The organism is Sutcliffiella sp. FSL R7-0096 (assembly GCF_038595065.1).
In the GTDB taxonomy this organism is placed as follows: domain Bacteria; phylum Bacillota; class Bacilli; order Bacillales; family Bacillaceae_I; genus Sutcliffiella_A.
Window position 1 is genome coordinate 2,878,618 of the sequence record NZ_CP152003.1, and the last position, 114,212, is coordinate 2,992,829.

General features: G+C 40.0%; 133 protein-coding genes, 2 pseudogenes and 2 riboswitches (2 of these 137 only partly in view). Of the genes and pseudogenes, 31 read left to right on the plus strand and 104 right to left on the minus strand.

Annotation, left to right across the window (positions count from 1 at the left end; translation table 11 throughout):
• The 5 genes from MKY77_RS14705 to MKY77_RS14725 all read right to left on the minus strand — a co-directional run.
• On the minus strand, nt 1-513 hold the 5' portion of the coding sequence (locus tag MKY77_RS14705; RefSeq protein WP_339146592.1) for a protein phosphatase 2C domain-containing protein. 297 nt of this gene lie to the left of the window's left edge; only the first 513 of its 810 coding nucleotides appear in the window; its start codon is at nt 511-513; its stop codon lies beyond the left edge, outside the window.
• Between the two features lie 15 nt (nt 514-528).
• On the minus strand, nt 529-1,224 hold the full coding sequence (locus MKY77_RS14710; protein WP_339146593.1) for a peptidase E: 696 nt from the start codon (nt 1,222-1,224) through the stop codon (nt 529-531).
• A 497-nt stretch (nt 1,225-1,721) separates the two neighbouring features.
• Nucleotides 1,722-2,384: a CoA transferase subunit B gene (locus MKY77_RS14715; RefSeq protein WP_088018638.1), complete on the minus strand. Its 663-nt coding sequence runs from the start codon at nt 2,382-2,384 to the stop codon at nt 1,722-1,724.
• An 18-nt stretch (nt 2,385-2,402) separates the two neighbouring features.
• The gene (locus MKY77_RS14720; RefSeq protein ID WP_223489739.1) at nt 2,403-3,092 is read right to left on the minus strand and encodes a CoA transferase subunit A; all 690 of its coding nucleotides are present in this window, start codon (nt 3,090-3,092) and stop codon (nt 2,403-2,405) included.
• 20 nt (nt 3,093-3,112) lie between these two features.
• A complete protein-coding gene (locus MKY77_RS14725; protein WP_339146594.1) occupies nt 3,113-4,297 on the minus strand; it encodes an acetyl-CoA C-acetyltransferase in 1,185 nt (394 codons plus the stop codon).
• Nucleotides 4,298-4,444: 147 nt separating this feature from the next.
• On the opposite strand from MKY77_RS14725, the gene MKY77_RS14730 reads away from it, so the two are divergent.
• Together MKY77_RS14730 and MKY77_RS14735 are read left to right on the plus strand one after the other, a co-directional pair.
• Nucleotides 4,445-5,365 (plus strand): hydroxymethylglutaryl-CoA lyase, encoded by a 921-nt coding sequence (locus tag MKY77_RS14730; RefSeq protein ID WP_339146595.1) that lies wholly within the window; start codon nt 4,445-4,447, stop codon nt 5,363-5,365.
• Between the two features lie 55 nt (nt 5,366-5,420).
• Complete coding sequence (locus MKY77_RS14735) at nt 5,421-5,555, plus strand: hypothetical protein (protein WP_339146596.1); 135 nt, start codon at nt 5,421-5,423, stop codon at nt 5,553-5,555.
• Between the two features lie 168 nt (nt 5,556-5,723).
• Here MKY77_RS14735 and MKY77_RS14740 read toward each other — a convergent pair whose 3' ends face one another.
• Entirely contained in the window at nt 5,724-6,050 is a 327-nt protein-coding gene (locus tag MKY77_RS14740; protein ID WP_339146597.1) for a YnfA family protein, read from the minus strand.
• A gap of 164 nt (nt 6,051-6,214) precedes the next feature.
• On the opposite strand from MKY77_RS14740, the gene MKY77_RS14745 reads away from it, so the two are divergent.
• A complete protein-coding gene (locus MKY77_RS14745; protein WP_342515367.1) occupies nt 6,215-6,412 on the plus strand; it encodes a hypothetical protein in 198 nt (65 codons plus the stop codon).
• 103 nt (nt 6,413-6,515) lie between these two features.
• Here MKY77_RS14745 and MKY77_RS14750 read toward each other — a convergent pair whose 3' ends face one another.
• The 3 genes from MKY77_RS14750 to MKY77_RS14760 all read right to left on the minus strand — a co-directional run bounded on the left by MKY77_RS14750 (nt 6,516) and on the right by MKY77_RS14760 (nt 8,702).
• Nucleotides 6,516-7,442, minus strand: coding sequence for a phosphotransferase (locus MKY77_RS14750; RefSeq protein WP_339146599.1), 927 nt, complete (start codon nt 7,440-7,442; stop codon nt 6,516-6,518).
• 75 nt (nt 7,443-7,517) lie between these two features.
• A complete protein-coding gene (locus MKY77_RS14755; protein WP_339146600.1) occupies nt 7,518-7,724 on the minus strand; it encodes a DUF6366 family protein in 207 nt (68 codons plus the stop codon).
• 423 nt (nt 7,725-8,147) lie between these two features.
• Complete coding sequence (locus MKY77_RS14760) at nt 8,148-8,702, minus strand: hypothetical protein (protein ID WP_339146601.1); 555 nt, start codon at nt 8,700-8,702, stop codon at nt 8,148-8,150.
• A 147-nt stretch (nt 8,703-8,849) separates the two neighbouring features.
• On the opposite strand from MKY77_RS14760, the gene MKY77_RS14765 reads away from it, so the two are divergent.
• Nucleotides 8,850-9,182, plus strand: a complete 333-nt coding sequence (locus tag MKY77_RS14765) for a hypothetical protein (protein WP_339146602.1) — start codon at nt 8,850-8,852, stop codon at nt 9,180-9,182.
• Between the two features lie 37 nt (nt 9,183-9,219).
• Nucleotides 9,220-9,405, plus strand: a complete 186-nt coding sequence (locus MKY77_RS14770; protein WP_339146603.1) for a hypothetical protein — start codon at nt 9,220-9,222, stop codon at nt 9,403-9,405.
• Between the two features lie 55 nt (nt 9,406-9,460).
• On the opposite strand, the gene MKY77_RS14775 is transcribed toward MKY77_RS14770, so the two are convergent.
• Nucleotides 9,461-9,832 (minus strand): VOC family protein, encoded by a 372-nt coding sequence (locus tag MKY77_RS14775; RefSeq protein WP_339146604.1) that lies wholly within the window; start codon nt 9,830-9,832, stop codon nt 9,461-9,463.
• A gap of 133 nt (nt 9,833-9,965) precedes the next feature.
• Here MKY77_RS14775 and MKY77_RS14780 point away from each other — a divergent pair, with 133 nt between their 5' ends.
• Entirely contained in the window at nt 9,966-10,502 is a 537-nt protein-coding gene (locus MKY77_RS14780) for a GNAT family N-acetyltransferase (protein WP_339146605.1), read from the plus strand.
• Nucleotides 10,499-11,266 (plus strand): class I SAM-dependent methyltransferase, encoded by a 768-nt coding sequence (locus MKY77_RS14785; RefSeq protein ID WP_342515368.1) that lies wholly within the window; start codon nt 10,499-10,501, stop codon nt 11,264-11,266. The genes MKY77_RS14780 and MKY77_RS14785 overlap by 4 nt, the downstream gene beginning before the upstream one ends.
• A gap of 26 nt (nt 11,267-11,292) precedes the next feature.
• Here the strand turns inward: MKY77_RS14785 and MKY77_RS14790 are convergent, their stop codons facing one another.
• Both MKY77_RS14790 and MKY77_RS14795 read right to left on the minus strand, forming a co-directional pair.
• Nucleotides 11,293-11,691 (minus strand): VOC family protein, encoded by a 399-nt coding sequence (locus tag MKY77_RS14790; RefSeq protein WP_339146607.1) that lies wholly within the window; start codon nt 11,689-11,691, stop codon nt 11,293-11,295.
• A gap of 57 nt (nt 11,692-11,748) precedes the next feature.
• A complete protein-coding gene (locus MKY77_RS14795; protein WP_339146608.1) occupies nt 11,749-11,949 on the minus strand; it encodes a hypothetical protein in 201 nt (66 codons plus the stop codon).
• A gap of 172 nt (nt 11,950-12,121) precedes the next feature.
• On the opposite strand from MKY77_RS14795, the gene MKY77_RS14800 reads away from it, so the two are divergent.
• Nucleotides 12,122-13,018, plus strand: coding sequence for an alpha/beta hydrolase (locus tag MKY77_RS14800; protein WP_339149831.1), 897 nt, complete (start codon nt 12,122-12,124; stop codon nt 13,016-13,018).
• A gap of 64 nt (nt 13,019-13,082) precedes the next feature.
• Here MKY77_RS14800 and MKY77_RS14805 read toward each other — a convergent pair whose 3' ends face one another.
• Nucleotides 13,083-13,652, minus strand: coding sequence for a histidine phosphatase family protein (locus MKY77_RS14805; protein WP_339146609.1), 570 nt, complete (start codon nt 13,650-13,652; stop codon nt 13,083-13,085).
• 151 nt (nt 13,653-13,803) lie between these two features.
• On the opposite strand from MKY77_RS14805, the gene MKY77_RS14810 reads away from it, so the two are divergent.
• A complete protein-coding gene (locus tag MKY77_RS14810) occupies nt 13,804-14,574 on the plus strand; it encodes an alpha/beta hydrolase-fold protein (RefSeq protein WP_339146610.1) in 771 nt (256 codons plus the stop codon).
• Nucleotides 14,575-14,635: 61 nt separating this feature from the next.
• On the opposite strand, the gene MKY77_RS14815 is transcribed toward MKY77_RS14810, so the two are convergent.
• The 5 genes from MKY77_RS14815 to MKY77_RS14835 form a co-directional block, all read right to left on the minus strand.
• Nucleotides 14,636-15,262, minus strand: coding sequence for a nitroreductase family protein (locus tag MKY77_RS14815; protein ID WP_339146611.1), 627 nt, complete (start codon nt 15,260-15,262; stop codon nt 14,636-14,638).
• Between the two features lie 250 nt (nt 15,263-15,512).
• Nucleotides 15,513-16,049 (minus strand): DinB family protein, encoded by a 537-nt coding sequence (locus MKY77_RS14820; protein ID WP_339146612.1) that lies wholly within the window; start codon nt 16,047-16,049, stop codon nt 15,513-15,515.
• Between the two features lie 357 nt (nt 16,050-16,406).
• A complete protein-coding gene (locus MKY77_RS14825; RefSeq protein ID WP_339146613.1) occupies nt 16,407-16,862 on the minus strand; it encodes a GNAT family N-acetyltransferase in 456 nt (151 codons plus the stop codon).
• Nucleotides 16,863-16,941: 79 nt separating this feature from the next.
• Nucleotides 16,942-17,085 (minus strand): hypothetical protein, encoded by a 144-nt coding sequence (locus MKY77_RS14830; RefSeq protein WP_339146614.1) that lies wholly within the window; start codon nt 17,083-17,085, stop codon nt 16,942-16,944.
• Nucleotides 17,086-17,327: 242 nt separating this feature from the next.
• Nucleotides 17,328-17,663: a zinc ribbon domain-containing protein YjdM gene (locus MKY77_RS14835; protein WP_339146615.1), complete on the minus strand. Its 336-nt coding sequence runs from the start codon at nt 17,661-17,663 to the stop codon at nt 17,328-17,330.
• 191 nt (nt 17,664-17,854) lie between these two features.
• On the opposite strand from MKY77_RS14835, the gene MKY77_RS14840 reads away from it, so the two are divergent.
• The 3 genes from MKY77_RS14840 to MKY77_RS14850 all read left to right on the plus strand — a co-directional run bounded on the left by MKY77_RS14840 (nt 17,855) and on the right by MKY77_RS14850 (nt 19,512).
• Entirely contained in the window at nt 17,855-18,430 is a 576-nt protein-coding gene (locus MKY77_RS14840; protein WP_342515369.1) for an alpha/beta hydrolase, read from the plus strand.
• A gap of 121 nt (nt 18,431-18,551) precedes the next feature.
• The gene (locus tag MKY77_RS14845; protein ID WP_339146617.1) at nt 18,552-18,767 is read left to right on the plus strand and encodes a helix-turn-helix transcriptional regulator; all 216 of its coding nucleotides are present in this window, start codon (nt 18,552-18,554) and stop codon (nt 18,765-18,767) included.
• Nucleotides 18,760-19,512, plus strand: coding sequence for a hypothetical protein (locus MKY77_RS14850; protein ID WP_339146618.1), 753 nt, complete (start codon nt 18,760-18,762; stop codon nt 19,510-19,512). Before MKY77_RS14845 ends, MKY77_RS14850 begins: the two co-directional genes overlap by 8 nt.
• Nucleotides 19,513-19,766: 254 nt before the next feature.
• On the opposite strand, the gene MKY77_RS14855 is transcribed toward MKY77_RS14850, so the two are convergent.
• Genes MKY77_RS14855 through MKY77_RS14865 form a run of 3 tightly spaced genes read right to left on the minus strand, consistent with a single transcriptional unit; the run spans nt 19,767 to nt 21,226 of the window.
• Nucleotides 19,767-20,471: a hypothetical protein gene (locus tag MKY77_RS14855; RefSeq protein WP_342515370.1), complete on the minus strand. Its 705-nt coding sequence runs from the start codon at nt 20,469-20,471 to the stop codon at nt 19,767-19,769.
• A 47-nt stretch (nt 20,472-20,518) separates the two neighbouring features.
• A complete protein-coding gene (locus MKY77_RS14860) occupies nt 20,519-20,911 on the minus strand; it encodes a DUF2085 domain-containing protein (protein WP_339146620.1) in 393 nt (130 codons plus the stop codon).
• Between the two features lie 12 nt (nt 20,912-20,923).
• Nucleotides 20,924-21,226: a hypothetical protein gene (locus MKY77_RS14865; RefSeq protein ID WP_339146621.1), complete on the minus strand. Its 303-nt coding sequence runs from the start codon at nt 21,224-21,226 to the stop codon at nt 20,924-20,926.
• Nucleotides 21,227-21,469: 243 nt separating this feature from the next.
• Here MKY77_RS14865 and MKY77_RS14870 point away from each other — a divergent pair, with 243 nt between their 5' ends.
• Nucleotides 21,470-22,951 carry a hypothetical protein gene (locus tag MKY77_RS14870; protein WP_339146622.1) on the plus strand — a complete coding sequence of 494 codons (1,482 nt, stop codon included), beginning with the start codon at nt 21,470-21,472 and terminating at the stop codon, nt 22,949-22,951.
• Between the two features lie 40 nt (nt 22,952-22,991).
• Here MKY77_RS14870 and MKY77_RS14875 read toward each other — a convergent pair whose 3' ends face one another.
• Nucleotides 22,992-23,456 carry a DUF4306 domain-containing protein gene (locus tag MKY77_RS14875; protein ID WP_339146623.1) on the minus strand — a complete coding sequence of 155 codons (465 nt, stop codon included), beginning with the start codon at nt 23,454-23,456 and terminating at the stop codon, nt 22,992-22,994.
• 123 nt (nt 23,457-23,579) lie between these two features.
• On the opposite strand from MKY77_RS14875, the gene MKY77_RS14880 reads away from it, so the two are divergent.
• A complete protein-coding gene (locus MKY77_RS14880) occupies nt 23,580-24,299 on the plus strand; it encodes a GDSL-type esterase/lipase family protein (protein ID WP_339146624.1) in 720 nt (239 codons plus the stop codon).
• A 35-nt stretch (nt 24,300-24,334) separates the two neighbouring features.
• Here MKY77_RS14880 and MKY77_RS14885 read toward each other — a convergent pair whose 3' ends face one another.
• The 7 genes from MKY77_RS14885 to MKY77_RS14915 all read right to left on the minus strand — a co-directional run bounded on the left by MKY77_RS14885 (nt 24,335) and on the right by MKY77_RS14915 (nt 31,168).
• A complete protein-coding gene (locus MKY77_RS14885; protein WP_339146625.1) occupies nt 24,335-25,090 on the minus strand; it encodes a DUF5694 domain-containing protein in 756 nt (251 codons plus the stop codon).
• 44 nt (nt 25,091-25,134) lie between these two features.
• Nucleotides 25,135-25,899 (minus strand): Nif3-like dinuclear metal center hexameric protein, encoded by a 765-nt coding sequence (locus tag MKY77_RS14890; protein ID WP_339146626.1) that lies wholly within the window; start codon nt 25,897-25,899, stop codon nt 25,135-25,137.
• Nucleotides 25,900-25,931: 32 nt separating this feature from the next.
• On the minus strand, nt 25,932-26,501 hold the full coding sequence (locus MKY77_RS14895; RefSeq protein WP_339146627.1) for a hypothetical protein: 570 nt from the start codon (nt 26,499-26,501) through the stop codon (nt 25,932-25,934).
• 115 nt (nt 26,502-26,616) lie between these two features.
• Complete coding sequence (locus tag MKY77_RS14900; RefSeq protein ID WP_339146628.1) at nt 26,617-28,590, minus strand: ABC transporter permease; 1,974 nt, start codon at nt 28,588-28,590, stop codon at nt 26,617-26,619.
• Nucleotides 28,580-29,350: an ABC transporter ATP-binding protein gene (locus MKY77_RS14905; protein WP_339146629.1), complete on the minus strand. Its 771-nt coding sequence runs from the start codon at nt 29,348-29,350 to the stop codon at nt 28,580-28,582. Before MKY77_RS14905 ends, MKY77_RS14900 begins: the two co-directional genes overlap by 11 nt.
• 104 nt (nt 29,351-29,454) lie before the next feature.
• A complete protein-coding gene (locus tag MKY77_RS14910) occupies nt 29,455-30,468 on the minus strand; it encodes a sensor histidine kinase (RefSeq protein WP_339146630.1) in 1,014 nt (337 codons plus the stop codon).
• The gene (locus tag MKY77_RS14915) at nt 30,461-31,168 is read right to left on the minus strand and encodes a response regulator transcription factor (protein WP_339146631.1); all 708 of its coding nucleotides are present in this window, start codon (nt 31,166-31,168) and stop codon (nt 30,461-30,463) included. Before MKY77_RS14915 ends, MKY77_RS14910 begins: the two co-directional genes overlap by 8 nt.
• A 232-nt stretch (nt 31,169-31,400) precedes the next feature.
• Between MKY77_RS14915 and MKY77_RS14920 the strand changes: the two genes are divergently transcribed.
• Entirely contained in the window at nt 31,401-33,338 is a 1,938-nt protein-coding gene (locus MKY77_RS14920) for a S8 family serine peptidase (protein ID WP_339146632.1), read from the plus strand.
• A gap of 376 nt (nt 33,339-33,714) precedes the next feature.
• Here MKY77_RS14920 and MKY77_RS14925 read toward each other — a convergent pair whose 3' ends face one another.
• The 13 genes from MKY77_RS14925 to MKY77_RS14985 all read right to left on the minus strand — a co-directional run bounded on the left by MKY77_RS14925 (nt 33,715) and on the right by MKY77_RS14985 (nt 41,685).
• On the minus strand, nt 33,715-33,861 hold the full coding sequence (locus tag MKY77_RS14925) for a hypothetical protein (RefSeq protein WP_339146633.1): 147 nt from the start codon (nt 33,859-33,861) through the stop codon (nt 33,715-33,717).
• Nucleotides 33,862-34,005: 144 nt separating this feature from the next.
• The gene (locus MKY77_RS14930) at nt 34,006-35,937 is read right to left on the minus strand and encodes an endonuclease MutS2 (RefSeq protein WP_339146634.1); all 1,932 of its coding nucleotides are present in this window, start codon (nt 35,935-35,937) and stop codon (nt 34,006-34,008) included.
• Between the two features lie 471 nt (nt 35,938-36,408).
• A complete protein-coding gene (locus MKY77_RS14935) occupies nt 36,409-36,873 on the minus strand; it encodes an NUDIX hydrolase (protein ID WP_339146635.1) in 465 nt (154 codons plus the stop codon).
• A 2-nt stretch (nt 36,874-36,875) separates the two neighbouring features.
• Entirely contained in the window at nt 36,876-37,190 is a 315-nt protein-coding gene (locus MKY77_RS14940) for a hypothetical protein (protein ID WP_342515371.1), read from the minus strand.
• A gap of 138 nt (nt 37,191-37,328) precedes the next feature.
• On the minus strand, nt 37,329-37,799 hold the full coding sequence (locus tag MKY77_RS14945; protein ID WP_339146637.1) for a GNAT family N-acetyltransferase: 471 nt from the start codon (nt 37,797-37,799) through the stop codon (nt 37,329-37,331).
• 19 nt (nt 37,800-37,818) lie between these two features.
• The gene (locus MKY77_RS14950) at nt 37,819-38,208 is read right to left on the minus strand and encodes a hypothetical protein (RefSeq protein WP_339146638.1); all 390 of its coding nucleotides are present in this window, start codon (nt 38,206-38,208) and stop codon (nt 37,819-37,821) included.
• Nucleotides 38,209-38,706: a DUF4367 domain-containing protein gene (locus MKY77_RS14955; protein WP_339146639.1), complete on the minus strand. Its 498-nt coding sequence runs from the start codon at nt 38,704-38,706 to the stop codon at nt 38,209-38,211.
• A 15-nt stretch (nt 38,707-38,721) separates the two neighbouring features.
• Complete coding sequence (lepB, locus tag MKY77_RS14960; protein ID WP_339146640.1) at nt 38,722-39,342, minus strand: signal peptidase I; 621 nt, start codon at nt 39,340-39,342, stop codon at nt 38,722-38,724.
• 152 nt (nt 39,343-39,494) lie between these two features.
• The gene (locus MKY77_RS14965) at nt 39,495-40,157 is read right to left on the minus strand and encodes an HAD hydrolase-like protein (protein WP_339146641.1); all 663 of its coding nucleotides are present in this window, start codon (nt 40,155-40,157) and stop codon (nt 39,495-39,497) included.
• Between the two features lie 27 nt (nt 40,158-40,184).
• Entirely contained in the window at nt 40,185-40,538 is a 354-nt protein-coding gene (locus MKY77_RS14970; protein ID WP_339146642.1) for a cupin domain-containing protein, read from the minus strand.
• A gap of 3 nt (nt 40,539-40,541) precedes the next feature.
• Nucleotides 40,542-40,709, minus strand: a complete 168-nt coding sequence (locus MKY77_RS14975; RefSeq protein ID WP_339146643.1) for a hypothetical protein — start codon at nt 40,707-40,709, stop codon at nt 40,542-40,544.
• A 395-nt stretch (nt 40,710-41,104) separates the two neighbouring features.
• Nucleotides 41,105-41,353, minus strand: a complete 249-nt coding sequence (locus MKY77_RS14980) for a DUF2552 family protein (protein ID WP_339146644.1) — start codon at nt 41,351-41,353, stop codon at nt 41,105-41,107.
• Nucleotides 41,350-41,685, minus strand: coding sequence for an iron-sulfur cluster biosynthesis family protein (locus MKY77_RS14985; RefSeq protein WP_339146645.1), 336 nt, complete (start codon nt 41,683-41,685; stop codon nt 41,350-41,352). Before MKY77_RS14985 ends, MKY77_RS14980 begins: the two co-directional genes overlap by 4 nt.
• 166 nt (nt 41,686-41,851) lie before the next feature.
• On the opposite strand from MKY77_RS14985, the gene MKY77_RS14990 reads away from it, so the two are divergent.
• A complete protein-coding gene (locus MKY77_RS14990) occupies nt 41,852-42,064 on the plus strand; it encodes a CDGSH iron-sulfur domain-containing protein (protein ID WP_063560517.1) in 213 nt (70 codons plus the stop codon).
• A gap of 58 nt (nt 42,065-42,122) precedes the next feature.
• Here the strand turns inward: MKY77_RS14990 and MKY77_RS14995 are convergent, their stop codons facing one another.
• The 9 genes from MKY77_RS14995 to MKY77_RS15035 all read right to left on the minus strand — a co-directional run bounded on the left by MKY77_RS14995 (nt 42,123) and on the right by MKY77_RS15035 (nt 50,595).
• Nucleotides 42,123-43,457, minus strand: coding sequence for an MATE family efflux transporter (locus tag MKY77_RS14995; RefSeq protein ID WP_342515372.1), 1,335 nt, complete (start codon nt 43,455-43,457; stop codon nt 42,123-42,125).
• 21 nt (nt 43,458-43,478) lie between these two features.
• Nucleotides 43,479-44,249: a dipeptide/oligopeptide/nickel ABC transporter ATP-binding protein gene (locus tag MKY77_RS15000; RefSeq protein WP_339146647.1), complete on the minus strand. Its 771-nt coding sequence runs from the start codon at nt 44,247-44,249 to the stop codon at nt 43,479-43,481.
• Complete coding sequence (locus MKY77_RS15005) at nt 44,246-45,073, minus strand: ABC transporter ATP-binding protein (protein WP_339146648.1); 828 nt, start codon at nt 45,071-45,073, stop codon at nt 44,246-44,248. The genes MKY77_RS15000 and MKY77_RS15005 overlap by 4 nt, the downstream gene beginning before the upstream one ends.
• Nucleotides 45,070-45,924 (minus strand): nickel transporter permease, encoded by an 855-nt coding sequence (gene nikC / locus MKY77_RS15010; RefSeq protein ID WP_339146649.1) that lies wholly within the window; start codon nt 45,922-45,924, stop codon nt 45,070-45,072. Before nikC ends, MKY77_RS15005 begins: the two co-directional genes overlap by 4 nt.
• Nucleotides 45,924-46,874 (minus strand): nickel ABC transporter permease, encoded by a 951-nt coding sequence (gene nikB / locus MKY77_RS15015; protein WP_339146650.1) that lies wholly within the window; start codon nt 46,872-46,874, stop codon nt 45,924-45,926. The genes nikC and nikB overlap by 1 nt, the downstream gene beginning before the upstream one ends.
• Nucleotides 46,875-46,938: 64 nt before the next feature.
• Nucleotides 46,939-48,471 carry a nickel ABC transporter substrate-binding protein gene (nikA, locus tag MKY77_RS15020; protein ID WP_339146651.1) on the minus strand — a complete coding sequence of 511 codons (1,533 nt, stop codon included), beginning with the start codon at nt 48,469-48,471 and terminating at the stop codon, nt 46,939-46,941.
• A 385-nt stretch (nt 48,472-48,856) separates the two neighbouring features.
• Nucleotides 48,857-49,474 carry an HAD family hydrolase gene (locus tag MKY77_RS15025; protein ID WP_339146652.1) on the minus strand — a complete coding sequence of 206 codons (618 nt, stop codon included), beginning with the start codon at nt 49,472-49,474 and terminating at the stop codon, nt 48,857-48,859.
• Nucleotides 49,475-49,492: 18 nt separating this feature from the next.
• Entirely contained in the window at nt 49,493-49,654 is a 162-nt protein-coding gene (locus MKY77_RS15030; protein ID WP_339146653.1) for a hypothetical protein, read from the minus strand.
• Nucleotides 49,655-49,764: 110 nt separating this feature from the next.
• Entirely contained in the window at nt 49,765-50,595 is an 831-nt protein-coding gene (locus tag MKY77_RS15035) for a radical SAM protein (protein ID WP_339146654.1), read from the minus strand.
• Between the two features lie 101 nt (nt 50,596-50,696).
• On the opposite strand from MKY77_RS15035, the gene MKY77_RS15040 reads away from it, so the two are divergent.
• Complete coding sequence (locus tag MKY77_RS15040; RefSeq protein ID WP_339146655.1) at nt 50,697-50,936, plus strand: HPr family phosphocarrier protein; 240 nt, start codon at nt 50,697-50,699, stop codon at nt 50,934-50,936.
• Nucleotides 50,937-50,985: 49 nt separating this feature from the next.
• Here the strand turns inward: MKY77_RS15040 and MKY77_RS15045 are convergent, their stop codons facing one another.
• Complete coding sequence (locus tag MKY77_RS15045) at nt 50,986-51,309, minus strand: YolD-like family protein (protein WP_339146656.1); 324 nt, start codon at nt 51,307-51,309, stop codon at nt 50,986-50,988.
• A gap of 35 nt (nt 51,310-51,344) precedes the next feature.
• On the minus strand, nt 51,345-52,601 hold the full coding sequence (locus MKY77_RS15050) for a UV damage repair protein UvrX (protein WP_339149832.1): 1,257 nt from the start codon (nt 52,599-52,601) through the stop codon (nt 51,345-51,347).
• A gap of 200 nt (nt 52,602-52,801) precedes the next feature.
• Between MKY77_RS15050 and MKY77_RS15055 the strand changes: the two genes are divergently transcribed.
• Nucleotides 52,802-52,981, plus strand: coding sequence for a YqzH family protein (locus MKY77_RS15055; RefSeq protein WP_339146657.1), 180 nt, complete (start codon nt 52,802-52,804; stop codon nt 52,979-52,981).
• A 132-nt stretch (nt 52,982-53,113) separates the two neighbouring features.
• Nucleotides 53,114-53,653: a hypothetical protein gene (locus MKY77_RS15060; protein WP_339146658.1), complete on the plus strand. Its 540-nt coding sequence runs from the start codon at nt 53,114-53,116 to the stop codon at nt 53,651-53,653.
• On the opposite strand, the gene MKY77_RS15065 is transcribed toward MKY77_RS15060, so the two are convergent.
• The 4 genes from MKY77_RS15065 to MKY77_RS15080 form a co-directional block, all read right to left on the minus strand.
• Nucleotides 53,629-54,390, minus strand: coding sequence for an ankyrin repeat domain-containing protein (locus MKY77_RS15065; protein ID WP_339146659.1), 762 nt, complete (start codon nt 54,388-54,390; stop codon nt 53,629-53,631). The genes MKY77_RS15060 and MKY77_RS15065 overlap by 25 nt on opposite strands.
• 251 nt (nt 54,391-54,641) lie before the next feature.
• Entirely contained in the window at nt 54,642-55,253 is a 612-nt protein-coding gene (locus tag MKY77_RS15070) for a DUF3221 domain-containing protein (protein ID WP_339146660.1), read from the minus strand.
• Between the two features lie 60 nt (nt 55,254-55,313).
• The gene (locus MKY77_RS15075; protein ID WP_339146661.1) at nt 55,314-56,105 is read right to left on the minus strand and encodes an SDR family oxidoreductase; all 792 of its coding nucleotides are present in this window, start codon (nt 56,103-56,105) and stop codon (nt 55,314-55,316) included.
• Between the two features lie 3 nt (nt 56,106-56,108).
• On the minus strand, nt 56,109-57,086 hold the full coding sequence (locus MKY77_RS15080) for an MBL fold metallo-hydrolase (protein ID WP_339146662.1): 978 nt from the start codon (nt 57,084-57,086) through the stop codon (nt 56,109-56,111).
• A 664-nt stretch (nt 57,087-57,750) separates the two neighbouring features.
• Here MKY77_RS15080 and proC point away from each other — a divergent pair.
• Entirely contained in the window at nt 57,751-58,593 is an 843-nt protein-coding gene (gene proC / locus MKY77_RS15085) for a pyrroline-5-carboxylate reductase (RefSeq protein WP_339146663.1), read from the plus strand.
• Nucleotides 58,594-58,670: 77 nt separating this feature from the next.
• On the opposite strand, the gene MKY77_RS15090 is transcribed toward proC, so the two are convergent.
• The 3 genes from MKY77_RS15090 to MKY77_RS15100 all read right to left on the minus strand — a co-directional run bounded on the left by MKY77_RS15090 (nt 58,671) and on the right by MKY77_RS15100 (nt 61,743).
• A complete protein-coding gene (locus MKY77_RS15090) occupies nt 58,671-59,495 on the minus strand; it encodes a GNAT family N-acetyltransferase (protein ID WP_339146664.1) in 825 nt (274 codons plus the stop codon).
• 30 nt (nt 59,496-59,525) lie between these two features.
• Entirely contained in the window at nt 59,526-60,017 is a 492-nt protein-coding gene (locus MKY77_RS15095) for an NUDIX domain-containing protein (RefSeq protein WP_339146665.1), read from the minus strand.
• A 124-nt stretch (nt 60,018-60,141) separates the two neighbouring features.
• Nucleotides 60,142-61,743 carry a M20/M25/M40 family metallo-hydrolase gene (locus MKY77_RS15100; protein WP_339146666.1) on the minus strand — a complete coding sequence of 534 codons (1,602 nt, stop codon included), beginning with the start codon at nt 61,741-61,743 and terminating at the stop codon, nt 60,142-60,144.
• 138 nt (nt 61,744-61,881) lie between these two features.
• On the opposite strand from MKY77_RS15100, the gene namA reads away from it, so the two are divergent.
• Entirely contained in the window at nt 61,882-62,898 is a 1,017-nt protein-coding gene (gene namA, locus MKY77_RS15105; protein ID WP_339146667.1) for an NADPH dehydrogenase NamA, read from the plus strand.
• Nucleotides 62,899-62,945: 47 nt separating this feature from the next.
• On the opposite strand, the gene MKY77_RS15110 is transcribed toward namA, so the two are convergent.
• The 4 genes from MKY77_RS15110 to rnz form a co-directional block, all read right to left on the minus strand.
• Nucleotides 62,946-63,887, minus strand: coding sequence for a hypothetical protein (locus MKY77_RS15110; RefSeq protein ID WP_339146668.1), 942 nt, complete (start codon nt 63,885-63,887; stop codon nt 62,946-62,948).
• 551 nt (nt 63,888-64,438) lie between these two features.
• A complete protein-coding gene (locus MKY77_RS15115; RefSeq protein ID WP_339146669.1) occupies nt 64,439-65,137 on the minus strand; it encodes a class I SAM-dependent methyltransferase in 699 nt (232 codons plus the stop codon).
• Nucleotides 65,138-65,652: 515 nt separating this feature from the next.
• Nucleotides 65,653-66,072 carry a FosM family fosfomycin resistance protein gene (gene fosM / locus MKY77_RS15120; RefSeq protein ID WP_339146670.1) on the minus strand — a complete coding sequence of 140 codons (420 nt, stop codon included), beginning with the start codon at nt 66,070-66,072 and terminating at the stop codon, nt 65,653-65,655.
• A 10-nt stretch (nt 66,073-66,082) separates the two neighbouring features.
• Complete coding sequence (gene rnz, locus MKY77_RS15125) at nt 66,083-67,003, minus strand: ribonuclease Z (protein ID WP_339146671.1); 921 nt, start codon at nt 67,001-67,003, stop codon at nt 66,083-66,085.
• A 103-nt stretch (nt 67,004-67,106) separates the two neighbouring features.
• On the opposite strand from rnz, the gene MKY77_RS15130 reads away from it, so the two are divergent.
• The 3 genes from MKY77_RS15130 (at nt 67,107) to MKY77_RS15140 (ending at nt 68,449) form a co-directional block, all read left to right on the plus strand.
• Entirely contained in the window at nt 67,107-67,943 is an 837-nt protein-coding gene (locus tag MKY77_RS15130) for an HAD family hydrolase (RefSeq protein WP_339146672.1), read from the plus strand.
• A gap of 109 nt (nt 67,944-68,052) precedes the next feature.
• Complete coding sequence (locus MKY77_RS15135; protein ID WP_339146673.1) at nt 68,053-68,259, plus strand: hypothetical protein; 207 nt, start codon at nt 68,053-68,055, stop codon at nt 68,257-68,259.
• Nucleotides 68,249-68,449 carry a hypothetical protein gene (locus MKY77_RS15140; RefSeq protein ID WP_339146674.1) on the plus strand — a complete coding sequence of 67 codons (201 nt, stop codon included), beginning with the start codon at nt 68,249-68,251 and terminating at the stop codon, nt 68,447-68,449. Before MKY77_RS15135 ends, MKY77_RS15140 begins: the two co-directional genes overlap by 11 nt.
• Here MKY77_RS15140 and yunB read toward each other — a convergent pair whose 3' ends face one another.
• The 3 genes from yunB to MKY77_RS15155 form a co-directional block, all read right to left on the minus strand.
• A complete protein-coding gene (gene yunB, locus MKY77_RS15145) occupies nt 68,450-69,247 on the minus strand; it encodes a sporulation protein YunB (RefSeq protein WP_339146675.1) in 798 nt (265 codons plus the stop codon).
• Nucleotides 69,248-69,368: 121 nt separating this feature from the next.
• Nucleotides 69,369-70,622, minus strand: coding sequence for a DNA polymerase IV (locus MKY77_RS15150; RefSeq protein ID WP_339146676.1), 1,254 nt, complete (start codon nt 70,620-70,622; stop codon nt 69,369-69,371).
• 68 nt (nt 70,623-70,690) lie between these two features.
• Nucleotides 70,691-71,047: a MarR family transcriptional regulator gene (locus tag MKY77_RS15155; RefSeq protein ID WP_342515374.1), complete on the minus strand. Its 357-nt coding sequence runs from the start codon at nt 71,045-71,047 to the stop codon at nt 70,691-70,693.
• A 234-nt stretch (nt 71,048-71,281) separates the two neighbouring features.
• Here MKY77_RS15155 and MKY77_RS15160 point away from each other — a divergent pair, with 234 nt between their 5' ends.
• Nucleotides 71,282-71,707, plus strand: a complete 426-nt coding sequence (locus MKY77_RS15160) for an organic hydroperoxide resistance protein (protein WP_339146678.1) — start codon at nt 71,282-71,284, stop codon at nt 71,705-71,707.
• Between the two features lie 60 nt (nt 71,708-71,767).
• On the opposite strand, the gene MKY77_RS15165 is transcribed toward MKY77_RS15160, so the two are convergent.
• The 5 genes from MKY77_RS15165 to mce form a co-directional block, all read right to left on the minus strand.
• Nucleotides 71,768-72,229 carry a chemotaxis protein CheW gene (locus MKY77_RS15165; protein WP_339146679.1) on the minus strand — a complete coding sequence of 154 codons (462 nt, stop codon included), beginning with the start codon at nt 72,227-72,229 and terminating at the stop codon, nt 71,768-71,770.
• Nucleotides 72,230-72,314: 85 nt separating this feature from the next.
• On the minus strand, nt 72,315-73,433 hold the full coding sequence (locus MKY77_RS15170; RefSeq protein ID WP_339146680.1) for a tripeptidase T: 1,119 nt from the start codon (nt 73,431-73,433) through the stop codon (nt 72,315-72,317).
• A gap of 81 nt (nt 73,434-73,514) precedes the next feature.
• Nucleotides 73,515-73,997 (minus strand): GNAT family N-acetyltransferase, encoded by a 483-nt coding sequence (locus MKY77_RS15175; protein WP_339146681.1) that lies wholly within the window; start codon nt 73,995-73,997, stop codon nt 73,515-73,517.
• Nucleotides 73,998-74,222: 225 nt separating this feature from the next.
• Nucleotides 74,223-75,776 (minus strand): acyl-CoA carboxylase subunit beta, encoded by a 1,554-nt coding sequence (locus MKY77_RS15180; RefSeq protein WP_339146682.1) that lies wholly within the window; start codon nt 75,774-75,776, stop codon nt 74,223-74,225.
• A complete protein-coding gene (gene mce / locus MKY77_RS15185; RefSeq protein WP_339146683.1) occupies nt 75,766-76,185 on the minus strand; it encodes a methylmalonyl-CoA epimerase in 420 nt (139 codons plus the stop codon). Before mce ends, MKY77_RS15180 begins: the two co-directional genes overlap by 11 nt.
• A 160-nt stretch (nt 76,186-76,345) precedes the next feature.
• Between mce and prli42 the strand changes: the two genes are divergently transcribed.
• The gene (gene prli42 / locus MKY77_RS15190) at nt 76,346-76,441 is read left to right on the plus strand and encodes a stressosome-associated protein Prli42 (protein WP_010194162.1); all 96 of its coding nucleotides are present in this window, start codon (nt 76,346-76,348) and stop codon (nt 76,439-76,441) included.
• A gap of 57 nt (nt 76,442-76,498) precedes the next feature.
• Here prli42 and MKY77_RS15195 read toward each other — a convergent pair whose 3' ends face one another.
• From MKY77_RS15195 to MKY77_RS15290, 20 genes and pseudogenes are all read right to left on the minus strand, one after another.
• Complete coding sequence (locus tag MKY77_RS15195) at nt 76,499-76,864, minus strand: DUF4181 domain-containing protein (RefSeq protein ID WP_339146684.1); 366 nt, start codon at nt 76,862-76,864, stop codon at nt 76,499-76,501.
• A 625-nt stretch (nt 76,865-77,489) separates the two neighbouring features.
• Nucleotides 77,490-78,687: pseudogene (locus MKY77_RS15200) on the minus strand (TRAP transporter large permease).
• Between the two features lie 68 nt (nt 78,688-78,755).
• Complete coding sequence (locus MKY77_RS15205) at nt 78,756-79,235, minus strand: TRAP transporter small permease (RefSeq protein ID WP_339146685.1); 480 nt, start codon at nt 79,233-79,235, stop codon at nt 78,756-78,758.
• Nucleotides 79,236-79,259: 24 nt separating this feature from the next.
• A complete protein-coding gene (locus MKY77_RS15210; protein ID WP_339146686.1) occupies nt 79,260-80,267 on the minus strand; it encodes a TRAP transporter substrate-binding protein in 1,008 nt (335 codons plus the stop codon).
• Nucleotides 80,268-80,300: 33 nt separating this feature from the next.
• Entirely contained in the window at nt 80,301-80,831 is a 531-nt protein-coding gene (locus MKY77_RS15215) for an FAD synthetase family protein (protein WP_339146687.1), read from the minus strand.
• A 25-nt stretch (nt 80,832-80,856) separates the two neighbouring features.
• The gene (locus MKY77_RS15220) at nt 80,857-81,048 is read right to left on the minus strand and encodes a 2-hydroxymuconate tautomerase (RefSeq protein ID WP_339146688.1); all 192 of its coding nucleotides are present in this window, start codon (nt 81,046-81,048) and stop codon (nt 80,857-80,859) included.
• A 12-nt stretch (nt 81,049-81,060) separates the two neighbouring features.
• A complete protein-coding gene (locus tag MKY77_RS15225) occupies nt 81,061-81,834 on the minus strand; it encodes a fumarylacetoacetate hydrolase family protein (protein ID WP_339146689.1) in 774 nt (257 codons plus the stop codon).
• 14 nt (nt 81,835-81,848) lie between these two features.
• Entirely contained in the window at nt 81,849-82,862 is a 1,014-nt protein-coding gene (gene dmpG / locus MKY77_RS15230) for a 4-hydroxy-2-oxovalerate aldolase (RefSeq protein WP_339146690.1), read from the minus strand.
• Nucleotides 82,863-82,881: 19 nt separating this feature from the next.
• Nucleotides 82,882-83,781 (minus strand): acetaldehyde dehydrogenase (acetylating), encoded by a 900-nt coding sequence (locus MKY77_RS15235; protein ID WP_339146691.1) that lies wholly within the window; start codon nt 83,779-83,781, stop codon nt 82,882-82,884.
• Between the two features lie 181 nt (nt 83,782-83,962).
• Nucleotides 83,963-84,742 carry a fumarylacetoacetate hydrolase family protein gene (locus MKY77_RS15240; RefSeq protein ID WP_339146692.1) on the minus strand — a complete coding sequence of 260 codons (780 nt, stop codon included), beginning with the start codon at nt 84,740-84,742 and terminating at the stop codon, nt 83,963-83,965.
• Nucleotides 84,743-84,764: 22 nt separating this feature from the next.
• Nucleotides 84,765-86,240, minus strand: a complete 1,476-nt coding sequence (locus MKY77_RS15245; RefSeq protein WP_339146693.1) for an aldehyde dehydrogenase — start codon at nt 86,238-86,240, stop codon at nt 84,765-84,767.
• 307 nt (nt 86,241-86,547) lie between these two features.
• A complete protein-coding gene (locus MKY77_RS15250; protein ID WP_339146694.1) occupies nt 86,548-87,009 on the minus strand; it encodes a RidA family protein in 462 nt (153 codons plus the stop codon).
• Nucleotides 86,957-88,006, minus strand: coding sequence for an amidohydrolase family protein (locus MKY77_RS15255; protein WP_339149833.1), 1,050 nt, complete (start codon nt 88,004-88,006; stop codon nt 86,957-86,959). Before MKY77_RS15255 ends, MKY77_RS15250 begins: the two co-directional genes overlap by 53 nt.
• On the minus strand, nt 87,997-88,536 hold the full coding sequence (locus tag MKY77_RS15260; RefSeq protein ID WP_339146695.1) for a 3-hydroxyanthranilate 3,4-dioxygenase: 540 nt from the start codon (nt 88,534-88,536) through the stop codon (nt 87,997-87,999). The genes MKY77_RS15255 and MKY77_RS15260 overlap by 10 nt, the downstream gene beginning before the upstream one ends.
• Nucleotides 88,537-88,569: 33 nt before the next feature.
• A complete protein-coding gene (locus MKY77_RS15265; RefSeq protein ID WP_339146696.1) occupies nt 88,570-89,319 on the minus strand; it encodes an IclR family transcriptional regulator in 750 nt (249 codons plus the stop codon).
• 92 nt (nt 89,320-89,411) lie between these two features.
• Nucleotides 89,412-90,887, minus strand: coding sequence for a 4-hydroxyphenylacetate 3-hydroxylase N-terminal domain-containing protein (locus tag MKY77_RS15270; protein ID WP_339146697.1), 1,476 nt, complete (start codon nt 90,885-90,887; stop codon nt 89,412-89,414).
• Nucleotides 90,888-91,349: 462 nt separating this feature from the next.
• A complete protein-coding gene (locus MKY77_RS15275) occupies nt 91,350-91,856 on the minus strand; it encodes a L,D-transpeptidase (protein ID WP_339146698.1) in 507 nt (168 codons plus the stop codon).
• 57 nt (nt 91,857-91,913) lie between these two features.
• Entirely contained in the window at nt 91,914-92,879 is a 966-nt protein-coding gene (locus tag MKY77_RS15280; RefSeq protein ID WP_339146699.1) for an aromatic acid exporter family protein, read from the minus strand.
• Nucleotides 92,880-92,959: 80 nt separating this feature from the next.
• The gene (gene pepF, locus MKY77_RS15285) at nt 92,960-94,834 is read right to left on the minus strand and encodes an oligoendopeptidase F (RefSeq protein WP_339146700.1); all 1,875 of its coding nucleotides are present in this window, start codon (nt 94,832-94,834) and stop codon (nt 92,960-92,962) included.
• A 407-nt stretch (nt 94,835-95,241) separates the two neighbouring features.
• A pseudogene (locus MKY77_RS15290) lies at nt 95,242-95,811 on the minus strand (peptide-methionine (S)-S-oxide reductase); the annotation flags it as partial.
• Nucleotides 95,812-95,928: 117 nt separating this feature from the next.
• Here MKY77_RS15290 and MKY77_RS15295 point away from each other — a divergent pair.
• Entirely contained in the window at nt 95,929-96,060 is a 132-nt protein-coding gene (locus tag MKY77_RS15295; RefSeq protein ID WP_339146701.1) for a hypothetical protein, read from the plus strand.
• Between the two features lie 97 nt (nt 96,061-96,157).
• On the opposite strand, the gene MKY77_RS15300 is transcribed toward MKY77_RS15295, so the two are convergent.
• From MKY77_RS15300 to MKY77_RS15325, 6 genes are all read right to left on the minus strand, one after another.
• Complete coding sequence (locus tag MKY77_RS15300) at nt 96,158-96,880, minus strand: amino acid ABC transporter ATP-binding protein (protein WP_339146702.1); 723 nt, start codon at nt 96,878-96,880, stop codon at nt 96,158-96,160.
• Nucleotides 96,873-97,499: an amino acid ABC transporter permease gene (locus MKY77_RS15305; RefSeq protein ID WP_339149834.1), complete on the minus strand. Its 627-nt coding sequence runs from the start codon at nt 97,497-97,499 to the stop codon at nt 96,873-96,875. The genes MKY77_RS15300 and MKY77_RS15305 overlap by 8 nt, the downstream gene beginning before the upstream one ends.
• A gap of 122 nt (nt 97,500-97,621) precedes the next feature.
• Nucleotides 97,622-98,410 carry a transporter substrate-binding domain-containing protein gene (locus MKY77_RS15310; protein WP_339146703.1) on the minus strand — a complete coding sequence of 263 codons (789 nt, stop codon included), beginning with the start codon at nt 98,408-98,410 and terminating at the stop codon, nt 97,622-97,624.
• Between the two features lie 312 nt (nt 98,411-98,722).
• Nucleotides 98,723-99,229, minus strand: coding sequence for an RNA polymerase sigma factor (locus tag MKY77_RS15315; protein ID WP_339146704.1), 507 nt, complete (start codon nt 99,227-99,229; stop codon nt 98,723-98,725).
• Nucleotides 99,230-101,467, minus strand: coding sequence for a sensor histidine kinase (locus MKY77_RS15320; protein ID WP_339146705.1), 2,238 nt, complete (start codon nt 101,465-101,467; stop codon nt 99,230-99,232).
• Nucleotides 101,445-102,137, minus strand: a complete 693-nt coding sequence (locus tag MKY77_RS15325; RefSeq protein ID WP_339146706.1) for a response regulator transcription factor — start codon at nt 102,135-102,137, stop codon at nt 101,445-101,447. Before MKY77_RS15325 ends, MKY77_RS15320 begins: the two co-directional genes overlap by 23 nt.
• 378 nt (nt 102,138-102,515) lie before the next feature.
• Between MKY77_RS15325 and MKY77_RS15330 the strand changes: the two genes are divergently transcribed.
• Nucleotides 102,516-103,457 (plus strand): DUF1672 family protein, encoded by a 942-nt coding sequence (locus tag MKY77_RS15330; RefSeq protein WP_339146707.1) that lies wholly within the window; start codon nt 102,516-102,518, stop codon nt 103,455-103,457.
• 11 nt (nt 103,458-103,468) lie between these two features.
• Complete coding sequence (locus tag MKY77_RS15335) at nt 103,469-104,431, plus strand: hypothetical protein (RefSeq protein ID WP_339146708.1); 963 nt, start codon at nt 103,469-103,471, stop codon at nt 104,429-104,431.
• A gap of 119 nt (nt 104,432-104,550) precedes the next feature.
• Here the strand turns inward: MKY77_RS15335 and MKY77_RS15340 are convergent, their stop codons facing one another.
• From MKY77_RS15340 to MKY77_RS15350, 3 genes are all read right to left on the minus strand, one after another.
• Nucleotides 104,551-105,195 (minus strand): hypothetical protein, encoded by a 645-nt coding sequence (locus tag MKY77_RS15340; protein ID WP_339146709.1) that lies wholly within the window; start codon nt 105,193-105,195, stop codon nt 104,551-104,553.
• A 28-nt stretch (nt 105,196-105,223) separates the two neighbouring features.
• Nucleotides 105,224-106,774: an alpha-amylase gene (gene amyS, locus MKY77_RS15345; RefSeq protein ID WP_339146710.1), complete on the minus strand. Its 1,551-nt coding sequence runs from the start codon at nt 106,772-106,774 to the stop codon at nt 105,224-105,226.
• A gap of 335 nt (nt 106,775-107,109) precedes the next feature.
• Nucleotides 107,110-108,624, minus strand: a complete 1,515-nt coding sequence (locus MKY77_RS15350) for a glycosyl hydrolase family 18 protein (RefSeq protein WP_339146711.1) — start codon at nt 108,622-108,624, stop codon at nt 107,110-107,112.
• 143 nt (nt 108,625-108,767) lie between these two features.
• Here MKY77_RS15350 and MKY77_RS15355 point away from each other — a divergent pair, with 143 nt between their 5' ends.
• On the plus strand, nt 108,768-109,115 hold the full coding sequence (locus MKY77_RS15355) for a hypothetical protein (protein WP_339146712.1): 348 nt from the start codon (nt 108,768-108,770) through the stop codon (nt 109,113-109,115).
• Nucleotides 109,116-109,163: 48 nt separating this feature from the next.
• Here MKY77_RS15355 and MKY77_RS15360 read toward each other — a convergent pair whose 3' ends face one another.
• Nucleotides 109,164-109,601, minus strand: a complete 438-nt coding sequence (locus MKY77_RS15360; protein ID WP_339146713.1) for a BrxA/BrxB family bacilliredoxin — start codon at nt 109,599-109,601, stop codon at nt 109,164-109,166.
• A gap of 264 nt (nt 109,602-109,865) precedes the next feature.
• Nucleotides 109,866-109,976: riboswitch (SAM riboswitch) on the plus strand.
• Nucleotides 109,977-110,046: 70 nt separating this feature from the next.
• Nucleotides 110,047-110,239: riboswitch (cobalamin riboswitch) on the plus strand.
• 150 nt (nt 110,240-110,389) lie between these two features.
• Between MKY77_RS15360 and metE the strand changes: the two genes are divergently transcribed.
• A complete protein-coding gene (metE, locus tag MKY77_RS15365) occupies nt 110,390-112,687 on the plus strand; it encodes a 5-methyltetrahydropteroyltriglutamate--homocysteine S-methyltransferase (protein WP_339146714.1) in 2,298 nt (765 codons plus the stop codon).
• 60 nt (nt 112,688-112,747) lie between these two features.
• Here metE and meaB read toward each other — a convergent pair whose 3' ends face one another.
• Complete coding sequence (gene meaB, locus MKY77_RS15370) at nt 112,748-113,782, minus strand: methylmalonyl Co-A mutase-associated GTPase MeaB (protein WP_339146715.1); 1,035 nt, start codon at nt 113,780-113,782, stop codon at nt 112,748-112,750.
• A protein-coding gene (gene scpA / locus MKY77_RS15375) for a methylmalonyl-CoA mutase (protein ID WP_339146716.1) crosses the window boundary here: on the minus strand, nt 113,775-114,212 show its 3' portion. Its footprint extends 1,743 nt past the window's final position; the window shows 438 of its 2,181 coding nt (coding positions 1,744-2,181); its start codon lies beyond the right edge, outside the window; the stop codon is at nt 113,775-113,777. Before scpA ends, meaB begins: the two co-directional genes overlap by 8 nt.

Sequence of the window (114,212 nt, forward strand, 5' to 3'; positions counted from 1 at the left end):
GACCCATTCAAAAAAGCTACGGTGATTCTGTTGATATTCGCCTAACCGCTCTAGTTCAGGGTGATGTAGTAGCAATAAACAGTCCCCAACTGAAAACCACCATAAATACTTATCTTTGCGAAATGCAAATAAACAGGCTGTTTCTCCCTGCACATTCTCACACTCCTGTATGAAGCTTTCGCTTTGAAAGATTTCCAAAATCATGGAGTTGAGACTTGCAAATGTACTTTTTACTGGCAAAGTAAAAATGTCCAAAAACCTTGATTCGTTCTGATCAATTGTTGAAATAACCAATTCAGCACTCTCCGCTGAAAAATGTGCATCTAAGATTATAACAAACTCCCAATCTCGTTTATCATCACACCAGATTAAACAACCATCCTCATTTTTATATTGTCCCTCAGTGGAATTTCCACCAAAGCGGCCAAGAACAATATCTTCCCCCACCTTCATTACACTTATTTCGTCCACATAATGCTTCTTGCTTCCTACCCAGCTTAGTTTCTTTACCACCAAAGTATCCCTCCCTTATTGTCCTAAATACTTTGTTGGAAGCTCTTCTTCAATCAGCGTTTTCTCGAAATAGACTTTATATGCTTTTGCACTTGGCCTTGAACTAACAATATGTTCGAGTTTATTGTTCACGTAATGAAGTGCTACTCCATCGTCGGTTGCGGAGCCAGCGGTGATTTTATTGCCTGCCACCATTTCTTGATAGGCTGGTCTCCTTTTTTCTTCCCCGTCATAATGAGGACAGTTGCTACCTTCTAGAAACCCCAGGCACTCAATAGGTTCCAACACATCTCCAAAGGAGTCGGTCACTCCTTCTTGAAACCAACAGATGGATCCCGCGCTGATACCTGCCATTATAACTCCCTTGTCATATGCTTTTTTGAGAATGATATCCAGTCCCCACTCTCTCCAGAGTGTCAACAGATTCCGAGTGTTTCCTCCTCCGACATAGATGATATCCTTTTCTAATAAAAATTTTTCAAAGTCTCTTGTAGGAGGGGTAAAAAGGGAAAGATGGGAAGGTTCACATTCCTGCTTCTCAAAGAACTGATAAAACCTAGCAATATAATTATCTGCATCACCACTGGCAGTGGGAATAAAGCAGATTTTAGGTATGGACTCACCAGATTGTTGAAGGATGTAACTATCTAGCAATGGATTTTCAGGCTCCATAGAAAAGCCTCCTCCACCGAGGGCGATGATTTGTTTCATATGTTACTCGCACCTTTCTTCTTTAGTATGATCGATTAGGATTGTATGTGGTATATTGTACCATATTGGCAAGAGAGAAAATTAATTATTTAGAATTGGCTAATTTCTAAGAAAATAGGTACAAAAAAACACCGGAAACAAACCGATGTTTTTAGCTTTTCATGATACTATGTGAGAAAATATCAAATTTCATGGTTCTCCCCTCCTAATCATTACACAAGCTTCTATCAAGGGGCTGATTGTTTTTAATAAGAATAACCACAAAAACTTAATCATCTGTTTGTGTATTTTCCTATTATTTTTTCTTGTTGTAAATGTTGTTCGTCACGTTCGGATTTATGATGTATATAGTTCAGGTGTAGGTCCATTCATTATAGTAGGATTAATAATTTTTGCTATTGTGGTTCTTTATATTAAACGTTAAGTTAATTCCAATAAAAAACAGGAAGGAGTAAGTCCTTCCCGTTGGTTCGTAAGCAAGATCAAAAAACAACTTTTTAAAAAGCCTCCAGCTTCACATGCTCATCTACAATCAACGTCGGTTCCGTCGTGTTTTGTATATCCTCCACTGTAAAGCCGCTTGCAACTTCCACAAGCTTTAAGCCCTGCTCTGTTACATCCATAACTGCACGGTCTGTGATGATTCTGTCCACCACACCTTTACCGGTCAAAGGCAATGTGCACTCTTTCAAAATTTTTGCTTCTCCTGCTTTATTGACGTGATCCATTATGACAATGATTCGTTCAGCCCCATGAACAAGGTCCATCGCGCCACCCATGCCTTTGATCATTTTGCCTGGGATCATCCAATTGGCAAGGTCGCCATTTTCGCTCACTTCCATGCCCCCCAGAATTGCGATGTTAACATGACCGCCACGAATCATCGCAAATGATTCAGCGCTATCGAAGTAGGCTGCTCCAGGGATAGCTGTTACGGTTTCTTTTCCGGCATTTATTAGATCTGCATCCACATTCTCTTTTGTCGGGTATGGTCCGATACCTAATAGACCGTTTTCTGATTGCAGGACTACCTGTTTGTTATCGGATATGTAATTCGCCACAAGGGTGGGCATTCCGATTCCAAGGTTCACATAGTAGCCGTTCTCGATTTCCTTTTCAGCTCTTTTTGCTATTTTTTCACGGTTATTTATTGTTGTCATCGTTTGTTCCCCTCCTTGCTAGTCTCTTGTGGTAACACGTTCGATTTTCTTTTCTTGTTGACCTACGATTAGTCGTTGAACATAAATGCTTGGTGTTTGAATCAGGTTTGGATCCAAGTCACCGATTTCTACAAGCTCTTCCACTTCAGCAATGGTCACTTTTCCTGCTGCAGCAATCATGGGATTAAAGTTGCGAGCCGTTTTGTTGTAAATTAGGTTCCCCATTTTGTCTGCTTTGGTTGCTCTAACTAAACTAAAATCAGCGCTATAAGCTTCTTCAAGTAAGTATTCTTTTCCGTTAAATTCACGGACTTCTTTGCCTTCAGCAATCGGCGTCCCTACTCCTGCTGGGGTATAAAAAGCAGGGATTCCCGCTCCGCCCGCTCTGATTTTCTCCGCAAGCGTACCTTGTGGTGTTAGTTCTACTTCAAGCTCACCAGATAATACTTGACGTTCAAACTCTTTGTTTTCTCCGACATAGGAGCCGATCATTTTCTTGATCTGCTTATTTTTCAATAGCAATCCAAGTCCCCATTCATCAACACCGCAATTATTGGAAATGACCGTTAAGTCTTTTACTCCTGTTTCTACAAGTGCAAGGATCAAGTTCTCTGGTATCCCGCACAATCCAAATCCGCCCACCATGATGGTTGCCCCATCATGGATATCTTTTACCGCTTCCGTAAAGGATGTATATACTGGTTTCATCTTAAGTTGCACCTCTCTCTTTATAAGTTTTCTACAATTGTAGCGACACCTTGTCCGCCGCCTATACATAGTGTTGCAAGTCCTTTTTTCGCTTCACGACGTTTCATTTCATGGATAAGTGTCACCAAGATCCTAGTTCCACTAGCACCAATAGGATGACCAAGTGCGATTGCTCCACCATTTACGTTCAGCTTATCCGGATCAAACTGCAATTCTCTTCCAACCGCAAGTGCTTGTGCTGCAAAAGCTTCATTCGCTTCCACCAAGTCCATCTCTTCCATGGACTGGCCGCCTTTTTCCATCGCTTTTTTCACAGCGGTAACAGGACCGATTCCCATGATGCTTGGATCTACTCCACTGCTTGCGTTGGCTACGATTTTCACAAGGGGTTTGATTCCAAGCTCTTCTGCTTTTTCCTTGCTCATTACCACTACAGCCGCAGCTCCGTCATTTATCCCGGATGCGTTACCAGCTGTAACAGTACCATCCTTTTTAAATGCAGGACGCAATCCGCCAAGCTTTTCGGCCGTGGTTCCTTTTCTAGGATATTCGTCTGTATCTATAGTCAGAATTTCTTTTTTCTTTTTCACTTCTACAGGTACGATCTCGTCTTTGAACTTGCCGTCCTCCATTGCTTGGACTGCTTTTTGTTGACTGTTTGCAGCAAATTCATCTTGTTCTTCTCTTGTTAATTCATATTTGGTGCAAAGGTTTTCTGCTGTCACACCCATATGGTAGTCGTTGAAGGAGCAAGTCAATCCATCAGCCACCATCGTATCGACTAATTTCTGGTCTCCCATACGGAATCCGTCACGCGCGCCTTTTAACAGATAAGGTGCTTGAGACATATTTTCCATCCCACCGGCAACGACAATGTCTGCATCTCCAGCAAGGATTGCTTGTGTCGCAAGATGTACTGCTTTTAACCCTGATCCACATACTTTATTAATTGTCATCGAAGACACTTCTTGCGGAAGGCCTGCAGCCATTGCTGCTTGCCTTGCTGGATTCTGTCCCAGACCCGCCTGCAATACATTCCCCATAATCACTTCATCTACACTATCTGGTGCAAGCCCGGCTTTTGCGAGCGCTTCTTTAATTACTACTGATCCTAACTGTGGAGCGGAAACATCTTTAAATGCCCCACCAAAACTTCCAATCGCTGTTCTGACAGCGCTTACAATAACTACTTCTTTATTCGACATAATTTCCTCTCCTCTCGACTGATTAATTTCTAGATTCATGTCGAAAATCCTTCTTTTTTTATAAAATTTCTATTATTCTTGCTTTTAGACCACTCTATTCCATAAAATTAAGGATGGGAGAAATTATTCGTGAAGGGGGAAACAACTATGAACTTGCCGTCCAAAGCCATTATTATTGAAGTAGGCCCTCGTGATGGGTTACAAAACTTGAAAACATTTGTACCAACGGATGCGAAAATTGAATTTATAAAAGAATTGAAGAAAGCCGGAGTTCCGGAGATGGAGCTGACCTCCTTTGTTTCACCAAGGTGGGTACCACAAATGTCAGATGCCGCTACTATCATTGAAAGTTGCAATGATAGTGAGTCTAGAAATTTTGTTTTGGTACCTAACCAGAAAGGCATTGAGAGATTAAGAAGCACCTCTTGTAAAAATGCCGCTGTGTTCGTTGGGGTGAGTGATACCTTCAATAAGAAAAATATCAATAAAACTACCGAGGAAAGCTTGGTGGAATTGGAACCTTTAGTAAAAGAATTAAAAGAACAGGGGTACTTTGTGCGTGCCTGTATTTCAACTTCCTTTTATTGTCCATATGAAGGGAAAGTAGCAGTGGAAGATGTCGTTTCATTATGTAAGCGCTTTGTTGCTTTTGGAGTGGATGAGTTGAGTGTAGCGGATACGATCGGGATGGCGAATCCAAGGGAAGCCTTTGAGCTTTTCTCTGTTTTGAAAGAGGAGGTAAGAGATGTCATGTTAACCGCCCATTTCCATAACACCCGTGGTATGGCCCTAGCTAATATTTTTGCCGCCCTTCAAGCAGGCGTGGATAGATTTGATACGTCAGCAGGCGGGCTTGGTGGCTGTCCATTTGCCCCGGGAGCATCAGGAAATGTTGCAACGGAGGACGTTGTCTATATGCTAGAACAAATGGGAATTGAAACCGGCATCAATTTGAAGCGTGTCGTAAAAGCATTGGAGAACCTCCTGCCCCATTTGGACAAGCAATATGAAAGTCAGTATTATAAACTTGTCCAAGCAAATGGGACTGCTGTCCCTCCTGGTGTATAAATCCTTGCTCCCTTACTCACTATAAATAGGGAGAATAAGGAAGGGAGAGACCAATATGTCCAAGCATAATAACCACAAAGGTCCCAGCCAAAAGGGACAGCCTAATGCTGAAAGCGTAAAACAGGTTGTTTCTGCTGAAGAAGTGGAACGTGCGAGCCATCCGACAAAGCGTCAGAACTCGGAGCAATAATCGGTCGTTTAATGTATGGAAACTGCAGCGAACTTTTTGCTTGCAGTTTCTTTCTTTTGGAATTAATTCTCTATGAATCCCGGTGATTCAATTATATGAGAGCATTGTTTTCTTTGACCCACTATGTACAACTTAGAATTGTCGCGAACATGTGCTCATTCCTATCCATTATGTCCTAGGGGCAAATAACATGACAGTCACCCCTATCAAGCAGATCCCTGCCCCAAACCAGTCATAAAAATCTGGAGTCTTTCTATCTACTCCCCAACCCCAAAGTACCGAAAGTATAATAAACACTCCTCCATATGCAGCATATACCCTACCAAATGAAGGGAAACTTTGAAACGTTGCCAGGACTCCGTATAGTGCAAGGGCAAGTGCCCCAACCAATCCCAAGTAAGCAGATTTTCCTTCCCTTAGCCAAAGCCATATTAAATAGCCCCCTCCTATCTCCGCTAAGCCAGCCATGAAAAAAAGACCAAAAGCATGAACCAAGATAAACACTCCCTAAATAATCATATCAATTCTATTTTTCATACCTCCAAATGAGGTCTAAATCAATGTATACAAACATAATTTGTAAAAAGTGTTATATGAGCGAACTCCTATAACCCATTCTAAATGAAATAGGTGAGATCTCTATGTATTTCGTATACTTTATGGAAAATAAAAATGTTGTTTTAAGTCAATATCGGAAAGAGTTGCCGAATGTGGATGAGGAATTGAGGATAAAAGGAAGAAAAGGCAAAGTCTTGAGTGTGAGTCATGTGGATGACCGACATATAAATGTCCACGTTGCCTTGGAGAAAGTAGTGAAAAAAGGTTTTGTGGACTTATCGAAAAAGAAGAAGAAATAGTTAAGGTGTATCTGGAGGGAGGTTCTCAATTAAAGAACCTCTCTTCTGTCTAATAAAAGCGTCTATATTTGACTGAAGCCAACCTCCGAACCTAGTGTTTTGTCTAATATAAAGTCTCTTCCCACCGCATCACCCTATACCACCGAGGAATATTCTCCCTAAAATCATTATGATCCTTCAAGACATCCATGGCATAACCGGACAGTAGTTCATACTGCTCTTCTCCCATCTTCTTCCCCCACACAAATGATGACACCACGTGCATGGCACTATAAAGAGCAAATAGTTGCCAAAACTCCTCACTAATTTTCTCTCCACCATTATATCCATCAATTGCTCCAATGGAAAAAGGAACACTTACCTTTATTCCAAAGAAACCGAGTTTTTGTAAGTCATGGAGGGGATCTCCCCAGTCCATCCTCTGAAAATCAATAAACCCAGTAAATTCTTTCCCTTCCACAATGAGATTGCAAGGGTGAAAATCATCATGTTGGAATCTGTTAGGGCGCCCATCCATTAAATACTCATTTGACTTTATGTAGCTTTCGAGTTTACTTACTATCTCTTTGTCTAAATCTTCAAGCTGCTTTAATTCTTCTATGTATCTGTCACTTTTTCTTTTCTTAAGTATGTTCCATGGTTCGGTACCTTCAGGTGCAGAATACTCGTGTAATTTTTCCAATTCCTCCCCCGCTTGAAACCCAACATGATACTGCTCCATTTCTGTCAAACTACTTAAGGCCTCTTCCCCATCTTTACCTGGCAGATATGTCAATACCATATAAGCCAACCCTAAGGTTTCCTGTACACCAAATCCGATTGCTTCTGGCACAAAATTCGAGAGTGAGGATAACACCTTAATTGTTTCAAATTCAATCCTTCTCTGATTTGCATCTTCTATAGGAAAAAGACGGATAAGATACTTATCATCAATTACGAACTTCTTATCTTTGGAAAAACCCTTGGTTAGCTGTTGTATGCTTTTTGCTTCTCTCATGAACGGAATTTCTTGCTCAATAATTTTAACCAATTAACCACATCCCCTTTATAACGACGTAAGAATATTTTATTATCCCCCATAACTCCATTCCGGTCCATGAGATTTTTAAAAAATTGCCACTACAATGAGGACAACAATCAAGATAATAATGAAAACCCCTGTAACCTTCCAACTCACACCTCCTACAAGGTCAACCAAGCTACCGACCATCCCCCGAGTCAAACCGTCATTAAATGCTCCACCGGGATTCTTTTTCCATTCCTTTTGTCTCAATCTTTCCCTCTTCTTCTCAGCTCTATCTTTCTCTCCCATTTAGAAAACCTCCTATCAGTCCAGTAGCCATTTAAAACCATAGTTACAACTTGTTGAAAGTTTCATAATAAAATCTAAAAGATTTGATTATAACTTGGCAGCTCTACTTACATTGTTAGGTGACATTTCCGCTGCGATTGCTACTTCATTTACACTTAACAAAAAAAGATAGAGAGGGAATAATCTTAATTATTCCTTCAGTTTGTAGACAATGGTTAAAATAATGAAATTCTCTAGTTGATCGCAGTGAAAGGAGCGAAGACTCCTGCGGGAGGAAAGGACATGGAAGACCCCGCAGGGCGTAGCCCGAGGAGGCTTCCGGACTGCCCGCGGAAAGCGAAGCTCCTGCAACGAAGATCAACTCTTCCAATCGATAACCTAACTAGTTTATAGTTTGTCAACAGTCTGAGGGAATAATCTTAATTATTCCTTCTCCCATACTAAATCCTCCCTTTCCTCTAACTCTTTGATTGTCTTTAAATGATCCTTCTCGTTCACTATTTTGTAGTCATTAATATACTCATTTCCAACTGTAATTTGGAGAGTACCTGTTTTCATCAAATTATCTTTAGAATTAGATATCAACAAATCAAGTACATAATCCGCTCCGCCTGGTTCCTTGTCAAATTCCCTTTTTAACTCAAGACCTGACAAGTCTTTCATTATTTCTCGAATCGTCGCCTCTTCTTCAATCAGGATGCTTTCCTTGAATGTATAGGTACTCCTCTCCAATTCAACCTTTCTAATTTTCAAATGCCTTATCACACTATCTTCACGAACTTTGTCAAATACAACTGCATCAGAAGTAGTGGATCTTATTTGGTCATATAAAAAGTACCCTCCTACAAACACCACCAAAGCAACTAAGAGTGGCCCGAATCGATTTCTTCTAAGCATTAGCCTAACCGCACCGGCAAATAATGCTCCAAATACCACTAAACTAATAAGAAACTTTAACGTAAGAACACTGTCAACCATCCAAACTCCCCTTTTTCTATTTTCTATTAATCTATAACGAATTAAACATAAAATTACATATTTATCTCCCCAATTTTAATCCGACATTGCCAATAGCATTTTATGAGAGTAAAATTAAACCTAATTAAACTTACAAGGAAAGTGATTATGATGGAAAAACGCCTATACATAATTATAGCTATCTTAATTCTTTCTTTTCCTTGTTTGGCATATGGAGAAATTGCACACTCTTTTCCATTATCCAGTGATACGATATCAACTCATAGCGACATGCAGATTGAACCGGCTGTACAGGCTCCTAATACAAATGGCTGGCAAAAAAATAAGGACATTACTTTTCAATCATCGCTTCCTATATCAATGGACATTCATCATTTTCCATACAAGCATTCAATCAGTCGAGATGTCCTTGCAAAACCTCACCTATTTCTTACACCTTACTTTTATGAAGGTGGCTACCTCTCCTTTACAGTGATTTAGTTAGTTATTGGATATTAGATCACAGAAAAGAGGAAAGATGATGAATCAAAAAACTGAGTTTCAAAAATCTATGGAAACTTATGCTTTTATAATTGCTATGACCGGTTTGTTTCTTACGTCGATTGTAATTGGAGCCATGGTAACCGACCAACATTTATTTTCGATGTTACCGAAGTTTTCTTGGGAAATGGTAAATAGCTGGGACGAAATTTTTAATCGGTAAAAATAACAAAGGTCGACTTGTTGAGGGGATCCTCCCCATACAAGTCGACTTTTATTTATCTATGTTGATCAATTAAGATAGGATTGCCATCTGGATCTTCTATTGTAAGGCTGGCCGGTCCCTTAGTTGATTCATCAGCTTCTGTCAGGATTTTGATTCCTTTTTCTTTAAGTTTCTTTTGAAGGACTCTGACCTCTGTAAATTCATCTAAATTCTCTGCATTTTGATTCCATCCCGGATTAAATGTCAAAATATTTTTCTCAAACATCCCTTGGAAAATCCCGATAACACAACTTTCATTCTTCATAATCAACCAATTATGGCTGATTTCCCCTCCCAATACTTCAAAACCGAGACACTCATAAAATTCCTTTGATTTATGGATGTCTTTAACCGTTAAACTGACTGAAAATGCGCCTAGTTTCATCGTTCCTCCCTTTGGATAAGGAAATACCCTAGCCTTTTTAGTTAACTCTTCCCTATTATATCAACAATATGGAGAGAAAGTAGGGAATTTTCATACTATTTACTTTATACTAATCTTATAGGGGGGGATATGATTGAATTTTACATATGAAGTAATACCAATTGATAGGTTAGATATTTGCAAAGAATGTTGTAATGAATTAATGGTATACCAGAAATCACTGGCGTATATTACACCTGGACGCTTCGATGACATGATATATGAAACCAGATTGATTCCCACTGTAGAAAAAGCTCAACACAATTATGTGGTGGTAGTTAAAGATGAGGATGACGTCATTGGCTATGTTTATGCAAACATCTCTTCAAAAGAGGTATATTCTTCTGAATTTGCCACTTTTTTTGACATGAATTCCGTTGAGAAAACGCATGTTGGATGTTTATCTCAATTTTACATTAAGGACAAATATCGCCAATACGGAATTGGTTCAAAGCTGTTTTCAATGTCAATGAATTGGCTACAGAGCTTTGATCAAGTGGAAGATTACTTCATTTTTGTTTCAAATGGGAATGAAGAGGCACTTAAGTTTTATAAACGAAAAGGCTTTTTTGTAAGTCACGATATCTTGGAAGGATTTATATCGGTTTTAAGAAACAAAAAGGGGGCATGATGATGAATAGTATTTTCAATGAAAATCTCGAAAAATATGCAGACGCTAATGAGTATGATCGTATTCATGAAAACTTTTTAGTAGATTTGCCACTAATTCTCGAATGGGCACCGGAGAAAGGTCCTATTATTGAATTGGCGTGTGGAACGGGAAGATTGACAATTCCATTGGCTGAACAAGGGCATGAAATGATTGGTGTGGATATTCATGGAGGGATGCTCGAACGGGCAAAAGCCAAGGCTAATGATAAGAATTTAACCGTTCAATGGCTCTTACAGGATTGCACTCAGTTATCTCTTAAACCATCCTCTAAGTTCATGTTCATGAGTGGCAACTCATTTCAACATTTCTTGACCAATGAGGTACAAGATGCACTTTTTCAATCCGTTCACCGACAACTAGAAGATGAAGGGATATTCATTTTTGATACAAGAAATCCGATTATGGATGAGTTATCAAAGATGGATGATTATGAAGAGCATTTTAAGCATTCAAATGGTATGCAGGTGAGCGAATATCATAAAGAAACTTATTATCCCATGACACAGATACTTCAATGTGAGACTGAAAGAAGATTTTTTAAGGGCACAAATTTAGAATCAATAGAGAAAGATAAAATTTCTTTACGTTATGTTTTCCCATTGGAAATGCGCCGTCTTATTAATGTACATGGATTTAGGATATTACATGAATATGGGGACTGGAATAAGAGTCCATTAACTCCTAAAAGTCCCCAAATGGTCTATGTTTGCCAAAAGAAATAATAAGAAGGGAGTAGTTATTAAAGTGGCTACTCCTTTCCATTAAGGTCCTTCTGGTCTACATTAAATTCAATTAAATTATTGGAAGGATCCATACAAAAGATTTGTGCAAAACCGCTATTACTATGAGGTTTTTGTACTATTTCAATGTCTTTACTTTGAAGATATTCCACTGTTTGATAATAATCCTCTACTCTGATGGCAAAATGACCATCTCTACTATCGATATTGTTTTCATGTCTCAAGGTTTCTGCCTGTTTATTTTGTATTAAATGAAGCTGCGAATTCCCCACCTGATACCATGCACCAGGAAAATCAAAGTCTGGTCTTTTTAACTCCGTAAAGCCTAGAAGTCTTCCATAAAAGTGTTTTGCTTCTTCAACGTCATTCACTGCTAGGCTGACATGATGTAGGTCCGATATTTTCATCTTTGTTGCACACCTTTCTAAAAGGTTTTAGTGCTAGTATATCACTAATTAATAAACTCATTGTTTTTTACCTAACGAAAAACCCTCAAAAAAATTACCACCATGCGGATCTAATATATCTTGTACAATATCTATAACCTTGTTTTTATCATTCATTTTTTCTGCAAGTAACGCCCCTTCACAATTCGGAAAAAGTCTATTTATGATTTGCTTTGCAGCTTCCATTGCAGGTAAACGTTTTAAATGATTAACTTTCACGCTGTAAACCCCTCTTTTCTCAAAAGCATATCATAAAAAAAAACAGTTTCAGAAAATATTTAGCCTTCTCTCCTCTTCTATTTCCCTTCTTGCTTATCCAAATGATAAACTATGGTATATATACCCTTATGGAGGTTATTCGGTGAAACAGTTAAAGCGCATTTTAATCATTATGGGCATTTTGCTATCCTATATTTTATTTGTCGGAATTTTTTTCACCAATAAAGTAATGTACATTCGTAAAAAAACTAATGAGGAAATTTTACAACGTGAGAAATTACTTGGACATTTTAAAGAAGATGTTTATTTAAAGCTACCTAAACGAGAATTGACCATCCCCTCTCCACTTGGATACAATATTTACGGGGAAATGTATGACGTAGCTGGGTCAACACGATATATGATTTTCAGCCATGGTGTAACACAAAACACCCTAAATTCTATTAAGTACATGAATATTTTCCTTGATAGAGGATGGAATGTCATTTTATATGATCACCGTCGCCACGGAAAGTCCGGTGGAAAGACTACAAGTTACGGATTTTATGAAAAACATGATTTAAAAGCGGTCGTAGATTGGGTTCGTGAACATGGAGGAAGTGACGCAACCATTGGGATCCATGGTGAATCGATGGGTGCAGCGACATTATTGATGTATGCAGGAGGCATTGAGGATGGTGCGAATTTCTATATCGCAGATTGTCCGTTTTCGGATCTTGAGGAACAATTGACCTATCGTTTAAAAGCGGATTTCAAAATTCCCAAGCAGCTTGTGATGCCAATTGCCAATACTTTTTTACGAATAAGAGATAAATACTCCATCCGGGATGTCTCACCTATCAATGTCATTGAAAATATTGAGAATCCTGTGTTATTTATACACAGTGAACCGGATGACTTCATTCCCATTATGATGACCCAGCAACTTTTTGAAAAGAAAAAAGGAAAAAAGCAGCTGTATGTTGCTAGAAACGGGATGCATGCCATGAGTTATTCCGAAAACCGGGAAGAATATGAGAAAGCGATTGATGAGTTTTTAGAACAAATCGGGTACGGCCGAGATAAATAGCAAGGAAAAGGGGCAATCACCTCTGTGGTTGTTCCTTCAACTTTTGAGTTTATTTGGCCAGTCTTCACTTCCCGTTCCTAGATATTTTCTCCCCATGACACTCTTTTTCAAACACGTAAAGTTCTCCATTATTCGCGATTTTAAATTGCGGGCCTCGAAATCCACGTCGAATCAGTTCTTTTCTTAAAAGCATCATAATACCGCCATGGCTGACAATTAACACATTTTCTTTTGATACCAATATCTTATCTAGCGTATCACCTATACTTTTTTTTAACTCCTTTCTGCTTACAGGCTGTGATTTATGGTTCAGCAGCCATGCCGCTCGAATGAACAGTAAGTGCAGGTGTAGTGGTAGACGTGCATGGGAAGGAAGAACAGGAGCCAAATGGATTTCCCTTAATTCCTTGAGTAGATGAATTTCACCGCTATAAATTGCTTTCGCAGTAGTTTGTGCGCGAGGAAGATCACTTGAATAGCATTTCGTCCATTCAATACCTCCTAAATCGACCTCATTTTCTTCTATCTCTGAAACGTCATACTCTTTTATCCAGCTAAGGAGTTCCAGTGAAGAAACTATTTTATTCGGATATCCTCTTGTTACCTTAAAGTGTCGTATCAAGCCTACTTTCAATTGATCACCTCTATTAATGTATGACTATAACTTTTTATCACTCTTAATGATAATTTTAGCATATAATTCCATTTAACTCTTGGTATTCTATTACTAACTTCTTAAATTTTTACTATAATATAAGAAATATGGAAATTAAGGAGACAATGACATGCTCGAGCATTTCAACATAAATATCACCCCCTTTCAATCTGACCGAAGAATAAGCGTCCTCTTACCTAAAGGATATGAAACGACGGACAAGCGTTATCCTGTTTTATATATGCATGATGGACAAAATCTTTTTATCGACAGCGAAGCAAGCTTTGGAGTAAGCTGGGGTATAAAAGACTATTTAGAGAAGCAGTCAGACCTTGAGATTATTGTGGTTGGTATTGACTGCAACCATGAAGGTTTTGAACGTTTTAATGAATATGCACCATGGGAAAATAAAGAACTTGGGCAAAGACTTTTTAACGATGACAAACTTACAGGCGGGAAGGGCAAAGAATATATTGATTATCTAACTTTTGAATTAAAGCCTTTGATTGATGAAAAATATCGAACCCAATCAAATGAGACGGCAATGGCAGGAAGTTCAATGGGTGGACTGATTTCTACTTATGCGGCATGTAAATACCCTCATATCTATAAACGGATTGCTTCCCTGTCTTCTGCCTATTGGATTAATCAAATTGAAATACAAGCTTACATACAAGAAAGTGATTTAAGTGAAATAGAACGATTTTATCTAGATGTCGGCACTAAAGAAGATACATCTTTTATAAACCATCAAATATATATCGACTCAAGTCAAAGTGTTTATGATTTATTGGTGAAGAAAATCGACAAGGTACGTTTTGATATAGTGGAAGATGCGATTCATAACGAGGCTGCTTGGCGAGAGAGGCTCCCTGCCATGTTTGAGTTTTTGTTTAAATAAATCGTTTTTCAGATTAAAAAGGACTCACCACTAAGAATGAGTCCCTTTCATATTTATTTTCTTAAAATGTTTCATATATTACATTTTCATCCAATGGAAAACGTAAAGTACCGTGAGCTTCAGCGGCTGCTTTACCAACTGATATTAACATAATAGGGATATAGCGTTCCGGAATGTTAAATTCTCTTCTGAATGCAACTTTATCAAATCCACCCATCGGCACAGTGTCATAGCCTTTTTCTTTTGCAGCTAGCATCAATTGCATGGAAGCTAGAGAAGCATTCATAACTGCTTCATCACGGGCAAATTGATCGTTCGTATATGCGCCGTGGATCTGGTTCGTCAGAATTTCTTTTACCTCCGGAGTCATGAACCCCTTCTTCACCACTTCACTGTACACTCTTTCCGCATTGTGGTTTGCTTCAAGATCACCTAATATTGCAATAGTGACAGAGCTATCCACCACTTGCTGTTGATTGTAGGCAATTGGTAAAAGTCTTTCTTTCTGATTTTCAGATTGTATCACAAGGAACTTCCAATGTTGCAGGTTCCAAGAAGATGGTGCAGTGATGGTTGCCTCTAATATGTCTTGAAGATCTTTTTGAGGCATATCGTATTGGGTATATTTGCGGACAGAATGACGGTCTTTCATTGTTTCGATTGCTGATTTTGTAGTTGTGTTATTCATGAAGAATTCTCTCCTTCTTCTTGTTGAATTTATTTACTAATCATTTTTAACACATGAATATCTCAATGTCAAAATATATATATTCGAGATAATCGGAGGTTTCATGTGTCATTTGAACGAAATGGAATGAATCGATATATATTTTTCCCGGTTCACAAGAAAAAACTCCATTTAAATAGTAAAGATTTTTTTAGCAACGTGCAACAAAAAAGGTGTCTCCATTACTTCATAGAATACACCTTTTACTTTATTAACTATTTCTTTTCATATGACTCCATATTAATCTGATTTGCCCACGATGGTTCAATTCATCCTCAAATACATGAAACCAACGAAAATAGTTGTTTGCCTTATGTTTAGGACCAAATGGGAACTCTTCGTCCAACCACTTATCTTCTTTTTTCTTAAGTTGGGATTTAGTCTGCTCCCTAACTTTGTCGAGCTTTTGAATATAGAAGGAAGCATCATTACCTTTGGATTCTTTAAACGCACTATCACCTAGTATCAAGCCAGCCTCCAACTTCTGCATTTCTTCCTCTGTAGGATTTCTTTCTTCAAAGGTGAGTATTTGATAAACCTCTTCAACACATGCAATATGTAATAATAAACTACCTATAGAATTTCCTTGTCCTTTTATTCTGTAGTCTAATTCTTCCACCGATAAATCCTGTATAGCCTCAATCGTAGTCCCCCTGGCATACTCCATCATAGCCAAAAGCCGACCTATCTCATGTGAATATCCTTCAGTAGATTCCAAAATAAACGTTTTATCCTTTATTGTTGCCATGATATAGCCCCCTTATTGTTTCAAATGATTTCAACCAGTTAATGATTGTAAAAAAGACATTTACTGAGGCCATCACGTTATTTGTTATTAAATAAAAGATATCTTTGTCAATTTACTGTCCAAAACATCCCACTTACAAGCGATACTGGAGTAAATACTGTCCGAAAATTAATAATACAATCCAAGTGGAAGCTTTTACCGTCCAAAGGCTTGCAAATACATGCGAACCGACAAAAAAACGACCTATCTCCCTAAGCACCTCCGTTCTAGGTACTCTCGATATATGCGTTTTCCTTGAATTTGTGTTGACCTACACTGCCAGGCAAAAAATTTAGTTGCTAAAGTAAATTCGCTAATTTATAATTTCTTCATCATAAAAACACAATTAGGATCTTCTTCATAATCAGCAAACGGCTCACAATAGTCAAAGCCATAACTTTTATAAAGTTTCTGTGCAGGATAAAAAGCCTCCATTGAACCCGTTTCAAGATACAGCCTCTGATACCCCCGTTCATTTGCTGCCCTAATAATGGATTGAAGCATTTGTCCTCCTATACCCTTTCTCAAATGCAACGATGAGGTGCGCATAGATTTAACTTCTCCACTTTCTGCATCCAACTCCTTAAGAGCTCCACACCCAACAACCTCTTCACCTTCCCACACGCTCCAAAAAGTAACATCTGGTTTTCTCAAAGCCTCAAGGTCTAAATAATGGTTGCTCTCTGGCGGAGAGAGAAGATTTAATTTTCTCATATGCTCCTCTACAAAAGTAATGACAGCTGGGTGTTTGACATCATCAATTAATATTTTCATTTGGCATCTCTCCTCTTTGAAATTTATACCGAAATTATCCTGTTATCCTTTGTGCTTTTTCACTTATTCATTTCTTTCCTTATTTTTTTAATTGTACAACCATATATATGTTAAAAAACATGGATGCAATAAGAAAGGTGTAGAGCATTTCTTCCATCCCCATTATTCCAAAAAGTAGAGAAAAAAGGACTACTAAAATAGCTAGAATAATTCCATTAAACATTAGCCCTCCTCCTATATGATTGATACAGCATGATTTGGAAATCTTAAAGCAATGGAAGCACCTGAAGAGAAAATCACTTCGAAGGAAATTGTGAACGGTTTCTCATCGTTTTGAGCAAGAAATAATTCATATGTAAAATATTTCACTTTCTCTTCCCCTTTTACACCTCTGACCGATATCTTATTTTAGCATTAAATTCCAATAACTGACCATAAAAAAATGAATCCAAAAAAGGATTCATCCTACACTTTCTTTACAAACTCCGTCTTCAGCTGCATGGCACCAAATCCATCAATTTTACACTCAATATCATGATCCCCATCGACAAGTCGGATATTTTTCACCTTTGTTCCCTGTTTCACAACAGAAGAACTGCCTTTTACTTTTAAGTCTTTTATGACAGTGACCGTATCTCCATCTATGAGGATATTACCATTTGCATCCTTGTACACTTTCTCTTCTTCTACACTCTCCGTACCTGGTGTCCATTCATAAGCACATTCTGGACATACCAGTAAGTTTCCATCTTCATATGTATATTCGGATTTACATTTTGGACAGTTTGGTAATGTTGACATGTTCTGCTTCCTCCATTTACGCTCTATTTTCACACTTTTTAGCATAGCATAGTTTTTTCTTAAAATTAATCATACATTTTTTCCCTTAATTACTAAATTACATGATATAATTCTTTCAAATTCATATCCGGGGTGAAACGATGATACTCGAAAACCAGAAATCAGAAGTCAAGATATATCCTACTAATCTAATGAAACAAAAAGAAACCACAACAAAACTTGCCATTATTCTACCTGGAGCCGGTTACACTTCTCAAGGGCCGTTGTTGCACTTTTCTTCCGGGCACTTCTTCAACCAGGGGTTCGATGTACTTCAAATCAATTACCGATTTAGCGAAGCGGAACTTGATCCTTTTGATTCGGAAGGATTTTCTACAAATGTTTTACTTACGTTGGATGAGACATTGAAAGAAACACACTATGATCAACTTGTAATAGTAGCCAAATCGATTGGGACACTTGCATTGACGAAATTAATTGAGCATCAAAAATATAAAAACACATCAGCAATTTGGCTCACTCCTTTATTACATCGTGATGACGTGTATCAAACCATGTTACAGAATGAGAACAATGCCCTCTGTATCATCGGCGATAAAGATTTCTGCTATCGGGAAGAGCGATTTGCAAACCTAGTATCTAATTCAACAACAAAAACTCTACTGATCCCTAACGGAGATCACAGTCTTGAAAATAAAGAAGATGTGTTAGGTTCCATTGACATGTTAAAGGATGTCATAGAAAGCGTTATCCAGTTTTCATATTGAATTTCTACAGTACAAGGCCACTCTTGTACTGTTTTATTTTGAATAATTGGTAAGTATTATTGACAATATGTTAATTATACTTTACATTTAGTATATAAAAGTTAACAAAAAGGAGAAGTATATGCTTTGTAATCGGGTGAAAGAATTAAGGGCTCGTCACGGGTTTTCCCAGTCTGATTTGGGCAGCTTGGTGGGTGTAACTAGGCAAACAATAGGCTTTATTGAAAAAGGGGAATTTTCGCCTTCCATTGCTTTAACTTTAAGGCTTGCCAAGCATCTGAAAGTAAAAGTAGATGAGTTATTTTGGTTAGAAGGAGAGGATGAGGAGAATGAATAATGATTTAAGGATTCAGCTTCCACTTTGGACAATCGCATTTTGCATTCTATTGATGCCACTGACTTTTAGTCTTGTGCAGTTGTTTGATTTAATGATTCATAATTCTGATGCTTTTTTCGTTATGAATGGCACAGAGACTTTCTTTAATTGGGGTTTAATGTCCATCCAATTATTCACGGTTAGTAGCTTATTACTTATCTCTTTCTATATTGCATTTTATCGGAGATATAGAAAACATAATGAAAACAACCCTAAAGAAAAACTTTACCTATTTCTTTTTTATCGACCAGGTGAGTTATTGGAAGATGATGAAATGCTTCAACAGGTGTCCAAAAATGCCACAAAAAAGGTCTACATACTTTATGCAAATGCACTTCCGTTGCTTGCACTTCTGATGGTATTCCCTTTTCATCGTTTTGTCTTCATCATGGGGATCTTGCTGGTCATTATCATTCAGAACCTTATTTTTTACAGTGAGACCCGCCAATACTTCTCTGGCAACTATTCATTCGGCAATAAAGTTAAAAAGCCAGACCGTGACCTCTCCAAAGCGAATAAGAGCGTTATACGGGGAATCGCGATTGTAAGTCTTATCATAATAGCTCTATCTGTAGGAAGGCTTGCTCAAATCCATTCTAATTCACAAAGTATCCTTCCTCAGATGGAAGCTTGTATGGACGAGGGTGGTACAGCACTTATAGAGAGTGGCAGTTTATGGAGCCTTACGAAGTTCACATGCAAATAGGCATTGCTTTGCGCAATGCCTCAGACTGTTGACAAACTATAAACTAGTTAGGTTATCTGTTGGAAGAGTTGATCTTCGTTGCAGGAGCTTCGCTTTCCGCGGGCGGTCCGGGAGCCTCCTCGGGCTAACGCCCTGCGGGGTCTCCCATGTCCCTTCCTCCCGCAGGAGTCTTCGCTCCTTCCACTGCGATCAACTAGAGAATTTCATTATTTTAAGCTTTGTCTACACACTGAGGCATTGCTTTGCGCAATGCCTTATTTTCTTTCCAAAATGCTTTTGATTTGGTCTGTATACATCCTATCTAATCCTTCCGTTGTGTAATGGAAATTCTCCATACTTGATACTTTAGTAATCCCCATTTCTACTAGGCGGGCATCGAGTTTATTCAGAACAAAGGTTGGATGTTCACCATTGCTGTCATAACTGCCGGCTTCATCATTCAAATCTATCTTTCTTCCATCAATGAACTCAACTTTGTAATAAAAATCACCTTTATTATGGGTAAAAGGAAGATAAAACCTATCCCCACGAACGCCAGCATCTATTTTCACCACATCATTAAAGTCATACTTCTTGCCTTGTGGATATAGGAAGGAATGGTCTATGATATTCTGATGCGTTATTACGGTGACAGAGGAAAATATAATATAAAAACCAAGAATATTAGTTACGATGAAGCCGATCCATAAAGCCCTACGCTTTCTAGTGATTGGAGTCTTCTCCCTCTCCCAATATTTTCTAAAGAAAAAATAGAAGAATAGGAGAAATAGATAAAGGACAATAATAATGATAAATCTAGAGTATGGATAGTTGAAAATCCATAACACATAGTCATCAGGTACAAATATCTTATACTGAAGATATCCTATAAAGATAAATATAGAAAAACTTAAAATTAGGACCAATAAAGTACCTAATATGTAAACTAAAACTCTCCCTGCTACTTTCAAATCGATCAAATCCCCATTCCAAAAAACTATCTGATTTCTTTATGTTTCAGTCACCTTCAAGTAATAAAGGAATCAATGAAATTTGCCAACGCCTGAATCCCTCGATGAAACTGAAAGGAACCTGCCACAATAATACAAGACATACCAATTCCACTGATTAACCCCGTAACGGATCGGAGGAAATTGTTGCTTACCCGCCAACCACGTAGCTGAGTATATCCATCAACTACCATTGGAAAGTTCAAAAGAACACCAAGTACTAGCAATTTCAAAAATGCTATGTCTGCTGCCATCCATAGCAATGGAACCACAGCAAGGTAACCTAGCAATATCGACATACACCTGTAGCACATTGGGAACTGCCTGCCCCCTATGACAAGCGAGCGTTCTTTTTTTCTATGACAAGGAAAAAAACGTAAGGTTATAATAGCATGTAAATATTCATTCATTTGTTATTCCCCTTAATTAAATGGATTGCAATCACAGTCTGTGCAATCCAACCCATTTGACTCCCCTGAAGACCTCTCTGAAGATCTCGGAAGTGGCATATGACAATAGAAACAATCCCAAATCCCGCCACTTGTATTTTTCTTTTTCCTATCCTGTCTTTTCATATAGTAATGGATGCTTGCAAACAATCCAATTATACTTAAAATTAGAAAGATAATGCTAGCGACCAGCTCTGATGTTGAACTGGACACAATAATCCCATAAATACTACCTATGGAAGTGATACTGAATAAAGCCCATAAAATAAAAATCATATGCAACCCTCTTTTAGTTGTTAATTAATTGATAAAATACCCTTTCCTCCACTCCATACAATTCTTTCCTCATGATGAAAATCCTGCTTCCCCTTGTCGAATATGTATCTTTTTTCCTATTATTTTGTGAGAGTCTCCACGTCCTTCCGCTCATTTTACGAAAATCTATTCTGAAAGCGTTCCCTTTTCCGATAGAATAGATGGGGAGATATCTCCTATTTAAATACAAAAAGGAGTGTTGAAATGAGAAGGTTGGTGGTCATATTGTTAGTAGCATTACTAGTTGTTCCAGTTTCAGTTAATGCAGGCACGATTGGTGGAAAAGACAATCCTGGGGGTGTACCTGGCCAATGGTATGTGGGTGATACACCAAGTAACGTTGATCCGAACAAACCGGTTCTTGTATTCGTCCACGGAATCAACAGTTCATCAAAGACTTGGTGGGAAAACAATAATATGTATCAGACAGCCCTGAACAATGGATATGAAACAGCATTCATCGATGTCCATCCAGATAAAAATATGTGGGATAACGGGGCCATCATCAACAATCGGATACGAGATATAGCCAACCATTTCAACCAAAAGAAGATTGTGATTGTCGCACACAGTAAAGGCGGCATTGATTCTCAGAACGCCCTTGTTCATTATGGAGCCCACCCTTATGTATCTAACCTCATCACTCTATCCACGCCTCATTATGGCTCACAGCTTGCAGACCTTGCTTACAGTGGCTGGGCAAGCTGGCTTTCAGGCATTCTAGGAAGTAAAAATGATGCAACCTACTCGCTTCAAACCGGTTATATGAACAGCTACAGACCTCAAATGGATAATCACATAAACCGTAATCGTAACAGAATCTATACACTCGCCGGAACCAGCTGGGGGAGCTTTGGATCTTCCCTTTATTGGGGCGGCCTATACTTAAGCTCATATGGTTCTAATGATGGTGCCGTCACCGTCAGCAACTCCCGCCTCAACTATAGTACAGAAGTAAGGGTAAGCAACTGGAATCATACGACAGTACGTGAAGGCGGTACATTCCAATACTTCCGTCCCTATTTGACGACTACACAAACAGCCGGCTTTGCACTTGGTGAGGCAGCCGCTACAGTCGAACCCATGGAAAAGGAACCAATTAATATTAGTGCACTTCATCGGGGTGGTCAATTCCAGACCGAAGTGAAACAAACCTTCACTGTAGAGGAAAATGTACAAAAAATTGACCTGGATTGGTTGAGTGACAAGCAGACAAAAGATATCGAAATTATCAGCCCATCAGGGAAAGTTTATAATAATTTCGTCCATTCGGTCGATCAGGAAATTTTCAAAGGTGGCCATCACCACACATTCCAGATTCCGTCACCTGAACAAGGTCAATGGACCGTAAAAGCCAAGAAAGATAAAGCCGCCTACTTGATGACAGTTGGATATCATACCGACTTAAATGAGGAAGTGGTCTTGGAAGATGACACATTAGAACTGAAAAATAAAGGACAAAAAGTTAAGAATATGAATGTAGATGTCAAAATCAATAAAGATGGAAAGGCTAAAGCAGACTTTGGGATGAAAGTTGTCAATAAAGGTAAGGTCGACCTAGACTTTAAAGAAGAAGGTGTCTACACCATCACTCTAGATGTGAAAGGTACCACGATAAACGGGAATCCGTTTGAACGGACCATTGTGAAATCCATTTATGTAGATAAAAACGGAAATAGATACTGAATTCAAGGAAGTGCTCACCCTTGAGGGATGAGCACTTTTGTTAATCTAGTTGTATTTTTCTATTAGAACGGATTAGGGAATATCCTATTAGCAAACTCGCAATAATTAGTTGTGAAAACATAAACGCTTTTGCCCCAGCAGTAGGAGACCCTATTAGAAATGTTGCACCAATCAATAGTAAAATTCCTAATGATACTACAAACATATACACGGATCTTTCCTGCCTAATTAATTTATGCCCTAAAGCTACTAATATATAAATAAAACTTACTAGCATGATAATGGGAAAGAGCGGTTTAAACTTAATGGAATATACAAAGTAGTCTAGTTGTGATATGTTTTCCCTTTCTACTTCCCCATTGTTCAACCATGAAGTGATAATTGCTGTGTGCTTCCATTCAAAAGTGTCATCTATCAACCCACTCCCCTCATACCAAGCAGCGAAAGTGGCGATGCTGAAAAACAAAAATGCCAGACCGAACGGAATAGTTTTTTTCATGCTCATAAATATCCCTACCTTTAAAATCCTTCTATTGAAGTAAACGATTCTAAAAGCAAAAAGGTTTCAATCGGTCCGTTTATTTATTTTCACATTAGGGAACTACTACAACATTGAGGAGGTTCACTCATGAATAAAACAATCATCTATGCTGCCGCCTTAATGGTCGTTGCTCTTATAGGGGCTGGTTTCTATAACGGTTATCAGGACAATAAGGAAACAACTGATTCGGATCAATCATCGAAAACAATGGTCACACTCGGTGACTCATTGACATATGGAGTCGGTGACAAGTCCGGTGAAGGATACGTAGAAAATTTAGAAAAACTGATCCAAGAAGAGAAAGGCACAAATGTAAAAGTGAGAAACTACGGCATACCCGGGCAAGAATCCGGCGGTGTTGTAAAACAAGTCAAACTTACTAACATTCAGAACGACATTCGCAACGCTGATTATATCATCCTCTTTATTGGCACCAATGATTTAATTCAAAGCAATGGCGGTGACTTAAATGTAATCAATGAAGAAAAGATCAAAGAAGGCGCGGTGGAATACGAGAAGAATATACAAGAAATTCTTAAGACGATTCGCCATGAAAATAAAGATGCTCCGATATTATTTCTAGGACTATACAATTCTTATCCAGATTCCGTTGAACATGAAAATATCATTGTCGAGTGGAATGAAAATAGCAAAAAGATAGTGGATGACTATGAGCGGATTAAATTTATTTCTACCAACGATCTTTTCAAGGAAAAATCAAAGGAGTACTTCAGTGATTCCTTGCATCCCAATGAAAAGGGATATGATTTGATGACTAAAAAGATAGTTAATGAATACGATTTTTAAAATTGAAAACGCTCAGGATTGAGCGTTTTCTTCCTTTAGTTACTGCCCAAAGATTTTAAGTAATCCCCAGCATATTCAATATTGAATACACCCCCTTCATGGGCTAATTGGTTTAGCAGATGAGCATGTCCAACTCCATATATGACCAATAGTCGATCACTTTCACAGACTAGACTTTTTATGTTTTTATAGATTAGTAAATTACGATAATACCAATAATTTGCGACCCATTTGGCACCAATTAGATCGTTATTCTCCCCTATTAACGCGATATCCATATATAATTGATGATTCTTCCTCACTTGTTGTGTTTCATTCAAAAAAATAAGATATTCCCCAATTGTTGAGGTACGAGCCTTTTCATTGGCTTCTGCTACCATTCTTTCTAGATTCATGAATAGCCGCCTAGACAATTTTGTTTCATGCGTTTGCATGTATTCGAATATATCTGGTACACCTACTTCTTCGTTCCAATCTACTGCGAATATGTTTGAATGACCTAATTCTTTTGCTAATTGGAATCCGAATTGATGGCGTTCATTAGCAGATATTTTAAAGTTTCCAGATATGTAATCTTGATACTCATTTGTTAGTTTCAATTGATACTTTAATGGATACTCCAACACTATTTTCGTAGGGGAAAATTCTTTCAAACAACTTATAACATTACATACCTCCACCTGTTTGCGTGGTGAGAAAATGTCCAACTCATCGGTTTTTGCATAATCTTGAACAGCAGACTTTTCAAAGTGATCTGTACCTAATATCATGAATGTTGGTTTATTGGACATCGCCTTACTCCTTTACTTTTCCCAATAATTATTTAAGACCTTTATCATTTTCCTGGAGTCATTTCAAAGTGTTCTTCCTTCAATTCAATAAGCGCGATACTTTCGTTTAGGCCCTTTATCTTTAACGCTAAACTCTCTACTCCAAATTTCTCAGTAAAAGTATGGCTTCCTACCAAAAGGTTTATGCCTGCAAACTGAGCATATTGAATAGAATATAAGCTTGCCTCTCCAGTTATGTAAGTATCGCATCCCTGTTCCAAAGCAAATTTAATATGATCTGTTGAATGGCCTGCACCAGTCAACACACCTACTTTCTTTACTTTATTCCCATGGTTTTTCCACGCTCTGACGGGTTCATTCAACTCCGTACTCATTTTCTCTACAAGAGTCTCAAAACTTTTACCTTCATTAAGCTCACCTATACCAGGCATACTAGAGTTCTTATACTCCGAAAATCGTATAATGTTATCAATTCCAATTCGATTCATCAATGAAGTGCATGTCCCAAAATCAATATAATCCAGGGGCCCATGGATCCAGAAATGGCTTATGTTATACTCTTTTAATCTCTTTGTACATTCATCTTTCAATCCATAAATGAAATCCCATGCGTCATGATGAGTAATGATTAAATCAACTTGAGCAGCTTTTGCCTGCTCTATTACTTCAATTGAAAGGTTGGTTGAATATCCAATCGTCTTTATCATGTTATTGGATGTGTTGGTAAATCCGTAATCATCATTGAATTCTTCTAACAATTCTCTAGGGAAAAGCTCATTGATAGTGGCATTGAATTTTGTGATGTTCATAATTCCCTCCTAAAGTATGCATAAATAAACTATTAGTCTATTGCTTTTAACAAAAGATTTAATTCCTTTTCAATTGAAGTTCCGTTATATTCTTTTGTTATTTCGAATGGCTTTTTATATAGACAGGCGTATTTCAATGCAAGAAAACCATCCATAGGGAACGTATAATTTTGCCACTCTTGCCGATAACCTAATATTCCACGCTGTTTAATCACTCTGTCTAACTCCTTCACTACACATAATACGAAATCATCAAAATTACATACAGTTTTCAATATTGTTCTTGGAAAATTCTTATTTTGAACTATTTCGGCAATGTAGTTTTGTTTTTCCGTTATAGTTATCTCTAACTCCTCAAAGTTACGCTTGAATTCCCACCCTAATAGGATTGGCCCCATATTCCAATCAATTCCCCCTTTTATATGATGAAAAGCTCCTTCTTTCCAACTTAATTTACATAGTGGATGAATCGATGCAAGATATGATAAAAAGTCTCCTAGAGCATCAGAATGAAAGGTAGGAGAAAATTCGAATTTCTTACCGTTAATTTCAAAAATACATGTTGCATTTCCGCTTTTGATATCTATGTATGAAAACTTCATATATCGCACCCCGTATTTTTATAATTTTACTTACCTTTCAATTATTTCAAACATTTGGAATTAACTCAATAAAAAAAAAGCAGGCTCAATCCATATAGAATCAAGCCTGCTCTTATTAGAATTCCAGCTCCTGCAACAATTTCTTTCTAGAGTAAAAGTAGTAGATTGATTGAATCGTTAAATAAACCCCTGAAACGCTCGCGAAATGCAGGAGAGAATGAAGATTTTCCATTATACCCCCAACATCCTGTGAAAAGGATAAGATATAGATAAACGCTATGGTGCATCCAAGAATTGGTGCAAAAAAGAATAATACACCCATTTCCTTTGATACAAATGTCTGCATTTCTTTTTTTGTAATGCCAATCTTAAACAACTTCTTGTATTTCGCTTTCTCCTCTTCTATATTAGAGAAAATAGTAAGATAAAGCAGGATGAAAGAGCCAAAGAAAAACAAGATACTGATGAACGAGGATACCAGAAACATGATTTTAGATGAAATTTTAATTACATTATATGCTGAGATTTTAGAGACTGGTTGAAAGATTTCTAGTTCGTCCTCTTCATAGAATGTTTCACGGACACTTTTAAAGGGAAGCGTGTTTTGACTCAGATTTTCCAGCGTGTTTTTCAACTCCTCCACCACAACTTCTGTTTGCTTCCAATCTTTGAAATTCAATAAATGCAAGGTGACTTCATCGCCTACTAAATCACTACTAAGCTCTTGGAACACCTTATCATGTACAACCAGCAACGAGTATGGCGTGATTCTATGAGAGTTCAATTGGTCGTTCATCACAAATTTTTTACGCTTAAATTGATAAGGGTTGTTTCCATCCATGAGTATAAGCCCATTTTCATACATACCCTCATCGTATACATACTTTGGATCCCTATTTATCCATTCAAGTAATTCATCCTCTGACAATATTTCTTCTGTATCCATAATGCGATTAAAGTCAGAGATTCCCATGAACGTAAAATCATAATAGGCATCTTCCCAGTATGGATCATCTTGATAGAAAATGAACATGTTCACTTTCTCGTAATCTTCAACAGGGTTTTCCGGTTTATCAACAATGTTGAACAATTCTTCTTTCGTTAGCGTATTCCTTGTTTCGGTCTCTGCGTAGAAGAGATCATATGGATTGGAGTTGATTGCCTGCCTTTCTCCTTCCGCACCGACAATCAACATCATGCTTGTGTAAAAGATCGTGACCATGCTCATGATGGTGATCAGGAGCATAATCGCCACCAACTGATTGAATTTGTACTCAAGATTGCTTAAAGCAAGCATCCTTTTGAAATAATAGGATTTATGCTTCTTCGCCTTTTTTATCAAGAAACTCATTCCTTGAGAAAGGACAATATAAAGGCTCATAAAAATTCCGAGTGTACTTAGAAGCAAATAGCCTCCTGCATCTCCTTGGGCTAAGGAAGGGATGGCAAACAATACAACACTGCCAATCAGCAGGATGACCCCGAGCAACCCAAAAACAGGACTCCTACCTTTGATCATATCTGCCACTTTATCACTTTTCAGATTGTGAGAAACGGTTCTCCTCAAGGTCAAGTATAGAGTGATAAAAACTGAAATCAGGAAGATAGCAAGATATGTCAAGATAGAATAAACGATCATTTCCTGTGAGAGATGGAATGGCACCTCTCCCAAGCCAGAGAATTTGATGAAAAGTAAGAATAGTAACCGTGAAAAAACCATCCCTGTCAAGATACCAGATACAATGGACGCAAAAGCAATCAGCGCATTTTCTACTAATAATAGTTTTGCGATATCCCTTTTGGACATGCCTAAAGTCATCAGGAGTGCGAATTCCTTTTTTCTTCTCCTAGTAAAAATACGGTGGGCATATGTAATAAAGAATACAGTGAAAAAGACAAGCGCTGCTCCAGGTATAGATAATGCATCCTTTATACTCTCACTCTCTTTGACCGCCACCACTGAATCATTAAAATAGATCGTGCTATACATAAAGAAGAAGAACACAGCAAAGCTGTTGCACAGATAATAGAATAGGTATTTCCCCTTGTTCCCTTTCGCCATCTTCCAAACCAGTTGATTAAATGTCATGGCTCCTACCTCCCAACACGGCAAGATTGTCCATAATCTGGTTCAAAAACTCCTTTCTGTCTCCTTTTCTGACAATATAGGAATCTATTTTTCCGTCTTTAATGAAAACAACCTTTCGGCAATAGCTAGCGGCGAATACATCATGTGTAACTACAACGACGGTCGTGGAGAGCTCTTTCACAATTTTCTCGAAACACTCCATGATGACTGTGGATGATTTCGAATCCAGGTTTCCGGTTGGTTCATCCGCAAAAATAATGGTAGGATCGTTCACCAGAGCACGACTAACGGCCGTCCTTTGTTGCTGCCCACCGGAAATGTTAAACGGGTATTTATCCAATATAGCGTCTATGCCAAACAACTCGGATAGTCCCTTCGCCTTCTCCTCCATTTCTGCCACTGATTTTTTCTCCAGCACCATCGGAACTAGTATATTTTCTTTCACAGTCAGACTATCTAGCAGGTTGAATTCTTGGAAAACAAACCCTAATTGTTTTCTTCTGAAAAGGGCTAATTCATCCCCGTTCATTTCACTGATTTCTCTTCCTGCAATCAATACTTCCCCAGATGTAGGTGCATCAATTCCACTCATCATATGAAGCAATGTCGTTTTTCCACTTCCAGACGGACCCATGATGGCGATGAATTCGCCCTTATTTATGGAAAGGTTTACGCCATCGATTGCAGTTGTTGCTCCTTCCGCACCGGCATCCCCATATATTTTCACTAATTTACTGGCTTCTAAGATTGTTTCCCCCATTGTATGGCCTCCTCACGCAACTTAAGATGCAAGTCACCTTCTATTTATATCTATATAGTACTAAGTGGCCGTTTTACCTACCATGGAACAATACGAAAAAAACCTTACACTTTTGTAAGGTATCTAATCGTGACTGTAGTCCCCTTGGAAGTTTCCGACTCAATTGAGATCCGATGATTGAGCCGGTCCGCGATTTTTTTACATAGGTACAGCCCTATACCTGATGAGTTCTCGTATTTCCTCCCGTTTTCCCCAGTGAAAAATGCTTCAAACACTCTTTCTAGATCATAGGACTCAATGCCAACCCCTTCATCTGTAATAACTAGTATGACATCGTCTTCTTCTATATCCACTTGAAATCTTATCTTTTTGCTTCCTTCTTTTCCGCTTGAGTATTTAATGGCATTGGAGATGATCTGATCTAGCATCGCTTCGTTCCATTTTTGGTCCGTAATGATGAAAACAGCTTGTTCCTCACTATCCAATACCGGGAAAACTGATTGATAGATAAATTCACTTTTTCGATTATTTATCACCTTACGCAAGGATGATAGAAGGTCGATTGACTTTATATCCAAATCATTTTCGAAGCTGTCCATCCTGATCATGGTCAATCCTTGTTCAATGGCAGTATGTAGTCGTTTATTTTCCAGTTGTAATTTATCAATAGCTTCCGAACTGCTTTTTGTATTCTTCTCATTCTGGATAATTAGGTCCATAACAGATACCGGTGTCTTCAAGTGGTGCATCCAGTGGGATAAGAAATACAGCCTTTCTCTATTCTTTTCGATCTGTTCATTCTTTTCCCTGGAATGTTCATGATTCATTTTCTTAATCCAATTATAAAAACCTTTTTGTTCTTCTGTATGCACCTTCATATCTGCATGCTGATTTGCGAGCTTCTTTTCTATCGCTTCATTTACCTGGTAATAACGGTAACCATCAATGAGAAGGTAGACAATTAGGAGAAATACCCCTACGGAAAAAGGATATAGTATTTCTGTATTAGCAGGCTCAATCAGATGGAAAAAGGTGATGACAGCAGCCATATTAAATATATAGAACGAAATGAGGAGACTTCTATCTTTGAAAAATCTCTTTAATATTCTATTATCCATTTGTTTTGCCTAACTCAGTAGGCACACTCAGCATATAGCCCACTCCTCTTTTGCTTGTGATGACCTTTGGGAGTCCAAGAGAAGAAAGCTTTTGCTTGATTCTAGTCATATTGACCGTCAATGTATTATCATCAACAAAGGTTAACGAGTCCCATACTTCTTCTATCAGTGTTTCTCTTGGAATATAGGCATTGTGTTGTTCCATTAATTTTTTCAACAATATGTATTCATTTTTACTAAGTTCTTCGCGCTTTTCACCAAAATGAGCTGCAAGGGTTTGACTGTTTATTTTCAATGAGCCTACAGCTAGACTGCCACTATCTTTTCCTGCGTATTCCCCGTAAACTCGTCTCATAGTTGCCTTTACTTTTGTATGTAATAAGTCAAAAGTGAAGGGTTTTGTTATATAGTCATCCGCTCCAAGTTCAATTGCCATGATTTGATCCATCTCGGTACTTCTCGCAGAAATGATGATGATAGGAACGGTTGATTGCTGCCTAATGCTCCTGCATAAAAAGTATCCATCATAGTATGGTAGATTAATATCTAATAAGACAAGGTCTGGCTGTGCTTTTACAAAACCCTCCATTATATGTTGAAAATCCGTTGGCTGGTATATCACATAACCGTATCGTGCTAAATGCCCTCCAACAAGTTCATTTAATTGCCTATCATCTTCAATAAGCATGATCTTATGCATGTCTTAAATCCCCTTTTATTTTGCCGAGCTGTTTTATGTATATTTTACCATATAAATTATCTTGGATTCATTCTCAATCGATGAATATATGTCACACCACAAAAATTCCCATTGGGAAAATAAAGGTTTATTTCTTGTATAATTTCAATCTTTTATTCTGAATTTTCCCAATATAAATTCTTTCTTTAATATGCTAAATTATTCTTGTGTTACCAATTGAGAGGAGATGAGCATGAGGATGAAGAAAAAGGGTCAATCAAAGAAAGTGTTTTTATCCGTTTTATCAGCAGCAACCATTCTATCCACTGTTGCGCTAAGCAGTCCATCAACAGGGGGAGCCAGCAACTTTGAACTAGATTTCAAGGGAGTCAGCCAGATAACAGAGACGAAGGCAGTTTCCAAGAGTGGTAAAACTGGTGAAGCTTCTTTTCTAGCAAATACAGAGAATGTTAAAATTCCAAAAGGCCTGCAAAAAAAGCTAGAAGTCGTACCGAAAGATAATAGTCTTTATATTGTACAGTTTGATGGTCCCATTTTAGAAGAAACAAAAAAAGAACTGGAGTCTACTGGGGCAACAATTGTAGATTACATACCTGACTATGCATACATTGTGGAATACAAGGGTGATGTTGCAAAGGCCACTAACGGTATCGCTCATTTAGAATCTGTAGAGCCCTACCTTCCCCTTTATAAGGTCGACCCACTATTATTCACTAAAGGCGCTTCTGCTTTAGTAAAGGCCGTTGCACTTGATGCTAAACAAAATAATAAAGAAATCACTTTCAAAGGCATAGAAGAAATTGTCGAATATGCTGCCAACCATAACGTTCTATATATCTCCCCAAAACCGGAATATAAGGTGATGAATGATGTAGCGAGAGGAATTGTTAAAGCAGACGTAGCACAAAACAGTTATGGATTATACGGACAAGGCCAAGTGGTTGCAGTTGCCGATACAGGTCTTGATACTGGTCGCAACGACAGCTCGATGCATGAAGCTTTCCGCGGAAAAATTACAGCTTTATACGCATTAGGAAGATCCAATAATTCCAACGACCCGAACGGTCATGGTACACACGTTGCCGGATCTGTACTTGGAAACGGGGCAACCAATAAAGGAATGGCACCGCAGGCAAATCTTGTATTCCAATCCATCATGGATAGCAGCGGCGGATTGGGAGGCCTTCCATCCAACCTGAGCACATTGTTTAGTCAAGCTTACACTGCCGGGGCCCGAATTCACACCAACTCCTGGGGTGCTGCGGTAAATGGCGCTTACACAACAGATTCCAGAAACGTTGATGACTATGTTCGTAAAAATGATATGGCTGTTCTTTTCGCAGCTGGGAATGAAGGACCTAATAGTGGCACCATCAGTGCACCGGGTACTGCGAAAAATGCCATTACAGTTGGAGCAACAGAAAATTATCGTCCAAGCTTTGGGTCTTATGCAGACAATATCAATCATGTTGCACAGTTCTCTTCACGCGGACCTACTCGTGACGGTCGAATCAAGCCGGACGTAATGGCGCCAGGAACCTTTATTTTATCAGCACGCTCTTCCCTTGCACCAGATTCTTCCTTCTGGGCAAATCATGACAGTAAATATGCGTACATGGGCGGAACTTCCATGGCAACACCGATTGTTGCAGGAAACGTGGCACAATTACGTGAGCACTTTATCAAAAACAGAGGCATCACACCTAAGCCGTCCTTATTGAAGGCTGCTCTTATTGCTGGTGCCACTGATGTGGGTCTTGGATTCCCGAACGGCAACCAAGGTTGGGGACGTGTGACATTGGATAAGTCTTTAAACACTGCATTTGTGAATGAGACAAGCTCCCTGTCTACAAGCCAAAAAGCGACGTATTCCTTCAATGCAACTGCAGGCAAGCCACTTAAGATCTCTCTAGTATGGTCTGATGCTCCTGCAAGCACATCCGCTTCTATAACATTAGTAAACGACCTTGACTTGGTGATTACCGCTCCAAACGGAACGAAATATGTTGGAAACGACTTTACTGCACCATTTGATAACAACTGGGATGGCCGTAACAATGTGGAGAATGTGTTTATCAATGCTCCACAAAGTGGAACATATACGGTAGAGGTTCAGGCATATAATGTTCCTCAAGGTCCACAGGCGTTTTCTTTGGCGATTGTGAACTGATAAGTTTTGGAATTGGAGAAACTGCTGTAATTGAGGGGAATGACTCTCGATTGCAGTGGTTTTTTGGGAGTATTTTGTTTTTTTAAATAATCCCGGCACTTGATTGGCTAATCCCTTCACAAATAGAGGGAATCCCTTCACAACTGACCGTTTATTGGGCTCACATTTTAACGTGAGGATAACCCCGATGAAAATCCCTGCACAAGGATGGGAAATCGCTGCATAACTCCGTGTAATCCCTTCATAATACCAAAAACTCCCGGCATAACGGTGAGTTATCCCGTCACAAGAGCAACCTCTTCATAAAAAAGCACCCAGAAGCATCCCGACTCCTTTTAAAAGAGTCGTCACTCCCAGGTACCTTCATTTACTCTACCTATTCCTCGTTCGTTTCACCAGTATTCGTTTCATTCTGTTCCATGTTTGTTTCGTTATTGTTCATTTCTTCATTATCAGCCGCGCATCCAGTGGCAAGAGCTAGTAATAGTACGGAAGATGATAATGCCAAGAACCATTTTTTCATGATTGAACTTCCTCCCTGTGCTATGCTTGTTTTTATTGGATTTACAAGTTCCATCATACAAAAAATCAGAACCAAAAAAAGCATTTTTACCAATAATTCACAACAACTATACATTGTTTACTTCAGCTTTACACCTCCAAAACATCAGTTGTCCGACTCTTCCAAAATCACCTCATCCACATGATGCTTTTTCATCTTATTCCGGAGTTTCCGATTTTCCTTGGATTCAAACACAATATCCATGTCGTAACCATCCGTGTATAGATCTTCTGCTTTAATATAAAGAGATAGTCGCTTATGGTTGAAGGTCTCTATCCGTCCTTTTACCATAACCTCCACATCCCCCTTTTCATCTGCTGGCTTATAAACGATACCGAACTCCCCAATAGAGGCAATCTCTACATTGTCCCCCTTCTTAAAAATGATTTCCTGTTTTGTCTTCTCTTTTTCCGGATGCTTCATCTTTCTGACATACTTACGATTCATTGCTAGTTGCCTTTCGAGTTCATGCCTTGGTCTATCCGTTTTTCCACTGTAATCTTTTGATTCTTTATAGGTTATTTCATGTGCTCTTTCTATTAACTTAGGGTGCATGCCTAGACGCAAAGCGATGGCAAATGCCTGACTGTCCCCTCCTTTTCCAACGATAAGGCGGTACGTTGGTTTTAGGGTGCTCAAATCAAATTCCATCGAGCCGTTGCAGAAGCCCTCACGCTCATTTGCGAATTCCTTGATTTCACTGTAGTGGGTCGTGGCAAGCATCGTCGTTCCCTTATTATATAGTTCTTCTAAGATGGAGGTGGCGAGCCCCATCCCTTCCGCTGGATCTGTGCCGGAACCTAACTCATCCAAGAGTACTAGCGTTTGCGGGGTGGATTCAGCCAAGATTTCAATGATATTTTTCACCCTGGAAGAGAACGTACTCAATGACTGTTCGATGCTCTGCCCGTCGCCGATGTCCACCAGCACTTTGTGAAAGATGGCAATCTCGCTTCCTTGTTCAGCAGGGATATGCATACCACACTGAGCCATTACCGTCAGGAGACCCACCGTTTTTATCGTGACTGTTTTTCCTCCAGTGTTCGGGCCTGTGATAACAAGTGCATCGTAGTCCTCACCTATGATCAGATTTAAAGGGACAGCGTTTTTTCCAAGTAAGGGATGTCTCGCACCGGCTAATCGTATGACATGATGCTCATTTATCTGAGGTGACGTTCCCATTAACATTAAGCTGTGCTTCGCCTTTGCAAAAATAACGTCATAACTGACCATCAAATCCATCGCCAGTTTGATTTCTTTTTCATGCTCTTGTACCAAACCAGTCAGCATAAAAAGAATCTGCTCCTCTTCGGCCTCTTCCTGATACTTCAGCATACTGATGGAATCTTGCATGATACTGATTTCTTCCGGCTCCATGAACACGGTGGATCCTGAAGCAGATATATCCAGCACAGCACCCTTTATATTATTTTTATATTCCTTTTTAACAGGGACAACATATCTGCCATTTCTAGTACTAAATAGACTCTCCTGAAGATATTTACTGTATTTGCTCGACTTGACCAATTGCTCGATACGGTTTTTAATTCGTTCCTCCAAAGTGGAAATCTGCTTTCTGACCTTCAGCAGCTCCTTGCTTGCGTAATCGTCCACCCTCCCGTTTCGAATGCAACGGATGATTTCTTCCGCCACATGAGAAAGCTCCACAACGGAATACATATAGCTTGTGATGACAGGTGCTGCAGATTCTTTGTCTTTCATAAACCTCTTCAGTTTTTCAATTGTATCCAGGAATTCGTATAGTCCTATCATCTGATCTGGCCTGAATGCAATTCCTTTATGGAGATTTTTTAAAATATACTCAATGCCTTGAAGTCCATGAATTGGCACGCTTGAACTAATTGAGAGTATCTTCTTCCCTTCTGTGACTTCATTTAACCAAGCTTCAATCTGTCTTTTATTCATGGATGGTTCCAATGCCATTACTGCTTTTTTCCCTGGTTCAGAAATAGCAAGGTATGCCACATCTTTCTTCAAATCTGTAAATTGTAATGCTTGAATAGTTTCGTTATTCACTGTTTTTCCTCCTAGTAATTAGTTAGCAATTTGATTAGTGTAATCACTAATTCCGTGCGAGGAAATGAAAAGAGCAGGGTCGTTAAATTTATTTTGCATATAAAAAAACACAAAGAACAACACTCGTCCTTTGCGTTTTTGAATGGTAGTTTTAAATTTGAATGCAGGATAGGCAGAAAAATACCCATACCCATGCTGTAACTATCATTTTATGAAGCAGGCGCAAACCCGTGTTCTTAACATTTCGCTATGAGAAAAAAAGCGTACTCAAACAGAGCTCGATAAAATCGAACTTTCTCTCATATCGCACGTATTAGATTACGTTTAGTTAAGAACTACCTTTTCCATAAAACAAACTCCTTCTGTTTGAAGATATATCCATTATAATAAATGTATTTCTAAATGTCACGCCTATTTTACTATAATAAGAATTGCTTTAATAAATGAACGTGTTTATGTTTACCTTGTAACTCAGTTACTTACCATATAGTGCTCCGAATTCTCAGGTATATTCTTCAATGCTTTTTTCAGAAATTCAGGGTAAAGGATCACGTCTTCCAGCTCGTCGACCGGTACCCATTCATAGATCAATCTTTCGCCTTCTACACCATGAAATGGTCCAACAGGTATGGGTTGTTCTAACTCGCTTGAAACGATGTAGTAAAACCCGATTTCGTGTACTCGTTTCCCACGATAGTCAAAAAAGTTTTCAACCACCCATACTAGCCTTTCAATAGTCATGGATATATCCAATTCTTCTTTAAACTCCCGTTGCAGGCTGACTGGTGATGCTTCGTTCATTTCGACTCTCCCGCCAGGAAGGGACCAAATATTATCATCACTTGCCCTATGCATTAATATGCGGTTGTCCTTTATCCAGATGCCCGCCACTCTATAATTGAATACTTCTTGTTCTGTATGAAAAACGACATCCATGGCTATGCCCCTCCATTCAACTCGCTTATTGATTTTGATATTTCTTCCGTTAATGCCAATTGAGTAGGAATAATCCATATTAGAATGGCAACAAGCAAAAGAAGATAAATTGCAGCATACCTTTTCCAATGTTTTTTAGGTCGAGACTCTTTGAAAGAACTGACTAAAAAAAGGGTGGTGAACAATAGAGAAAATGAAAAAGTCAAATCCCAATAATTGTCTGCCTCTGAGATAAGTATGATGGCCTTTATTGCTTCATTAGTAGGCATATAGATTACTTGCTCTTTTACGAAATGTCCTCTTTCAATCGTTACCATTCCGTTGTCATGAAAAGTATAGGAGTATCCTGTCAAATTGAAACTTGTGATCGTCGTAAAAACCACAAGGCTTATGTATATAAGAAAGAAAATGATAAATAAATAGAGCTTTTTCAGGTTATATCCCCCTCTCCCCTCCTATAAGAATTTCTTAAATACCACCCGATCTTGGCCCATGCCATCATAATTTTGATGGATAGGAATGCCGTTCATACTCATGTCTCCATCCTCCATGCTAAAGCCCATCTTTGTATGAAAGTGGATAGAGGTTGTATTCACAGGGGAGGTCACGCAGCTCACGTCCTTGCATCCTTGGTCCTTCACTGTTTGAAAGAAGTGTTCGTAAAGTGTTCTTCCCACGTTCTTTTGGCGGGTCTTCGGGTTTACACCTACAAAATGTATGTATGCCTGCTCCGGATTGGAAGGAGAAATGAAACCTATCAAAAACCCAATCGTTTCTCCCTCTCCTTCCATGATGAAACTTGTGTCTTTAAAATGATGGATAAATAACCTTGGTAGCATGTCGACCATTTCCCTACCTCCCCACCACGTATTCAGGTTAGTAGAAATACGAAGGAAATCGCCATCGCGAATGTTTCTTATTTTCATGAGGTTAGCTCCTTTTCTTTTATTCAGCAGGAAGCGCCAAAAAATAATTACGTACCTCCTCTGGCAATTCTTTTACATCTAATACTTGTAATCTATTTGTTCCTGGTGTAGTCATGATTAAATATGTTTTTTCTTTGTATTCAAAAAGAGTAAACTGGGATATACTATTTGGCGAGTTGTCGAGATGACTCATAAAGTCGTAATCTTCTTCCGGAAAATTCCCATTATATCCTTCAAGCATTAGTTCAGATAATTCTTCATAACTTTTTGAGAAGCGTATGGCTTGATAAAGCTCTAAAGAATTTTTGGGGGTATAGAAAAGGACATAATATATCGCGACTCCTACAATCAAAAACCCTATTAAAATTGAACTAATGATGCTATATTTTTTCCCTCTCCACTTTTCCATTTAGCTATCGAGCTCCGACGTAAAAGCTTCTGCCATTTTAATCAATTGCTTTTTACTTACTTCTTTGGGAGTAAGTTTGTAATAGAATGTTATTTCGTAATTAACATCATTCTCTTCCCAAGCAAGAATACGTTTTCCTTCTTCATCTGATATGAAGACTCCATTATTTTCTCCTATATGTATTTTTTGTTGTTTCATTGACTTGAAGGCTTCCGTTTCTTTAACACCTATATACACGTCCATATATTCCTTATTTATATTAGACAAGGTGACTGTTAAGCTCTCTTTGTCTGCATCCAGATTACGCTGTGCTACTTCCATTTCTTTGAAAGGGACGTATGTTGGTATTTTCTTTTCGAAAGGTAGATTTTCCGCTGCCATATAGAACGGCTCTCGATTATATTCATATAGTTTTCCATTCCAAATCGACCATACAATAGCCAATCCCACCATGAAGGTCAATAGAAGGGCCAACCCTATCATTCTTTTTTTAAGCATCCCTTCGCTCCCTCTCTATTCAAGCGTATTCAATCTATCAAATGGATAATAACGAAGAACCACTTTCCCCATAACATTTTCTTTGGGAATGGACCCTATTTCCCGGCTATCCCTACTGTCATTACGGTTATCCCCCATTACAAAAACGTGGTCCTTCGGAACAATCACTTCATCAAATGGATACAGCATCTCTTCTTGTATGTATGCTTCCTCCAGCTCTTCCCCATTGCGGTAAACAGTTCCCCCACGATATTCGAGCTTATCCCCTTCTACCCCAATCACTCTCTTTATCCAGTAATTATTCCCCTGTTGCTCTTTTAATAATGTACTAACGAGCGGGCTTTCCTTGAAGTTATCCGCCAAATTCCTTCCGCGATCTACCCTGCTATCTATTACAACAATATCATTGTATTTCGGTTCGATTCCCAGCATATAACCGCTCTTGAAAATGAGCACTTTATCGCCTTCCTCTTTATGAGCCCAAACATCTTCACCAGTCAAAGTTGGCTCCATGGAGCTACCTTTCACGGTAAAGGGCTGAACGATTAATGCACTGACAAGAAAGGCAAAAAAGAGTCCGATCACACAGGCTTTTCCCCAACTAATAATTTCATTTTTAAATTTTTTTGTTTTCATATGTATCACCCTTGCTCTTAGACGAATTTATTGAACGATTGGTTCATTTCAGAAAGAAAAACGATCAGAAAGTTCTGATCTCCGTTAGTCAAGCTTTACCCTTTGTAATAGTTACGAATTTTTGCTGGAAAAGGTTTCGCCTTTTCTAATTATTATTCTACAATTTGAAGGACTAACTTTTTCAACTCTTCCAAACTATTTATTACCATATCGGCTTGCTCCAACTCTTCCTCTTGTGCAAAATCAAACCTGCATCCAATAGCCGTTAACCCATTTCGTTTTGCCGCATTTATATCTGAGAGGCGATCCCCGACCACCGCTCCATGTTTAATGGAGTATTTTCTGATAATCTCCCCTACTAGCTCTGTCTTGTCCAAAGATTCAATCCGATCTATACTGAATACTTCTGTCACCCATCGATTTAAATCATACTGTTCCACAATCGCTTCAAGATAAGCAGTCTGCCCATTGCTTGCTATGTATACATCCAGGTTCTCCTTCTTCAAAAATTCCAGAACATCTGTTACACCAGGATAAAGAGCGCCATTTCCCTTATGTATATTGTCTATCAACTTTTCATGAAAAATCAGGTTTGCCTCGACCCTTATTGCCTGTGAATGTGACGGCAGAAGAGTTTCCCACACTACAGGCAGGGGTACTCCCATAATCCTTCTGTATGTATCGATAGGAGTTGGCTCTTCTATATCCCAAACATTCATTTCCGCTAACAGCTTGAATGTATCATCCAAAGCCAATTCCAATATTCTATCCGTTTGAAAGAGAGTTCCGTCCATGTCAAAGATTATTGCTTGCATTTGTTATGCACTCCTTTATCTTATTGTCTATTTATCTTGAAGAAGGGAGGTATCGATTGACTCTGACTCTATCACTAAAGCAAGCATCCCTGATTCGCTTCCAGACTCATGCCATTCTCCCTCTTCCCACATGACTCCTTCTCCGCTTTTGATTACCATTTTTTCGCGATCCGTTCCCGTTACCCATCCTTCCCCCTGCACGACAATGAACAACTGCTGCACACTTGCTTGATGATATCCCACTACACCGCCAGCATCTATTTGAATAAACCCTACGCTAGTTTCCTGCTTACTTCTCAATACTTTTATGAAATGGGCCGTTTGTGAATCATATCGTTTTATCGGGAATCCAATTTCTTTATCAAATCGGAAGAATTTCACTGATTACACATCCTTTTCTATTTTTCTGAATTTCTCCGTCAAATAATCATCATAAGCATCTCTGACAGGATCCGGATCTTTCGTGATTTGTGAGAGTCTTGCTTTAATGGCCGTTAATAGCGTTAAACATCTTAACAAAACGCCTAATATTAGGGCACATATTAAAATCATGGCAATTTCTCCCGTAAACGCTAACCCGAAACAAATTAATACAGATAGAAATATCCAGCCAAATAGTTTCATAGTTTCCCCTCTTTTTTTATATTATTTTGAAAATATACTTTAGAGTATAGAGAAGATTGGGTGAGGTGTAAATAATTGGTTTTGAAAGTCTCAAGGAGAAACGGGTCTACGTCTGGGCTTTTATGTTTTGACCCACACAATTTACTGTCTAAACTCCATGTAATACATGCCAATCGACACATTTCGACAATTATCAACAAAGGATACCTCTCTCAGGGGAGGTACCGGGCTCCATAGATACTACCTCTGGTTCTAGAATTGCCTCCCTCAATACAAAAAAAAGCCGAAGAACAAAGTTCCCCGACTTTTCGGCTTGACCTATCTTAGCCTAACACATCCGTAATCCCGTCCATATTTTCCGAGATCCATTCCACTGCCATATCCAAGTTCTCAAACTCTTGAACCTCGAATGTTACTTCATCCTGAAGCAGCCATACATCTTTGTCTTCATAATTGATGCCACCAATCGACCAGTGCAGCAAGCTGTAAGGATGATTATGATTTAAGAATGATGCCCACGTTTTGGATTGGGCCACATTTTTCAACGAATTGATTTTGCCCCCGTTGCTCATTTTGCACCCTCCACTACCAATAAACTCATTCGTGGATTTAGAATCTGGCTCGGACATTTCAACATATAGCAGTTCGCACTTTCCACAAAATCGACTGTCATGTCTTCATCAAAAAAGACAAGCTTTGACTTTTCCATTAATAATGGACCGATGTTTGTTTCTAGCTCCACATCATCATCGTCTTTTTCCGGTGTGATCCATAGTGCGGAAACTCCGCTAACGACGCATCCGCATCCATCTGTATCATATTTTAGCTTCAACCATTTTCCATCTTGGTTTTCAAGCTTTGCTTTGACTCTTTCTGCTGCTTTCTCTGTAAACGTTACTTTCACGTTTCATGCCTCCAACTGTTTCATTATTAGCATGATTGTACCATATATTGCTCATTAGTATAACTACAAGGCATTTGGAAAGGATGGTAGTGGATAAGTTCTTGTTGTCAAAATGGATAATTGTAGGTACGATACTAATATCTTTATAAGAAGGAGGAGATTACCAATGTCAAAAGTAACAATTAAAGTAATGGATAACGGAGGCTTCCGTGTAACCGGTGATGTGGAGTTAATCGATGCAGAAGGAAACAAGTTTGAGGACAAGCCGGCTTTTACTTTGTGCCGTTGCGGGCTTTCCAAAAAGCTTCCTTATTGTGATGCTTCACATAAAGGCAATTTCGAGTCCTGTGTGCGGGCTGCCCAAGTATTGAACGACTGATTTGGCGCAGCCGTAACCAGTAAAGCTTGGAGGGGAAAATCATTTTCCCCTCCTTTCATTATGAAAAATGGAGTCGCTGGAGTTGCGGAAGGTAACGAGCCAAAAAGATAGAACGTCCCAAACTAAATACAACAAATGCCAACCAGATACCCTGATTTTCATACATAGGTACGAATAACCAAATGGCAAATAAAAATACAAGTAATGCAACAAAAATAGAGTTTCTAATAGACTTCGCGTCTGTCGCTCCTGAAAATATACCTTCTAGTTGCAAACCCCAAAAACCTACAAATGGGAATATCACCATCCAAATTAAGTTTTCGATGGCCAAAGCCCTCACCGTGTCTATACTGGTAAACAATTCGACAACACTATCTCCAAATAGCAATATGAGGGCAGCCAGTATAACAGCAGTTCCTCCCCCCCATACTGCAGATAAATTTACGGCTCTTCTAAATAGGAATGGATCCTTTCCTCCTATTGACCTTCCCGTCAAAATACTGGACGCATTTGCAAATCCTCCAATTAAATAAGCCATTATATAATGTATTTGTAGCAGAATTGCGTTTGCCGCCAGTGTTACCTCTCCCATACCCGCCCCCTTGGATGTGAAAATTCCGGTCATGATCAATAAACACACCGTTCTTAAAAAGAGGTCTCTATTTACTTTTATCATCTTCATCAAAGGTTCCGGATCTAACATCATCCGACGATCCACATTGGAGAACCCTATTTTGTTATGTCTGGCAATGATGAACCCACCGAAGAGAACGGCACTTATTTCAGAAATAAGCGTGGCATAGGCCACCCCAGCTACCCCCAGTCCCAAAACCAACACAAAGATAATGCTAAGAGCTATATTCATCATATTCATGACCAATTGGGTGGCAAGCGCTAGCCTTACCTTGCCCATCCCTATTAACCACCCAATAAACACATAGCTCATAAGGATAAATGGCGCTCCCCAAATTCGAATAGAAAAATAAGTGGAGGCAAAAGAAGATACCGCCTCGCTCCCTCCTATTACATTTAATGAAATATGAAGAATCGGCTTTTGAAAAATAATAAAAAGCAAGCCGAAAATTATCGCGATAATCATCGGTCTAAGCAAGGTTAAGATGGTTTCATAACCTTTATCAGACCCTTGTGCCTGTGCAGTAAAGCCGCTTGTACTTACTCTTAAAAACCCAAGTAGCCAGTACATCGTATTGAAGATGTCAGCACCAATCGCCACTCCACCTATGGAAGATGGATCAGGCAGCCTTCCAACAACCGCAGTATCGACCGCTCCGATTAGCGGCGTGGTAATTCCCGCTATTATTAGGGGGAAAGCCAATGCTACATACTGCCCGTTACTAAAGGCTGCTTTCTCTTTTGCTACTACTACATTCATTCCTTCTTTTCCTTTCTGTCCTTAAAACGAAGCAGCCTTGATCAGTGCCTTCGTATATGGATGTCGATTATCTTGGTAGAGATTTTGCAACGGGAACCGATCCACTACTATTCCATCTTTTAAGACGATTATCTGGTTACATAAGAAGGTGACAGCTCTTATGTCATGCGAAATGAAAAGTATCGTCATTTCTGTTTTTTCTTGATGCTCCTTTAGTAACTGCAGGATTTGCTTTTGAACGGTAACATCAAGGCTTGCCGTAGGTTCATCACAAATCAGAAGGCCCGGTTCTAGACTTAGTGCCCTGGCAATACTGACACGTTGTTTTTGCCCTCCACTCAACTCGCCTGGAAACCGCTCCAGCATATGCTCGTCTAGACCGACCATTTCAAGAAGGGCCATCGCTGATTCTTTGCGGGATGCCTCTTCTCTATTTAGAAAAGATGGCTGAACCTCCTTGAAATTATCTAATGGTTCCAAAACACTTTTCCATATTGGAAGTTTAGGATTAAGAGTGCTGTTAGCATCCTGGAATACCATCTGGACTTGTCTCCGGTACTCCCGCAACGCCTCTTTCTTTTTTGGCACGATTTGATTCCCTTCAAATGTTATGTGACCCTCCTTATATGGTTGAAGACCTAATAGTACCTTCGCAAGCGTACTCTTTCCACTACCGCTTTCTCCTACAATCCCCACACACTCTCCTTTGTTTACAGCAAAAGACACATTGTCTAGGGCTTTAACGCCTTTGGAATAATGGATTGAGAGCTCCTCTACGATTAATTGACTCATATGGACATCACCTTCTCACTAGTCGACTGAACTCCGTTTCCTTCTCCAGGCAGGTCCAATACACAACCACATAATTTTTTCGTATAAGGGTGTCGATGATCACATTTAATCACTTCGGGAGTTCCACTTTCTACAATCTCACCATGTTCCATTACATATATCTTGTCCGTCCGCTTGTAAGCCTGTGTAAGATCATGTGTGATCATCAAAACGGCACATCCCGTCTCTTTTCTCATTTTCTCAATATAATCCAATACCTTTTCTCCGCTCATGACATCAAGGGCAGTGGTAACCTCATCGCAAATTAACAACGATGGCTTCAACGCAAGGGACATCGCTATAGCAGCCCTTTGCACCTGCCCTCCACTTAATTGAAATGGGTAACTTCTATAGACTCTTTCCGCTTCTAGCCCCATTTCGGTAAGTACATCCAATGCCGCTTTTTTTGCCTTTTTCTTTGAAAGGGGGTTGTGTGCTTGTATTGTTTCAACCATTTGTTTTCCTATACAGATAAAAGGAGTGAAACTCCCTCTATAATCCTGAAAAATTATGCCTATCTCTTTCCCAAGAAGCTTACGGTGTTCCTGATGTGACAATCCTAATAGATTTCTATTTTTATAGAGGATTTTCCCTTTCGCATTCATCTGTCCTGGAAGCAGATTCAAGATTGCCCTAGCCGTAATGCTTTTCCCGCAACCACTTTCCCCTATCAAACCAATCATTTCCCCTCTAGCAATCTGTAGATTTAATCGGCTGATGATTGCTTTTGACTCATTGTGTTTTTCAACGACTAATTGTTCAATAGTAAGCAATGGTTCACTCATCGATTATCACTGCCCTTTCTAATGTCAAAGTGATCTTTTAATCCATCTGCCAATAAATTGCATGTTAAGACGGTTATCATGATGGCAAGACCAGGATAGATCATGAGGGAAGGTACTGCTTGAAAATATCCTCGCCCTTCATTCAACATTGCCCCCCATTCCGGAATAGGCGGTTGTGCTCCAAGTCCGATGTAGGATAAGGCAGAAATCATGAGTATCACCTTACCTACGTCAATGGCTGCCATCGCAATGATCTCCGGCAGTACTTGTGGTAAAAGGTGCATGCGAATTGTTTTCCATGTACTAGAGTGCGAAATCTTAGACACAAGAATATACTCTTTTTCCTTTTCTGCCATAACCAGACTCCGGACCACTCTCGCATACATGATCCACCTGACTAAAATGATGGCGAGCACAATATTGGTCAGGTTCGGACCCAATATGCCGGCAATAGCTATCGCCAGGATAAAATCGGGAAATGCCAAAATACCATCTATCATTCTCATGAAAACGGCATCTACTTTCCCTCCTATATAACCGGAGAGGAGGCCGATGGGAACACCAATTACTATTGCAAGGGAAATTGCAAGTAATCCAAGCCCTATGGTTAACTTGGCTCCATACAAAATTCTGGAAAAAACATCCCTGCCCAATTGATCTGTACCAAGCCAATGGATGGATGAAGCCTCTTTAAGCCTATTTCCCATATCTATTTGGAATGGATCATGGGGAGCCATTGTGCTTCCAAACACAATGACAGCAGCCAGCATGCTCGCAAGAATGGAGCCAATCACTAGATTAGGATTGCGAACAAGAGTAGTATTTTTCCATTTTATTGTCATGCTTTCCATTAACTTATCTCCTTTCCATGCCTAATCTGTGGATCGATGATTAAGTAGAGCAAATCTACAATTAAATTGGTCATGACCACTAAGAGACCTACCACCATAATGTATCCTTGTATTAGCGGGTAATCCCGTTGCATCACTGCTTGTACAATCATTTCTCCCATACCCGGCCAGGAGAATAGTATCTCAATTACGGTAATCCCTCCGAGAAGACTGCCAATACTCAATCCAAACATAGTAACAAGCGGAACGAGACTACCGCGTAAAGCATGAAATAAAAGGATTCTTCCTTTTCCCAATCCTCGCGCATAGGCCGATTCGATATATGTGCTCTGCAAGGTAGAAACGAGCCTTTCCCGCAATATCTTTATATATAAAGGTGCCATTGCAATCCCTAGAGTGATAGAAGGCAGAACAAAGTGGGCAAGCGTTCCCTTCCCCATTACAGGAAGTAAGTTCCACTTTAATGAAAAAAAGTAGATGAGTAGTAATCCAAGCCAAAAGCTAGGGATGGAGGCACCGAGTATGGCAAACCATCTGCTGATATAATCCGGCCACCGCCCTTCATATACCGCCCCAAGTACACCGAGTGGCACAGCAATGACAAAAAGGGCGATCATGCCTCCTACGGATAAGGCAAAGGTCGCTGGGAGTCTATCCAAAATGATATCCAATACTGGCCTCTTAGAGATAATAGATTCCCCTAAATCCAATTGCGCTACATTCCATAGCCATTGAACATATTGGACTAAAATCGGTTTATCAAATCCATATTCCTTCATGACCCTTTCCTTATCATCTGTGGTTGATATAACATCATCCACTTTCAATAATGCCCTGACCGGGTCTCCCGGGGTTATTTTCATCAGGACAAATGTTGCGAAAGAAAGAATCAAAATCATAATAATCAATTGAAACAGCCTTGAGCCGATAATAGAAACAGCCTTCCGCATTTTCCCACCCACTTCTATTCATGAAGAAAAGTGAAAGCATCCATGATACTTTCACTTCATCATTTTATTTTACATCCATTTTGTTCGTTATAAGGTAATATTCTTCTGATCCCGGCTCCCAATCTTTCACTCTATCATTTACGCCTACGATAATGTGCGGGTGCAAGATGAAGGAATGAGGAACCTCCTTCTGAATGACATTCACAGCTCCTTCCTGTAACTCCATTCTCTTTTCTGGATCTGCTGTAGTGTTTAGTTGTTCGGTCAGTTCATTTAATTCCCGAATATCAATTTGGCCAGGATTCAACGCCCCCTCCGGCAAATAAGCAACATTAAGGAAGTAACCGCCATCCCCACGGGGAGCCGTCAGGTTAGAGTATGTCACCATATCCCATTCATCCTGTCGCTCCCATAAATAACTATCAATATTTTCGATGGTGACAATCTCTATATCAACTCCGACAGATGCAGCTTCACCCTGTAAGTATTGGGCAAGCAAGGGAAGCTCCGGTCTTCCTGAATACGTTGCCAGTTTAAGCGTAAGCACCTTTCCCTCTTTTTCCATCTTTCCGTCCGCGTTCTTCCGATAGCCTGCCTCTTTCAATAGCTTTTCCGCCATTTCAGGGTCATAACTGGTTGGTTCCGTTTCACCCGCAAATGCAAAGTTAGGATTAAATGGGCCAGCCGCCTCTGTTGCATGACCATTCATAATTTCCTTTACTGCCACTGGACGGTTCACTAATAGGTCCAATGCCCTTCTCACATTTACATCCTGCAATGCAGGGTTAGCATTGTTATAGAGTAGGAAATGGACACGAAGGCTTGGTACCGACTCAACCCTTAGTTTATCGTTGCTTTCAATTGGCTCCAACGACTCGGGAGGAAGATGATAGGCTATATCTGCTTCTCCGGATTGAAGGGCGAGTGCCCTAACGTTTCCATCTGAATTAAATTTGATTTTCACTTGATCCAATTTTGCCGCTCCGTCCCAATAATCCTCATACCGTTCTAAGTTCACTTCCGTTTCTGAGATAAAACTTGTAACCTTAAACGGGCCAGTCGCTATCGGCTGCTCCCCAATACTCTCAGCTTCCACTTTAACGATGGAGGCATTTGTATGTACCAGCTCGGAAAGAAAGGCCGGGTATTCCTCTGTATTGACAAACGTTATCTCCTGTCCATCCGCTTCCATAGATTCGATTTTCAAACTAGATGAGACGGCTTCATTCGTTTCCAGCACTCGTTCAAAGGAAGCTTTCACCGCTTCTCCATCAACTGGGGTCCCATCATGAAAGGTGACACCCTCCCGAATCTTGAATGTCCAGGTTTTTCCATCTTTTCTCTCCCATGCTTCTGCCAGCCATGGCTGAATTTCCAGGTTTCCGTCAATTCGAACCAATGTTTCAGCCACTCCAGCACGCACCCCCATCCAGTCCTGATGCGGATCCATTGTTTTGGAAGCAAAACTGAATAGCATCGTTACAGACTTTTCGTTGGATTCTTGTGATGCTGTCTTTTCATTTGCGCTCCTGCAACCTATGATTGTTAATAACAATACGATGAAAATGGAAAATATCAGTACTTTTTTTAATTTCATATTTTTCTCTCCTTTAAACTATTCAGCCTTAGCAAGACTCGGTGTGATTCTAGCATCAGGCATTTTCTGGTGGAAAGCGCAATGGATGTGCTAATGATTAATACACCGCCAACTAGTGAGAAGACTTCTAAAGTCTCTCCCCAAAAAACAAATTCCCTCATGACATTAAGACCCTATAAAATAGAGTGATTACGCTTTAAACACCATGCCGCTTTTGGATTTTTTAAATAAACGCAGATTAAAGCGTAATGATTACTATTTGCATTTTTCACTATACACCTCCCCTTTTAAACCGTCAATAACAAAATCAAACAACGCGTATTGTCCCATAATAAAAACCTTGAAAGAATAAACATTCCTTCAAGGTTTTTACATTAAATGAAAGCTAAAAAATTTTTTGCAGATCATTAAGTGAATGAATAATATAATCATATTCTTCCACTTCTCCAAACCCATAACTAGCGTAGACAAATGGAATACCAGCTACCCTCGCTGCTTGCTGATCTCCAACCGTATCTCCCACATAAACAGGACTCTCCAGTTTATTGCGTTCGATAATTAGTTTAATATTTTCACCTTTTGAGAGTCCTGTTCTGCCTGGATTCTCATAATCAATGAAATAAGTCTCTAATTGATGATATTTATAAAAAGCTTCTATGTAGCCTTCTTGGCAATTACTCACAATAAAAAGTTTGTATTTTTGAGATAGGCTCTCTAACACTTCTTCTACCTGACCGTAGAGCTGTCCCCCTTTTTCCTCTAAAAGCACTCTCTCCGCTTCTCCACATTTGTTCAACAACTGGGTGCGGCTTCCTTCTTCTAAGTCAGGGAAGAAATGTTTCCCTATATCATGCATTTGAAGCCCCATGGTAGCTTTGAAATCATCACTTGTTAACTCTTTCTCGATCTGACCTTCATTTTTCAGGATTTCATTCCAAGCTACAAGTACGGTTTCCCTTGAATCCCATAACGTACCGTCTAAATCGAAAATAATGCTGTCCATTAGTTACCCTCCTTTAATTTACTTTATCCTTCTTTCCAAGTCTTCTACTCTTGCTTCCAATTTTTCTATCTGCGTTTTCTTTTTAGTAGAAGAACGCATCATCATTATGATTATAAAAATAAAGGTTAACGGGACAAAAAAAGCAAACAACTGAAAAATCAGATCTCCAAGGGTTATCATTATCTATCACCTCTATAACTAGAACTGTTTTCTATTGTATCGTAAGTGAGCATTTTTTTCGTCATTTAAGTACCTACTATCCAAAAGGTCAGACCGTTAACTTTGCACTCTCAACTTGTGATTGGCGGAAAGAACCCCTCTGGACTTCGAACAACTTGTTCTTCAGGAAATACCTCACGCACCTTCTCAAATACCTCTTGCTGAACATTTCCATCTAACCATATTCCCTTCTCTATGTCCTCATATTTTTCATAAATACCTAGACGTGCCGTCCGCTTTCCTCCACTTCCGTCCCCTGTAAAATCATCCACACATACCCTATCCACTATTCCTTTTAGTTTTAAAGCAAACTCTTCGGAAAATGGCAAGGCTGGTGCAATGGCAACCTGGTTTGGCACCCCTTCTTCATGTAACGTTTTTAATGCTTTCAGCCTTGCTGGGATGGGTGGTGCTGCTGGGGAAAACCTCTTACGTACCTCCTCTAGGTCCGTTTCTATTGTGATGCTCACCATCACCCTCTTGCCCAATGATTTCAGCAAATCGATATCTCTTGTTACCAATGGACTTCTTGTTTGGACAAAAAGAAAATCCGGTGGTTCTTCTGCCATTACTTCCAAAAGGGTTCGGGTTACCTCCTCCTTTTGTTCCACCGGTTGGTAAGGATCGGTACTGGATGACATGAAAATGCTGATGGGCTGTTCTTTTTTTCTCAACAACCGTAGTTCTTTGGCGAGCTTTTCTTTTACATCCTTCTTGACATCCACCCAGGTTCCCCATTCCTGTTTACGGAATAGACCGACCGGGCTTTGTCTGACATAACAATACGAACAACCAAAAGCACAGCCGATATAGGGGTTAAGGGTGTGGGTATAGCCTTTTAGAAAGCCACTTGCTTTGGTCAGAAGTTTTTGTGGTGTTTTTTCGGTTACTTCTACTCGCATCCTTTGGCACAACTCCTTTCCTTTACATCAATATTTTTCTCTTGTTGTTTCCATCTTTTTCTTTATACTTAAAGTATCACATTATAAAGGGGTAGATGCATATGGTACTTACGGTGCTAAAGCCTATTTTTGCTGAGTCTGCAAGTAATCTTGTGAATACAATCAGTTCTTATTCCGGAACGGTTTTGTTTAAAAAGGAGCATTGGGTAGTCGATGCAAAGAGCCTGCTTGGTGTATTGGCACTAGCCCTTCAGCCAGGACAGGAAGTGGAAGTGACTTCTGATGAGAGCGAAGAAGTGTTTGAGGCCATTTTGGCGCTCGGGTATTTTGAAAAGAAATAAAAAGCAAGCATCCTTCCTCATGCGTGCGTGGGAAGGATGTATTTTTATGCTAGGAAATATCCAAAATATCGTCTACGCACAGGCTGCCAGCTTCGCCGAATTTATCGACCACGTGCAATCGTCTTTGGTAAGCATCAAGATGATGCACCGCTCCCACAAACAGATGGTACCTTCTTTTTTCATAATAGGTGATGGTTACTTCCTTACCCGTTTCCATCGCTTCGCAAAACAGTTCATTCAATTCTTCCAGCCGCTGTTCGTCCATTTCCGGCTTGGTTTCATATAGGTCCTCTTTAGTCCAATCGCGCAGCATTTTGACATGCTCCGGTAGCATCATGGACGTCCATTTGATGGTTCCGCGATCCCGTATCATCCTCATCATCCTTTCTTAAGTTCTAGCTAAAGCCCCTAAGCCTTATGCCCACCAACCAACCTGCTTCTATGCACGGCCGTTCCGGCATTGGTGTAGGACACAGCCCTCAATAGAGCATTGGTTCCGTACTTTCCGCGGATGGTGTCCATTACATAGCCCAGTTCCCGCTTTTTCGGCTGTTCGAGTTCAAATAGGCTCAGCTGCATTTCGCTGTCCTCGACGATATTGGAGAGGGATACAGCGATTTTCCTGACGGTTTTTGGTTCATAGTTTTCCTCGAACAGCTCAAGACAAGTACGGTATAAGTCCATCGTGACATTGCTTGCCCGTTCCATCGTTCGGGAGCGGTAGAATCCACCGCCTAGTTCATCGCGACTATAGCCGATTCCAAGGCTGATGGTGCGGCCGGCTTTGCGGTTATGGCGTGTTCTTCTGGCGACTTCCTCACAGATTTCCAGGATGACCTGTTTGACCTCCTTGGGGTCTGTATAGTCGCGCATTAGAATCTGGCTTTTTCCAAAGCTGATTTGCCCCTGTATGATTGGGGCACCAAGCTCTGATAGATCAATCCCCCAAGCGTGATAGTACAGCTGGTTTCCCATCACACCAAATTTCTTCTCCAGCAGCTCGAGGGGATAATTTGCGAGCTGTCCAACATTGAAAATTCCCATACGATTTAATGTTTTTTGCACTCTCGATCCGATTCCCCACATTTCACTGAGCGGAGAAAGTGGCCAAAGCTTTGTTTTCACATCTTCATAGGTCCACTCAGCAACGCCCTTTTTCTTGGCTTCAAGATCCAGGCAAAGCTTTGACATCAACATGTTCGGACCAATTCCGATGGCGCATGGAAGCTGAAATTCACGTTCCATGTCTTCCTTGATTTTTTCGGCAATCGTGGTGGCGTCTCCCCAAAGCGCCTCCACCCCGTCGACTTGTAAGAAGCTTTCATCGACACTATACGTATGGATGGCGTCCTTTGGCACATATCGGTTGAAAAGCCGAGTGATTTCTGTGGAGATGCGCAGATAGGTTGCCATCTTGGGGTTCACAATATGGATGCGTTCGTCATTTGGAATCTCAAACCGGCGGGAGCCCGTCTTGATTCCAAATTCCTTTTTCAACATGGGAGAGGCCGCAAGTACGACACTCCCTTGTCGTTCCGTATCCCCAACCACCGCCAAATAGCAAGTGAGTGGATCGAGTCCCTTCATCACTGCCGAGCAGCTGGCATAAAAGCTTTTCATATCTACACATAAAATCTTGTTGTTTGGCATCTTGCTGTAATCCATGTCCACGAACTTTCACACCTCACTAAAACAGAAAGTATGTTCGTATCAGTAGTATATACCCAATAATAAGCGAATATACGTTCGGTTTCAATGGTAAATTCCACTACATATTTCGACAAATGTCATTTTGATGTTCTTGTTTAGGGAGCAAAACCTTTATAATAAAGGATAATGAGGTGAATGATGTGGAGAGAAACTTAGTGAAAAAAATGATCCGAAATTGTTTTATTCAATATCAGCATGATTTTGAATCGATTCCACTCAGTGAGGAAGAGTACGAAAGGATGGCAAAGGAAGTAAACCATATAATTACTGAAAACCCTATCTTGGATGTATTTGAAGTGGTCCATGATGTGGTATATGAGTATTTAAGCAAATAGTAGCACTATTCCAGTGAGGAATGGTGCTTTTTTTAGTTGTTTATTATAGGAACTTGTAAATTAATTCATAAATCCCCTGCAATTACACATGATAAAAGCAGAAGTTTATTACAATGAGGAGGGACATCCATCATGAAAAAAAAACCTGTGCTCGTATTATGGATAATGGTATTCATTTCTATATTGACGCTCCCTTTTCTAGGGTGGCAGCACTTTAAACGCTACTTGCCAGGGGCTTTGTTTATGTCCATTCTGATTGCACTGGAAAGCATCGTTGCGGAAAAATATAAATGGTGGGCCATCTACAAGAAAATCCCTCCATATTTCATAAATGAATTTGCATTTATAGTAGGTCCGTTCTTTGCGGGCTCGCTTTGGATATTACGCTTAACTTACGGGAGATTCTATTTATACTTCCTATTGAATGCATTAGTGGATGCTATATTTATGTATCCCGTATTTACATGTTTTAAAAGTATGGGGATCTTTGAAATGAAGAAAATGAGCCGTCATCAGCTTTTTGGGTTATTTTTAATCAAGGCATTATTAATGTACGGGTTTCAGGGGATGTGGGAAAAGATCTTCCGTAACAGGTCCCAGCAGAAGTCGACTGGGACAACAGACCAGGAAGTTGAAAAAGAAAGACCTTACGCCATTTCCACAGTAGAATGAGCGCCCTTGTTGCGAAGCCACCCGACCAATTTTTTGTCTGAATCATCACGGCGGATTGCTGCATCGAACGGAGTAAGTCCATCATAACCAATCCAGTTGATATCGGCCCCATGATTGAAGAGGAACTCTGCTGTACGGAGCTCGCCACCATGACATGCCAGCCAGAAAGCTTGTGTGATTTCAAAAGTGGAAGGAAGCTCATCGCATGCAAAGTATGCTTTTAATTCATCCATCATCCCAAGCGCAGCAGTATTCCACAGGTTGGTCTGCGCTCCCGCCTCCACTAGCCGGCGAGCTGCATTCCACTGTCCGAAGGCCACCGCGTCGTCTAAAGGGGTTCCTCCAGCAATTACTGCTCCTGTGGCATTTATGTCCGCACCTGCATCGAGAAGCGTCTCGAGCACTTCCACATCATTACTGCTGGCGGCCCAATGAAGAGGTGTTTCCGAGTGATGACCAGTGAATCTAGCATCCACCTCTGCTCCCGCCCCCACTAAAGTGCGCACGATTGTCGACCCATTCGGAAAATGGCCAGGCCAATCAGTGGCCACATGGAGTAATGTGCGGGACACTCCATATGTATCAGAATTTTCATCATGATAACCTCTTGAGATAATTCTTGCCATGGCAAGGTCGGGATGATCAGCAAGTAAACCCCTAAGAGATGGTACATCCCCGCTTTGAATGGCATTAATGACCTCGACACCTAACTTCTCCTCATTCAAAATAAAATTCATCTGTAAATCCTCCTTTTGATTCCGTCCATCCCACTTACTGTCGAAAAAGGCCTTTTTACTGTCGTTTCGCGGTAAATACTGTCCGAACTTTTAAAATACAAGTCAAACTCACCTACGTACTTTCCAAACTCAAAGCAATACATGCGAACCGACAAATTCCAACAAACACCGACAAAGCTAATCGACGCTAAGGAGCTTCTAGTAGACGAAAAGACGCCCTGCACTATCACACAAGACGTCTCAAATGGACATTATCCCTCTTCCACTTCAACCTCAATGTCTACCGGTTCGCTATCATCTAACAGATTCTTCAAGGTTACCTTATACGATTGTCCTTCATGTTCCGTCACTTCCTCAACGTGCCACGGGTTACCTGCTTCCACTTCTTCCAACGCCTTGGCGACAGCCTGTTGCTCATGCTTATCTTGGCCTGCATCAACCAATACTTTTATGGCGCCTGACTGGGCAGGAAAGGATTCGGCTACAATGCCTGAGTTCCAGACTGTCACTTTCATACCCACTTTAAGGTCTGCTGCTTCCAACGTTTCACCCTCAGAGTCTTCCACCTTTGTGCTTTCCTCAAGTGTGTACATGGTAGCAGATGTACCTGAGACACCACTGCTTGGGTGCTGACCTGTCACTAACATGCGCAATTGCCCTTCATCAGAGAGAGAAATGATATAACCTGTCAGATCCTCGACTGCCTGCTCCTCGTCATCTGCTGGTTCATCATTAGGGACTTCTTCACCAGAACCCGGATTGGATCCCGTCCCACTGTTGTTATTGTTGTTCCCGCCTGCTGTTCCACAGCCAAACAAAAGAAGGAAACAAGACAGTAATGAAATGAATTTTACTGTTTTCATGCTCTTATCACCTCTTGCCCTATTGGACGGAAGGCTAAATAAAAAGTTACAGAAAGTTCATTATTTTTGTCGAAAAGCCTTGCCGCCGAATTTTTCCACCACCCCTGGACACAGCTGATACAATTTGCTGGCCATGTTCATCCAACCAGGCAGATTAATTTCCCGGGTACGCGTGAACATCGCATCCGCAATCCGCTTTGCAACAAAATCAGGCTCAAGCATCCATTTATCCACCTTCTGCTTATAGTTGCCGGATGAATCCGCAATATCAAAAAACTCCGTCCTGATCGGGCCTGGATTAACAGATGTCACAAAGATATTGGTATCATAAAGCTCCATTCGCATGCTATTGGTGAAACCGAGAACCGCATGCTTCGTCGCAGCATATACACTTGATTTCGGTGTTGCAATCTTTCCAGCCTGTGAAGCAATATTGATGATATGTCCTTGGGTTTGTTCCAGCATTGACGGCAAGACCATTTTCGTACAGGCGATTAAGCCATAAACATTCACCTCAAACATTCCACTCATGTCATCTAGTGAAAGGTCGGCAATATCATCAAACTTCCCATACCCTGCATTGTTCACCAGCACATCTACAGCCGGAATTTCCGTCATTAATTTTTCGAACGTACGCTCAATATCAGCTTGCTTCCGGACATCCAATTGATAAAAAGGCGTCTCTATCTGGTGAGTCATTTTTATTTGATTTGCCACCTGCTCTAATTTATCCAAGGACCGAGCCATAAGTACCGGAGTCGCTCCTCGCTTGGCCACCTCAAAAGCAAGAGCTTTTCCGATTCCACCTGAAGCACCAGTGATAACAACATATTTACCTTGAAGACTAGCCATCGATTACTCTCCTCCCGCTTTATACATATATGGCTTGGAAGATGCATCTTCTATAATCAAGCCTTTATCAAGTAAAAAGTCAATCTGGCCAATTGTTTCAGAAAGCGTGAGTAATAGTTGTTTCTCATAAACAGATTTGAAAAGGAACTGACAGATCTCATAAGCGGTTGCAGGATTTTCCTTTAGGAATTTCAGCACCTTGTCTGCACGTTTATCCTGCTGCTTCAAACGGATTTCCAGTAATTCTGGAACATTTTCGACAATATCCCCATGCCCTGGCAGGACTCGTGTGATTGGCAGGCGCTTCATCTTTTCAATGGAATGTATGTATTCAAGCATCGATTTCTTTCGGTCGGTTTCACCGACATACGGCGGTTCCACCAATGGATTTGGAGAGATATCAGAAAGAATTAGATCTCCCCCTATTAAGGTCCCGCTCTTTTCATCAAAGAGAACCAGGTGGCTGCTTGCATGTCCCGGCGTTTCGATGATACGCCAATTTACAAGGCCTTCTAAACGATCTCCTTCCCCGATAAAGGAAGTAAGACCACGATGGCAGGAAAAACGTAAAGGCTTATCAATGGCATTCAACAATGGATAGAATCGTTGCTCCACTCCCATTTGTTCAAAAATCCCTTTATAATAGGTTTCATGCAGGGAAAAATAGCGTTGATCCTGCGTCATCCATGGATGTGCACGTTTATGACCATATACCGGAATATTCGATGGCAGGAAATCAAGTAGTCCGACATGATCTGGATGGTGATGTGTCACTACCACCTGATCAATGTCCATTACTTTCAATCCATGCTTGTTCAGTTCACGCTGAAACACTTCCCAAGCCTCCATCGTCTTTACCCCGGCATCCACCAATGTCACTTTATCGGTAATGATAATGTAAGTATGTACGTCCCCAACCGCAAACGGGGTCGGGATTGTAATTTGCTTTATCTCTTGCTTACAAGAAACCTTGTTCATCATAATCCCCTTTTAACTCCTTATTGTATGTATATATGTAATAATTGTTTTATAAAATTATAACAAAATAATAGCCTGAAAATGATAAGTGAATAACCATTCAATTATAGAATGCACTAAATAAGGAAAAAAAGAAAGGGTTATTCCTCAATAACTAATAAAATCTCCCAGTTCATTTTTTTGAAATAACGTCCAGTGCGTTTGAGCATTTGTCCGCACTACTCAATTTGCGTTTCATACACCTCCTTTGACCCACGGTTTTCCTACGCTCTACTAATCCTGAGATTGATAGGCTTGCTAATACATGGAGATAGGCGGCCTACTACTTCCCGAAAAAAATCTTTAAAATCGTGACAAATATCCCCTTGACTTTCCGTCCCTTCCATTGCATAATGTATAAAATTACAAATGATAACGTGACGAATGGGACCAGTAGAAAGTTGCAAGATGAAAAGAGATGGAGGTTCACCGGCTGAAAGACCTCCTCATCCCCTGCACTTTCGAACCTACCCAGGAACAATCAGGAAAACCTGATCGTCCTCCCACGATACGGGAAACGAAGCTGGGTTTAACCAACCAATCAAGGTGGTACCGCGGATAAGACCTATCCGTCCTTACATACAGGACAGATAGGTCTTTTTTCATTTTTAAAAGGAGCGTGTTAACGATGAAGATAGCATTTATTGGTGCCGGATCGATGGCAGAGGCGATTATGGCAGGACTGCTGAAACAGGAAATCTGTGCAAAAGAGGATATTACGGTGACGAACAAACAGGATCAATTACGCTTAGAAAGCCTTAAATATAAATACGGTGTAACCATTATGGATAATAAAGAGGCAACAGTAAAAGATGCAGATGTGATCTTTTTGGCCATGAAACCGAAGGATGCCAAAGATGGAATTCAGGCAATTAAATCCTATGTAAAGAAAGAGCAGCTAATTGTTTCTGTACTGGCAGGAATTTCGAGCGAAGTCATCCAAGATCTCTTTGAGCAAGATTTGCGTGTCATCAGATCTATGCCGAATACGTCTGCGGCCATCGGTCTATCTGCTACTGGGATTGCAAAAGGTACCTTTGCGACAGATGCAGACCTCGCACTTGTGCAATCCATATTCTCAGCGATTGGTCTATGCACCATCGTCGAAGAAGACCAACTCCATGCCGTAACAGGCGTTTCCGGAAGCGGCCCCGCCTATATATATTACATTGCAGAGGCGATGGAAAAAGCGGCGTTAGCACAAGGATTGGATATGGATGTTGCTAAAAAGCTTGTCAGTCAGACCTTGATTGGAGCCGCTCATATGCTACAGGAAACCGATAAGGATGCAGAAATTTTGCGGAAAGAAGTTACAAGTCCAAACGGTACCACACAGCGCGGAATATCCGTGTTGGATGACAAAAAAGTTTCCGAAGCATTCGAGAGTTGTATTGAAGGGGCGACAGAACGTTCCCGAGAAATGGGAGAGGAAATGGCGGAGAGGTTGAAAGCAAAGACGTCGAATATATAAATCAAAGGTAATAAAGCACTTGGAGATATACTTGCTCCAAGTGCTTTTGCTTTAAAGGGATTCTCCTTCCCTCTTTTTTATGGATGAATAGGAAACTCATATCCGGCATACCTATAAACCATTTCAAACCCACAAGCCTCTGCGACTGCAATGGATGCCTTGTTCTGCTCTACACAATCCCAGTAAGGTATCTTGTTCGCATCCACACATGCTTTAATGAAATGATAGGTTAAATGCTGGGCCAGCTTTTTTCCACGATGCTCTTTCGCCGTTTCAATAGCAATGGCGTGAAATTTCCCATCTGTAAATAAAGTAAAGCAAGTACTTACAATTCTATTATTGAAGGTGACACAATACCCAATACCATTTTCAAAGAAATCTTCCATTGAAGACCACGAGTCCAGAACTTTATCGACCATACCTTTCTTATTGACCGCTCGGTTATTAGCATAAAAGTAGTTATCCATTTTATGTAGTTTATATTGATTATCCAAAGAGTCGTTTAAAACAATGCGTGAATTCCCACTATATTGATAAACTCGTTGATTCCAGCTACCAAGTGGACGATGCCGGAAAGTACTTTCCAAACTATTATGCCAATCAGAATGATCTCCCAGTGCTTCAAACCACTTTAGACCAACCTTTGCCGCTTCGGGTTTAATTATCTCTTCAATAAAGCTATTCAACTCTCGGTTAAATGAAAGATTGTTCTCATTTCCAAAGAAGATGAAGCCGTCGTTATTCCCTTGCCATACAAAACCTGAGGAAGGAGAAATTGGATCATCCACAAAGACTCGACCTGTATTGAATCCCTGGATTACTGCCTTCACTTCTATAAGTCCATTTTCATGTACCAATTCTCTGCACTTATTAAAATCTTTCTTCTCTAACTCAATGATCATTGGCTACCCCTTCTTTGAAAAACGACTTTATCAATCAGCTTCTAAACTATCATGTAAAATGGCTTGATAAACATTATTGAAGCCACTGTAGCACTTTGGTAAATCTGTAGGTTCGATTAAGATTCTTTCGGAGGATTCATGTTCTGCCCTAAAAGGATGAAACTTGGTAATATCCATTCTATAAAAAACCTGATAACCTACTTTGGGATAAGGACTATCCTCATTCCAGTTTGGATTATCATGATGATCGACCACAATGGAACCGAGCAAGCGGCACTCCCCCTCGACATACCCCTCCTCCATTGCTTCCCTTTGGAAGCACTCTTCTGGAGTTTCATTGAGTTCGATATGTCCACCAGGAAAATCCCATCCTCTGTCCCTGAGGTTGACGAGCATCAGTTTATCCTGATAAAAACAATAGCCGTGAGCACTGGTAATCATCTCTCTAGGTGGAAGTTCAGACTGCTTTTGCCAGATTAATTGAACGATAGAATTGCCCCAGTTTACTTGAATAGTTGTCATACCATCAAACTCCAATCGTTAATCATATATATAAACTTTAACATAATTAACCAATCGAAATAGTTTTTTCACATAAAAAAGCCTGTCCAGAAAGACTACGCTATCCAAACAGGCTACCTCATCATTATAAATTCTTAACAAAATCAGCCAATATCGGCGGAAATTCCTCAAAAGAAAACTTAACATTCAACCTCTCCGTCCATTGATGAGGATCCTTCCCGACCGGCCCCAAATTGAACACCGGCATCTGCAATGCTTCCATCTCTGCAAATGGTAAGGAGTATGTTGCCCCATAGACCGGAATATTGAATGGAAGACGATCTTTTGCCGAAAAGTCCCCTTTCCCTATGAAACTCAAATCACATAAACCTGAGAAATAGCGTTGCTCATTGAATTCGACATCTGCCTCCACTTTCCACTTCTGAATGAACTTACGTGCAGAATCCAATAATTCCTTATGGTCCGTTGCTACTGCCGGATAGTATGGTGGTGCGAAAAAGAGGATGATCATCGGCCCCAAGTCCTTACATAGGGAGGCGACTTCTTCTACAACTTTGATGGACTGCTCCCTTTCATCAAGGTGGGAGTTCGACAGAATCATGGATGAAATTCGCATCTCCATCTCCTGATCTCCATGGATTGTTTTGGCTTTTTCCAAAAGCTCTTCGTAGGTATAGACCGCTACGTCCACCGGCATTTCGGTAAAAGTCGTAAATCGCTTAAATTGATCTGCTTTCGCTTTGCAAAATTCATTGATATTCTTTGCCGCGTGCTTGGCAATGCGAAGGAAATCTGCCTCCCAATCAGTTAGGGACTTTTCCATAAATAAGACATTGTATAGCGTCACGGCCGTGTGTGGGATTTGTACGGAATACTCCGTTTTCAGATCCTTTTGAATCAGGCTTGTAGGAGGTGGTGTGACTTCTGCACCTACCTGTTCACACAGATCCGTATTCCACTCCATCAGTTTTTGTATCTCTGAAACCATCAAATTGGCATTTAGGCCAGCCAAAGGCTCCCCAACATGTGTTTCTTTTCCGTAGCAGAAAAACCCTGGTAAAAGCTTTCCGATGGCACCTGTATAAAGATAAAGATTGTTGTCCCCAGGGTATTTTTGAAACATCGGTTCAGAATTGACGCAAGCCTTATAATTCAACTCATGCCTTGAAGCTAGATCAGCCAAAGCAGGCAATGCCTGAAGCATCCCTTGTGAGTTCACTTCTTCATCCGGAACCGCCAATAAGAGGAGGTTTATATCCCATTTTTCTTCAATCGCTTTTTCCAGGAGGGACATTTGAAGAGCAAGTCCCGCTTTCATGTCCATGACCCCTCTTCCAAAAAGCCACTCGCCTGATAAGAGGTGTTCCTTCGCTTCACTAGGAAGGGCTTCTACATTATGTTCTAACTCACGGGTCAATTCAATAGGCTGGAAAGCAAGATCTTTCAGGAATCCGTAATCTTCCACTCCTACCACATCAAAATGACTGACAAGCACAATCGTGTCCTTCTTCTCAGATTGCTTCACTAAAGCGGTTACAAAAGAACGCCCATCCTCCATCCGATGAAGCTCCAGATTACCAGGGTTCTTTTGGAAATAATCGAGATGATTCAGTTGATAATAAATAAAGGAAGCCAAACGCTTCTCTTCCCCCGATAATGTCACACTTCCGTGCTGGACAAGGGATACAAGTAAATTTGTCAACTGCTCTTTCGTTTGCCAGTGCATCTCCCATCCTCCTCTAGATAGTAGTATTTTGCTCCTATCATACTACTATTTTCATAAATTGAACACCTATCTTTTGGTGGGAATAAAAACGTTTGATATAATATTTTAGGAACTCGAAATAAATAGGAGGAATCATTTATGAAATCAGCATTATTTTCCCCATATACAGTAAAAGGTGTGACACTGAAAAATCGGATTGTCATGTCCCCGATGTGCATGTATTCCAGTCATAATGAAGACGGGCATGTTCAAGATTGGCATATGACCCATTATGTATCCCGTGCAGTCGGGCAGGTAGGGCTGATCATGGTGGAAGCAACAGCGGTCCAGCCACAAGGGCGCATCTCTCCACAAGACCTTGGGATTTGGAACGACGAACATATCCAAGGCTTCCAGGAACTGATTAGACAAATCAAGGTCCATGGCTCCAAAACAGCCATACAACTTGCTCATGCCGGCAGAAAAGCAATGGTAGAAGGAGATATCTATGCACCATCTGCATTGGCATTTAACGAGAAAATGAAAACTCCTGTTGAAATGTCCACCGAAGATATAAAAGAAACCATAGCGGCATTTGTAGAAGGCGCCAAGCGTTCCAAGGAAGCAGGATTTGATATTATTGAACTTCACGGTGCCCATGGATATTTAATCAATGAATTCCTATCTCCTCTTACGAACAAACGTAAGGATGAATACGGTGGAAGTACAGAAAACCGCTACCGCTTCCTTTGTGACATCATTGATGGCGTAAATGAAGTGTGGGATGGTCCATTATTTGTCCGTGTATCAGCTAATGACTACCACCCTGAAGGCTTGACTGCAGAAGACTATGTAACATATGCAAAATGGATGAAGGAGCAAGGAGTGGACCTAGTGGATGTAAGCTCAGGTGCAGTGGTGCCAGCAGCCATTGATGTGTACCCAGGCTACCAGGTTGGCTTTGCTGAAACCATCAGGGCGGGTGCTGCCATCGATACAGGTGCGGTTGGACTGATCACTTCAGGTTTGCAAGCGGAAGAAATTTTAAAAAATAACCGTGCAGATTTAATTTTTGTTGCAAGGGAACTATTGCGTGACCCTTACTGGCCAAGAACAGCGGCCAAGCAACTTGGTCTTGAGATTGACTCGCCAAAACAATATGATCGATCTTGGTAATTGAAACGGCCACTCCCGAGAGTGGCCGTTTTTCTTTTATCTCTATACTAATTAGAAGACTCAAGAAGGTTTTTCTTTTCTTCTTTTACAGAAAACCATTCTTCTTCCATCTGATCTCGCTGGCCTTTCAAGCTACCGAGCAACCTGGAAACCCTTCCGATTATTTGGGACGTCTGTTCATAGCTTTGTGTTATCTTCCCGTGTACCATCCAATCCACAATCAGTCCGTCAAAGAAATAGTCAGCAAAAGTTAACATCCCTCCCACTTCTATCGTGGAATCGAAGTGATGCTTGATATCAAGTAACTCATCTTGAAAAACTCTCAGCTTATTTTGAGCTTGATGAATATGTTTCTTGGCATCATCCAAGCGGCTATGCTTCATTGCAGTGGATACCATTCCCCCGCCGAACATATCAAACGTAGACCATCCCTTAGCAGAATCCAGGGAAGATAGCGCACGCTCTAATGCAACAAGTGCCAAATCACCGGCACCAATCGCTTCATTGTACTCATTCAGATTCGTTTGCAGATCCGCCTCTTTATCTGCTAGATCATATAATTTGACACTCCAAATAGAATCGGAATCTTGTATAAGCCTTTCTTTCTCACGGATAATAGCTTGGTATCTGATAGGAGCATTGATAACAGGGGCAAGTAGCACTCGGAATTCTGACAGCTCCTGCTCCACATCCTCAATAGTCTCGATCGCTTCTGTATATTTTAGTTTTGCGGCTAGTACTTCCTTTTGCTCTTGATCAAGCTTCTCCAACTTTTTGCCGATCATCGAATAGAAGACACTCGTCAGTGTAAATCGTTCTAAACGTGCAACATCCTCTTCTTCTTTTTCAAGAAGAGACTCTAACTGATATTTTTTCCGTTTTTCTTCTGCCAAATATGTATTCAATCTTTCAATATGTTCTTCATACTTCGCTTTTTTACGCAGGTTGTCTTTAACCTCTAATAACTGTTGGTTCAGATCTGTGAACAAACTGACTCCCCCTTTTTCTTCCTATGTTTTTTACGTATAGAAATAGTTTTGGTTTCAAGTATTTCCCCTGTTCTCAAAATGTAAAAACCAGAACTGTTAAGTCCTGGTTAAAACGTAAGCCATTATTAAAGCAAACCTTCATTATTACGTGTTTATGTTCCTGATTTGACGTTACTTTTGATTAGTGCGTAAAAAACAAAAAACAAACCGTAGAAAAATAAAATATAAGAAAACCCCATCCAAAAGTAAGATAATAGCTCTCGGGTCTCGGATATAAAAATAAGAACGCTACTTGAGATAATTAGCACCAAAGAGATAGAGATTAATTCTAGGTTACTTTTCTGTTTAAAACCTTCAGAGTTTATTAAAAGCAACAAAAAGAACAGACCTAATATTAAGTAAATCCACACCTGCATACTACCCCTCCACGAACCTCAAAAAATTCCATTTTTTATAATAATAACATATAATCCCCATTCAAAGTTCAACTTACTTATTATATTTTGTAATTAAAAGCGACTCACACTCACTCAAGGGAGGAGTTAAAAGATTTATTTGATTTTCATCAGACTCGTCCATAAAAAGTCCTCACCAAACACTTCTGAAGGCTGCGAAACCTTTACCATTTCCCTAAATTCAAGGATATCAAAGTCCGCTTCGAAGAGTTTTTTCAACCTTTCTTCTGAATAACCAATTCCCCCGTTCATGCTTCTTTGTACATAAACATCCCAGTCAAAAGTTTCTGATGCACCTTTAGTATTAAAACAGACCAAACCGAAGTGACCGCCCTTTTTTAATGCTTTCTTTATCGTTTCTACATAGCTCAGTCGGCGATGTGGAGCAAGATGATGGAATAATCCACAATCGTAGATAAAATCATAAGTCTTGGGTTTTATTTCATAATCAAAAAGGGAGGAATGGTGAAAATTAATATCAACATTTTCAGAAAGTGCCCTTTCTCTTGCCCAGGTAAGTGCATTTTCCGATATATCAATAGCATCTACTGCACAACCCTTTTTTGCAAAAAATATCGCATTCCTTCCTGGCCCACATCCAATCTCTAACACTCGTTTAGGAAACAGCCCGTTTTCAAAATAGGAAACTAGATTTTCATCCGGACCATTCACTTTAAAGAATGGGATTTCCTTGTTTCTGTCCTCATAAAAGTCATTCCAAAAAGCCCTGGGCTCTCGTAGAAGTCCATCTAACATTTCGAAAAGATCTTCATTATTTATAATTTCTTTCGCCATCTTCTCTCCCCCTTACCTTATATGTAATATTGTACCAATCACCCATCTTTCTATTGTTACAACGGTTTTAAAGTTAGGTGAAATAGCTAAAATTGGAAAGCAGTATTTCCTGCTAAACCTCTATCTAGTGCAAATCTACAGCCTCTATTTTTCCTTTTATACTATTGATTGACCTGTAGGGTTACTATTCTTTAAAAGATGTTTTTCCCCTTCTACAATCATTCAGGATAACAGTGGTTTTCTAGTCCGCTCTCCACCTTTGTAACATTTGTTACATAACCGTAATACACAAACTAAAAAGAACGATTACCTCAATAGTAATCGCTCCCTCTTAATTAAAGGTTATTTTCGTAAATTTTGTTGCTTTTACGTATTTTTAAAACAACCAGTATATTTCCTTACTGTCGTGCTCTTTTCGTTGCAATAATAAATATGCTACGTGCATATCTAGAGTGAGAACGCAGTAAAAAGTCCATTTTCCGACTTTTTACTAGTGAATGGCAACAATAAAGAGCCTAATTAAAAAACTCCATATGAGGCTTTTCCTGTTTATAGTAGTCCAATCTATCCTTCAATGTCCCAGTATGGAATTCAAACTTATGACCATCCAAATCAGTGAAATAGATAGACTTTTTGTCCTTTTCATCTCTCGGTCGTCCCGGAAGAATATGGACATTTAGATCATGAAGCCTTTCTGTCAATTCATCAAAATCCGATAGATCAACGGAAAAGGCAATGTGTGTATAAGAATGCTCAATCTCAGCCCTAGGAATATCCTTTTCTTCGTTCAAAGCAAGCCATATCCCGTTCAAATCAAAATAAGCCGTACTTCTTCCTTTTACTAAAAGTTTTGCACCAAATACGCTTTGGTAGAATGCAATCGACTTTTCAAGGTTGGAAACCGAAAATAATAAATGATTGATTCCCTGTATCATGGATGATCCCTCACTTTATCGCAATCACATCAAAATCATTTACAACTAATGTGTTGGGGAAAACCTCTCTTGCCTCTTCAAGTAACATAGATACCTCTTCTTTTTGGTACCTGGCACTTATATGGGTAAGCAACAATTGGGAGGCCCCTGCCTCTTTGGCAACTTTTGCGGCCTGAATGGTCGTCGAGTGAAAATATTCTTTAGCCAACATTTCATCCTTTGCTGCAAACGTCGCCTCATGGATAAGAACATCAGAGGCTAATCCTAACTCAATCGATGTCTCATTGTACCTTGTATCCCCAAGAACCGTAATTACTTTTCCTTTTTTAGGGGGGCCGATGAAATCTTTCCCATCCACTATTCTCCCGTCATCTAGCGTAACCTGCTTCCCTTCTTTCAAGCTTTGAAGGTGTGGTCCAGATGGAATATTGTTTTCCTTGACCTTGTCCATCAATAAGGCTCCAGGCAAATCCTTTTGGACAATGCGGAAACCATAAGAAGAAATTCCGTGAACCAGCTTCTTCCCTTCAATAAAGTAATCCTCTTCGTCATAAAATAATCCTTCCTCATCAAACTCTTCAATGATAAGAGGATACTTCACATGCGTCATGCTCACTCGCATAGACGTTTCTATAAATTCTCTGACCCCTTTTGGCCCATAAACCGTTAAGGCTGTTTCCCCACCTTGAAAAGAGCGACTGCTTAAAAGACCAGGCAAGCCGAAAATATGGTCTCCATGTAAGTGTGTAATAAATATTTTTGTTATCTTTCTTGGTTTTAAAGATGTATGTAAAATTTGATGCTGTGTTGCCTCTCCACAATCAAAAAGCCACACGGCCCCCTCTTTGTCATTTATATGTAATGCTAAAGACGATACATTTCGATGCTTCGCAGGAACACCAGATCCAGTACCTAAAAACGTCAATTTCATATTCATCCGCTCCTCTTGTTCCATTATACTCAATTATAGAAATTTCCATAAGAGTATGGAGGAATATAGTACAATGATAATATCACGGAAAAGGAGACTAGCTATGGAACATATAAAAACAATTGTTTTTGACCTCGATGGAACCTTATACGAAGATACCCATCATTTTCAGTACTATGCCAACCTACTGAAAGCCAAACTGCCTTTCGAAAAACAGACCCTATTTGAAGAAGACTACATTGCGGTCGGGGAAGGAACCCACACTTTAAAGATTGGTAGGGTTTATGATGCCAAAAAGGACCTTATCTTAGCGCATCATGACGGGAAGGTAACTAACGGCTGGACATGGGAAGGGGTAGAAGTGACGAAAGAACAACTTACTTCTCATTATCCTGACTCTCTCACATTTGACCTATTCGATATGCTCAGTATCGGGGATTTGTGGTGGGTACCGGTTTCCATTGCGAAGCATTATGGATTAACTAGTGAGGAAGCATATGCTGCCTTCCTCCAAACAAGGGAACATATGATGACCGATGACTTTATATTAGAACCACTCAAAGAGTTTGCCCAAGTATTAGAAAGATTGCATACCAAGTACACATTAGTCTTAATGACCAATAGTCCCCAGACGGATAGTGATGTCATTTTGAAAAAGTTGGGATTCTCTTCTTATTTCCATGATAAGATTTATGAAGCGAATAAACCGATAAATACAACAGATCGTCTTACATACATATCTCAACAACACAGTGTCCCCTATAATCAAATGTTGAGTGTTGGCGATAACTATATTAACGAAATTCTCCCTGCTGCCCTATTGGGTTGCAAAACAATTTGTATCGATCCTTTTGAATTATTTAAAGATAGTGAAGCCAACTATACAGTAAAAGGCTTATCAGAACTATCTGACCTATTGGATAAATCTCTTTTAAAATAACACTTTATTAAGGTGTTATTTTTTTTGCATTTAACGCTTGCTTTTAGAACGTTTGTTCGACTATAATGAAATAAGAACAAATGTTCTAAAAACTGATGAGGTGATACTTATGAAATTAATCCAACACTCTTTTTACGTTATTCTAAAACTCTTGGCCGTTTCAGGTTTTGCCATTCTTTTTTACGTCATGATGACAGATAAGACAAGCAATGCCCCTATGTTCATGCTTAGCCTTATGACTTCCCTAAGCCTGATTGCAATTCCTGGTATGAAGAATATCATCAATAATCATGAAGAGTCTCATCATGAATCCTAATACTTCCTATGCTTCCAAGGAAACAGCACTCGAAATCGCAAGAAGATTGATTACCTATAAAGTTACCAATGACTTGGATATAATTAGTTCTGTTGTGGATGTTTGCAAAGAAGATGTGGTTGCCTATCTTAAAAGGCCAGACGCCCAAAACAAAAAAAGTCCTGCGCTCGAACACCACAGGACTGGATAATCAGTTGTTATTCTTTTTCTCTTCAACCGGATTTTCAGGAATAATAACTGGTGCTACTCCTCCACCACCGTTACCGCTTCCTTGGTAGTACATAGGGACTTTACCAGGGATAATTAAATCGCCTATCTTCACAGAATTATTAATTTCCATCGGTTGCTCTACCAATGGGATAATGATGTTCATTTTCACACTTACATTGACATAGATCTCAATGACCGTATTATTTATTCCTGTTTCAATAACTTTTGTTTCAACATTGGAGATAACATCCCCTAATATCTCAAAGCGAACCGGAATTTTTGGTCCAAGGTTTGAGAAAAGCGTCGTTTTGGTCGCCATCCCCAACGGGACATTATAGACGATACCGTTTTGCTTTTTTGATTCTTCATAATCTATATTTAAATCATTTTTATATGATTCCAGGCCTTCCAAATTACCTTCTTCTAAAAAATCCAAATATCTTTGTACTCTTAACGTGGTTTCGGAAATAACCCTATTTACAACTCTATGATTCGTACCAAAAGCCACGTGATCTGTTCCTTCGTTCAAAACAATAATCAATTCCTCGGGATTCAAACTATCTGCTATCTTTTTTGAAACCGCATCGTTTATGGCCTGCGTTGCAATCTGACGAGCCTTGGTTTCTGCTATACTTCTTAAACTTGGTTCCAAATTCTTATTAATGATAATCAAACTGAAAACAGTCAAAATGTTAAATAAAATAAATGTAATTAAAAAAACATACTTTAATGGCAGTGGCCCACTTTTCAAAAGGGAAGTCCGACGCATTCTCTTCATGGTTGCAATCCTCCTCCCCTTATATATATAAGTTTGTGGGACAGATTATTAATCATTTCTTTAATATTTAAAAATAAGAAAAAAACCTGCAAACCAATATGGTTTACAGATTAAAAATGTCCTAGTCCAAAAAATCCTTTTGAAAACTAGTTGTAATTTTAGCCTTTGACCCAACATCTGCAGTATTTTTATTCTTAATTCCCCTTTTTATAATACCTTTCCCAAATTTCTCTTCTAAGTCCTGAAGGGTTTTATGCAATGGTTCTTGTTTGGCATCTTCTTGGAATGTAAAGAGATCTAGCTGTTTGACGGAATCATCTTTTTCAACCAATTCTTGTGCTGTGACACCAAGTAATCGAACAGGTTCTCCATTCCAATGCTTTCTTAACAAAAACATAGCCGCCTCTTTAATTTGAGCTTCGGATTCTACTGGATTAGATAACTTTCTACTTCTTGTAACCGTATGGTGAATGCCATATCGTATCATCAGCTGAATGTTTTGACTAAGCACAGATTTTCTTTTCATTCGTGCACTTACTGATGCTGCAAGCTTCTCAATGGTTTTTTCAATCATCCGTTCATCATCCGTATCTTTGGGCAAAGTAGTGGAGTTCCCTATACTTTTAAACTCTGAAACACTATCTGGATCAACGGGGCGGTTGTCTACACCATTTGCTCTTTTCTTCAACCTCTCTCCATTAATACCGAGAAGATGTTTTAATTGATAGTCATTTCCGTTAGCAAGGTCACCTATGGTAGCAATATTTATCGTCTTAAGTTTTTCTGCAGTTTTAGATCCAACTCCATGCATCTCCCCCACATTGAATGGCCAAAGGATTTTTTGAAGTTCCCTTTTTCTTAAGATTGTAATTCCCATTGGCTTTTTCATATCTGAGGCCATTTTTGCCAGGAACTTATTTGGAGCGATCCCAATGCTACAGGGTAACAATAGTTCTTTTTGCAACCTTGTTTGAATTTCCTCCGCTATTTGCAAAGGAGATAAAGATCCCGAGTAATCCGTTACATCCATATATCCTTCATCAATGGAAACCGGTTCAACTAAATCTGTATATTGTCTTAACAGCTCAAACATTGCTTGAGAACTTTTTCTGTACCTATCAAAATTAGGCTTCCGCACAATAAGCTGGGGACATTTTTGCCTTGCTTCCCATAACGGCATCGTGGTTCTTACCCCAAAGGCCCTTGCTTCATAACTGCAGGTGACGATAATCCCCTTACGTTCTTCAACGTTTCCAGCAATAGCCACCGGTTTTCCTATAAGGGCTGGATCATAGGCCATCTCAACAGATGCGTAAAAGCTATTCATATCCACATGAAAAATAATTCGATGTCTTTTTGTGATTTTTTCACTCATACTATCCATCCTAAACTTTCTTGCCTATTTTATTTCTACTAATAACATAATATAAAACAATTCTCCGTTTATCTTTCTACCAGTTTTGATAAAAGGTTGCTTAACATTTGCAAATCATCCGTATCTAATGACACTTTTTCAAGAAATTTACTTGGAATGCATTCTACCTCTTGGTTAATTGCCTTACCTTTTTGGGTAAGAGTTATGACCACAACTCGTTCATCTTTTTTAGATCGGTTTCTGGTAATTAATTGATTTGTTTCCATCCGCTTAAGCATTGGAGTCAATGTACCAGAGTCAAGCATGAGCTTTTCACCTAACTCCTTCACAGAAAGGTCATCCTGTTCCCATAGTACCAATAGTACTAAGTATTGAGGATAAGTAATTCCAATTTCGTCTAAATAAGCTCTATATAGTTTGGTCATCTTTTTTTCTGCCGAGTAAATCTTAAAACACAATTGATTCTCTAACCTTAAGTTGCTCTCCATACCAATGTCTCCTTTAAATCTCAATAATACTATTGTACCTATCCAGTATCACTTAAACAAATATCTTTCGCACAACTTATTAATTGACTAAATAATTTATGCGCGTTATTATAGTGAAGAATTAGATTTTGCACAATATAATTTTACACAATTTAAAGGAGTGGAGTTTACATGGAAGCACTTTATACTGCAAAAGTTACAGCGTCAGGTGGTAGAGCAGGAAAAATACAAAGCGAAGATGGTACATTAGATTTAGTACTTGCTATGCCCAAGTCATTGGGAGGAACAGAAAAGGAAGGCGCAACGAACCCAGAACAACTATTTGCGGCAGGATATTCAGCTTGCTTTGACAGTGCTTTAAACCTGGTTGCACGACAAGCAAGGCAGAAAATTGAATCTGAAGTCATTGCAGAAGTTTCAATTGGTAAAGATACGGATGGAGGCTTCAAACTGGCGGTTGTGTTAAATGTGAACATAAGTGGCGTTTCACAAGCGGAAGCAGAAAAGCTTGTAGAACAGGCTCATTCTGTTTGCCCTTATTCAAAAGCGACACAAGGAAATATTGAGGTTGAATTAAAGACAAAAGCACAAGCTTAATGACTAAACAAGACCACCCGCGAGAAAGCGAGTGGTCTTGAATAATGGTTTTTTATGATTTTAGAGCGTAGCGGTTTCTACGGCACTCTTAATGTGTTGAATTTTCTCCAGACTACTAATTAAATTATCAGGTTCAATAATTGCAATTAACCGATTTTCAAGATTGACCATCCCACTAATATAAGGAGTTGACTGGAACGCTAAGAGACCTTTAATAGCTTCTTCGTTTACGTCTAAAATCTCTTTCGCATCTTCTACTAATAACCCTATCGAAAGTTCGGATGTTTTTACCACTATCAAACGTGTTTTATCATCTTTGAGGATGGGATCTGTAAATAATATTTGTTTAACATCCAATACAGGGATTAACTCTTCTCTCACTTTTGTTATCCCCTTTAGATAGCTTTCCATATCTGGCAAAGCATTGACTGCCCCCAATTTTTCTATGGAAACCACAAATTCTACCGGGATGCCATATTCTTCTCCATTTGCTTCAAAGATCACTAGTTTTTTGGATTCCATGACTTTTCTCCTATTCGCCCTTTTTATCTATTATAAAACAAGGTGCAAAAAAAAGCTTGGCAATTTCACCAAGCTTTCCCAATTTTTATTTTGCTACTTCCTTCATGATGCTTACAACAAGTTCTGTTGTTTTGATCAATTCTTCAATTGGCATTCTTTCATTTGTTGTGTGAATTTCCTCATATCCAACTGCAAGGTTTACCGTAGGAACACCAAAGCCTGCGATAACATTGGCATCACTACCGCCACCGCTGCGCTGTAGCTCAGGCGTTCTGCCGATTTCAGAAACGGCACGCTTCGCCACTTCCACCACATGATCACCATCAGCAAATTTGAAGCCTGGATACATAACGTCAACTATTACTTCTGCCCGGCCACCCATATCAGCTGCAACTGTTTCAAATGCATCCTTCATTTTTGCTACTTGCGCTTCCATTTTTTCAGGAACTAAAGAACGAGCTTCTGCTAAAATGTCTACACGATCACAAACGATGTTCGTCGGTCCGCCGCCTTCAAAACGTCCGATGTTAGCAGTCGTTTCTTCATCAATACGGCCTAAAGGCATTTTTGCGATGGACTTAGCAGCAATCGTAATTGCCGATACGCCTTTTTCCGGAGCAACTCCTGCATGAGCGGTTTTACCGTAAATGGTTGCCTTCACTTTTGCTTGTGTTGGCGCTGCTACGATGATGTTTCCAACTGTCCCGTCGCTATCAAGAGCAAAGCCGAATTTTGCTGTTACTAAAGCTGGATCTAGAGCTTTTGCTCCTACAAGGCCTGATTCTTCTCCAACTGTGATAACAAACTCGATTTTTCCATGTTCGATATTGTGTTCTTTTAGTACTTTTACCGCTTCAAGCATTGCAGCAAGCCCAGCTTTGTCATCTGCTCCAAGGATTGTCGTTCCATCAGTTACAATGTAGCCGTCTTTTATGGATGGTTTGATTCCCTTACCTGGAACAACTGTATCCATATGGGACGTGAAATATATGGTATCTACACCATCTTTCGTCCCTTCTAATGTACAGATAAGATTCCCTGCACCATGACCTGTCTCATTCATGGTATCATCTTCTACTACTTGTACACCAAGCGCGGTGAATTTCTCTTTTAACACTTTGCAAATTTCTGCTTCAAATTTTGTTTCTGAGTCCACCTGGACAAGCTCTAAAAACTCTTCGACAAGTCTGTCTCTGTTAATCATATGTATGTTCCTCCTACTACTTATTGAATCCCATCCTATTATAACCTATTCAAGCGATTATTTCCTTGATTCCCCCACTAATTATGGCAAAGCATTGGTATCAAACTCTTGTATAGGTCTTCTATGTTCATCATATCGCTCCGTAAAAGTGTTACTTGTATATTCCTTGATTGTTTTTCTCCAAAAAGCCTGTGCAGGATAGTTATTTTCAATTTGAAATACCTGCCATTTACCAGGGAACATGGAAAACAGCTGTTGAGAGGCTATTGTTCCCAGCCCTTTTCCATGAAACTTTCTCAAGACAAAGAACTCTTCAATAACACTTGGAGCATCTCCGTGTCCCTCTTCCACCAAGGCAAAACCTGAGAGTTCTTCTCCTGATTTAACAAAAAATGCATGGTACTCTTGGTCATTCCAATACTTATCCAAATCAAATGGCTTATACTTCCCATCTGTTTCTAATATAATTTGTTTATTAAATCTTGTGAATTCGTAAATATAGAATTGTATAAGATTATGAAGGGCCTCTTCTTCACTTTGCTTCACTTTTACTAGATGGACCAAGTCATCCTCCCCCTTTTTAGTTTGGCTCCGTTTAGCACCGCTGTTGATTTCCGCACTAGGCTTCGCTTTCCTAGGGGCTCTCCCCTAAACGCTATCTCCCTCAGGAGTCTTAGCCTATTGCTCCAAACAACAGCTAGGTTGCTGCAAAAATCAACAGTATGCTTTAATAAGCCTATAGTTAAAAAAGATAGCAGGCTTTATCAACCTACTATCTCTCCTCATGAATTATAGTGGGATGTTCCCGTGTTTTTTATATGGTCTTGTTTCCTTTTTATTGCGGAGCATTTCCAATGATTGAATCAATTTAATCCTTGTCTCTCTCGGATCAATCACGTCATCTACCATCCCTTGACTTGCTGCAACATATGGGTTGGCAAACTTTTCACGATACTCCTCAATCTTCTGGGCGCGTGTCTCTTCCGGATTAGCGCTCTCATTGATTTCACGGGCAAAGATGATGTTTGCTGCTCCTTGAGGACCCATTACTGCGATTTCGGCATTCGGCCATGCAAATACAAGATCGGCACCAATGGATTTACTGTTTAGGGCTACATAGGCGCCCCCATATGCTTTACGCAAAATCACGGTCAGCTTTGGCACAGTCGCTTCCGAATAAGCGTATAGGATCTTGGCACCATGACGGATGATCCCGCCATGCTCCTGTTTAACACCCGGGAAGAATCCAGTAACATCCTCGAACGTAATCAACGGGATATTGAAAGAGTCACAGAATCGTATAAACCTGGATGCTTTATCGGATGAATCGATATCGAGGCCGCCAGCCATGACTTTTGGCTGATTACAAACAAGTCCTACTACTTCTCCCTTCAACCTTGCCAATCCAACTACGATATTCTTCGCAAAATCCTTATGAACTTCCATGAACGAACCTTCATCCACCACCTGGTTGATGACAATTCGAACATCATATGGTCTGATTGCGTCAAACGGGATGGCATCCGCTAAATCCGGACGGTAGTCATCACCTTGTTCACAAGAAATTCTTTCCGGCTTCTCTTCATTGTTTTGTGGAAGGTAGCTTAGCAAATTTCGCACCTGTGCCAATACCTCTTCCTCTGAAGAACTGGAGAAATGGGCATTACCGCTAATCGCGTTATGTACTTTTGCACCACCGAGGCCTTCTGAACTGATTTTCTCCCCTGTTACCGTTTCAATTACCTTTGGCCCTGTGATAAACATTTGACTGGTCTTTTCCACCATGAATACGAAATCAGTAATTGCCGGAGAGTATACAGCTCCGCCTGCACATGGTCCCATAATGACTGATATCTGTGGAATCACCCCTGAATAGATAGAGTTTCTATAAAAAATATGTCCATATCCATCTAATGAAAGAACACCTTCCTGAATCCGCGCTCCACCGGAATCATTCAAGCCGACAATCGGTGCACCATTTTTCGCTGCCATATCCATGACATTGGCGATTTTCTTTGCATGCATTTCCCCTAGGGCTCCACCAAATACAGTGAAGTCTTGAGAAAATAGATAGATTGGTTTCCCGTTCACTTTTCCATATCCTGTGACGACACCATCTCCAGGACCTTTCTTTCCTTGCAGTCCAAAGTCATTGCAACGGTGCTCGATAAATGGATTAAGCTCTACAAAAGTCCCTTCATCTACAAGAAGTTCAATGCGCTCTCTTGCGGTCAGTTTCCCTTTTTCATGTTGCTTGTCAATCCGGTCGTCTCCACCGCCAAGTTCTACTTCCCGACGTTTGTCATAAAGCTCATTTATTTTTTCATAGATATCAATTGTCATGGTGTTTCGCCGCCTTTTCGCAGAATTCTACCAGTACGCCATTGCTTGCTTTTGGATGCATGAAAGCGATATTCGCTCCACCAGCACCGACACGGGAATTCTTGTCAATCATCGGGATTCCCTTCTCAATCATTTCTTGTATTCTTTCTTCTATTGACTCTACACTTAGTGCTACATGGTGAATTCCTTCCCCACGCTTTTCAATAAACTTGGCAACCGGACTATCAGGAGAGGTAGGTTCCAACAACTCAAGCTTGCAATTCCCCGCATCTATAAATGCTACCCTTACCCTTTGCTCCGCTACATGTTCGACGGCTTCAAAAGTCAACCCCAGTGTCTCTGTATAAAATGGAAGCGCTGTCTCTATTGAGCTTACAGCAATCCCAATATGATTTACATTTTTAATCATGCCAATCCCCCTTGTTGTATGTCCCCTAACTATGACTCTATAACATTTCGACTTATTGTGCAAAATTCCTTCCTTTTTCGTCTAGAATCCTAACTTGAGAAAGAATTGAAATCCATGTAAAATAGGGATAGTAGAATAAATGGGGAGTGAATGAACTCAAATGATGAACCGCAAATTCCAAAAAGTTGTCGTATATTTAATGATTGGCGTCATGCTAATTACGACACTATTAGCTGGAGCTTCCATGTTTTTCTAATAGATTAAAAAGGAAAACGAGCCAAGTTTATACCTGGCTCGTTTTTTTTCATTGTATTTAAGTGTAAAGGTCAATTAGGAAATCAATATTAAGCATAAAAACAATGAACACCACACTCATTAACAAAGTGATGATATATTCTTTTGATTCTTTGATATAGACGTATTGAAGTATTGCTTGGAAACTAAACAGAACCGTAAACAATATCATAAATAAGTATTTTAATTGTATAACCCCATTGTCAAGAAGTGGTGGGAAGGCCACAAAAATTATAACAGCGCAAAGGACCCTTCCAAACACATCTAATTTCTTTGCTTTGGGGTCCGTCAGTTTAACACGTTTAATATTCAGTGCCTTTCTTACTACCACATCAACCAGCATAAGCACGATAACAACTGTCATCATCAACCATACAAAGGTCATTTTCACCCCTCCTCCTCTCCTATAAAACTTTTCTGAATTGAGAGATTAGTATCAAAAGAATTACTTCCATCACAAATAGAAAAATTACAACAGCTATTATCGGGAGCACCAAAATCTCCTCATAAACAACTATAAACGGGGAAGCTACAAATTAGCAGCAAAGCATAAAGGGTTAACCTGAACCTCGCCTTTTGTGCAATCTCAAATACCCCTTTACTTTGAGCTGTTTTTATTAGTCTTGAAATGACAAAATAAATATGTATCATGCATGGTAATCCCCCATTAAGAACCTATGTCTTAATATACGTAATGTGGTTCCCAGGGTTTCATTTATTTTTATAATTGGCTCTGTTAAAGCAACTGTTGATTTTTGCAGCAACCTAGCTGTTGATTGGAGCCATAGGCGAAGACTCCTCGAAAATGCTGCCGCATTTTCTTCGTGCGATGTATTGCTGCCGAAGCCTTCCTTGTCCTGAGGGAGATAGCGTTTAGGGGAGACCCCGCAGGTCAAGCCATGGAGGCTCCCCAAACGCCCCTAGGAAAGCGAAGCTTAGTGCTGAAATCAACAGTGGTGTCTAACAGAGCCTTCTAATTAAAAAACCGAACCAATATGGTCCGGCTAACATTAGAAACCTAGCATTCTTGGAATAAATAAAACAGCGTCCGCCCAATACGTGATAATCATCAGTATGAGAATACCCATTATCAGAAATGGGGTTGTGGCCTTTATCAGCTTTTCGATTTTCACTTCCGCAATAGAAGAGACAACAAACAATCCAGTTCCAACAGGGGGTGTCAATAGTCCAATGGTCAATGATGACACCGAAGTGAATAGGATCTATCCCAAATGCAACAACAAGCGGCATTAATACAGGAATCAAAATAATTAATGCTGCAATACCGTCTAAAACCGCTCCAAGCAATAGAAGCATCAAATTAACCATCAATAAGAAAACAAGCGGGTTTTCTGAAATGCTTAGCATGCCATCGGCTACAAGTTGAGGTATTTGTTCAAAGGCAATCATCCAGCCAAAGATGTTTGCCATCGCAATAAGAAACGTTACGGTGGCTGTACTTATCACCGTATTCATCAATAGCTTTGGAATGTTCTTCAGTTTCAATTCCTTGTAGAGGAACATACCAACTATCAGCGCAACGAAACATGCGACCGCAGCCGATTCCGTCGGGGTAAAAGCACCGCTTAAAATACCGAAGATAATGATAAATGGAACACTTAATGCAGGTATGACATACAACCCATGCCGTACAATTTCTCTAATCGACGCTCGTTCACTTTTGGGAAAATTGTACTTATAACCCATAAAGGCAATGAGACCAATAAACCCTAATCCATAAATGATTCCGGGAATTATCCCTGCCATAAATAATCCACCTATGGAGGTGCCAGAGAGAGTTCCATAAATAATGAATATCATACTTGGAGGAATGATGGGGGCGACAATGGAGGAAGCAAGGGTGAGCGCGGAGGAAAACTCTCTTTTGTACCCTTCTCTTTCCATTTCCGGGACCATGACTTTACTCATCATCGCAGCTTGAGCATTTGCTGAACCTAATATGGATGCAATAAACATATTAGATATGATCGTCACATATGCTAGGCCGCCTCTCACGTGACCAATTAATGTTTTAGAGAACTTCACAAGTCTTGTCGTGATTCCACCGCTATTCATCAATTCCCCTGCGAGCATGAAGAGTGGAATCGCCAATAGACCGAAATTTTCGAGTCCAGAATATAAACGCATAGGTGTGGATTGAAGCAGCACCGGACTTCCTACAAGTAAGAAGTACAAAACAGTTGTCATTCCAAGGACGAGAGAGATCGGGATACCGATAAGTAAAAATATAAAAAACAAGACAATTACCAGTATCGTCAATTAACTTCCCCCTCTCTTAAAACAACTAGAAAATTAGTCAAAATATGAAACGCTGCACAAGTAAGACCAATTGGGACTGCGCTATATGGTATCCACATGGGTAAAAGAATACCACTAGATCTCTGCAAAGCTACATTGGATGATAGTATCCAAGTGTAGGTATAATATAAAATGATCAGAAGAAATAACAACATACATAGATGGCCAATCAGGATTAATGCCTTCTTTATATTTATCGGCACATACTCCAAGAATATCGAAACAGAAGCTTGGGACTTATATTTCAGTCCCAAGCTACCTCCAATAAAGCTGATCCAGATTAATAGAAAGATAGATACTTCCCCGGCCCATGACAGGGGGGAGTTCAGGAAGTATCGGAAGGCAACTGATAATGTAATGATAACCGCCATGCACAACATTAAGAATGCACCGAGAAATTTCTCGACTTTGGCTATTCCGTCACTGATTCTCATCATTCTCGTGACTTCCCCCTTCAAATCCTATTTTCTATACGTTTCAATAAACTCTTTAATTAGAGGGTCTGCTTCTTTGTATTTCGCATCAAACTCTGCAATCTGGTCTGCAAATGCATCCGCAGGTATATCATAGATTTTCATACCGTTGTCACTTAACGTTTGCCTGAACTCCTCCTCTTGGCCAGAGCGGGTGTTTACTGCAAAGTCGGTGGCCACTGTCAATGCATCACGAATTAACTTTTGGTCAGCTTCAGACATTCCCTCAAATGTGGCTTTATTCACTATGGCAACGGATGGCCAAACCATATGGTTGGTAACAGCTCCATATTCTACGACTTCAAAGTATTTATTGGTGATTGCAGCATCCAAATCCATGTCCATACCATCGATTACACCTGTTTGAACGGCTGCATAAACTTCTGGAAGTGGCAATCCTTCAGGTGACGCTCCTGCTGAACGATAAAAGTCTTGCATCGGCGGACTCGGTGTCACACGTAATTTCAATCCTGCCATGTCTTGCGGGGAAGTCACTTCCTTGTCTTTAAATAGCATGACACGTTGACCGGCAAACAGATATTCCAGTCCAACTAGACCTTGCTCATCCAATGTAGCCAAAATCTTTTTAGAAACATCAGAGGTTCTAGCTTCATGTGCGGCATTGATGTCTTCAAAGGCATATGGCATAAACCATGCGGCAAAAGAAGGAGAGCGGGAACTCATATAAGCTGCGGTGATTAATCCAAAGTCTACGGATCCTGCCTCAATTTGTTGAACCATATCTGCTTCTGTACCAAGCTGGCTTGCTGGATAGATTTCCACTTTCATTCTTCCATCGGATTTGCTTTCCAGTTCTTCTGCAAATTTCTCAGCAGCCTGATGCCACATATGGTTGGTTGGGGTAATATGTGCTAATTTAAATGAATAAGTCTTCCCTGATTCATTACCGCTAGCTTCGTTTCCTCCACATGCTGCCAGTAACAATACCAATGACATGGCCATGATCATGACTATATTTCTTTTCACCTTTTCCATCGTTCTCCCCCTTTATTTTCCTTTAGACTTAAACTAAACGGGCCAACCCAGTAAGGAGAAAGCTTGTTTGTTTTCTCCTCTGCTGACCAACTCTCTTATCCTTGTGGATGAAATGACTTTTCCATTTGAACAGAATACAGGCTCGATAACTTTTACTTTAAAAAATTGCTTTAATAGGGATATGTCCCCAGTACGATTTTTTCCGAAACGAAAATCTTTACCTACCACAATTTCTACAGGATTTAATTGTTGAAGTTCATACATGAATTGAAACGCAGTTTGTTGCAAATATTTTTGATCGAATGTAGCAACAATACAATGATCCAACCCTAGTTCTTGCATCCTCCTTATCTTTTCGTGTATAGGAGAAAGCGTTCGGGCACTTTGTAAGAATGTTCGAGGCGGCGGATCAAATGTGTAAACGACACTTGGTACCTTTAGCCTGCGCCCCTTTTGAGCAATTTCCTTGATAAGTGTTTGATGCCCTCTATGTACACCATCAAAGGCCCCAATCGTCACAATGGATCTTGGTAAGCTGACTTTTCCTGCCCCATGAATCAACAATTTGCTTCCCTCTTTCTAAGTTGCTCTACCTTTCACTTTGTGCCTTTGTAGTACCGCCGGTTCCCCAATTTTCTTTAGGTATCTCCATGAGCAACACCCTAACTTGTTCCGGAGTGGTTCCGAGAGTTTGGGTGATGGCTTGAGTGACATTTTGAATCAATTCTTGTTTTTGTTCGACGCTTCTACCTTCCAACAAATGGATGTGAGTAATTGGCATATAGCTTCTCCTCTACAACTCGACGTTCAACTTCATTGTTCCTAAATGATCGTAGTGAACCTCTATTACATCCCCGTTGTAGACATTGATTGCTTCTGTAATTCCACCAGCAAGAACCACCATTCCCGGATGGACGGAAAGCCCTTCCCGATGTAGCATTTTCACCAATTCCACAATAGACTTCACAGGATGATCCAATACTGCCGCTCCCACTCCGGATTGTACCGTCTCACCATTTCTAGTCATGGTCACCCCGACCTTATCCCAAGAGGTGAAATAAGGGGAAAAAGCTTGATTTCCTAAAATGAACTTGCATGATGATGCATTGTCAGCCACAACATCCTCCAAAGTGAAGGAGAAGTTACGATACCTGCTATCAATGACCTCTAATGCAGGGAAGATGCATTCAGTTGCCATCCATACATCACGAACTGTAATTTGCTCTCCTTTAAGTTCTTTGTTGAGGATAAACGCAAACTCAGGCTCCACTCTCGGATGAATGAGATTGCCAATTTGCAAGGTAGGTTCCGTCAATTCCATGGAGGAAGTTAATCTACCATAAATGGCCTCCTCCACCCCCACCGACAATTGTTTTGCCTTACTGGTCAATCCCATTTTCCAGCCGATTAATCTGTCTCCACTTTTTATTGCATGATCCATGCTCAGTTTTTGAATTTCATAAGCATGCTCCACATTCATTTCCGGATGAGTGAGAGTGATTTTATCCATCTCTTGTCCATTTTTTTGGTGATCTGCCACATGTTTTGCAATTTGAAGTAAGTCCAATATAGATCCTCCTCTTAAACCTTTACGGTCTTTTTGGCCATCTCAGCAGCAATATCGACAATCATATCTTCTTGTCCACCAACTACTTTTCGTCTTCCTAATTCTATTAATATATCTTTTGCATCTACCTTAAACTGGGTTGCCGCTTTGTTGGCATGAACCAAGAAACTAGAGTAAACGCCTGCATATCCAAGTAGCAGGCCTTCCCTCGTAATTTCTTGGGGTTTCTGCAGAATAGGGGCTACAACCTCCTCCGCCACATCCATCATTTTATATACATCAATACCAGTTTGAATATTTAGCCTGTCAAGCACAGATACCAACACTTCTGTCTGTGTATTTCCAGCTCCTGCCCCAAGGCATCGGATGCTACCATCTATTCTGGTTGCCCCTTGTTCTATTGCAACTAAGGAATTGGCAACAGCTAATGAGAGGTTGTTGTGGGCATGGAACCCAATTGGTATATCCAAGCTGTTGCGCAAACAATGAACTCTTTCTTTAACTTGATGTGGTAAAAGAGCCCCCGCAGAATCAACTACATAAACCACATCCGCTCCATAGCTTTCCATCAAGCTTGCCTGCTCGAGCAATTTCTCTGTTGGTGCCATATGGGACATCATCAGAAAACCAACGGCTTCTAAACCAAGCTCCTTTGCAAAAGAAATATGTTGCTTTGACACATCCGCTTCTGTTACATGGGTAGCAATTCGGGCTATTTTTGCACCACGGCTTGCCGCTTCTTTTAAATGCTGAACTGTCCCTATGCCAGGAAGCAACAAAACGGCTATTTTTGCTTTGGTAACAACTTCCGTTGCGGCGCTGATCAGTTCCATTTCATTGGTATGTGACAATCCATATTGAAGGGAAGATCCTCCAAGTCCATCTCCATGGGACACTTCAATAACAGGGACATCCGCCTCATCCAAGGCTTTGGCGACATTTTTCACTTGATCAATGGTAAATTGATGACTGATGGCATGACTCCCATCCCTTAGGGCAACCTCTGTAATCCATACATCACGTCTCAACCTTTTGCCCTCCCCTCTCTTATGTAGCTTTAACTGTTTTTGTTCTTTTTCCTACCAATCTACTTGCTTTTTCTTCTCCTACTTTAACTGCAGCTGCAGTCATGATATCCAGATTACCTGAGTAATCTGGTAGGTAATCCCCCGCTCCCTTCACTTCTATGAAAATACTGACCTTATCTCCATCGAATATCGGTTCAGTGCGAAGTTTATATCCAGGTACATAACCTTGAATTTCTTCTACACGTCTAGCTATGGCCGAACTTATTTGTTCTTCTTTTCCTTTCAAGTTTCGCACTTGGCAGTAAACAGTATCTCTCATTAGTATTGGTGGTTCTGCAGGATTAAGAATGATGATGGCCTTTCCATTCTTAGCACCGCCTATTTTTTCAATCGCACGCGCTGTAGTGGTAGTAAATTCATCAATATTCATACGTGTCCCGGGACCAGCACTTTTGCTTGCAATGGTTGCAACGATTTCCGCATACTCCAGTTGACATACCTTACTGACAGCATGAATAATTGGTATGGTTGCCTGTCCACCACAAGTAACCATGTTCACAACAGGTTCATTTATATGCTCCATCAGGTTTACTGTCGGAACGACAAATGGACCGATAGCTGCCGGAGTTAGGTCGATTAGATGTTTTCCCGTTTTTTTCAATGCCTCTGCATGCCTGTAATGTGCTTTGGCAGAAGTTGCATCAAAAAGTATGTCTGCAAGTTCCGGCTTTTCTAGAAAACCATCCACTCCATTCATGATGATGGTATGTCCATATGCCTTTGCACGTCTGAGGCCATCTGAATGAGGATCTATACCAATCATCGCAGTCAGTTCAAGTGACTTGGAACGGTGAAGTTTAAGCATTAGATCTGTACCGATGTTTCCTGAACCTATTATCGCTACTTTTACTTTTTCCATTCTTACTCCTCCTTTCTTTTTTCGGCTCTGATATAAGCAGCTGTTGCATTGCGCAAAAGGCTATGCTTATCCAGAGGGCGACCTTGAGCCTCCTCACAACGCTTGCGGGTCTCAAGATTGTCGCTACTCTCCCGCTGGAGTCTACGCCTTTAGTTCCGATCAACAGCTAGAAATCTTAATATTATTTAAAACTGACTTTCACTTCTCCGAGTGTTTGAAATTTGGCCAAGAATTCATCGCCCTCTTCTGCGTTTGCTGCCGCGGATAAAGCACCTGAGAGGATTACTTCATTAGCTTTTAGTGTAATTCCAAACTCGGATAGTTTATTAGCAAGCCAAGCGACACAATAGGCGGGATCTCCTAAAGCCGCTTTACCGATCCCTTCATTGATTGGTTGTTCATTCTTATAAAAGGACATCTTCTCTTCCTTAAGATCTAGTTGATGTGGAGACAATTTTTTTTCACCTAGTACGTAAAGACCCGAAGAAGCATTATCCGCTATCGTGTCACAAAGTTTAATTTTCCAACCTGCTACCCGACTGTCAACAATCTCCAATGCAGCAACTACATATTCTGTAGCATCCATTACATCCTCAACCGTCACATTGGGTCCAGTCAGATCCTTTTTTAAAAAGAATGCTATTTCTCCTTCCACTTTCGGTTCGAGAAGCTGCTGGCGAGAAATAACCCCACCATTACCCACTTCCATCGATTGAAGGAGATGACCATAGTCAGGTTCGTTTACCCCTAGAAGCTGTTGCATGGCCAGTGAAGTAAGTCCGATTTTCTTTCCACTGATTTTTTCCCCGTTTTGTAGCTTAATCTGTATATTATCCAATTGAATATTGTATGCTTCTTTCACTGTTAAGTCAGGGTTCATGTCGGTCAAAGGAGAGACACCTATTCTTGATTTTTCAGCGTTCATCAGCAGGTCTGATAACTTTCTCGTTTGAATGGTCATTTTCAGGAACTCCTTTCTGGCATTAAAGTTTTACCGTAACATTCGACAATTCACTATAAAAGTCAAAGCTATGCATGCCGCCTTCCCTGCCAATTCCGCTTTGCTTCATCCCACCGAATGGAGTCCTTAAGTCTCTTAAATACCAAGTGTTGATCCAGATGATTCCCGCTTCGATCTCCCTTGCAACACGATGTGCGCGGCGAAGGTCATTTGTCCAAATCGTCGCACCTAGCCCATAATGTGTATCATTTGCCTGCTCCAAAACCTCTTCTTCTGTTTCAAACGGGATAACAGTGACGACAGGCCCGAAAATTTCTTCTTTGACACACCTTGCATGTCGATCTAGACCAACGACAATAGTCGGTTCAATGAAATACCCTTTATCAACAGACTCCGGTCGGCCTCCACCTGTTAAAATGGTCCCACCTTCTTCTTTTGCTATTTCAATATAGGTGAGGACTCGTTCATAGTGTTCTTTACTGATAACCGCACCTACTTTTGTTGCAGGATTAAAAGGATCCCCGGTTTGTAGTTCTTTGGTTCTGGCAGTGAACTTTTCAAGAAACGACTCATAAATAGAACTCTCCACATAAATTCTTGAACCGCAAAGACATACTTCCCCTTGGTTCATGAAACTCGATTTGAGCGTTGTATCAATGACCTCATCCAGGTTGGAGTCTGCAAAAATGATATTCGGGTTTTTCCCCCCGAGCTCATAGGATAACTTTTTAAGCGTAGGAGCTGCCGCTTTCATGATGGCGGAACCTGTTTTTGTTTCTCCTGTAAAAGTTATCGCATCCACACCAGGATGCTCGGTTAACGCAGACCCTGCTGAATCGGCTCCAAAACCATGAACGAGATTGATTACCCCATCCGGCACTCCTGCATTCTTGCAAATTTCCACCAGAACAGTGGCTGTCATTGGAGACCATTCAGCAGGTTTCATGACCGCAGTATTCCCTGCCGCTAGACATGGAGCCAATTTCCAAGTCAATAAGAGTAAAGGGAGATTCCAAGGATTGATCATCCCAACGACTCCCACAGGTCTTCTAATAGAATAATGGAGCGCAACATTATCTTGTTGGTAGGACTCCCCGCCCATTGATGTTAAAAAATCAGCAAAAAAGTAAAAATTGTAGGCAGATCTGGTTATGTCCATTTCTAGAGCCAATTCGTAAGGCTTACCTGTATCCATGGACTCCAAGACAGCCAATTCTTCTTTTCTTTGTAATATTCCATCTCCAATTCTTCGTAATAAATCAGATCGCTCCTTGGTCGTATACTTTTTCCATGGACCCTTTAACGCTTTTCTTGCGGCCTTAACAGCCCTATCAATTTCCTCTTTCCCACCTTCTGCAACATTTCCGATCACTTCTTCTGTTGCAGGATTTATATTATGAAAGGTTTTCAAATTAATAGAATCGATGTAATCGCCGTCGATAAAGTGGCGACAATCTATCGGCTTGATTTTTTTAGCAACACTTTCTTTTACTTGCATCAGACAACCCACCCTTTCCAAAAGACTTTTTTCGTAAACTTTGTTGCTGCTTCGCATACTCAAACTAGCCGTTATTTTACTTGCTGTCGTGCTCTTTTCTCTGATTACAAAGAATACCCCTTGTGATCTCCAGAGTATGTAAGCAGTGAAAAGTCCAATTGCCGACTTTTCTCGTGCAAAGTCCAATTACCGACTTTTCTCGTGCAAAGTCCAATTGCCGACTTTTTACAAGTGAATAGTAACAACCTTTGAGAAAAGAGCTTTCCAAAATGAAGACTCCCCCTCATCCAAGAGAGAGAAGGAGTCGTTACTCTGCAATCTCAACAATCAGTTCTATTTCGATAGCCGTATTGTTTGGCAGCTGTGCCATGCCTACTGCAGAACGGGCATGTCTTCCTCTATCACCGAATACCTCAACAAGCAGGTCAGACGCACCGTTCATCACTTTGGGCTGATCCGTAAAGTCTTCTGTACTATTGACGAACCCTAGCATTTTGACCACCTTTACCACTCTACTCAATTCGCCTAATTCATGCTTCAGGACACTTAGCAAATTAAGCATCGACTGGCGGGATGCAAGATACCCTTCTTCAATGGTAAAATCCCTGCCCAATTTTCCATGATATTGGTCCACCCCCTGGCCAGCGGTGAAAATCAGGTTGCCCACTCTTACATGACTGACATAGTTACCGACTGAAGGACGGACATCTCTTAACTCAAGACCTAATTGTTTCAGCTTTTCCTCTGGAGTCATCAGCTTTTGTTCCATAGTCGGTCTCCTTTATATTCAAAAATTCCAAAGCATTCTTCCCTAACAACAGATTTTTGTCCGATTCAGACAAGCCCTCCATCTGATCTATCACTTTTCCCGGTGCAATTTCCCGTAAAAGGAATGGATAATCAGACCCCATAATCACTTTATCGATACCGAATCGTTCAATCAGATATTTCATGGTTAGTGAATCATAGTTTAAAGAGTCGAAATAAAACTTTTTGGCATAATGACTAGGAGGATGTGTAGTAAGCCTGAGATGTGGCCATACCTCCCACCCTTTATCCAAGCGCGGTAGTATATATGGGAAAGAACCTCCGCCATGAGCAAAACAGATTCTAAGGTTTGGGAACTTCTCCATTACCCCGCTCCAAATCAAACTTGCGGCAGCAAGAGCTGTCTCACTTGGCATTCCGATTGTGTACATAAAATTATGTCTTGGGGTACGGTCTTTCGCCATCGTTTCCCAAGGGTGAATAAAGAGAGGCACCTTCCACTCTTCTGCCATTTTAAAGAACTCTGTCAAATGCGGGGAATCCAGATTCTCTCCATTTACATTTGTTCCAATTTCTATACCCGCAAGTTTAAGGTCATGCATACACCTATCCATTTCCTGAATGGCAACCACCGTATCTTGAAGCGGTACAGTACCAAGACCAATGAATCTGTTAGGATATTCTTTTACTGTATCCGCGATAAAATCATTTTGAAGTTGTGCCATTTCAAGCGCCGCCTCTTTGTCAGCCCAATAAGAAAATGTCACGGGAATGGGAGAGAGTACTTGGATATCCACACCCTCTCTATCCATGTCCTGAATTCGTTTATGCGGACACCATACTTGATCGGTCACTTCACGAAAGACCTTTCCTGCAACCATGATGTTTGCTCCACATGTACAAGTCTGATGCAGTGTCGGCCAACGGTCACCACCATGTTTTTCTGCAAAATCAGGAAACTCCTTTGGAATGATGTGAGTATGGAAATCTATTCGCATTTCCACACATCTACTTCCTCTGGCATTACATGGCCGCAATGGTCACATGTGCGCAGTTCTTCGCTTCCATTGAACTCCTCTATCGCTCCCTTTACCTGTGTTTCAATATTGGTCAATTGAACCGTCACCCGGTGCATTTCCTCATTACAGTTATCACAGAACCAAACAAAGTCCTCTAGTTCCCCTTTGTCCCGTTTTCTTTCTAAAACAATTCCGTACGTATCCGCCACACGGTGCGGGGAATGGGGAACATTTGCCGGTAGCATAAACATTTCCCCTTCCTTGACCGTTACCACTTCACGTTCTCCATTATCATTGATGCATTCTACGTAGCAGTCCCCCTTAACCTGATAAAAGAATTCGTCCGATGGATCAACATGGAAATCCCTTCTTCTATTTGGTCCGCCAAGTAGCATCGCAATAAATTCAGAATCCTCCCAAAGAACTTTGTTATTAACCGGCGGCTTTAATAGATGTTTATTGTCCTCTATCACTTTCATAATGTTCATGGATCTCGTTTTCAATGCCATAGCTAATTCCTCCTCATTATTTTGTAAGCGCTGTCAAATTGCGCTAATATAACCAAGCTCTTTTGATATTTGCCTGGATGTCCGCAAAACACTTTGAATGATGGCCTGCTTTTGCTGCCCCTGCATATAGGAAATGGGACCGACCATATTCAGTGCGGCCACAGTTTGCCCTGTATAAGAATGAATCGGAGCAGCAATTCCGTATAACCCCAATTCATTTTCATTATTACTGATGGCATACCCCTGTTCTCTTATTTCTTCAAGCTCTTTTTTTAACTTCTTCACACATGTAATAGTATTTGGCGCTCTTTGCAACAGGCCTTTGGAAATAGTAGGCTGGATGAATGATGGATTGAAAGACAATAATATCTTTCCTGTACTTGTACAATATGCAGGCTTTCTGGCACCGACAAAAGTAGGAACAGGTACTGAATTTTTGGCTGAAACCTTCAGGACAAACCTTACTTCTCCAGCATCAAACATACCGATATGGACCGTTCCATTGTATTGTCGGACAAGGTCCTCCACAATGGGAATCGCTTCGCTGTAAATTTCCTGCTGGTACATGACATGATTGCTCCACTCAAGCAACTTCCAGCCGAGCCGATACTTTTTTCTGCTGTCCTGTATTAGAATTCCTTCATGGCATAGTGTACTGACAATATGATGCACCGTACTTACATTCATCCCCAATTTCTCTGCAATCTCCTGGTTACCCAAAACCGGCTCATTCCCTGTAAAACAGTCCAATATCTTTGCAACTTTCAGCACAGAGGATATCATGTCTTCGCCCCTTTTTCATCAAAGTTCCACAATAAGTGTCAGAATATATGTAATATTCTAATATTTATACAAAGAACGCCAATTTCCTCTAATTATATGAGATTTATTTCTGTTTTTTCTGTATTCTTAAGAGCTTGTTCAGCCATGTCGAATTTATTTTTCCGTTTATATTGATTGTAAAAAATCGCTCTTTTTCTGATTGGATCTCCCGTATAGTAGCGCTCATATTGTAGCAGTCGTTGTCCGAATGCTTCTCCGCAAAGGTCCCACGCCAACTTAAATATTCGAACACGTTCTTCTGCTGAAACCCCTTCCCTTCCACCAAAATACTTGTCCAGATCAGGACGCAATTCCGAATTTTCGAAGTCGGCACCAGTAGGGGACATTAACAGGCCACCAGCCCCAATAATTTGCATCACTTCAATTGCCCGAGGATACATTTTCGGTAAGAGACCTCTGATTGTTTCAAGAGGTGCCGGCGCCGGACGATATTCTCCATCCTTTGTCACTTCATACTCATATTCAGACACACGTAATAATGCTCGTATTGTTTCCACTGCCTGAACCAGCTCGCCAAGATCATTTTGCACATTCAAAAATCCGTCTACTCCGATGGAATCAGCCACTTTACACGCGACCTCCGTTGCAAAGGCCAGCTTCACATACCCTCTGACACCAGATTGATGGGCTGGTTGCTGAGCAATTCCTGTCATTGGATATAAGGAATTGGCCGCTTCCACATTGTTATACATGAACACCCTGTCCCACGGCACCAATACATCATCAAACGCAAGGATGGCATCCATTTCTTCGTACCTCGAGGCCAATGGATGATCAAATACGGACCGCTTTCCATCTTGCATAGGTTCCCTGCAGATAATCCGTAAACCAGGTGTATCGATAGGAATCGCGAAGGCCAATGCATAACGCTCATCTCCAGCTTGAAAGCCCGGGAAGGAGTAGATGATTACTTCGTCTGTAATAGGAGCCAATGTTGCCAACATTTTAGCACCTCTGACAACTAACCCACCCTTTGATTCTTTTACAGTCCCTAAGTGGGTAAACAAATCCTTTTGTTCATAGGAAGCTTTACTTCTATCATTTTGTGGATTTATAATGGCGTGTGTTAAGAACAGATCATTATCCCTGATATGGCGGTAATAGTTTCTTATATTTACGGACCAATCCGGGTTATATTTATCCAAGAACCAGGAGTTGCTTGCCATGGAGGTGACCACTACATTCAAGAAATCAGGGGTTCTTCCCATCAGGCCGAATGTAGCTCTTGCATATGCTTCAAATAGTCTGCTGCGGGCCATAAGATCTTCCTGCGACCTTGGAACAAGGAACGCATTGTTTACCCGCTCCCCTGTCTCTTCACAAACATGCGTAATTTTGTCCTGGTACTCTGGATCAAACTGGAGATCATAAAGTTTGGCAATTTCATGAATCGGCTGTTTGAATACATCTTCATTATACAAATCCTCCACTTTTCTTCCCCCAAGCCACACTTCGGGCTTTCTGGATTTCAAAGCGTTAATGTATTGCTCACCTGTCCTAATTCCCATCACGTTTCCCCCTTTTATGTATAAGTCAATTATTTGTAATCGCTTTCAAAAATAGTTATGTTACTTTCCGATGAAGTTCTCACCTCCAGTGAAACTTTCTTTTTATACTATAGGTCTTATGATTTATCAAAACAATCTAAAAATTTCAAATAGTGAAATTTAATTACTTTTTTTGACGAAAACTGTTTTCAGACTTTTTAATATAAAGGCTCTGTTAAACACCGCTGTTGATTTCCGCACCGGGCTTCGCGTTCCGCGGGGCTTTTGTGGAGCGGCTTTGCCTGCGGGGTCTCCGCTAACCGCTACCTCCCGCCGGAGTCTGCGCCTTTTGCTTTAATTTACAGTTAAATATCTCACTGAAATCAAAAAAACCTTTAAGCCAATTTAAAAAGACCCAGCCCTCTTCCATCTAGAAAGAACTGGATCTTTATATACAAGTAGTTATGATTCTTTTGTTACGCCTTACCTCAACACACCCTTTTCCATCCCTAGATCTTCAAAAGATCTCCCTGTCTTGACAATCCATATTTTCGTCCCGATCGGCACTCTGTCGAACAATGCTTCTACATTTTTATTTTCCAGTCGTATGCAACCTTGGGTGACATATCCTCCTATGGAATATGGATTATTTGTGCCGTGAACACCATAGGTACGTCCGTCGGTATCCTCTGCATCAAATCCGATCCATCTTGTACCAAGGGGATTTTTCGGATCGCCTCCAGCGATGTCTTTTTTACGATAATAAGGATTGATTGCCTTTACGGTGATAGTGAATTCGCCTTCCGGAGTAAGTTCTTTAGATTTTCCTGTGGCCACTGTATGGACCTCTTTCAGTTCTTCTCCTTGAAAATAGGCAAGTTGATTTGTCTGTTTGTTAACGATAATATAAGGATCGCCTGGAAGAGGGTTTGGTCCAAGCGGCCAGAGCGGTGATGTCACCAATGCAAAGATCAAAGTAAAAATGAACATCTTTCTACCACCTGCCTTTTAAGTATAGTGTGGTTGAAAGCTGTACATTCCATTCGTTTACTCAGAATTTTCCAATCCGATGAAATCACTTTTAAGTATTAAATATTGCTCAAATTCTTTTAGAAGATGACGAAGTGCCGCTCTCGTCTCAAACTCTTCACGGGATTGTGGCAGTGACATATCCTGAAATGTTTTGTGCATGTCACGCAAGCGCTGTAAAAATAGGTAAGCTGTATTGCCAGCATGGATGGCATGCTCGAGATCCTCAATAAAATCAGCCACAATATGTGCCTGCTCTACATCGTGTTCAATGGTTGCAACAATGGGGAGCATCCTTTCCATGACATCTAACTGCTTCTCCCTCATTTTAAAATAAAAATAGTGATGATTTTCTTCCCGCTTGAAGTGATTTTCTACATCGCGGAAGGCCAAGCTCTTCGCTTCCTTCAATATTTTATTCGTTTCCGGAATCTCATGCCCATCCCACCCGCGATCTCCGTGTCGAAGAAAATGGGCTATTTCTGTAAACACCTTATGGAAATTCTCTTCTATTTTCAGTTGATAGCTCTTCAATTCCTTTTCCACACTTGGCATGTATGTATTTAGAATTAGCGCAACCCCAATTCCAATGGAAATGATGCTTAATTCGTTAATAACCAGTCCTATTGAAAAGGCCTCCACCGAATATACATGAAGTAGAATAACCGAACTGGTAGCTATCCCTTCTGTAATTTTCAGCATTACTGTAACAGGTATAAAAAATAACAATAGCAATGCAATGGAAGCCGGATTGTACCCCAACAGTTCAAAGAATACATAGCCAAATAACAGACTTAAAGAACATGCGAAGAAACGAGCAGTCGCCACTTTCCATGACTTCCGTACTGTATTTTGAATACAGAGGATCGCAATGATCCCGGCTGATGCATAAAAGTCCAAACTCAACAGCTGGGCAATACTAATTGCAATCCCTGTCCCCAAAGCAGTTTTGGCTGTCCGATAGCCAATCTTAAATTTTCTCATACTTCAAACTCTCCCGACTTTCGTTTGTTCAATGTATCACATAGTCCTACTATACAGGAAAATTGGAGGGAGGTGTTTAATTAACCGTTATTTAATAGCTCCTCAAATTCATCAACGAGCTCCTCATACCTTTTCAGCGACTCCTCAATCGGCTCTTTTTTACTCATATCTACTCCTGCTCGCTTTAATATTTCAATTGGTGGTAGGCTGCCACCTGAAGAGAATAGTTCTTTGAGTATTTTATTTTGCGCATCAGCCCCGCCAGCCTCAAGTTGCTCCGCAAGTGCAGCCGAAGCGGCAAAGCTTGTTGCATACTGATAAGTATAGAAGCTTGAATGGAAGAAGTGTGGAACTCTGGCCCATTCCATGGCAATTTCCTTGTCCACTTCTATGCTTTTCCCATAATACTTCTTATTCAAATCAAAATAGACTGATTTGATGGCATCAGCATGCAAAGATTCTTCCTTTTGTCCCATTTCATGCATGATCTTTTCAAACTCAGCAAATTGAGTTTGACGGAAAAGTGTGACACGGAAATCTTCTAAGTATTGATAAAGAGCATGAAGCTTTTCCTCCTTGGTTTTCGCCTCGTCCATCAATTGCTTATGAAGTAGATGCTCTTGCAACGTAGATGAAACTTCTGCCGTAAATGTCACATACCTTGCATCCTGGTAGCGTTGATTCTTATTGGAGAAATAAGAATGCATCGCATGCCCCATTTCATGAGCAAGGGTCAATACATCACTTGGCAGCCCTTGATAATTCAATAATACAAATGGATGGGAGTCATATGAACCGATTTGATAGGCGCCCGTTGCTTTACCTGGTGTGTTATAGACATCCACCCAATTGGAGGAAAGGCCTTTTGTTAGTGTTTTTAAGTAAGTTTCCCCTATCGGCGACAGTCCTTTTATGACAATATCCTTTGCATCTTCATAAGGTATCTTTTCATCGGGTGTATAAGGAGATGGTGCAGATAAATCGTACATATGCATCGCATCTATCCCAACATATTTCTCTTTTAACTTAAGGTACCTATGCAATAGTGGAAGGCCACCTTCCACCGTCTCAATGAGCTGTGTGTATACTTTCGGATCAATATCGTTTCCTTCCAAATGTGCTTCAAGTGAGGAAGGATAATTTCTCGTTGACGCAAAGAAGTTGTTCGCTTTCACAATATTAGCAAGCATCGAAGCAAAAGTATCTTGATAATTTTCAAGTGTGTGATAATACGTCTGGAAAGCAGCCTTCCTCACTTCCCTATCATTGCTGGACATATAGACTGAATATAAAGGTGCTGACATTTCATAGACTTTGTCCCTTATTGTAAAGTTTGGCAAGACAAGATCTTTTGACATCATTTTAAAAAGCTCACTCGGTGCATTTACAAATGGCATCGTCTTTATCAGCATCTTCTCCATTTCGGGAGGCAAGGAATGAATCTTTTCATCATAAGTGTCTTTCAGATGATTGTAATATTGCTTTAGTTTGGGACTTTCCATGAGGCTATCCCATTTGTCCTTGTCTATTGCTTGCAATTCATTGGAGAACCATGCCGTCCGCTCCACCACATACATCATCATATTTTGTCCCTCATCCGATAACGCTTGTGCAGATGTGTTACTAATATCCACATCAAGATTGATGCGTGAATAGACAAAGATTTTCTCCATCAACCGGAACAGCTCAAAGTAATCCTCCAATAAGTGTAGGATTTGCTTGTCGCTATCAAGTTTTTCTTCCTTTTTGGCAAAACGATCTGCCAGTTTTTTGGCCTTGTAGACATCCTGCTTCCATTGCGTTTCATTTTTATAAAGGGTCTGAAGATTCCATTTGTATTCAGATGGGATTTCAGAGCGTGATTTGTAGGCCGGGCTTTCTGCGTAGGTGAATGTTGAAGTGAAGCCGAGCATGATAGTCATGAAGATGGTCGTGATGATCCGTGTCGTTTTCATCGTGGTCCTCCCTTAGTTTTCTGCTAAGGGTTAGTGTTTGTTTTCCAGCTTTTTCTATACATTTCGTTTTGGTGGGTTGTGAGTCTTGGGAAAAAGTAGATTTCGGGTGGAGGATGAAGACACTATTGGAATGGATTTTGTGATGAAAGTGTCTTCATAAGGTGCATGAAGACACTATTGGTGTGGATTTCACGGTGAAATTGTCATCATAAGCTGCATGAAGACACTATTGGTGTGGATTTCACGGTGAAAGTGTCTTCATAAGCTGCATGAAGACACTCTCGGGATGAATTTCCACATGAAAGTGTCTTCATAAGCTACATGAAGACACTCTCGGGATAAATTTCCTCATAAAAGTGTCTTCAAGTTTATGCTAAAGATAACGATAAAGCAGCGTGCAAATCCCGCTACCATTTCAATTGATTCACTAATGATACTAGTTTCTCAGCTTCTTCTCCCGGCCATTGCATGATCTCTTTTTTTAAAGCAGAAAGGGTACCATATCCTTTTACAAAGCTGTTTAACCTCGCTACTATAGTTGCGTTGTTAAATGCCTCCTCAGTAAGGAAGTAATCTCTTAGCTTTTGGGTCGCATTTGAATATCTTTTCAGGTAATATTTCTGGTGTCTTTCTTCTGCAAGTGTGAAATGAGCAAGTGGACCCATTTCTGTTCCTATTGAATGAGAAATTGTTACTTGTATTTCTTGCTTTATTTTCTCTAGGACTTCTTTTTGAAATTCATCATGATATAAAAATATGGATAGATATTGCCTGCCCTTATAATTTATGCGACTGGAATTGTGTGAGCTCCAAAAGTGACGGACAATTTCATCAAATGATATTTGGGTAGGATCAAAGTCTATTTGTAGACATTCGGTGTGATCTGCCATTTGTTTATAGGTAGGTGTAGGGGTGGTGCCACCTGCGTATCCCACTCTTGTGCGGATGACTCCTTTTATATACCCGAACCGGGCATCTGTGCCCCAGAATCAGCCCATGCCAAGAGTGGCGGTTTGGAGGTTGTGGTGGTTAGTCATTGTTTGGGCTCCTTTCTTTTCCGTTATTTTGTTAGTTTTAAGTTAGCATGAATTATTATGTATGGAAAGCAGATGGATGAGTTGGTTGATCTAAGTTTGGTGTTAGATGAGGCCAGTATTTTGCTTTCACAGCTTCCTTTATCCATATACGAGCTTGATGAGGACCATGGTACTATTTTCCCTACTTAAACTGTCCTCATACGAACTTGTTTCTGCTTCTTCCACATACATCTTTCTGTTACATAAAAAACAAAACCAGCTCCTATACAAAGAGCTGGTTCCACTTTTACAACATCTTCTCCAAAAACACCTTAGCACGATCGGACTTTGGTGCTGTAAAAAACTCAGCAGGGGGAGCGTCCTCCACTAGAATTCCATCATCCAGGAACAATACGCGGTCCGCCACCTCACGGGCAAAGCCCATTTCATGTGTGACTATAGCCATCGTCATTCCCGTATGCGCTAGTGCCTTCATTACTTCAAGCACCTCTTTTACCATCTCTGGATCTAATGCAGAAGTTGGTTCATCAAACAACATTACTTCCGGGTCCATCGCAAGAGCACGGGCAATTGCTACACGTTGCTTCTGACCACCCGACAGGCGATTTGGATATTCTTTCGCTTTCTCAGCTAGTCCCACTTTAGCAAGCAGGTCCATTCCTTTCGATTCGGCTTCTTTTTTCCCCAAACCTTTTACAGAAATAGGGGCATACGTTAAGTTTTCAAGAACAGTCTTGTGAGGAAACAGGTGAAAATGCTGGAACACCATTCCCAAATTCTGACGCACTTTATTGATGTTGGTTTTTTTATTTGCAACATCCTGGTCTTTAATCCAAATGTGACCAGAAGTAGGTTCCTCTAATAGATTCATACAGCGAAGCAGCGTAGATTTTCCAGACCCCGAAGGCCCGATGATCGCCACTACTTCTCCTTCTTTAATTTGTGTAGAAATTCCCTTCAGCACCTCTAGCTTGCCAAAGGATTTATGCAAATCTTCTATTTTAATCACTGCGTCTCATTCTCCTTTCGATGAGCTTGCCAATGAATGTCAGGATCATTACTAACACGTAATAGATAAGTCCGGCAAACATGAATGCTTCTAGATAGGCATAAGTATTCGAAGCTGTCATGAAGGAACGTCTCATTACATCCATTACCCCGATAACTGTCACAATTGCCGATTCTTTTGTAAGAGTAATATATTCATTCATAAGTGCAGGTAAAATATTTTTCAATGCTTGCGGTAAAATGATGTCTTTCATCATTTGGCGATATGGCACACCAAGGGCCATTGCAGCTTCACGCTGCCCTTTATCAACAGCCATGATTCCGGCTCGGATAACTTCCGATATATATGCCCCGGAGTTCAAACCGAAAGCTAGGATTGCGGCAGTAACTGGTTCAAACGTTATTCCAGTCGCTTGGGGCAAACCGAAGAAAATTAACATCAATTGAAGAACAAGCGGTGTTCCTCGGAAAATAGATGTATACACATCCGCAAAAATTTTAAGTAATTTAATTCTGCCGATTTTACATAAAGCCAATAGTGTTCCAATGATAAATCCGATAATACCTGCAAGTGATACCACTTGCAGCGTTACCTTCACACCGGCAAGGATATAATCCATGGAACCCGTGATGGCACTGAAATCTAAGAAGTCGATTGTCAACTGCTACCATTCCTTTCTATCGTACTAACAAGAAAATCAAAAGGGCACCAGGCGCACCCTTTTGATTTCGCATAGACTTATTATTCTTCTCCACCAAACCACTTTTTGATAAGCTCTTCCATCTTACCGTTCTCTTCCATTTCTTTTAGAACACGGTTGAACTCCTCTGTCAATTCGCTGCCCTTAGGAAGAGCGATTGCAGAACCTTCTTCGTCAGACTCAAGCGTAAATCCAGTGAGGTTTTCGTCCTTTTCCATGAAGCCTTTCATAACTGTATCTTCGATGATTGCTGCATCAAAGCGACCCGTCTTTAAGTCTTGTACAATTTGTGGGACACGGTCACGATTCTCAATAGTAATATTAACCTCTTCTGCAATCTCTTCCGCTTTATCATATTGGATAGATCCCATCTGAACTCCAACCGTTTTGCCTTCCAAATCTTCAAGACTCGTAATATTGCTATCTTTCAACGATACAATCATATGGTTAGCAGTATAGTAAATATCTGTAAAGTCAACCTGTTTAGCACGATCCTCTGTAGGAGTCATACCTGCTAAGATCAGGTCAATGTTTCCTGCTTTCATCGCTGTAATCAAACTTCCGAAGTCCATATCGCGTATTTCTAATTCATAGCCAAGCTCTTCTGTGATTGCATTTGCAAGGTCAACGTCAAAGCCGATGATATCTTCCCCTACTTCTGTATCAATATACTCAAATGGAGGATAGTCAGCTGAAGTTCCCATAACTAATTTCTTTTTACCTTCCCCATCTCCACCAGTTGCATCATCCCCATTACCGGATGTTCCGCAAGCGGACAACAAGCCTACTACTAAAATACTAATTAATGAATACACAAACCACTTTTTCACAATAATTTCCCCCTACTCTTTTTTCAGAAAAGTTAAAAATTTAATATAATTATGAAACAAACCTACATTTAAATCAAGTATTATTATGATGTATGTTTATTCGGTTAAATGTATTTTAACACACACTTATATTTATGCAATACAGTTAATAAAGATAAATAAAGTTTTTATATTTTTATTATTCTGAAATACACTCCCGAAGTTATAGCTGAATAATCCTTTGGTCCAGCCATAATTAAAATGAACTAGACTATGACCAATAAAAAAAGTGCAAAGAGCACATTGTAACGTGTTCTTTGCACCAATATACACTTAAGCACTTAATTCTACAGCCATCCGTTCTCTTAACTTCCTTCTAGCTCTATGGATCTTAGACTTTACGGTAGCAGGATTCATTTGCAATGCTTTAGCAATTTCCAGCTCTTTATAACCTCTTTCCATTTTAAGAACAAGAAGATTCTTGTCTTCTTGTGTGAAGTCTTCCATCTTTTCGCTTATGAGTTCCTTTAATAGGTTTACTCCCACTTCGGCTTCGACATCCTGGGTTGCTTCTATTCCAAGACAATCCAAAATATTTAATTCCATCGGACATCCTTTATTCTTTCTCTCTCGTCTGACAAAATCTATAGCTGTTCTGGTTGCAATCACGCAAAGCCAGGCACCTACTTTTTCAATTTCCTCCAGGCTATCCAACTTCTTATACGCCTTTATGAAGGTTTCCTGCACATTGTCTTCAGCCAACTGGCGGTCGCGGATAATGGCGAAACTTACGTGAAGCACTCTCTCATAATGCACATTATATATTGTTGTGAAATTCACTTATTCCACCACTCTCAAACAGATATTCACTTTGAACAGGTCTCCGTCTGTTTCGATATCGAGACTGCCCTCATGAAGATCAATGATAGATTTTGCAATCGCAAGGCCCAGACCTGATCCTTCCGTATTACGTGAAGTATCTCCTCTTTTAAAGCGCTCGTAGAGTTCCTCACTATGATCATTCAATTCATATTTAGAAACATTTTTAAACGTTATTTTCGCTTTGTCTTCAAACTGTTGTACGTGTATATATACTCGTGAATTTTCCAAGGAGTATTTCACGATATTTCCTATTAAGTTATCAAATACACGCCACATTTTTTGCCCATCGACCATGGCATATAAAGGTTTATCAGTATTTGTAAAACGAAATTGCAGATTGGATTCCTTCAATGGATTATCATATTCAGCCAGTGCCTGCTGAAGAAGCTGATTCAGATCGACTCGCTCCTTTACAAGCTCGATATTCCCACTTGCCATTTTTGATACTTCAAAAAGATCCTCAATTAATCCCTTCAATCGCTGTGACTTCCTATCGATAATTACAAGGTATGCCGACCGGTCCTCATCAGTAAGGTCGTTTTTCTTCAGAAGCTCCGTGTAAGTGATGATAGATGTTAACGGTGTTCTTAGATCATGGCTGACATTTGTAATCAGTTCCGTTTTCAAACGCTCGCTTTTTGCCTGCTCGTTTAAGGACACCTTTACCCCTTGATTTAATACATTGAGGTTTGCTGCCATTTTAGAAAGGATGGAATCTCCTTTCACTTCTAGTGGTTCCCCTAGTTTACCTAATGCCATCTCTTCTGTTTTAATGGATATCTTATTAAAATAACCGACACTCTTTACTAACAGAATAAGCGTTGGCCCTCCTATGAAAATGACAAAAAGGAAATATAATAGGAAAAATACTATATCAATAAAAATCATAAAGACACCAAACCCTAATCCAAATACTACCCCTAGAAGAAGGAAAACTTGGATTCCAGTTGTTGTATTAAGGAAAGCTTCCTTAATAAGATCAAAGATGCGTTGAGAGGCATTTTTACATTTACTTAGAACGATGAATAATAAGCTACTTTTCCATAGTTGTTTGAAGTCAGTAAAACGTTTCATACTAGCTGCCAAATATCGAAATTGCACGTAGGCTAATAAACTTAATACCGTTGTGATTAAGATACTAACTACCAATTCTGTGGTGTAGATAGAAGCGCCGTATGTGAGTTGATTAATACTGTCCTGGACCCAGAATAAACTTAATATCAGTACAATAGCTGAAATTCCCAGCGCTACAACCTTAAGATCTATTGGAATTTTGTCATAGGGAGTATGCCATTTCTTTTGTTCCTGGGGTAACGAAATTACTTTTAACATTGTAACAAGCCAAATCATTAATGCGATTAGTGATCCTATCCCGAGTCTCCAGAACCACAATCTATTTTCCTCATAACCAGCTTTTGCAATCCTCAATTCACTGTCCGAAGCAAGCTCTAATGGCACACCTATCATCCCTACGAAGTTCCCTCTTACATCCGCTATTGTTTGGTACATCCAGTCTTCATAAGGCCAATTGCTTGCATGGAAATAGTTTTCCCCACTTATGGTATATTTGGTTACATATTGCATATTGTTTTCACTGAACAGTTGATTTATAGATGCTTTATCAACACCTGTATTGGTGAAACTTTCTCCTTCCTGTTCAAAAAAGTACTGGAAATCTTCGTGAAATTTTGGCGGATTCGTATAGAAGTTAGAATCCTTTGCAAAATACTCATCGACTGTTTTTTCTTTTTCGGCTCTTATTTTCTGTTCTACATGCTCATCACTAGAGAAATTCTTTCGGATATCATCTAATTTCCTGTCTCTTTCCGCTCGCAATTCTTCTGGTTGCTCGCTTGATTCGCCATCCTCAGCAAGTTGGATTCTTTCTTCATATTGATAACGGATGTTATCTAGCTGCTCATCCAAATGGCCATATTCATATCGATGTTCTTCAATTTCCTGCATGGAAACTGTTATGTGTTCTTTTACACTATCTGCTGATACCCTTCCCAACTCACTAGTAATTAAATAGTTTGCATAATCCTCCAGCTCATATTGAAATTCTTTCGATTCAAAATAACTTTCTTCGCCAAACCGATCTAAGTTATTGATAAAATAAAAGCTTCCACTTAACGCACAAACAAATATCAGTGCCATTAAAAAAGCTATTATTCTATTTCTCCATCTTGTACCCAATCCCCCATACCACCTTTAAATATCTTGGATTTTTCGGATCTATCTCTATCTTTTCTCTAATCTTTCGAATATGTACCGCCACTGTATTTTCCGCATTGTATCCAGGCTCTTTCCATACCCGCTCGTAAATATCATTGATGGAAAACACACGTCCGGCATTGGTCATCAGCAGCTCCACTATTTTGTATTCTATCGGAGTCAGCTTGACTGGATCTCCCTGAACCGTAACTTCTTTCGATTCCTTATCAATGGTCAGTCCATTCAAGTCAATGATTTTCTTGATTCCTTCAAATGTTCCAAGTGTGACATACCTTCTTAGCTGAGATTTCACTCTCGCGACAAGCTCCATCGGATTGAAAGGCTTTGTTACATAATCATCCGCTCCCACTTGCAGTCCGAGGATTTTATCCGTATCTTCACTTTTAGCACTCAGGATGATAATGGGAATGTTCTTCTCCTCACGAATCCTGTGCGTCGCAGATATCCCGTCGAGCCTCGGCATCATCACATCTAGTAAAATGAGATGCACCTCATTTTCATGAAGCATTTCTAACGCTTCCACCCCATCCTTTGCTTTTAGGACCTTCACACCTTCATTTTTCAAATAGATCTCAATTGCATCTCTTATTTCTTTCTCATCATCCACTACCAACACCGTATAGTTAGCCATCTCTCACCCTTCTCCCACATACCATTCTTCCTCTATGTACACATCATATATGGTAAATCTTAAGTATTATTGAAGTATTTTCTTAAGAATTTCTTAAGTTACTAACCTATTATATAATTGTACGGAAGTGGGAAACGATTTTCTCCTAAAAATTTGATAAAATGTATGATTAACATTTGTTTATTGGGGTATTTTTACAATCAGCAGGACTTTCTACCATGAAAAACAGCAATATCCATTTAATCTAATGGCTCGTTCCTGCTACCAATCTCCCATTTTACATTATTTAGGTAACTTTTAACCATCCTGTATTTTATTAAAGAACACTATCAGTTAGAATTAGGTGAATGTATAACATCCACTTGGGAGGACAATAACGTGAAATTAAACAATAGATTATTAATTGGAAGTATAGGTCTATCACTAATGTTAGGTGGGTGCGGAAATATGAATCAAACAAACGCAAATGAAGGAAAAGAACAAAACGAAACAACAAACGCCGAAAATCAAAATTCTGATGACAGATTAGTCCGAGTTCAGGATTACACAGGTGAAGGTTACACCCTTAGAAATGGAGAAAAAACCGATAAAATAGCCCAGGAAAATAAAGAAGAAATCACAGAGGCTGTGGAGAAATTCTTTCTAGAAAAGTACAAGACAGAAGTGATTGTACATAATATGGTGGGTGCTGTTGATGGCGCTACAGTTTTCGTAGAATCGGTTGGAGAACCCCATTTTTATACGTATGCCATTGTTCCAATTGATGTAGACCAGAGAAAAGTTCTCAGTGATAATGTATGGTCTCAAGAGGGGCAAGTGGAAGATGCTATTATAACAGGTATTTTTGCTATGATTTTTCAAGAAGAGTTAACAGTGTACGAAGATTTTGTTAATAAAATAGTTGAAAAACACCCAGTCACAGGTATAACAGAAGATGCCTTAAAAAATGTTAGAGCAGGAGGTCATGGTAACACTTATTACTATACAAACACTTATGATCCGGCATTTGACAAATTGGTGACTAAGTATCTTGAAAATCCTGATACAAGTCAAGAAGAATGGAAGTCTTATTTTGGAATAGAAGAATATTCCTCTAGAGGAATTACACTCACCCTTTACTTATACATGGAAGAACCAAATGCTGAGCCTGATAAAGATGTATTTAATGATATCGTTAATGAATTAGAGGAACTTGAAGGTGTACCGAAAGCTTATTACTCTGTTGTATTAAACGATAATTTCATAGATAAAACTAATGCACTAGGTCTAAAGGAAAATACTCTAAGACGCTCTAGTCCAGATTATATTATTAAAGAATAAGGAGGTACAATGTGACAAACTCTTCTCCCAAAATTGAGACTGTAAACAAAAATATAGCTCATGATAAAGACTTGGTTGAACTGGCAGGTTATCATGCATATAGAGGGTTTGGGTTAGATGAAAATATTAAAGTAAATGGTAATCAATACAAAGTAGTGGATACACTCTATAACCAAGATAGTGGACTAGACGCACTTACAGTTGAGAATTTTGAAACCGGTGAAATCATTATTGTATATGTTGGGACTGATGCCTCACAATTCAACGATATAAAGACTGATGCACAACTTTTAATAGGACAAGCGATCCGTAATAACGGTGGTGCTATACTCGGAATTGACGGTGTGCAACATACCAATACTTACACCCTTGAACAATCCCCTTATCTCCTGATGAAAATGAAACTAAAGGAAGCCCATGTAGAACTCGCTTTTTCAAGATTTTCTACTTTAAGTCACGGCATGTTGATTCCACTTCTGAGCAAATTACATGTACTCACCTTTGCCATCGAAGGTTCACTTGATACAATTAGTACCTCTATTAAGGGAGCAACCCACTTTGCTTTTAATGGCACGTTGACTGGGAAACTTATTGGTTTATTTTCTGATTTCGATGATCAAGTAAAAAGCAAAATGTACTCTTCTTTGGAACCCATTGATGAACTGGCTTCCACCATTAGAGGAATACGTAAAGCCCTAAATCAATTGATTCTTGGCTATCCTAACCTTTTGACAAACTTTAAACCTTATTTGGATAGCGCGATATTCAGTAACAACAATTTTTTTAACGTCCATCTCTATAATCTTGCTTCTATTAATATTCTTAAAGAGATGGAAATCCTCTTTGCAGATATCATACATCAGCTTTCATCTCAGCAGGCAGTCAGTATTGATGTACTTGTTGATGTTTCAAAAAAGGTAAAACAAAACATGGGGATACTTCAAGAGCAAGTGGAACGAGGTACAATCTCGTAAACTAAAATACACGTATATGGAAATACGTGTATTTTAGTTTTGTAGAGATTACTACAGAGTTAATATGAATAGCAAGAACCGTAACAACCACCGATTTCTTGACCACTAATAACAACATTCTACATTGGACGAGGAACTTGATCCCATAGCTTATAATAGCGAAGAAAGTTATCGTCTCTGAAAGAAGTATTGCATTCCAATAGTTCAACATAGAAGAACCAGTCTTGGGTTAAGCTTTCCTCCTTAAGAACAATACTGTATTCCCAAATCTCATTTTTACTATATGGGATATATTCTTTAAATGTAGCTTCCGTCAAAGTGGATTGATTTCCATTAAAGCAAACAAACCGAACGTTTTTCTTGTTGGACGAAGGCTTAACTAAAATCGTTCCGGTAAGATTGTCATGATGTAGGTATAATTGTTGATGCTTAATTTTTGTATTTTCCATGATAGTTTCTCCATGTCTCCCCCCAATATAATAAGCATCCGTCATATAGGAAGAAGAAAAGCTAAATCGAAAAGAAAAACCTTCTGAGGCCAATCCAGACTGTTTTACTATAAAGTCCACAAACTTAACGACTTCAAAATTATCCATTACTATTTCTTTTGTACAAGGAATGGATCTATCATCCCCACCTAAAGAGTAGTTTATCATCAGTTGCTCGTAATCCATTGTGCTATGCATCCTCACATAGCCCTCTAATTTACACAGGGTATATGAATGATCCATAAGGTCTGCATGGAGCAGCGTAATGTTCACCATATAGAACCCCTTCCCTCTTATCCAACCTTTATTGCTTCACCCAAACCGAAACGGACCCTCCATTAACAGAGAAATTACCCCATCCGTCTGCATTAATTGTGACGGTGCCTGTTCTATTTCCGGTAATATCTCTCCAAACTTGTCCCGCTTTATTTTCCCCCACATACATCCATTTGTTACCACCTGGACCATCTGACATAATGGTGGCAAGGCCTGAATTTGGATGGGAGCTATTTCCCTCTCTTGTCCAACCGATAATATCATGATGATCAAAGTAATCATGCTGCGTTCCATAGGCAAAAGTTTGACGTGCCTGCAGAAGAGGGTCTATTTTAGATTTCATAGCCGGAACACCATGGGTTGGGATACCGTAGTAATCCCCATAAAATACGGAAGGATAACCTTGTTCCCTTGTCAGAACCAATGCATATGCAAGGGGTTTAAACCATTGTTGAACAAAGGATTCCAATGCTTCCCCGGGCTGAGAATCATGGTTATCAACAAATGTAACTGCATGTGTTGGATGTTTTTGCACGACAGAACCATTTAGAATATTTCTCATATCATAATACCCACCGCTATTAGATGCATTGTACAAATTATAGTGGAGAGGAACATCAAACACCGAGTGATTCCAATTTGTTTTATTCAAATAGTTTTCAATTGCACCAAGGTCATTTTTCCAAAACTCAGCTACTGCAAACATCGGTTTACCTGTGGTGTTACGCACATGTGTAAGCCAATCTCTCGTAAAGCTATATTTTATATGTTTCACTGCATCTATTCTAAATCCATCAAGGTTCAGTGTATTCGTATACCACACTCCCCAGTTTCTAAGTTCATTTATTACTTCTGGGTGATCCATATCCACGTCTGCATACATAAGATAGTCATAGTTGCCATTCTCTGTATCTACTTCCCAGTCCCAGGCCTTGCCTGTTCCCCTGAATTTATATATTTTGTTTTGAAGCTGGCGTGACTGATCCCAATCTGTCCCATCAAAATGATACCAGCGCCACTTAAAGCTGGAATGGTTATTTCCTCTTCCAGGAAAATCAAACTTTGTCCACGCTTCTATTGCATACTCTCCTGAGGTTTCCTGGTTTCGGTTGCTCCGATTCACTTCTACCGCATTTACAATTTCCGTACCATCTGCTCCACCTTTATGATTCATGACGACATCACCATATACCTGAATGCCGTTATTTTTTAAAGATGTCACGGCAGCCTGCAGCTGGTTGCGTGTTCCATATTTTGTACGAACCGTCCCCTTCTGGTTAAACTCTCCAAGATCATATAAATCATAGGCTCCATAACCTACATCATTCTGGGAAGTCCCCTTCCATGCAGGTGGAATCCATACAGCTGTTATCCCTTTACTCTTTAAGTTAGCTGCGTCATCCCTCAACCTGTTCCAATGATTCCCGTCATTTGGCAAATACCATTCGAAATATTGCATCATAGTACCATTTGTTCCATTATGATGGGCTTGCGCTGGTTCAGTTGTATACGGAAACAGAACAGCTACAGCTAAAAGTATTGTTAAAAATACACTTATAATACGTTTTTCGTGTTTCATAAATTACCCCTCTCCCCTTTTTGTGCAAACGCTTTCATATTAAACCAAAAAAATATGTTTCTGTTACTATCACTTCCTAACTCTCTCTTTTTCATTGAGCAAGCGTTAGCATTTTCCCATAGGTGATAATTCCAAATTTATATTAACACGATGATTTTTAACTGCGCAACCGTTTTCTTTTTATTCTGAAAATAATAAACCTTTTTTCCTATCAGTTTTACTTACAAGAAATCAGTAAATGTATAACCACGATTTCTTGTACAATAAAAAAAACGCCCCTTTGGAGCGTTTTTTGTGTAAAAACTTAAAGCATTAATTTCTGCAGCTATTCTTTTTTATCTACTCAATTCTGTATATATTCGTTCCAATAATACTCTATCAGGATCTTGACTTAATTCCCACATCATCGCTCCACCAAGTCCATTAGTTTTCAGAAATTCGGTTTTTTTTACTATCGATTCTTCATCATCATAACTGATGAACGTATTGCCATCATAAAGAATCGGTACCTCTGTATCTTCTAACCAGTAACGTTCAAAGCCGTTCTTATTGATGTAATCCGAATAAAGCTTGGAATAGCTAAACGATGTACCTCCATTGAACGACTGATACAAGCCGTTGTTAGCAGCATCTGCATCATGGAACACCCTACCGTAAAAAGGCAATCCCATAACAAGCTTATCTGCCGGCACACCACTTTCCATATAGGTTTCTATGCCGTCTTGCACACTCCATTGCCAACTGAACGCACTATTAGGATCTGGATACAATGGCGCATTCAAACCGGTTAATTCATCCCATTCCCCATTGATGTCATAGGTCATCAACTGAATATAATCGACATATCGATGAAGTTCCGATAGCTCCATGTTTGCTGCGTGAGACTTACTCGCCCCTGCAGCAATTGTTAACAAATACTCTTTACCATCCTTCTTTTCTTGCTCGTTCAAGGTTTCCCTAATCTTTTTAAGTAAAAGTGTATAATTACGCTTATCCTCAGGCCGGTTCACATTATCAGGATGTCCCCCACTTACCGGGTACTCCCAGTCCAAATCGACTCCATCAAAACCATGTTCTAACATAAATAGTCGAACACTTTCTGCAAACCTGGCTCTAGACTCTTCTGAAGCTGCAGCGTCGGAGAAATTCTTCGACCAAGTCCATCCGCCAACAGAAATCATCGTTTTTAAATGGGGGTGCTGCTTCTTTAGCTGTTGTAGTTGCTTGAAGTTTTCATGATCGGTTGCTGGGTCGCCCACTACTATTTTTCCATCTTCTGATATATTAGCAAATGCGTAGTTGATATGTGTTAATTTGCTTGCATCAATGTCGGTGACGTGGAATCCGGAATAACTGGCCCATCCGGCATAATAGCCGACCATTTTATATTCTGCGTCCATTTCTTCTTGATTTTCCACAGTGACTTTTTTCGTTGCTTCCGCCTTTTGTCCAGCGCTATCATATACAACGACTTTAAGTATCTGCTCCCCGTTTTCTACCCAGGGATCGGTTGCCCAATTGATAGTGTAAGGCGCTTCTGTCTTTTCGCCGATTAAGTAATCTCCATTACTAGAATAAAATTCAACCTTACTTATTTCGTTGTCATCCTTTGCTTCTACAAGAAGCTCCACATCACCACTGACAACCGAATCTTCCTTCTCTTCAGGAGAATGGCTGAAGCTAGTAATCTCGGGTGGGTTGTCTACCACTTTCTCCACTGCTTCTGATTCCTTTTCTGTAGGTAAATTAGTAGTTACTGTTTTAGTAGAAGTTGTCCAATATATAGCTATTGTACTTACTATAACAAGGAGAACCAAAATATATAATATACGCTTCCGTCTAAGTTGCATGTTCTTTAACTTCCTCCTATTACACTGCCTACCTATTATTGTAATATGCATGAGATGGAGGATGTAGCGGTAAATATTAGTGAAGGATTTCCCATAAAGTGGTATGATAAGATTGATTTCAGAATATGGAGGTAGGTGGATTTATGGGGAAAGCTAAGTGGATCACCATCATTATTTTTTCATTCTTACTATCTGCCTGTACACCCAACGAGTCTATTTCATTAGAAGGAAGCTTGCCACCTCTCCCAACAGTGTCTATTGATGGGAATGAAGTAAATATATACCGTGGCGATTATTGTTGGTTTGTATGCACTGATGATGAATCCATTGTTGAAAAAGTCAAAACCAAAAAACATTCCCAAGTCGCTAAGAATTCCCCCATATCCATTGGGTTTGCTTCTGAACTAAAACAGGATAGAATAATACTATTGAGCAAGGGACAAGATGAATTAGCACTAAGTGAACATCCACTTGTCCTGGAAGTAAAATAAAAAGAGTGCCGGTTCCATCAATGGGACCGGCACTCTTCTAATTAACTCTTAAAGCTCTTCACAATGATCTTCAAAATACCCTTGTAGCTTTGTGATAACTGACATTGGCGCATGGCCTTCGATTTCGTGTCTTTCTACCATCGTTACAATTTCACCATCTTTTAATAAGGCAAAAGAAGGAGAGGATGGTGGGTAACCTTCGAAATATTCACGTGCTTTCTCCGTCGCTTCTTTATCTTGCCCAGCGAACACAGTAACCAAGTGTGTTGGACGCTTGTCATAATGCACCGCATGCGTTGCAGCTGGACGAGCGATGCCGCCTGCACAACCGCAAACAGAGTTCACCATTACAAGTGTCGTCCCTTTACGCGCAAATGCTTCTTCTACATCTTCAACCGTTCTAAGTTGCTCATATCCAGCGTTATCCATCTCTTCTCTGGCAGTTCGAACAACATCATTCATAAACATATTAAAATCGATATTCATGTTGTATCACCTCAAGTTTTAAACTACTCTTATCATACCAATTTTTTTCAAATAAAAAAACAAAAAAGGTTTATTTTCTATACGGGCGGGTATTATATCACTAACATCTAGATATCCATACCCCTATACTCCCTAGATGAAGGAAAGTGATATGCTCACTTTCCTTTTTTTGTTTCAATCCATTACTTCTTAAAATTATCTTTGACAGTGTGGATTTGTCATGCTAGTATGATTATTAATTCTAAATTAATCAAATATTTAACACTCTTATTAAGAGAGGCGGAGGGACTGGCCCATTGATGCCCAGCAACCATTCAATACTTTGATTGAAAAGGTGCTAAATCCTGCATAGCTATTTGCTGTGAGTGATAAGAGAGGATTTTATTACACAGCCTCTCTATTTATTAGAGAGGCTTTTTAAATTATTTGATGATTATACTAAAACTTCATATCAAATGCATTAGGTGCTGAGCAAGTGATTCGCTCGGCTAAAAGGGAAGCCCGGTGTAATTCCGGCACGGTCCCGCCACTGTGATGGGGAGCGACTTATCAAAAATCCACTGTTTCATTTTGAAATGGGAAGGGATAAGAAGCAATGAACCTAAGTCAGGATACCTGCCTATTGTATGCGCTTGTACTCTACGAGGTTATAGAGGGGAGTGAGGAATACGTGTTGAGGATACCAGAATGTCTCAACTCTAGTTAAGTGTGCGTATGAATCTCCCTTTTTTTAAAAAAGGGAGATTTTTTAGTTGTAGACAAAATCACAATAAACAAGGAGAGATAAAATGACTAACACTTTAAGTTCAAATCTTGGATATCCACGAATTGGGGAAAAACGCGAATGGAAAAAGTCTCTTGAACAATTTTGGGCAGGTAATTTAGATAAAGATGTGTTTGTGAGACAAATGAAGGAATTACGCCTTCAATTTCTGAAAAAGCAAAAGGATCTAGGCATCGATTTAATCCCCACCGGTGACTTCAGTCTATATGACCATGTACTTGACACAGCAGTGATGTTTGGCCTTGTGCCCAAGCGATTTGAATACCAAGGTGGTACGGTGCCCCTGCAGACCTATTTCGCTATAGCCAGAGGTGCAGAAAATGCGGTTGCATCTGAAATGACTAAATGGTTTAACACAAATTATCACTATATTGTTCCTGAGTTGGAGGATGCTCTTCCCTGCTTAGTGGAAAACCGCCCCCTTCAATATTATAAGGAAGCTAAACAAAAGCTCGGAATTAAAGGAAAGCCCGTGATCTTAGGCCCTATCTCCTTTGTAAAATTGGCCAAAGGCTATGATAAAAGTCAGTTTCAAGCAGTTGTTGAGCGATTTATTCCTTTATATGCAGAGATTTTAAGAGAATTGCAGGAGGAAGATGTAGAATGGGTGCAAATCGATGAACCGATTCTATCTACAACCATCTCTACAGAAGAAATTGCATTATTTCACGATGTCTATCAAAAACTGTATGAAGCAGCACCATCTCTAAATGTGATACTACAAACCTACTTTGAAGGAGTAGATCACTATAAAGAAATAATTTCTCTTCCTGTAAAAGGAATAGGTCTGGATTTTGTACATGATCAAGGTCAAAATCTTGCTGCACTAAAGAGGGACGGGTTTCCAAAAGATAAAGTCCTTGCAGCGGGTATCATTGATGGTCGTAATATTTGGCGTACAGACCTTGAAGATACTTTTTCCATTCTGGAAGAGATTTCAAAGGTAGTAACGGAAAGCAATCTTATTGTGCAACCTTCTTCAAGCTTATTACACGTGCCTGTCACGGTGCAAAATGAAGAAACAATTGATGATTCATTAAAAGGTGCACTCTCATTTGCTGATGAAAAATTAAAAGAAGTAGCAGTGCTTGCAAAAGGTTTTCAAGATGGAAAAGAAACCATCCAGGATGAAATTGCATCATCCGCCAGGGCGATTCAAACATTAAAAAGTTATTCCAGCCGTAATAATATCGAGGTCCAAAAAAAGATTCGTAATTTAAATGATTATAAAGCTGAACGCAGATCTACATATGGTGTTCGCCAAAAATTGCAAGAAGATGCTTTTCAGTTACCGCTTTTACCGACTACGACGATTGGCAGCTTCCCTCAAACACAGGAAGTAATAAAACAAAGGCAAAAATGGAGAAAATCTAATTTAACTGACTTTGAATATGGAGAATTCATAGAGTCTGAAATAAAAAAGTGGATTCACATCCAAGAGGAAATCGACCTTGATGTTTTAGTGCACGGAGAGTTCGAACGAACCGATATGGTGGAATATTTCGGAGAAAAATTAGCTGGTTTTCAGTTTACGAAATTTGGTTGGGTTCAGTCGTATGGATCAAGATGCGTAAAACCGCCAATCATTTTTGGTGATGTCTCATTCCAAGCCCCAATGACCATAAAAGAAACTTTATTTGCCCAATCATTGACTGACAAGCCAGTAAAAGGAATGCTGACCGGACCTATTACCATATTAAACTGGTCTTTTGTTCGAAATGATATTCCACGGGATGATGTGGCAAACCAAATAGCACTTTCTCTTCGGAAAGAGGTAGAGTTCCTTGAAGGAAATGGTATTAGGATGATTCAAGTGGATGAACCAGCTCTTCGTGAAGGTCTTCCATTGAAAAAGGAAAAATGGGATGCCTATTTAAATGCAGCGGTTTATTCGTTCAAACTTGCAACATCTTCAGTCCAGGATGAAACACAAATCCATACTCATATGTGTTATTCGGATTTTGAAGATATTATCGATGCGATAAAAGCACTCGATGCCGATGTTATCTCCATAGAAACCTCCAGAAGTCATGGCTCACTCATCCATTCTTTTGAGGAAAATACGTATGACAATGGCATAGGACTTGGGGTATATGACATTCATAGTCCAAGGGTCCCTCATCTAGATGAGATAAGGAGCAACATTGACCGAGCCCTTCAAGTGCTTGACCCAAAGCAGTTCTGGATCAATCCGGATTGTGGTTTAAAGACTCGCGGTTTGGAAGAGACGGTCGCTTCCCTTAAAGTGATGGTTCAAGCTGCCAAACAAACTAGAGAAAGTCTGTTGGTTAAAGAGCGATAACCGAATAAAAGAAAAGGAATGCGAGAGTTATTTTGCAATCTCGCATTCCTATTTGAATAATCATCTTCCCTTTTCATTTCTCTTATAAATTTGCATCAGTCTATTCACACCTGCTGAGACAGAGAGCTCGTCCGTACTTATCTGCTTTTCTATCAGAGGTAAATTTGATGTGATATCTTCATCCCCAAAGAAAAGCATTTCTAGCTGGTCCTTTAAAGAAGTGTAGAACCAGCTCCGTTTTTGTTCTTTTCTCCTATATTCGAACTGCTCTGAAGCTTTGGTCACCTCAACAAATTTGTTAATCAGTTTCCATGTATGATCAATTCCCTGATTATGCAGCGCCGAACATGTAAATGCCTTCGTTTCCCATCCTTCTGTTGCAGGCTGAAGGAAATGAAGGATTTGTCTATATTCATGTGCGGTCCTCTCGGCTCTTGCTTTATTATCTCCATCCGCTTTGTTCACCACAATCGAATCAACAAGCTCCATAATGCCCTTTTTCATTCCTTGCAGCTCATCGCCTGCACCTGTTAGAACAAGCAGTAAAAAGAAATCTACCATATCTCGCACAATGGCTTCGCTCTGTCCGACTCCAACAGTCTCCACTAAAATCACATCATACCCTGCTGCTTCACATAAAAGAATGCTTTCCCTTGTCTTTCGATGAACTCCACCTAATGTGCCACTTGAAGGGGAGGGACGGATGAACGCCTGCGGATGCCTTGCGAGTTGTTCCATCCTCGTTTTGTCCCCTAGGATACTACCACCTGTCTTGGAACTGCTCGGATCAACTGCAAGCACGGCCACTTTATGGCCCTGCTCGCACAAATACAACCCGAATGCTTCAATAAAGGTGCTCTTTCCTGCACCTGGTACACCGCTTATTCCTATTCGAACAGAGTGCCCAGTGGATGGCATAATCTCCTGAATGATTTCCTGACTTTTATGAAAATGTCGTGTTGCATTGCTTTCCACAAGCGTGATGGCTTGAGCAAGGTCAGAACGGACTCCTTTATGGATACCTGAAATGATATCCGCTGTACTCCGCTCTTCCTTTTTAAGCACCTTTTTTCGAGGTTTGCGCTCTTTACTCATGCGTCTCTTCCACTTCCTCATAACCAAGGCGTTCGTAGATTTCCTCCAGGACCTTTTCGGCCGCCCTCGGGATGACCGTTCCAGGTCCGAAAATAGCCGAAGCGCCTTTACTATATAGGAATTCATAATCCTGTGCTGGAATTACCCCCCCAATTACAACGATGATGTCTTCGCGGTTCAACTTCTTTAACTCCTCTACGAGTTGTGGAAGAAGTGTTTTATGCCCGGCAGCAAGGGAACTGATACCGATAACGTGCACGTCATTTTCCACTGCTTGCAGCGCTGTTTCTGCTGGTGTTTGAAAAAGAGGCCCGATATCCACATCAAATCCAAGGTCGGCGAACGCGGTGGAAATGACTTTTGCCCCTCTGTCATGACCATCCTGACCCATTTTAGCGATCATGATCCTTGGTCTTCTTCCTTCGAGCTC

Coding starts and splice junctions, on each gene's coding strand:
- MKY77_RS15000 (WP_339146647.1), bottom strand. CDS start 44,249: ATGAGTCAATTAATCGTAGAGGAGCTCTCAATCCATTATTCCAAAGGC.
- MKY77_RS15275 (WP_339146698.1), bottom strand. CDS start 91,856: ATGTTCATTTTTACTTTGATCTTTGCATTGGTGACATCACCGCTCTGG.
- MKY77_RS15160 (WP_339146678.1), top strand. CDS start 71,282: ATGGAAGCACTTTATACTGCAAAAGTTACAGCGTCAGGTGGTAGAGCA.
- MKY77_RS15210 (WP_339146686.1), bottom strand. CDS start 80,267: ATGGAAAAGGTGAAAAGAAATATAGTCATGATCATGGCCATGTCATTG.
- MKY77_RS14785 (WP_342515368.1), top strand. CDS start 10,499: ATGATGATGAATAGTATTTTCAATGAAAATCTCGAAAAATATGCAGAC.
- MKY77_RS15250 (WP_339146694.1), bottom strand. CDS start 87,009: ATGGAACAAAAGCTGATGACTCCAGAGGAAAAGCTGAAACAATTAGGT.
- rnz (WP_339146671.1), bottom strand. CDS start 67,003: ATGAAATTGACGTTTTTAGGTACTGGATCTGGTGTTCCTGCGAAGCAT.
- MKY77_RS15245 (WP_339146693.1), bottom strand. CDS start 86,240: ATGCAAGTAAAAGAAAGTGTTGCTAAAAAAATCAAGCCGATAGATTGT.
- MKY77_RS14775 (WP_339146604.1), bottom strand. CDS start 9,832: ATGAAACTAGGCGCATTTTCAGTCAGTTTAACGGTTAAAGACATCCAT.
- MKY77_RS15170 (WP_339146680.1), bottom strand. CDS start 73,433: ATGATTAACAGAGACAGACTTGTCGAAGAGTTTTTAGAGCTTGTCCAG.
- MKY77_RS14920 (WP_339146632.1), top strand. CDS start 31,401: ATGAGGATGAAGAAAAAGGGTCAATCAAAGAAAGTGTTTTTATCCGTT.
- MKY77_RS15140 (WP_339146674.1), top strand. CDS start 68,249: ATGAATCCTAATACTTCCTATGCTTCCAAGGAAACAGCACTCGAAATC.
- MKY77_RS15135 (WP_339146673.1), top strand. CDS start 68,053: ATGAAATTAATCCAACACTCTTTTTACGTTATTCTAAAACTCTTGGCC.
- MKY77_RS14770 (WP_339146603.1), top strand. CDS start 9,220: ATGATGAATCAAAAAACTGAGTTTCAAAAATCTATGGAAACTTATGCT.
- MKY77_RS15070 (WP_339146660.1), bottom strand. CDS start 55,253: ATGAAAACAGTAAAATTCATTTCATTACTGTCTTGTTTCCTTCTTTTG.
- namA (WP_339146667.1), top strand. CDS start 61,882: ATGAAATCAGCATTATTTTCCCCATATACAGTAAAAGGTGTGACACTG.
- MKY77_RS14810 (WP_339146610.1), top strand. CDS start 13,804: ATGCTCGAGCATTTCAACATAAATATCACCCCCTTTCAATCTGACCGA.
- MKY77_RS14955 (WP_339146639.1), bottom strand. CDS start 38,706: ATGCTTAAAAAAAGAATGATAGGGTTGGCCCTTCTATTGACCTTCATG.
- MKY77_RS14835 (WP_339146615.1), bottom strand. CDS start 17,663: ATGTCAACATTACCAAACTGTCCAAAATGTAAATCCGAATATACATAT.
- MKY77_RS15040 (WP_339146655.1), top strand. CDS start 50,697: ATGGTACTTACGGTGCTAAAGCCTATTTTTGCTGAGTCTGCAAGTAAT.
- MKY77_RS14715 (WP_088018638.1), bottom strand. CDS start 2,384: ATGACAACAATAAATAACCGTGAAAAAATAGCAAAAAGAGCTGAAAAG.
- MKY77_RS14800 (WP_339149831.1), top strand. CDS start 12,122: ATGGGCATTTTGCTATCCTATATTTTATTTGTCGGAATTTTTTTCACC.
- MKY77_RS14905 (WP_339146629.1), bottom strand. CDS start 29,350: ATGGGGGAAACAATCTTAGAAGCCAGTAAATTAGTGAAAATATATGGG.
- MKY77_RS15360 (WP_339146713.1), bottom strand. CDS start 109,601: ATGAATATCGATTTTAATATGTTTATGAATGATGTTGTTCGAACTGCC.
- MKY77_RS14980 (WP_339146644.1), bottom strand. CDS start 41,353: ATGAGCAACGGGGGCAAAATCAATTCGTTGAAAAATGTGGCCCAATCC.
- MKY77_RS15325 (WP_339146706.1), bottom strand. CDS start 102,137: ATGGCTAACTATACGGTGTTGGTAGTGGATGATGAGAAAGAAATAAGA.
- MKY77_RS14895 (WP_339146627.1), bottom strand. CDS start 26,501: ATGAAGTTTTCATACATAGATATCAAAAGCGGAAATGCAACATGTATT.
- MKY77_RS15060 (WP_339146658.1), top strand. CDS start 53,114: ATGAAAAAAAAACCTGTGCTCGTATTATGGATAATGGTATTCATTTCT.
- MKY77_RS15030 (WP_339146653.1), bottom strand. CDS start 49,654: ATGATAACCCTTGGAGATCTGATTTTTCAGTTGTTTGCTTTTTTTGTC.
- MKY77_RS15115 (WP_339146669.1), bottom strand. CDS start 65,137: ATGGCGAAAGAAATTATAAATAATGAAGATCTTTTCGAAATGTTAGAT.
- MKY77_RS14765 (WP_339146602.1), top strand. CDS start 8,850: ATGATGGAAAAACGCCTATACATAATTATAGCTATCTTAATTCTTTCT.
- MKY77_RS15130 (WP_339146672.1), top strand. CDS start 67,107: ATGGAACATATAAAAACAATTGTTTTTGACCTCGATGGAACCTTATAC.
- MKY77_RS15155 (WP_342515374.1), bottom strand. CDS start 71,047: ATGACCAAACTATATAGAGCTTATTTAGACGAAATTGGAATTACTTAT.
- MKY77_RS14975 (WP_339146643.1), bottom strand. CDS start 40,709: ATGATTTTAATATGTGCCCTAATATTAGGCGTTTTGTTAAGATGTTTA.
- MKY77_RS14965 (WP_339146641.1), bottom strand. CDS start 40,157: ATGCAAGCAATAATCTTTGACATGGACGGAACTCTCTTTCAAACGGAT.
- MKY77_RS14915 (WP_339146631.1), bottom strand. CDS start 31,168: ATGCATAAGATCATGCTTATTGAAGATGATAGGCAATTAAATGAACTT.
- MKY77_RS15235 (WP_339146691.1), bottom strand. CDS start 83,781: ATGGAAAAAGTAAAAGTAGCGATAATAGGTTCAGGAAACATCGGTACA.
- MKY77_RS15090 (WP_339146664.1), bottom strand. CDS start 59,495: ATGATCATTGAGTTAGAGAAGAAAGATTTTAATAAGTGCAGAGAATTG.
- meaB (WP_339146715.1), bottom strand. CDS start 113,782: ATGAGTAAAGAGCGCAAACCTCGAAAAAAGGTGCTTAAAAAGGAAGAG.
- MKY77_RS15350 (WP_339146711.1), bottom strand. CDS start 108,624: ATGCAACTTAGACGGAAGCGTATATTATATATTTTGGTTCTCCTTGTT.
- MKY77_RS15080 (WP_339146662.1), bottom strand. CDS start 57,086: ATGATGAACAAGGTTTCTTGTAAGCAAGAGATAAAGCAAATTACAATC.
- MKY77_RS15150 (WP_339146676.1), bottom strand. CDS start 70,622: ATGAGTGAAAAAATCACAAAAAGACATCGAATTATTTTTCATGTGGAT.
- nikB (WP_339146650.1), bottom strand. CDS start 46,874: ATGCGGAAGGCTGTTTCTATTATCGGCTCAAGGCTGTTTCAATTGATT.
- MKY77_RS15025 (WP_339146652.1), bottom strand. CDS start 49,474: ATGGACAGCATTATTTTCGATTTAGACGGTACGTTATGGGATTCAAGG.
- MKY77_RS14745 (WP_342515367.1), top strand. CDS start 6,215: ATGGAAAATAAAAATGTTGTTTTAAGTCAATATCGGAAAGAGTTGCCG.
- MKY77_RS15270 (WP_339146697.1), bottom strand. CDS start 90,887: ATGGGAATTAGGACAGGTGAGCAATACATTAACGCTTTGAAATCCAGA.
- MKY77_RS15050 (WP_339149832.1), bottom strand. CDS start 52,601: ATGGATTACAGCAAGATGCCAAACAACAAGATTTTATGTGTAGATATG.
- MKY77_RS15355 (WP_339146712.1), top strand. CDS start 108,768: ATGGGGAAAGCTAAGTGGATCACCATCATTATTTTTTCATTCTTACTA.
- MKY77_RS15255 (WP_339149833.1), bottom strand. CDS start 88,006: ATGCGAATAGATTTCCATACTCACATCATTCCAAAGGAGTTTCCTGAT.
- MKY77_RS14880 (WP_339146624.1), top strand. CDS start 23,580: ATGAATAAAACAATCATCTATGCTGCCGCCTTAATGGTCGTTGCTCTT.
- lepB (WP_339146640.1), bottom strand. CDS start 39,342: ATGAAAACAAAAAAATTTAAAAATGAAATTATTAGTTGGGGAAAAGCC.
- MKY77_RS14720 (WP_223489739.1), bottom strand. CDS start 3,092: ATGAAACCAGTATATACATCCTTTACGGAAGCGGTAAAAGATATCCAT.
- MKY77_RS14825 (WP_339146613.1), bottom strand. CDS start 16,862: ATGAAAATATTAATTGATGATGTCAAACACCCAGCTGTCATTACTTTT.
- proC (WP_339146663.1), top strand. CDS start 57,751: ATGAAGATAGCATTTATTGGTGCCGGATCGATGGCAGAGGCGATTATG.
- MKY77_RS15220 (WP_339146688.1), bottom strand. CDS start 81,048: ATGCCAATTACTCACATCCATTTGTTGGAAGGTAGAAGCGTCGAACAA.
- MKY77_RS14870 (WP_339146622.1), top strand. CDS start 21,470: ATGAGAAGGTTGGTGGTCATATTGTTAGTAGCATTACTAGTTGTTCCA.
- MKY77_RS15195 (WP_339146684.1), bottom strand. CDS start 76,864: ATGACCTTTGTATGGTTGATGATGACAGTTGTTATCGTGCTTATGCTG.
- nikC (WP_339146649.1), bottom strand. CDS start 45,924: ATGGAAAGCATGACAATAAAATGGAAAAATACTACTCTTGTTCGCAAT.
- MKY77_RS15305 (WP_339149834.1), bottom strand. CDS start 97,499: ATGGATTATATCCTTGCCGGTGTGAAGGTAACGCTGCAAGTGGTATCA.
- amyS (WP_339146710.1), bottom strand. CDS start 106,774: ATGAAACACGAAAAACGTATTATAAGTGTATTTTTAACAATACTTTTA.
- MKY77_RS14820 (WP_339146612.1), bottom strand. CDS start 16,049: ATGGCAACAATAAAGGATAAAACGTTTATTTTGGAATCTACTGAAGGA.
- mce (WP_339146683.1), bottom strand. CDS start 76,185: ATGATTAAAAATGTAAATCATATTGGGATTGCTGTAAGCTCAATAGAG.
- MKY77_RS15005 (WP_339146648.1), bottom strand. CDS start 45,073: ATGAGTGAACCATTGCTTACTATTGAACAATTAGTCGTTGAAAAACAC.
- MKY77_RS14840 (WP_342515369.1), top strand. CDS start 17,855: ATGAAACAAAAAGAAACCACAACAAAACTTGCCATTATTCTACCTGGA.
- MKY77_RS14890 (WP_339146626.1), bottom strand. CDS start 25,899: ATGAACATCACAAAATTCAATGCCACTATCAATGAGCTTTTCCCTAGA.
- MKY77_RS15095 (WP_339146665.1), bottom strand. CDS start 60,017: ATGACAACTATTCAAGTAAACTGGGGCAATTCTATCGTTCAATTAATC.
- MKY77_RS14935 (WP_339146635.1), bottom strand. CDS start 36,873: ATGGATGTCGTTTTTCATACAGAACAAGAAGTATTCAATTATAGAGTG.
- MKY77_RS14875 (WP_339146623.1), bottom strand. CDS start 23,456: ATGAGCATGAAAAAAACTATTCCGTTCGGTCTGGCATTTTTGTTTTTC.
- MKY77_RS15045 (WP_339146656.1), bottom strand. CDS start 51,309: ATGATACGGGATCGCGGAACCATCAAATGGACGTCCATGATGCTACCG.
- MKY77_RS14760 (WP_339146601.1), bottom strand. CDS start 8,702: ATGGTTGACAGTGTTCTTACGTTAAAGTTTCTTATTAGTTTAGTGGTA.
- prli42 (WP_010194162.1), top strand. CDS start 76,346: ATGATGAACCGCAAATTCCAAAAAGTTGTCGTATATTTAATGATTGGC.
- MKY77_RS14710 (WP_339146593.1), bottom strand. CDS start 1,224: ATGAAACAAATCATCGCCCTCGGTGGAGGAGGCTTTTCTATGGAGCCT.
- MKY77_RS15295 (WP_339146701.1), top strand. CDS start 95,929: ATGTATGGAAAGCAGATGGATGAGTTGGTTGATCTAAGTTTGGTGTTA.
- MKY77_RS15075 (WP_339146661.1), bottom strand. CDS start 56,105: ATGGCTAGTCTTCAAGGTAAATATGTTGTTATCACTGGTGCTTCAGGT.
- MKY77_RS15280 (WP_339146699.1), bottom strand. CDS start 92,879: ATGAGAAAATTTAAGATTGGCTATCGGACAGCCAAAACTGCTTTGGGG.
- MKY77_RS14925 (WP_339146633.1), bottom strand. CDS start 33,861: ATGAAAAAATGGTTCTTGGCATTATCATCTTCCGTACTATTACTAGCT.
- MKY77_RS14850 (WP_339146618.1), top strand. CDS start 18,760: ATGAATAATGATTTAAGGATTCAGCTTCCACTTTGGACAATCGCATTT.
- MKY77_RS14940 (WP_342515371.1), bottom strand. CDS start 37,190: ATGGTAACGATTGAAAGAGGACATTTCGTAAAAGAGCAAGTAATCTAT.
- MKY77_RS14845 (WP_339146617.1), top strand. CDS start 18,552: ATGCTTTGTAATCGGGTGAAAGAATTAAGGGCTCGTCACGGGTTTTCC.
- MKY77_RS14830 (WP_339146614.1), bottom strand. CDS start 17,085: ATGTTTAATGGAATTATTCTAGCTATTTTAGTAGTCCTTTTTTCTCTA.
- MKY77_RS15065 (WP_339146659.1), bottom strand. CDS start 54,390: ATGAATTTTATTTTGAATGAGGAGAAGTTAGGTGTCGAGGTCATTAAT.
- fosM (WP_339146670.1), bottom strand. CDS start 66,072: ATGATACAGGGAATCAATCATTTATTATTTTCGGTTTCCAACCTTGAA.
- MKY77_RS14815 (WP_339146611.1), bottom strand. CDS start 15,262: ATGAATAACACAACTACAAAATCAGCAATCGAAACAATGAAAGACCGT.
- MKY77_RS15265 (WP_339146696.1), bottom strand. CDS start 89,319: ATGATATCCTCTGTGCTGAAAGTTGCAAAGATATTGGACTGTTTTACA.
- MKY77_RS14885 (WP_339146625.1), bottom strand. CDS start 25,090: ATGTCCAATAAACCAACATTCATGATATTAGGTACAGATCACTTTGAA.
- MKY77_RS14910 (WP_339146630.1), bottom strand. CDS start 30,468: ATGGATAATAGAATATTAAAGAGATTTTTCAAAGATAGAAGTCTCCTC.
- MKY77_RS15180 (WP_339146682.1), bottom strand. CDS start 75,776: ATGACAATTGATATCTATGAAAAAATAAATGAGCTTTATGACAAACGT.
- pepF (WP_339146700.1), bottom strand. CDS start 94,834: ATGAAAACGACACGGATCATCACGACCATCTTCATGACTATCATGCTC.
- MKY77_RS15165 (WP_339146679.1), bottom strand. CDS start 72,229: ATGGAATCCAAAAAACTAGTGATCTTTGAAGCAAATGGAGAAGAATAT.
- MKY77_RS15340 (WP_339146709.1), bottom strand. CDS start 105,195: ATGGTGAACATTACGCTGCTCCATGCAGACCTTATGGATCATTCATAT.
- MKY77_RS15240 (WP_339146692.1), bottom strand. CDS start 84,742: ATGACCATTCAAACGAGAAAGTTATCAGACCTGCTGATGAACGCTGAA.
- MKY77_RS14725 (WP_339146594.1), bottom strand. CDS start 4,297: ATGTCGAATAAAGAAGTAGTTATTGTAAGCGCTGTCAGAACAGCGATT.
- MKY77_RS14730 (WP_339146595.1), top strand. CDS start 4,445: ATGAACTTGCCGTCCAAAGCCATTATTATTGAAGTAGGCCCTCGTGAT.
- MKY77_RS14900 (WP_339146628.1), bottom strand. CDS start 28,590: ATGACATTTAATCAACTGGTTTGGAAGATGGCGAAAGGGAACAAGGGG.
- MKY77_RS14950 (WP_339146638.1), bottom strand. CDS start 38,208: ATGGAAAAGTGGAGAGGGAAAAAATATAGCATCATTAGTTCAATTTTA.
- MKY77_RS14945 (WP_339146637.1), bottom strand. CDS start 37,799: ATGAAAATAAGAAACATTCGCGATGGCGATTTCCTTCGTATTTCTACT.
- MKY77_RS14755 (WP_339146600.1), bottom strand. CDS start 7,724: ATGGGAGAGAAAGATAGAGCTGAGAAGAAGAGGGAAAGATTGAGACAA.
- MKY77_RS15100 (WP_339146666.1), bottom strand. CDS start 61,743: ATGCACTGGCAAACGAAAGAGCAGTTGACAAATTTACTTGTATCCCTT.
- MKY77_RS15205 (WP_339146685.1), bottom strand. CDS start 79,235: ATGATGAGAATCAGTGACGGAATAGCCAAAGTCGAGAAATTTCTCGGT.
- yunB (WP_339146675.1), bottom strand. CDS start 69,247: ATGAAGAGAATGCGTCGGACTTCCCTTTTGAAAAGTGGGCCACTGCCA.
- MKY77_RS14865 (WP_339146621.1), bottom strand. CDS start 21,226: ATGATTTTTATTTTATGGGCTTTATTCAGTATCACTTCCATAGGTAGT.
- MKY77_RS14860 (WP_339146620.1), bottom strand. CDS start 20,911: ATGAATGAATATTTACATGCTATTATAACCTTACGTTTTTTTCCTTGT.
- nikA (WP_339146651.1), bottom strand. CDS start 48,471: ATGAAATTAAAAAAAGTACTGATATTTTCCATTTTCATCGTATTGTTA.
- MKY77_RS14995 (WP_342515372.1), bottom strand. CDS start 43,457: ATGAATGTAGTAGTAGCAAAAGAGAAAGCAGCCTTTAGTAACGGGCAG.
- MKY77_RS15260 (WP_339146695.1), bottom strand. CDS start 88,536: ATGGCATTGAAAACGAGATCCATGAACATTATGAAAGTGATAGAGGAC.
- MKY77_RS14735 (WP_339146596.1), top strand. CDS start 5,421: ATGTCCAAGCATAATAACCACAAAGGTCCCAGCCAAAAGGGACAGCCT.
- MKY77_RS14990 (WP_063560517.1), top strand. CDS start 41,852: ATGTCAAAAGTAACAATTAAAGTAATGGATAACGGAGGCTTCCGTGTA.
- MKY77_RS14790 (WP_339146607.1), bottom strand. CDS start 11,691: ATGAAAATATCGGACCTACATCATGTCAGCCTAGCAGTGAATGACGTT.
- MKY77_RS15035 (WP_339146654.1), bottom strand. CDS start 50,595: ATGCGAGTAGAAGTAACCGAAAAAACACCACAAAAACTTCTGACCAAA.
- metE (WP_339146714.1), top strand. CDS start 110,390: ATGACTAACACTTTAAGTTCAAATCTTGGATATCCACGAATTGGGGAA.